95 protein-coding genes and 2 pseudogenes (2 of these 97 running past the window's edge) are annotated in these 115,343 nt (G+C 65.8%); 32 read left to right on the forward strand and 65 right to left on the reverse strand.

Annotated elements, in window-relative coordinates; translation table 11 throughout:
- From ABIC50_RS16855 to ABIC50_RS16865, 3 genes and pseudogenes are all read right to left on the reverse strand, one after another.
- A pseudogene (locus tag ABIC50_RS16855) lies at nucleotides 1-3,440 on the reverse strand (non-ribosomal peptide synthetase); it reaches 2,062 nt to the left of the window's first position.
- Nucleotides 3,437-7,813 carry a non-ribosomal peptide synthetase gene (locus tag ABIC50_RS16860; RefSeq protein ID WP_354165576.1) on the reverse strand — a complete coding sequence of 1,459 codons (4,377 nt, stop codon included), beginning with the start codon at nucleotides 7,811-7,813 and terminating at the stop codon, nucleotides 3,437-3,439. The pseudogene ABIC50_RS16855 and the gene ABIC50_RS16860 overlap by 4 nt, the downstream one beginning before the upstream one ends.
- Before the next feature lie 123 nt (nucleotides 7,814-7,936).
- Nucleotides 7,937-8,878, reverse strand: a complete 942-nt coding sequence (locus ABIC50_RS16865) for a helix-turn-helix transcriptional regulator (protein WP_354165578.1) — start codon at nucleotides 8,876-8,878, stop codon at nucleotides 7,937-7,939.
- A 218-nt stretch (nucleotides 8,879-9,096) separates the two neighbouring features.
- Here ABIC50_RS16865 and ABIC50_RS16870 point away from each other — a divergent pair, with 218 nt between their 5' ends.
- Genes ABIC50_RS16870 through ABIC50_RS16885 form a run of 4 tightly spaced genes read left to right on the forward strand, consistent with a single transcriptional unit; the run spans nucleotide 9,097 to nucleotide 13,239 of the window.
- The gene (locus ABIC50_RS16870; RefSeq protein ID WP_354165580.1) at nucleotides 9,097-10,737 is read left to right on the forward strand and encodes a (2,3-dihydroxybenzoyl)adenylate synthase; all 1,641 of its coding nucleotides are present in this window, start codon (nucleotides 9,097-9,099) and stop codon (nucleotides 10,735-10,737) included.
- Nucleotides 10,734-11,507 carry a thioesterase II family protein gene (locus tag ABIC50_RS16875; protein WP_354165582.1) on the forward strand — a complete coding sequence of 258 codons (774 nt, stop codon included), beginning with the start codon at nucleotides 10,734-10,736 and terminating at the stop codon, nucleotides 11,505-11,507. Before ABIC50_RS16870 ends, ABIC50_RS16875 begins: the two co-directional genes overlap by 4 nt.
- Nucleotides 11,504-11,809, forward strand: a complete 306-nt coding sequence (locus tag ABIC50_RS16880; RefSeq protein WP_229081567.1) for an isochorismate lyase — start codon at nucleotides 11,504-11,506, stop codon at nucleotides 11,807-11,809. The genes ABIC50_RS16875 and ABIC50_RS16880 overlap by 4 nt, the downstream gene beginning before the upstream one ends.
- The gene (locus ABIC50_RS16885) at nucleotides 11,806-13,239 is read left to right on the forward strand and encodes an isochorismate synthase (protein WP_354165585.1); all 1,434 of its coding nucleotides are present in this window, start codon (nucleotides 11,806-11,808) and stop codon (nucleotides 13,237-13,239) included. Before ABIC50_RS16880 ends, ABIC50_RS16885 begins: the two co-directional genes overlap by 4 nt.
- A gap of 13 nt (nucleotides 13,240-13,252) precedes the next feature.
- On the opposite strand, the gene ABIC50_RS16890 is transcribed toward ABIC50_RS16885, so the two are convergent.
- A complete protein-coding gene (locus tag ABIC50_RS16890; protein ID WP_354165587.1) occupies nucleotides 13,253-14,137 on the reverse strand; it encodes a LysR family transcriptional regulator in 885 nt (294 codons plus the stop codon).
- Nucleotides 14,138-14,213: 76 nt separating this feature from the next.
- Here ABIC50_RS16890 and ABIC50_RS16895 point away from each other — a divergent pair, with 76 nt between their 5' ends.
- A complete protein-coding gene (locus ABIC50_RS16895) occupies nucleotides 14,214-15,515 on the forward strand; it encodes an aspartate aminotransferase family protein (RefSeq protein WP_354165589.1) in 1,302 nt (433 codons plus the stop codon).
- Nucleotides 15,516-15,589: 74 nt separating this feature from the next.
- Here the strand turns inward: ABIC50_RS16895 and ABIC50_RS16900 are convergent, their stop codons facing one another.
- Nucleotides 15,590-16,339 (reverse strand): SDR family oxidoreductase, encoded by a 750-nt coding sequence (locus ABIC50_RS16900; RefSeq protein WP_354165592.1) that lies wholly within the window; start codon nucleotides 16,337-16,339, stop codon nucleotides 15,590-15,592.
- A 45-nt stretch (nucleotides 16,340-16,384) separates the two neighbouring features.
- On the opposite strand from ABIC50_RS16900, the gene ABIC50_RS16905 reads away from it, so the two are divergent.
- From ABIC50_RS16905 to ABIC50_RS16915, 3 genes are all read left to right on the forward strand, one after another.
- Nucleotides 16,385-17,362, forward strand: coding sequence for an AraC family transcriptional regulator (locus ABIC50_RS16905; protein ID WP_354165594.1), 978 nt, complete (start codon nucleotides 16,385-16,387; stop codon nucleotides 17,360-17,362).
- 73 nt (nucleotides 17,363-17,435) lie between these two features.
- Entirely contained in the window at nucleotides 17,436-18,296 is an 861-nt protein-coding gene (locus ABIC50_RS16910) for an AraC family transcriptional regulator (RefSeq protein ID WP_354165596.1), read from the forward strand.
- 44 nt (nucleotides 18,297-18,340) lie between these two features.
- Nucleotides 18,341-18,748 carry a DUF2000 domain-containing protein gene (locus ABIC50_RS16915; RefSeq protein WP_138849408.1) on the forward strand — a complete coding sequence of 136 codons (408 nt, stop codon included), beginning with the start codon at nucleotides 18,341-18,343 and terminating at the stop codon, nucleotides 18,746-18,748.
- Nucleotides 18,749-18,788: 40 nt separating this feature from the next.
- Here ABIC50_RS16915 and ABIC50_RS16920 read toward each other — a convergent pair whose 3' ends face one another.
- The 18 genes from ABIC50_RS16920 to ABIC50_RS17005 form a co-directional block, all read right to left on the reverse strand.
- Complete coding sequence (locus ABIC50_RS16920) at nucleotides 18,789-19,235, reverse strand: hypothetical protein (protein ID WP_012366666.1); 447 nt, start codon at nucleotides 19,233-19,235, stop codon at nucleotides 18,789-18,791.
- The gene (locus ABIC50_RS16925) at nucleotides 19,207-19,806 is read right to left on the reverse strand and encodes a nucleotidyltransferase domain-containing protein (RefSeq protein ID WP_354165598.1); all 600 of its coding nucleotides are present in this window, start codon (nucleotides 19,804-19,806) and stop codon (nucleotides 19,207-19,209) included. Before ABIC50_RS16925 ends, ABIC50_RS16920 begins: the two co-directional genes overlap by 29 nt.
- Nucleotides 19,807-20,059: 253 nt before the next feature.
- Nucleotides 20,060-20,761, reverse strand: coding sequence for an ABC transporter ATP-binding protein (locus ABIC50_RS16930; RefSeq protein WP_011659407.1), 702 nt, complete (start codon nucleotides 20,759-20,761; stop codon nucleotides 20,060-20,062).
- Nucleotides 20,761-21,534, reverse strand: a complete 774-nt coding sequence (gene livG / locus ABIC50_RS16935) for a high-affinity branched-chain amino acid ABC transporter ATP-binding protein LivG (protein WP_105831781.1) — start codon at nucleotides 21,532-21,534, stop codon at nucleotides 20,761-20,763. The genes ABIC50_RS16930 and livG overlap by 1 nt, the downstream gene beginning before the upstream one ends.
- Nucleotides 21,531-22,802 (reverse strand): high-affinity branched-chain amino acid ABC transporter permease LivM, encoded by a 1,272-nt coding sequence (locus tag ABIC50_RS16940; RefSeq protein ID WP_212070511.1) that lies wholly within the window; start codon nucleotides 22,800-22,802, stop codon nucleotides 21,531-21,533. The genes livG and ABIC50_RS16940 overlap by 4 nt, the downstream gene beginning before the upstream one ends.
- An 11-nt stretch (nucleotides 22,803-22,813) precedes the next feature.
- Nucleotides 22,814-23,740: a high-affinity branched-chain amino acid ABC transporter permease LivH gene (gene livH, locus ABIC50_RS16945; RefSeq protein WP_006749488.1), complete on the reverse strand. Its 927-nt coding sequence runs from the start codon at nucleotides 23,738-23,740 to the stop codon at nucleotides 22,814-22,816.
- Between the two features lie 171 nt (nucleotides 23,741-23,911).
- The gene (locus ABIC50_RS16950) at nucleotides 23,912-25,030 is read right to left on the reverse strand and encodes a branched-chain amino acid ABC transporter substrate-binding protein (RefSeq protein ID WP_354165601.1); all 1,119 of its coding nucleotides are present in this window, start codon (nucleotides 25,028-25,030) and stop codon (nucleotides 23,912-23,914) included.
- Between the two features lie 1,765 nt (nucleotides 25,031-26,795).
- A complete protein-coding gene (locus ABIC50_RS16955) occupies nucleotides 26,796-27,593 on the reverse strand; it encodes a hypothetical protein (protein ID WP_354165603.1) in 798 nt (265 codons plus the stop codon).
- A 67-nt stretch (nucleotides 27,594-27,660) separates the two neighbouring features.
- Complete coding sequence (locus ABIC50_RS16960; RefSeq protein ID WP_354165605.1) at nucleotides 27,661-27,873, reverse strand: diguanylate cyclase domain-containing protein; 213 nt, start codon at nucleotides 27,871-27,873, stop codon at nucleotides 27,661-27,663.
- A 199-nt stretch (nucleotides 27,874-28,072) separates the two neighbouring features.
- Nucleotides 28,073-28,462, reverse strand: a complete 390-nt coding sequence (locus ABIC50_RS16965) for an SMI1/KNR4 family protein (protein WP_244100453.1) — start codon at nucleotides 28,460-28,462, stop codon at nucleotides 28,073-28,075.
- A gap of 107 nt (nucleotides 28,463-28,569) precedes the next feature.
- On the reverse strand, nucleotides 28,570-33,045 hold the full coding sequence (locus ABIC50_RS16970) for a DUF6531 domain-containing protein (protein ID WP_354165608.1): 4,476 nt from the start codon (nucleotides 33,043-33,045) through the stop codon (nucleotides 28,570-28,572).
- A 7-nt stretch (nucleotides 33,046-33,052) separates the two neighbouring features.
- Nucleotides 33,053-33,475, reverse strand: a complete 423-nt coding sequence (locus ABIC50_RS16975; protein ID WP_012366673.1) for a DcrB-related protein — start codon at nucleotides 33,473-33,475, stop codon at nucleotides 33,053-33,055.
- Between the two features lie 21 nt (nucleotides 33,476-33,496).
- Complete coding sequence (locus ABIC50_RS16980) at nucleotides 33,497-35,617, reverse strand: type VI secretion system Vgr family protein (RefSeq protein WP_354165610.1); 2,121 nt, start codon at nucleotides 35,615-35,617, stop codon at nucleotides 33,497-33,499.
- 132 nt (nucleotides 35,618-35,749) lie between these two features.
- Nucleotides 35,750-37,639: a type VI secretion system baseplate subunit TssF gene (gene tssF / locus ABIC50_RS16985; protein WP_354165612.1), complete on the reverse strand. Its 1,890-nt coding sequence runs from the start codon at nucleotides 37,637-37,639 to the stop codon at nucleotides 35,750-35,752.
- Nucleotides 37,640-37,969: 330 nt separating this feature from the next.
- Nucleotides 37,970-38,482, reverse strand: coding sequence for an outer membrane lipoprotein YfiB (yfiB, locus tag ABIC50_RS16990; RefSeq protein ID WP_354165909.1), 513 nt, complete (start codon nucleotides 38,480-38,482; stop codon nucleotides 37,970-37,972).
- Nucleotides 38,483-38,566: 84 nt separating this feature from the next.
- Nucleotides 38,567-39,835: a diguanylate cyclase DgcN/YfiN gene (gene dgcN / locus ABIC50_RS16995; protein ID WP_354165615.1), complete on the reverse strand. Its 1,269-nt coding sequence runs from the start codon at nucleotides 39,833-39,835 to the stop codon at nucleotides 38,567-38,569.
- Entirely contained in the window at nucleotides 39,832-40,539 is a 708-nt protein-coding gene (gene yfiR / locus ABIC50_RS17000) for a regulatory sequestration protein YfiR (protein WP_354165617.1), read from the reverse strand. The genes dgcN and yfiR overlap by 4 nt, the downstream gene beginning before the upstream one ends.
- A gap of 187 nt (nucleotides 40,540-40,726) precedes the next feature.
- Complete coding sequence (locus tag ABIC50_RS17005; protein ID WP_354165618.1) at nucleotides 40,727-41,452, reverse strand: SMI1/KNR4 family protein; 726 nt, start codon at nucleotides 41,450-41,452, stop codon at nucleotides 40,727-40,729.
- Nucleotides 41,453-41,667: 215 nt separating this feature from the next.
- Between ABIC50_RS17005 and ABIC50_RS17010 the strand changes: the two genes are divergently transcribed.
- Nucleotides 41,668-42,909, forward strand: a complete 1,242-nt coding sequence (locus tag ABIC50_RS17010) for an NAD(P)/FAD-dependent oxidoreductase (protein ID WP_229063365.1) — start codon at nucleotides 41,668-41,670, stop codon at nucleotides 42,907-42,909.
- 10 nt (nucleotides 42,910-42,919) lie between these two features.
- On the opposite strand, the gene ABIC50_RS17015 is transcribed toward ABIC50_RS17010, so the two are convergent.
- The 9 genes from ABIC50_RS17015 to ABIC50_RS17055 form a co-directional block, all read right to left on the reverse strand.
- Nucleotides 42,920-43,681, reverse strand: a complete 762-nt coding sequence (locus ABIC50_RS17015; protein WP_354165620.1) for a FadR/GntR family transcriptional regulator — start codon at nucleotides 43,679-43,681, stop codon at nucleotides 42,920-42,922.
- Between the two features lie 71 nt (nucleotides 43,682-43,752).
- A complete protein-coding gene (locus ABIC50_RS17020) occupies nucleotides 43,753-44,643 on the reverse strand; it encodes an L-fucono-1,5-lactonase (RefSeq protein ID WP_354165622.1) in 891 nt (296 codons plus the stop codon).
- A gap of 43 nt (nucleotides 44,644-44,686) precedes the next feature.
- The gene (locus ABIC50_RS17025; protein ID WP_012366685.1) at nucleotides 44,687-45,628 is read right to left on the reverse strand and encodes an ABC transporter substrate-binding protein; all 942 of its coding nucleotides are present in this window, start codon (nucleotides 45,626-45,628) and stop codon (nucleotides 44,687-44,689) included.
- A 78-nt stretch (nucleotides 45,629-45,706) separates the two neighbouring features.
- A complete protein-coding gene (locus ABIC50_RS17030; RefSeq protein ID WP_011659424.1) occupies nucleotides 45,707-46,744 on the reverse strand; it encodes an ABC transporter permease in 1,038 nt (345 codons plus the stop codon).
- A gap of 16 nt (nucleotides 46,745-46,760) precedes the next feature.
- On the reverse strand, nucleotides 46,761-48,302 hold the full coding sequence (locus ABIC50_RS17035; protein ID WP_354165624.1) for a sugar ABC transporter ATP-binding protein: 1,542 nt from the start codon (nucleotides 48,300-48,302) through the stop codon (nucleotides 46,761-46,763).
- Nucleotides 48,303-48,314: 12 nt separating this feature from the next.
- Entirely contained in the window at nucleotides 48,315-49,091 is a 777-nt protein-coding gene (locus ABIC50_RS17040) for an SDR family oxidoreductase (RefSeq protein WP_354165625.1), read from the reverse strand.
- A gap of 53 nt (nucleotides 49,092-49,144) precedes the next feature.
- The gene (locus tag ABIC50_RS17045) at nucleotides 49,145-50,422 is read right to left on the reverse strand and encodes an L-fuconate dehydratase (RefSeq protein WP_354165627.1); all 1,278 of its coding nucleotides are present in this window, start codon (nucleotides 50,420-50,422) and stop codon (nucleotides 49,145-49,147) included.
- Between the two features lie 23 nt (nucleotides 50,423-50,445).
- Complete coding sequence (locus tag ABIC50_RS17050; protein ID WP_354165629.1) at nucleotides 50,446-51,288, reverse strand: ureidoglycolate lyase; 843 nt, start codon at nucleotides 51,286-51,288, stop codon at nucleotides 50,446-50,448.
- A 51-nt stretch (nucleotides 51,289-51,339) separates the two neighbouring features.
- Complete coding sequence (locus ABIC50_RS17055; RefSeq protein ID WP_354165631.1) at nucleotides 51,340-52,104, reverse strand: SDR family oxidoreductase; 765 nt, start codon at nucleotides 52,102-52,104, stop codon at nucleotides 51,340-51,342.
- Nucleotides 52,105-52,778: 674 nt separating this feature from the next.
- On the opposite strand from ABIC50_RS17055, the gene ABIC50_RS17060 reads away from it, so the two are divergent.
- From ABIC50_RS17060 to ABIC50_RS17070, 3 genes are all read left to right on the forward strand, one after another.
- Entirely contained in the window at nucleotides 52,779-53,069 is a 291-nt protein-coding gene (locus ABIC50_RS17060; protein ID WP_011659430.1) for a DUF3331 domain-containing protein, read from the forward strand.
- Nucleotides 53,070-53,234: 165 nt separating this feature from the next.
- Nucleotides 53,235-54,221, forward strand: coding sequence for an oxidoreductase (locus tag ABIC50_RS17065; RefSeq protein ID WP_354165633.1), 987 nt, complete (start codon nucleotides 53,235-53,237; stop codon nucleotides 54,219-54,221).
- A 211-nt stretch (nucleotides 54,222-54,432) separates the two neighbouring features.
- Nucleotides 54,433-54,735: a DUF4148 domain-containing protein gene (locus ABIC50_RS17070; RefSeq protein ID WP_105831797.1), complete on the forward strand. Its 303-nt coding sequence runs from the start codon at nucleotides 54,433-54,435 to the stop codon at nucleotides 54,733-54,735.
- A 193-nt stretch (nucleotides 54,736-54,928) separates the two neighbouring features.
- Here the strand turns inward: ABIC50_RS17070 and ABIC50_RS17075 are convergent, their stop codons facing one another.
- The 7 genes from ABIC50_RS17075 to ABIC50_RS17105 all read right to left on the reverse strand — a co-directional run bounded on the left by ABIC50_RS17075 (nucleotide 54,929) and on the right by ABIC50_RS17105 (nucleotide 61,942).
- The gene (locus ABIC50_RS17075) at nucleotides 54,929-56,125 is read right to left on the reverse strand and encodes a TauD/TfdA family dioxygenase (RefSeq protein ID WP_354165635.1); all 1,197 of its coding nucleotides are present in this window, start codon (nucleotides 56,123-56,125) and stop codon (nucleotides 54,929-54,931) included.
- Between the two features lie 22 nt (nucleotides 56,126-56,147).
- Complete coding sequence (locus ABIC50_RS17080; protein ID WP_354165637.1) at nucleotides 56,148-57,104, reverse strand: alpha/beta hydrolase; 957 nt, start codon at nucleotides 57,102-57,104, stop codon at nucleotides 56,148-56,150.
- A gap of 25 nt (nucleotides 57,105-57,129) precedes the next feature.
- Complete coding sequence (locus tag ABIC50_RS17085) at nucleotides 57,130-57,618, reverse strand: thioesterase family protein (protein WP_175658833.1); 489 nt, start codon at nucleotides 57,616-57,618, stop codon at nucleotides 57,130-57,132.
- Between the two features lie 6 nt (nucleotides 57,619-57,624).
- Nucleotides 57,625-58,590 (reverse strand): L-carnitine dehydrogenase, encoded by a 966-nt coding sequence (locus ABIC50_RS17090; RefSeq protein ID WP_138849433.1) that lies wholly within the window; start codon nucleotides 58,588-58,590, stop codon nucleotides 57,625-57,627.
- Between the two features lie 89 nt (nucleotides 58,591-58,679).
- Nucleotides 58,680-59,609, reverse strand: coding sequence for a 3-dehydrocarnitine:acetyl-CoA trimethylamine transferase CdhC (cdhC, locus tag ABIC50_RS17095; protein WP_354165638.1), 930 nt, complete (start codon nucleotides 59,607-59,609; stop codon nucleotides 58,680-58,682).
- 98 nt (nucleotides 59,610-59,707) lie between these two features.
- A complete protein-coding gene (locus tag ABIC50_RS17100; protein WP_126225927.1) occupies nucleotides 59,708-60,661 on the reverse strand; it encodes a choline ABC transporter substrate-binding protein in 954 nt (317 codons plus the stop codon).
- 309 nt (nucleotides 60,662-60,970) lie between these two features.
- On the reverse strand, nucleotides 60,971-61,942 hold the full coding sequence (locus tag ABIC50_RS17105) for a LysR substrate-binding domain-containing protein (RefSeq protein ID WP_011659437.1): 972 nt from the start codon (nucleotides 61,940-61,942) through the stop codon (nucleotides 60,971-60,973).
- 135 nt (nucleotides 61,943-62,077) lie between these two features.
- Between ABIC50_RS17105 and ABIC50_RS17110 the strand changes: the two genes are divergently transcribed.
- From ABIC50_RS17110 to ABIC50_RS17120, 3 genes and pseudogenes are all read left to right on the forward strand, one after another.
- On the forward strand, nucleotides 62,078-64,378 hold the full coding sequence (locus ABIC50_RS17110; RefSeq protein ID WP_354165640.1) for an NADP-dependent malic enzyme: 2,301 nt from the start codon (nucleotides 62,078-62,080) through the stop codon (nucleotides 64,376-64,378).
- A gap of 489 nt (nucleotides 64,379-64,867) precedes the next feature.
- Nucleotides 64,868-66,067, forward strand: a complete 1,200-nt coding sequence (locus ABIC50_RS17115; protein ID WP_354165642.1) for an MFS transporter — start codon at nucleotides 64,868-64,870, stop codon at nucleotides 66,065-66,067.
- Nucleotides 66,027-66,335 (forward strand): annotated as a pseudogene (locus ABIC50_RS17120) (SAM-dependent methyltransferase); the annotation flags it as partial. The gene ABIC50_RS17115 and the pseudogene ABIC50_RS17120, both read left to right, overlap by 41 nt.
- Nucleotides 66,336-66,353: 18 nt before the next feature.
- Here ABIC50_RS17120 and ABIC50_RS17125 read toward each other — a convergent pair.
- Nucleotides 66,354-67,481, reverse strand: coding sequence for an aminotransferase class V-fold PLP-dependent enzyme (locus tag ABIC50_RS17125; protein WP_354165644.1), 1,128 nt, complete (start codon nucleotides 67,479-67,481; stop codon nucleotides 66,354-66,356).
- Between the two features lie 336 nt (nucleotides 67,482-67,817).
- On the opposite strand from ABIC50_RS17125, the gene ABIC50_RS17130 reads away from it, so the two are divergent.
- Nucleotides 67,818-69,596 carry a SulP family inorganic anion transporter gene (locus ABIC50_RS17130; RefSeq protein WP_354165911.1) on the forward strand — a complete coding sequence of 593 codons (1,779 nt, stop codon included), beginning with the start codon at nucleotides 67,818-67,820 and terminating at the stop codon, nucleotides 69,594-69,596.
- Between the two features lie 166 nt (nucleotides 69,597-69,762).
- Nucleotides 69,763-71,289: a CYTH and CHAD domain-containing protein gene (locus ABIC50_RS17135; protein WP_354165646.1), complete on the forward strand. Its 1,527-nt coding sequence runs from the start codon at nucleotides 69,763-69,765 to the stop codon at nucleotides 71,287-71,289.
- 28 nt (nucleotides 71,290-71,317) lie between these two features.
- On the opposite strand, the gene ABIC50_RS17140 is transcribed toward ABIC50_RS17135, so the two are convergent.
- From ABIC50_RS17140 to ABIC50_RS17165, 6 genes are read right to left on the reverse strand one after another with little or no spacing between them, the layout of a single operon-like run.
- Nucleotides 71,318-71,833: a c-type cytochrome gene (locus ABIC50_RS17140; protein ID WP_471685694.1), complete on the reverse strand. Its 516-nt coding sequence runs from the start codon at nucleotides 71,831-71,833 to the stop codon at nucleotides 71,318-71,320.
- 29 nt (nucleotides 71,834-71,862) lie between these two features.
- The gene (locus ABIC50_RS17145; RefSeq protein WP_175654335.1) at nucleotides 71,863-72,363 is read right to left on the reverse strand and encodes a c-type cytochrome; all 501 of its coding nucleotides are present in this window, start codon (nucleotides 72,361-72,363) and stop codon (nucleotides 71,863-71,865) included.
- Nucleotides 72,360-72,905, reverse strand: coding sequence for a methylamine dehydrogenase light chain (locus ABIC50_RS17150; RefSeq protein ID WP_175654334.1), 546 nt, complete (start codon nucleotides 72,903-72,905; stop codon nucleotides 72,360-72,362). Before ABIC50_RS17150 ends, ABIC50_RS17145 begins: the two co-directional genes overlap by 4 nt.
- 39 nt (nucleotides 72,906-72,944) lie before the next feature.
- Complete coding sequence (mauD, locus tag ABIC50_RS17155; protein ID WP_175654333.1) at nucleotides 72,945-73,577, reverse strand: methylamine dehydrogenase accessory protein MauD; 633 nt, start codon at nucleotides 73,575-73,577, stop codon at nucleotides 72,945-72,947.
- Nucleotides 73,574-74,128 (reverse strand): MauE/DoxX family redox-associated membrane protein, encoded by a 555-nt coding sequence (locus ABIC50_RS17160; RefSeq protein WP_175676338.1) that lies wholly within the window; start codon nucleotides 74,126-74,128, stop codon nucleotides 73,574-73,576. Before ABIC50_RS17160 ends, mauD begins: the two co-directional genes overlap by 4 nt.
- Nucleotides 74,129-74,135: 7 nt before the next feature.
- Complete coding sequence (locus ABIC50_RS17165; RefSeq protein WP_354165650.1) at nucleotides 74,136-75,293, reverse strand: amine dehydrogenase large subunit; 1,158 nt, start codon at nucleotides 75,291-75,293, stop codon at nucleotides 74,136-74,138.
- 242 nt (nucleotides 75,294-75,535) lie between these two features.
- Between ABIC50_RS17165 and ABIC50_RS17170 the strand changes: the two genes are divergently transcribed.
- The 5 genes from ABIC50_RS17170 to ABIC50_RS17190 all read left to right on the forward strand — a co-directional run bounded on the left by ABIC50_RS17170 (nucleotide 75,536) and on the right by ABIC50_RS17190 (nucleotide 81,581).
- Entirely contained in the window at nucleotides 75,536-76,498 is a 963-nt protein-coding gene (locus ABIC50_RS17170) for a helix-turn-helix domain-containing protein (RefSeq protein ID WP_011659449.1), read from the forward strand.
- A 133-nt stretch (nucleotides 76,499-76,631) separates the two neighbouring features.
- On the forward strand, nucleotides 76,632-77,576 hold the full coding sequence (locus tag ABIC50_RS17175; protein ID WP_011659450.1) for a GlxA family transcriptional regulator: 945 nt from the start codon (nucleotides 76,632-76,634) through the stop codon (nucleotides 77,574-77,576).
- A gap of 478 nt (nucleotides 77,577-78,054) precedes the next feature.
- Nucleotides 78,055-79,773, forward strand: coding sequence for a M36 family metallopeptidase (locus tag ABIC50_RS17180; RefSeq protein ID WP_354165652.1), 1,719 nt, complete (start codon nucleotides 78,055-78,057; stop codon nucleotides 79,771-79,773).
- 76 nt (nucleotides 79,774-79,849) lie between these two features.
- Complete coding sequence (locus ABIC50_RS17185) at nucleotides 79,850-81,103, forward strand: M20/M25/M40 family metallo-hydrolase (RefSeq protein WP_354165654.1); 1,254 nt, start codon at nucleotides 79,850-79,852, stop codon at nucleotides 81,101-81,103.
- 109 nt (nucleotides 81,104-81,212) lie between these two features.
- Nucleotides 81,213-81,581 (forward strand): YbjQ family protein, encoded by a 369-nt coding sequence (locus ABIC50_RS17190; RefSeq protein ID WP_354165657.1) that lies wholly within the window; start codon nucleotides 81,213-81,215, stop codon nucleotides 81,579-81,581.
- Between the two features lie 32 nt (nucleotides 81,582-81,613).
- Here the strand turns inward: ABIC50_RS17190 and ABIC50_RS17195 are convergent, their stop codons facing one another.
- The 7 genes from ABIC50_RS17195 to betC form a co-directional block, all read right to left on the reverse strand.
- Complete coding sequence (locus ABIC50_RS17195) at nucleotides 81,614-82,333, reverse strand: PepSY-associated TM helix domain-containing protein (protein ID WP_354165660.1); 720 nt, start codon at nucleotides 82,331-82,333, stop codon at nucleotides 81,614-81,616.
- Nucleotides 82,330-83,013, reverse strand: coding sequence for a Fe2+-dependent dioxygenase (locus ABIC50_RS17200; RefSeq protein ID WP_011659455.1), 684 nt, complete (start codon nucleotides 83,011-83,013; stop codon nucleotides 82,330-82,332). The genes ABIC50_RS17195 and ABIC50_RS17200 overlap by 4 nt, the downstream gene beginning before the upstream one ends.
- Nucleotides 83,014-83,057: 44 nt before the next feature.
- The gene (locus tag ABIC50_RS17205; protein ID WP_354165663.1) at nucleotides 83,058-85,265 is read right to left on the reverse strand and encodes a TonB-dependent receptor; all 2,208 of its coding nucleotides are present in this window, start codon (nucleotides 85,263-85,265) and stop codon (nucleotides 83,058-83,060) included.
- A 518-nt stretch (nucleotides 85,266-85,783) separates the two neighbouring features.
- Nucleotides 85,784-87,034, reverse strand: coding sequence for an MFS transporter (locus tag ABIC50_RS17210; RefSeq protein ID WP_354165666.1), 1,251 nt, complete (start codon nucleotides 87,032-87,034; stop codon nucleotides 85,784-85,786).
- A 206-nt stretch (nucleotides 87,035-87,240) separates the two neighbouring features.
- Nucleotides 87,241-88,380, reverse strand: coding sequence for a porin (locus tag ABIC50_RS17215; protein WP_006749535.1), 1,140 nt, complete (start codon nucleotides 88,378-88,380; stop codon nucleotides 87,241-87,243).
- A 256-nt stretch (nucleotides 88,381-88,636) separates the two neighbouring features.
- Complete coding sequence (gene choX, locus ABIC50_RS17220; protein WP_175667193.1) at nucleotides 88,637-89,605, reverse strand: choline ABC transporter substrate-binding protein; 969 nt, start codon at nucleotides 89,603-89,605, stop codon at nucleotides 88,637-88,639.
- Nucleotides 89,606-89,649: 44 nt separating this feature from the next.
- Nucleotides 89,650-91,185, reverse strand: a complete 1,536-nt coding sequence (betC, locus tag ABIC50_RS17225; protein WP_354165669.1) for a choline-sulfatase — start codon at nucleotides 91,183-91,185, stop codon at nucleotides 89,650-89,652.
- A 201-nt stretch (nucleotides 91,186-91,386) separates the two neighbouring features.
- Here betC and ABIC50_RS17230 point away from each other — a divergent pair, with 201 nt between their 5' ends.
- Both ABIC50_RS17230 and purU read left to right on the forward strand, forming a co-directional pair.
- Nucleotides 91,387-92,313: a choline sulfate utilization transcriptional regulator gene (locus ABIC50_RS17230; protein ID WP_011659459.1), complete on the forward strand. Its 927-nt coding sequence runs from the start codon at nucleotides 91,387-91,389 to the stop codon at nucleotides 92,311-92,313.
- 202 nt (nucleotides 92,314-92,515) lie between these two features.
- Nucleotides 92,516-93,400 carry a formyltetrahydrofolate deformylase gene (gene purU / locus ABIC50_RS17235; protein WP_105831822.1) on the forward strand — a complete coding sequence of 295 codons (885 nt, stop codon included), beginning with the start codon at nucleotides 92,516-92,518 and terminating at the stop codon, nucleotides 93,398-93,400.
- A gap of 127 nt (nucleotides 93,401-93,527) precedes the next feature.
- On the opposite strand, the gene ABIC50_RS17240 is transcribed toward purU, so the two are convergent.
- From ABIC50_RS17240 to ABIC50_RS17290, 11 genes are all read right to left on the reverse strand, one after another.
- Nucleotides 93,528-95,183: a trimethylamine N-oxide permease gene (locus tag ABIC50_RS17240; RefSeq protein WP_354165672.1), complete on the reverse strand. Its 1,656-nt coding sequence runs from the start codon at nucleotides 95,181-95,183 to the stop codon at nucleotides 93,528-93,530.
- A gap of 178 nt (nucleotides 95,184-95,361) precedes the next feature.
- Nucleotides 95,362-96,225: a glycine betaine ABC transporter substrate-binding protein gene (locus tag ABIC50_RS17245; RefSeq protein WP_006749541.1), complete on the reverse strand. Its 864-nt coding sequence runs from the start codon at nucleotides 96,223-96,225 to the stop codon at nucleotides 95,362-95,364.
- A 133-nt stretch (nucleotides 96,226-96,358) separates the two neighbouring features.
- A complete protein-coding gene (locus tag ABIC50_RS17250) occupies nucleotides 96,359-97,507 on the reverse strand; it encodes an FAD-binding oxidoreductase (protein ID WP_354165675.1) in 1,149 nt (382 codons plus the stop codon).
- 112 nt (nucleotides 97,508-97,619) lie between these two features.
- On the reverse strand, nucleotides 97,620-98,861 hold the full coding sequence (locus tag ABIC50_RS17255; protein WP_011659463.1) for an aromatic ring-hydroxylating oxygenase subunit alpha: 1,242 nt from the start codon (nucleotides 98,859-98,861) through the stop codon (nucleotides 97,620-97,622).
- Between the two features lie 53 nt (nucleotides 98,862-98,914).
- Complete coding sequence (locus ABIC50_RS17260) at nucleotides 98,915-99,700, reverse strand: electron transfer flavoprotein subunit beta/FixA family protein (protein ID WP_138849454.1); 786 nt, start codon at nucleotides 99,698-99,700, stop codon at nucleotides 98,915-98,917.
- The gene (locus tag ABIC50_RS17265) at nucleotides 99,697-100,866 is read right to left on the reverse strand and encodes an electron transfer flavoprotein subunit alpha/FixB family protein (RefSeq protein ID WP_354165677.1); all 1,170 of its coding nucleotides are present in this window, start codon (nucleotides 100,864-100,866) and stop codon (nucleotides 99,697-99,699) included. Before ABIC50_RS17265 ends, ABIC50_RS17260 begins: the two co-directional genes overlap by 4 nt.
- Nucleotides 100,867-100,870: 4 nt before the next feature.
- On the reverse strand, nucleotides 100,871-102,796 hold the full coding sequence (locus ABIC50_RS17270) for a (Fe-S)-binding protein (protein WP_011659466.1): 1,926 nt from the start codon (nucleotides 102,794-102,796) through the stop codon (nucleotides 100,871-100,873).
- Nucleotides 102,797-102,798: 2 nt separating this feature from the next.
- Nucleotides 102,799-104,862 carry an oxidoreductase gene (locus ABIC50_RS17275; RefSeq protein WP_354165680.1) on the reverse strand — a complete coding sequence of 688 codons (2,064 nt, stop codon included), beginning with the start codon at nucleotides 104,860-104,862 and terminating at the stop codon, nucleotides 102,799-102,801.
- Nucleotides 104,863-104,936: 74 nt separating this feature from the next.
- Nucleotides 104,937-105,470 (reverse strand): DUF5943 domain-containing protein, encoded by a 534-nt coding sequence (locus ABIC50_RS17280; RefSeq protein ID WP_354165683.1) that lies wholly within the window; start codon nucleotides 105,468-105,470, stop codon nucleotides 104,937-104,939.
- A gap of 132 nt (nucleotides 105,471-105,602) precedes the next feature.
- Nucleotides 105,603-106,574 (reverse strand): dipeptidase, encoded by a 972-nt coding sequence (locus tag ABIC50_RS17285; RefSeq protein ID WP_006749549.1) that lies wholly within the window; start codon nucleotides 106,572-106,574, stop codon nucleotides 105,603-105,605.
- A gap of 42 nt (nucleotides 106,575-106,616) precedes the next feature.
- Nucleotides 106,617-107,891: a serine hydroxymethyltransferase gene (locus tag ABIC50_RS17290; protein WP_354165686.1), complete on the reverse strand. Its 1,275-nt coding sequence runs from the start codon at nucleotides 107,889-107,891 to the stop codon at nucleotides 106,617-106,619.
- Between the two features lie 447 nt (nucleotides 107,892-108,338).
- Here ABIC50_RS17290 and ABIC50_RS17295 point away from each other — a divergent pair, with 447 nt between their 5' ends.
- The 7 genes from ABIC50_RS17295 (at nucleotide 108,339) to ABIC50_RS17325 (ending at nucleotide 112,787) form a co-directional block, all read left to right on the forward strand.
- A complete protein-coding gene (locus tag ABIC50_RS17295) occupies nucleotides 108,339-109,361 on the forward strand; it encodes a GlxA family transcriptional regulator (protein WP_354165689.1) in 1,023 nt (340 codons plus the stop codon).
- Nucleotides 109,362-109,448: 87 nt separating this feature from the next.
- Nucleotides 109,449-109,646 (forward strand): hypothetical protein, encoded by a 198-nt coding sequence (locus tag ABIC50_RS17300; protein ID WP_175745918.1) that lies wholly within the window; start codon nucleotides 109,449-109,451, stop codon nucleotides 109,644-109,646.
- Between the two features lie 396 nt (nucleotides 109,647-110,042).
- Nucleotides 110,043-110,579: a PAAR domain-containing protein gene (locus ABIC50_RS17305; protein ID WP_354165691.1), complete on the forward strand. Its 537-nt coding sequence runs from the start codon at nucleotides 110,043-110,045 to the stop codon at nucleotides 110,577-110,579.
- A gap of 4 nt (nucleotides 110,580-110,583) precedes the next feature.
- The gene (locus tag ABIC50_RS17310) at nucleotides 110,584-111,231 is read left to right on the forward strand and encodes a M35 family metalloendopeptidase (RefSeq protein WP_175654307.1); all 648 of its coding nucleotides are present in this window, start codon (nucleotides 110,584-110,586) and stop codon (nucleotides 111,229-111,231) included.
- Complete coding sequence (locus tag ABIC50_RS17315) at nucleotides 111,221-111,670, forward strand: OmpA family protein (RefSeq protein ID WP_175742327.1); 450 nt, start codon at nucleotides 111,221-111,223, stop codon at nucleotides 111,668-111,670. Before ABIC50_RS17310 ends, ABIC50_RS17315 begins: the two co-directional genes overlap by 11 nt.
- A gap of 98 nt (nucleotides 111,671-111,768) precedes the next feature.
- Nucleotides 111,769-112,260 carry a hypothetical protein gene (locus ABIC50_RS17320; RefSeq protein WP_354165693.1) on the forward strand — a complete coding sequence of 164 codons (492 nt, stop codon included), beginning with the start codon at nucleotides 111,769-111,771 and terminating at the stop codon, nucleotides 112,258-112,260.
- Nucleotides 112,261-112,277: 17 nt separating this feature from the next.
- Nucleotides 112,278-112,787 carry an OmpA family protein gene (locus ABIC50_RS17325; RefSeq protein ID WP_354165695.1) on the forward strand — a complete coding sequence of 170 codons (510 nt, stop codon included), beginning with the start codon at nucleotides 112,278-112,280 and terminating at the stop codon, nucleotides 112,785-112,787.
- A 223-nt stretch (nucleotides 112,788-113,010) separates the two neighbouring features.
- Here ABIC50_RS17325 and ABIC50_RS17330 read toward each other — a convergent pair whose 3' ends face one another.
- Nucleotides 113,011-114,423 (reverse strand): discoidin domain-containing protein, encoded by a 1,413-nt coding sequence (locus tag ABIC50_RS17330; RefSeq protein ID WP_354165698.1) that lies wholly within the window; start codon nucleotides 114,421-114,423, stop codon nucleotides 113,011-113,013.
- A gap of 284 nt (nucleotides 114,424-114,707) precedes the next feature.
- Between ABIC50_RS17330 and ABIC50_RS17335 the strand changes: the two genes are divergently transcribed.
- On the forward strand, nucleotides 114,708-115,343 hold the beginning of the coding sequence (locus ABIC50_RS17335; RefSeq protein ID WP_354165913.1) for an aminotransferase-like domain-containing protein. 771 nt of this gene lie beyond the right edge of the window; the window shows 636 of its 1,407 coding nt (coding positions 1-636); its start codon is at nucleotides 114,708-114,710; its stop codon lies beyond the right edge, outside the window.

Raw genomic sequence — 115,343 nt, forward strand, 5'->3', positions numbered from 1 at the left:
TCGCTGTACATTGCTTCGGCGATATGCGAAGCACCTTCCGGGAACATCAGGCCGGCCGGCGACACGCTGCCGTCCACCTGCGCGCCGAGGCATCCGGCGCTGTCGCGGAAGTAGTCGACGAGGACGGGCGGCCACAATTCGGGAGACGCGTACTGCGCGAACGCGTCCCAGCACGCACGTGCGTCGACCAGGCTCGCGTCGGGCCGCACGCGCCAGCCGTCGTCGCCGCCTGCCTCCAGCACGCGATGCGCAACGAGCATCGCGAGCCAGTGGCGCAGCAGATGCCGTCGTGCCGCCGGCACACGCAGCCGCTCGCACAGCGTCGCAAAACCGGTCGGGCCTTCACGCGTCAAGCCGCCGCCGGGCACGATCCACGCCGCGAGCGACGCCACGCACGCCGTTTCGAGCTGCGCGACCGAACGCGACACATCGGCCTGCGCGGGCCAGCGCGCAGTGTCGAATGCCGCACGCGCACGTGTCGCGATCTCGTGCAGCGCGTTGTCCAGCGCGTCGTCCTGCGCGGTCGGGGGCGTTTCCGCGCCCTGCAGCGACACGAAGCTCGCGAGCCGGCGCTCCGCGCCTTCGCCAAGCACGATCGTCGCCGCCGCGCCGACGAGCGGATGTGTGCTCAGCGCCGCATCGATCTCGGCCAGCTCGATCCGGTAGCCGCGAATCTTCACCTGATCGTCCTGCCGCCCGAGGAATTCGAGCGAGCCGTCGGCGCGCACGCGCCCGAGATCGCCGGTGCGGTACAGCCGGCGCCCGTCCGGATGACGGATGAACCGTTCGGCCGTACGCACGGGATCGTTCGCGTAGCCCGTCGCGAGCCCCCCACCGCCGATATGGATTTCGCCGCGCACGCCCGGCGGGCACGGCCGCCCGAGCGCATCGAGCACTTCCATCGTCTGGCCGGTCAGCGCGCGGCCGTACGGAATGCTCGCGAGTTGCGTGTCTTCCGGACGGATCGGATGCTCGATCGACCAGATCGACGCTTCGGTCGCGCCGCCGAGGCTGAACAGCGCGCTGTCGGGCCAGCGGCGCCACCAGCGGGCCGGCAGCGTCACCGGAATCCAGTCGCCCGACCACAGCACGCGGCGCGGGCCCGGCACGTCGAGCGCCGGTTCGCCTTCGAGGTAGTCGATCAGCATCTGCCCCTGCGCGGGCACCGAGTTCCACAGCGTCACGCGATGACGCACCATCAGCTCGGCCCAGTGCGACGGATCGTTGCCGCGCGCCGGATCGGGCAGCACGATGCATGCACCGCGCGCGGTCGCGCCGAAAAAGTCGTAGACGGACAGGTCGAAGCTCAGTTCGGCCAGGCCCAGTACCACGTCGCCCGCGCCGACCGCGTGCCGCGCGCTGATGTCGGCGAGCGTGTTGCACACCGCCGCGTGGCTCAGCATCACGCCCTTCGGCTCGCCGGTGGAACCCGACGTGTAGATCACGTAAGCCAATGCATCGGGGGCAATGTCGCACGCAGCGCGCGGCGGCCATTGCGGATCCGTCTGCAACGCGTCGATATCGATGCGCACGCAACCGTCATGCGAAAACGCGAGCGCCTGCACGCTGACGACGGCGCGCACCCGCGCATTGCGCAGAATCGCCTGCTGGCGCAACAGCGGCTGGCGGCTGTCGACCGGGACGTACGCGGCGCCCGCCTGGACGATTGCAAGCACGGCCGCGAGCTGGTGCGCGCACTTCGGCATCAGCACCGCGACGGTATCGCCCACGCCGACGCCGCCTTGCTCGAGCGCGTGACGCAGCGCCGCCGCGTGTTGCGCGACGTCGCGGTACGTGCGCGCGCCCTGCGCATCGATCACGACCGGCGCATCGGGCGTGCGCAACGCCTGCGCGGCGAAGCCGGCCGCGATATGCGCATCCGCGTCGGGATGCGCGTCGGGATGCGTGTCGGCGACGGGCGAAGCGCGCGGCAGCACGACATCGCCCGCGCGCGACCACCATTCGGCATCGTCGGCCAGCCGGCCGAGCAGCGCGACATACGCGTCGAACATCGCGGCGGGCATACCGTCCGGAAACAGATCGTCGCGCACGTCCCAGCCGATTTCCAGCCCGCCGAACTGGTCGGTCACCTGGCAGTCGAGCCACACCTGCGGCGTCTGGCTGACCATGTAGCGCGGCGGCTCGGCGCGCGCCGCGTGCGCGCCGAGCAAGCGTGCGACGCTGCCGATACCGCTCGTGAACACCACCGGCATCAATGCCGCATCCTTGCCGCGCCGCCGCGCGAGTTCGCGCATCACGTCGACGCCGGTGAATGCGCGATGATCGAGATCGTCGAACATCCGCGCACCGATCGTGCGGGCACGCTCGACGAAATCGCGCCCGTGCGTCGCATCGACGGCAAGCAGGCTCAGCGCGGTGAAATCGCCGAGCACCGCATCGATGCGCGGATGCACGGGCGGACGGTTCAGCACGGTCAGGTTCAGGCAGAACGCCGGCGCCTGGCTCCAGCGCCCGACGATCTCGGCGAACGCGGCCAGCGCGACGCTCGCCGCGCTCAGCCCGAAGCGGCTTGCATGGCCGCTCAGCGCGGCCCATTGCGCGCGATCGAGGCGCGCATGCCGATGCGTGAAGCGGGGTCGCGCGCCCGTTTGCCTCGCGGGCACGACCGGCAGGTCGGGGCGCGCCGGCAGATCGGCGATGCGCGCGAGCCACCACGCCCTATCGCGCGCATGGTCGGCACGCGTGCCGGCCTGCGCTTCATGCATGACGTAGTCGCGAAACGTCACGTCGAGCGGCTCGGGCCGCCATTGCGGATCGTCGTAGCGACGCCGCCATTCGGCGAGCAGCAATTGCAGGCTCGCGTAATCGATCAGCGTGAAATCCACGGACAAATGCAGCACCGCGCGATCCGGGCCGAGACTCACTTCCGGCTGCAGCACCGGCCAGCGGTCGAGCGCATGCACCGCATGATCGAGGCGCTCGCGCACGCGGTTCAGGTGGGCGCCGAATGCGTTCGCGTCGGCTTCGTGCAGATCGTGAACGATGAGCGGCTGCCACGGCACGTCGGGCAGCACGCGTTGCCAGGCGTTGTCCTCGACGATCGCGCGCAGCATCGGATGCCGCGCGACGCATGCATTCCATGCGGCTTCGAAGCGTACGCAGTCGAGATCGGTTCGTTCGTCGTATTCGACGTACAGATGGCAAGCACTGCCGCCGAACTCGAACGATTCGTGCCGGCCGAGCACATACGCGGCCTGCACCGGCGTCAGCGCGAACCGTTCATGCTGGCGTGCCGGATCGCTGCGCCACGCGCCGTTCCGAAGGAAACGGACGAACGCGTCGCGTTCGGCCTTGATGCGCGCGGCGAGATCCGCATCGAGTGCGCCGGCCGGTGCGCGATAGCGCAACTGGCCGCCGTCGTCGCACCACAGTTCGATTTGCCGTTCGCGGCACAGATCGAGCACATCGTCGAAGCTCACAGCACGCCCTCCTCGATCGTCGCGCCCGCTGCGTCGCCATCGGCGGGCGCCGCGGGCGTCAGTTCGTCGAGTTGCGCCGCGAGGCCGGCGAGCGTCGGCTGCCGGTAGAACGCGGCCATCCCGATCCGCACGCCGAGCCGCTCGCGCAGCTGCGCGAGCAGGCGCGTCGCGAGCAGGCTGTCGCCGCCGAGCGCGAAGAAGGTCGCGTCACGCGCGTTCGCCGTGCGGCCCAGCGCCTGCTCCCAGCACGCGAGCAATATCGCGTGCCGTTCGCCGGCCGGCACGAATGCGTCGTGCGCGGCCGGTGCGTCGCCGAGCGCGCGTGCGAGCGCATCCCCGACTGTCCGGCGGTCGATCTTGCCGTTCGCGTTGAGCGGCCAGCGCGACAGGAACCACAGCGCATCGGGGCGCATCGCGTCGGGCAACCGGTCGCGCAGCCAGTCGGCGAGCGCGGCCTGCGCGATCGGCTCGCCAACCCGGCGCGCATCGAGGCAGGCGAACGCCGCCGAGCACCAGCTCTGCGCATCGAGCGCAAAACCGCATGCGTGGGCGGCCGCCGCGAGCCCATCGTCGGCGAACGGCCGCGGCAGCGACGCATCGCCCGCGACGCTCGCGACGAGTCCGCGCAGCGGCGAATCGCGCAGCACGTCGGCGAGCAGCAGGCGGCCGTCCCGCGCGAGCAGCGCGGCGGCGATGCGGAACGTGTCGCGCGGATCGTCGCGCAGGTGCGCAGCCGCAAAACTGATCGCGCAATCGAATGCGCCGAGATGGCGTGCGGGCAGCAAGCCGTCCTGCATCGTCTGCAGCGCGGGCATCGTCCGTGTGAAGCGTGCCTGGGCGTTGTGCAGCAGGCCCGGCGACACGTCGAACAGCGTCACGTCGAAGCGCGAATCGTCGAGTACGCCGAGCCCCGCATCGAGCGCCTGCCCGGCGCGGACATCGAGCACCGCGACGCGCAACGCACCGGTGTGTGCCGCGGCCTGCGCGTCCAGCGCGACGGCGAACTCGCGCAGCGCGCGGGCGCCATCCGGCAACCGCGTCGCGAACGCGAGCGGCGCCACGCACGGGTCCAGCGGCACGCGCTGCGCGGCGGTATCCGGATCGGCGGCGAGCGCGCGCAGCGCTGCCGTCAGATCGTCGAGATCGGCTGCCTGCCAGTCGAGCCGCTCGAGCGCATCGTCGACGGAAATCGATGCGTCGCACGTCGCGTGCCCATGCGCACGCAGCGACGGCGGCAGGCCCGCATCGCCGTCGAGCAGCCGGCGGGCAACGGCGTTCGCGACGGCCGCTTCCGCCTGCATCGTGTCGGCCACGCCGGCTTCCGCGAGCGACGACGGCACCGTGCCGGCTGCGCGATCGGCCGGCACGAACGCCGCGACGATGCGCGCGGCCTCGCCGTGGACGACGCTCGCACACGCGCCGTCGATCAGCGGATGCGCGGCCAGCGCCGCTTCGATCTCGCCGAGTTCGATCCGGTGCCCGCGGACCTTCACCTGCCGATCCTCGCGCCCAAGAAATTCGAGCGTCCCGCCGGGCCAGTAGCGTCCGCGATCACCGGTGCGATACCAGCGGCCCGACGCGTGCTGCACGAAACGCTGCGCGGTCAGATCTGGATCGTTCCGGTAGCCGCGCGCGAGACTGTCGCCGCCGATCAGCAATTCGCCCGGCACGTAATCGGGCGCATCGCGCCCGTCGGCATCGACGACGCGATACGCCTGCCCCGGCAACGGCCGGCCGTACGGAATCGAACGCCAGTGCGGCGGTACGTCGTACACCGTCTGCACGTTCGACCAGATGCCGGCTTCGGTCGCGCCGCCGAGCGCGTGGAACGCGCATGCCGTGCCGCAGCGGGCGCGCAGGCGCGCGGGCAGGTCGAGCGCGATCCAGTCGCCGGACAGCAGCGCCGCGCGCACGCTGCGGCACGCGTCGCTCGCCGCCGGCACGGCCAGCGCCATTTCCAGTAGCGCAGGCGCCGAGTTCCACAGCGTGACGCGGTGCTGCGCAATCAGTTCAACCCAGCGTGCGGCATCGCGCGCTTCGTCCTGCGTCGGCAGCACGAGTTCGGCGCCCGCACCCAGCGCGCCGAACAGGTCGTACACCGACAGATCGAAATCGAGCGCCGACACCGCGAGCAGCCGGTCGTCCGCGTTCACGCCGAGCAGCGCGTCGATCGCATCGATCGTGTTGATCGCCGCCGCATGCGTCATCTCGACGCCCTTCGGCACGCCGGTCGACCCGGACGTATAGATCACGTAGGCCGTGGCCTGCGGCGCAACCGCAAGCGGCGCGGGCAGCGGCGCGTGCCGCAACAGCGCGGCGATGCCGAAATGCGGCGACGGCCCCTCCGCGCACGCGGTGTCGCCGATCACGGCCTTCACGCCCGCCGCGCGCTCGATCAGCGCCTTGCGCACGACCGGCTGCGCGATGTCGAGCGGCACGTAGCACGCGCCGGCAGCCAGCACGCCGAACACGGCCGCGACCTGCGCGGGCCCGCGCGGCAGGCTGATTTCGACGGCATCGCCGTGCCCGATTCCGGCCGCCCGCAACCCGCCCGCGATCGCGAGCGCCTGCGCGGCCAGTTCGCCGCGCGTCACCGCGCGATCGCCGCATCGCACGGCAACGGCGGCCGGCTCGCGTGCAGCCAGCGCGAAGAAATCGTGATGCAGCGTGCGCGCGCGACCGGGGGCCGGCAACGCGTTGAGCGCATCGCGCACGCGCCGCTGCGCGGACGGCAGCTCCACCTCGATCGGCAGCCGCCAGTCGCGATCGCACAGCGCCTGCACGAATGCGACATACGCGCCGAACATCGCGTCGATCATCCCGTCCGGAAACAAACCTTCGACGCTATCCCACGCGAGCAGCGCGCCGTCCGGCACGCGATACAGCTGATGGTCGAGCCACACCTGGGGCGTCTGCGAAATCATGTCGTGCAAATCGCCGAACACTCGCGCGAACGCATCGGGCACGAACGGCGCGTCGCCGAGATTGCACGAGAACACGACCGGCGCCGCGCGCGGCATGCCCTGCCGGCGCGCATCGCGCAGCACGTCGAGCGCCGGATACGCGGCCTGCGCGATCGCGCCGTGCAGCCGCTGGTGGAACGCGCGGACCGCGTCGGCCGCACTCGCCTCGGCGCGCACGTCGCATTCGACGAGCAACAGCGTCGTGAAATCGGCGATGACACGGCCGAGATCGGGCGCATCGCCATGCCGGTCGAACAGCGGCACGTTGAGCAGGAACGCATGCCGGCCGCTCCAGCGCGCGAGCACCGCCGCGAACGCCGCGCCGAACACCGACGACAACGTGACGCCATGCTGCGCGGCCCGCGCCTGCAGGCGCGCGAGCTCGTCCGTGCTCAGCGTATGCGCGACGCGGCTGAAACGCGGCGCGCGTATCGTTTCCGGCGCACGGGCGAGCGGCAGCGCCGGCCCCTCCGGCAGCGTCGCGAGCCGTGCCTGCCATGCGTCGCGCGCCGCGGCCCGCGCATCGCGCGTCTCGGCCGCGCGACGTGCGAGCCAGGCTGGAAACCACGTCGAAGGCGCAGCGGGCAGCGCCGACGGTTCCGCATACGCAACGCCGATCTCCTGCATCAGCAGCCGCACGCTGTCCACGTCTGCCGCGAGCAGGTCGACGCTCAGCCACACCCGATCCTCGCCGCCGGGCATCCGCGCGAGCCCCATCATGAACACTTGCGCATGCTCGACATCGAGACATTCGTGCGAGCGGAACGCGCGCAGCGACGCCCATTCGGCTTGCGCATCGGCCATCGTCCTGTCGCGCCAGTCCGCGTGCGCGAACACAGGCGTGTCCGGCGCCGCGACGATCTGCTGACGGCCGCCGTCGAAACGCGCGCGCAGCATCGGATGGCGCTCGCGTACATGCCGGCACGCGTGGTCGAGACGAACGGGATCGATCGCGCGGCTGCGGAATTCGAGAAACGCGTGGCAGCTGACGTTGCCGAGCACTTCGCCGTCACCACGGCCGAGCCAGTACGCCTGCTGCACCGCGGACAACTCGAACGGCGCACGCACGTCGATATCGACATCGGCGGCATCGAGTTCGGGCGTCGGGTGCACGACGCGCGGCGCGTTCGCGAGCAACGCGACCCACGCGCCGAGGGTCGGCGTGCGCGCGAGCGCGTCGAACGTCAGCGCGTAGCCGAGCCGGTTCACGCGCGTCTGCAGATACATCAGCCGGATCGAATCGAGGCCGCAACTCAGCAGGTCCTCGTCGTCGTCGAGCGACGCGATCTCGTCGACGGTTTCGTCGAGCAACCCGGCGATCAGCGCAACGAGTTGCGCGCGAAGGTCAGTGCAGGAAAAGCAGGAAGGATCGGAATGGTCGGTAGTGGAATCGACAGCGGTCTGGCTCATGGGCGCGCCTTGTATGGGTCGTTCGACGGCGGGTCCGCGCGGCGGCGGCCACCTGTGAATGAGAATCTATCTCATTCACGCCCATGAGCCCGATCGATTCCTTTAGGCTGCCGGTCAGTTTTTTTAGATCGCCGTGCCCGCCAGTTCGTCGCTGTCGATCGCAGTGGGCGACACGCGGATATCGCTCGGCGAAATGCCGTAGCGCTTGCGGAACGCGATCGAAAAATGCGCGGGGCTGTAGCCGACGCGGTATGCGACGGTCGACACGTTCGCATCCTCCGCACACAGCATCGCGTGCGCGGTCTGCAGCCGGTATTCCTGCAGATACGCGTACACGCTCGTGCCGAACACCTTGCGGAAGCCGGCCGTCAGCTTGCGCGAATTCATCCCGACGCGGCTCGCGAGCGCATCGAGCGTCGGCGGATGCTGGAGCTCGCGCGTCAGGATGTCGCTCGCCGCATACACGCGCTCGACATCCGACGACGTGACGCGCACGTCGGCCGGCGCGGATTGCCGCTGCGTGGCGAGCAACTGCGCACTCAGCGCGGTCAACTCGAACGCCTTCGCCTTCAGGTAGTACTCGCGCACCGCCCCCTCGAACGGACAGGTGGCGATCTGCACGGCAAGCGCCTGCAGCGCCTTCGACGCCGGGCAACTGACGATGCGCGGATCACCGCCCGTCGGCGCGAGCAGCTTCTCCGGCAGCAGGTTCAGGTTGCGGTCGAGCGCGTCGAGACCGAGCTGCACGATCGTGTAGCGCAGCGGCACATCGCGGTCGTAGATCTGGTGCGTCGTGAATTCGCCGTCGTTGGCGATCACGCACAGGCCCGGCCCCTTGATGCATTGCTCGGGCTGGCCCGGCACGCGGCAACGCAGTTGCCCGCTCTGCACGAGGACGAGCTTCAGCCCTTTTTCGAGTGGCTCCTCGTACCAGTCGCGGCTATCCGAGCACAGCGTGCCGCTCATGAGTTTCATGCCCGCGTCGATATGCACGACGCCCGGATGATTGCCGGGCACGAGCACCGGCGGATGACGTCGTGGCGAAGCGAAGGAGGTCGATCTCATCGGAGGTCCGTTGGTTAGGCGGCACGCGCGGACCGGCGCGCGCCGGCGGCAACCGGCCGATTGTCCGGCCGGACCGGGCGGGCGCCGCGCGACCGGCGCCCGATCGAACGAAATTGCCGCGGTATCGAAAGAAACGTCGCTATCGCAGCACCTGTTTGCAAATGATAATACCTCTCATTTACATTTTCTGACAACGTGCCGGAACCCAAGGTCAGCACATGCAATCCTCCCCTTTCTCCGTGCCGGCCGACGCGCCGGACTGGCCCGACGACTTCGCGCGCCGCTACCGTGACGCCGGCTACTGGCAGGACACGACGTTCTTCGACGCGCTCGACGCGTGCGCGCAGCGCCATCCCGACGCGCTCGCCATCGTCGACGGCGCCTGCCGGCTCGTCTATCGCGATCTGCTGGCGCGCATTCGCCGCCTCGCGGGCGGCCTCGCGCGCCTCGGACTCACGCGCGGCGACGCGGTCGTCGTCCAGTTGCCGAACGGCGCGCGCTTCATCGAGACGTGCTTCGCGCTGTTCCAGCTCGGCGTGCGGCCGGTGCTCGCGCTGCCCGCGCACCGTCATTACGAGATCGGCGCGTTCTGCCGCTTCGCCGGTGCGCGTGCGTACCTCGGCGCGTCGTCACTCGGCGATTTCGACTGCCGGCCGCTCGCGGCCGCATTGCAGGCCGACTGCCCGACGCTCGAGCACATCGTGATGGCGGGCGACGATCACGCGTTCACGTCGTTCGACGCGTTGTACGACGCGCCGCCCGTGCACGACTGCGCAGCACGCGCCGACGACATCGCGTGCTTCCAGCTGTCGGGCGGCACGACCGGCACACCGAAGCTGATTCCGCGCCGCCATCGCGAGTACCTGTACAACGTGCGTGCGTGCAGCGCCGCGAGCGGTTTCGATGCCGACACCGTCTATCTCGCCGCGTTGCCGATGGCGCACAACTTCACGCTGTGCTGCCCGGGCACGATCGGCGCGCTGCTCGCGGGCGGCCGCGTGGTGACGACCGCGCGGCCCGAGCCCGACCAGAGCTTCGCGCTGATTGCGCAGGAACGCGTCACGCATACCGCGCTCGTGCCGCCGCTCGCGCTGCTGTGGCTCGACGAGCAGCCGCAACGGCAGGCCGACCTGTCGAGCCTGCGCGTGCTGCAGGTGGGTGGCGCGCGGCTGATGGACCACGCGGCCGCACGCGTGACGCCCGTGCTCGGCTGCCGGCTGCAGCAGGTGTTCGGCATGGCCGAAGGGCTCATCTGCTGCACGCGGCTCGACGATGCGCCCGAGCGCATCGCGCACACGCAGGGCCGCCCGGTGTCGGACGGCGACGAAGTGCGCATCGTCGACGAAGCCGGCGCACCGGTCGCGCCCGGCGAAATCGGCGAACTGCAGGTACGCGGCCCGTACACGATACGCGGCTACTACCGGCTCGCGGAGCACGACGCGACGGCGTTCACCGCCGACGGCTTCTACCGCAGCGGCGACCGCGTGCGCCGCACAGTGGATGGCGACCTCGTCGTCGAAGGGCGCGACAAGGACCAGATCAACCGCGGCGGCGAGAAGGTCTCCGCTGAGGAAGTGGAGAACCTGTTGCTCGCGCATCCGCAGGTGCACGACGCGGCGGTCGTCGCGATGCCCGACCCGATGCTCGGCGAGCGGACCTGCGCGTTCGTCGTCGCACGCGTCCCTGCCCCGTCCAGACTGGTGCTGAAACGCTACCTGCGCGACTGCGGGCTCGCGGCCTTCAAGATCCCCGATCGCATCGAGTTCATGCCGCGCTTTCCGGAAACCGGCATCGGCAAGACCAGCAAGAAATCGCTGCGCGACCTGCTGCGCCGCCAGTTGCTGGCGGCCGCCGCATGAGCGCGCGCCCGACCGATTCGAACTGGATTCGCGAGCTGCGGCTGTCGCCGTGCCCGCGCGCGCAGCTCGTCTGCTTTCCGCATGCGGGCGGCACCGCGAATTTCTTTCGTGGCTGGAGCCGGGCGCTGCCGTGGGACGTCGATCTGCTCGCGCTGCAGTATCCCGGCCGCGAGGAACGCTTCGGCGAGCCGTGCCTGCCATCGATCGACGCGCTCGCCGGCCCCGCCGCCGACGCGCTGCAACGCTATGCACACGCGCCGCTCGTGCTGTTCGGGCACAGCCTCGGCGCGGCGCTCGCGTACGAGGTCGCCGTGCGGCTCGAGGCGCGCGGCGCCGCGCCGCTCTACGTGGCCGTGTCCGCGCTGCCGCCACCGCATCGCCAGCGCCCGTCGGATCTGCACCTGCAATCCGACGACGCGCTCGCCGGCGATGTCGCCCGGCTGTCCGGCGAGCACGCCGCGCTGCTGGCCGATCCCGAAATGCGCGCGATCTACCTGCCGATGATCCGCCACGACTACCGCGCGATCGAAACGTATCGGCGCGACCGCCCACCGCCCATCGATGCGCCGCTCGGCGTGATGCTGCCACTCGCCGATACCGAGCTCGACAACGACGAGGCGCATGCATGGCAGGACGTCGCGACGCGCCCGATCCGCGTCGAGACGTTCAACGGCGATCACTTCTACCTGCGGCACCAATACCCGGCGGTGATCGCACATCTGGTCGAACGGATCGACCAATCCCTTCGTTACGGAAAGGAGTACACATGAAAACACCGGACGCCTGCACGGGGCTTCCCGACATTCGTGAAGCCATCGATCGTCTGGACGCCGACATCATCGACGCGCTCGGCCGGCGCATGCAGTACGTGAAAGCGGCGTCGCGCTTCAAGCCGAACGAAGCGAGCATCGCCGCGCCGGAGCGGGTGGCCGCGATGCTGCCCGACCGGCGTCGCTGGGCCGAACAGGCCGGGGTCGATGCCGACTACGTCGAAACGCTGTTCGCGCAGCTCATCGCGTGGTACATCACGCAGCAAACGCAACACTGGCGACAACAGCGGGGGCTCGCATGAACGTCGGCCTTCCGCTGCTGCACGATACGTTCGCGCGTGCGGCCCGCCGTGCCGCCGCCACCGGCACGCCGACGCTTGCGTCGGTCTCGGTGCCGCTGCGCCCGCTCGACTTCTTCGACCTGATCGCTGCCTGGGACGACGGCGTCACGCCGTGGTGCTTCCACGAAGCCGGCGATGCATCCGTCACGCTGTACGGCTGGGATTGCGCACTCGAGCTGAGCGCCGCCGGCGATTCGCGCTTCGCGCAGATCGATGCGCGCTGGCGCACGCTCGTGCGTGATGCGATCACGGCCGGCCCGCAACCGCCGCGCCTGGTCGGCGGCTTCCGGTTCGATTCACACGGCCCGCGCAGCGCGCACTGGGCGCCGTTCGCCGATGCGAGCATGACGCTGGCGCGGCTGCTGATCGTGCGCGAAGGCGATGCGCACTGGGCCGTCTGTCAGCAGGTCGTCGCTGCCCACGACGATCCGGCCGCGCTCGCGCATGCGTGTCTTGCGCGGATCGAGTCGCTCGGTACGCTCGCAACGGCAGCGGAAGACGATGCGCCGTCCCTGCTGCACACGCAGGCGCTGCAGGCGCGCGAATGGCAGCACGAAGTCCGTCGGGCGGTGGAGGCGATTCACGACGGCACGTTCGGCAAGGTCGTGCTCGCCCGCGACGTACTCGAACAGTACGCGCGGCCCGTCGCGATCGCGCCGCTGCTGCGCCGGCTGCGGCGGCGCGACGCGCACGCGCACCTGTTCGCGGTTCGTCGCGCAGGGGCATGCTTCGTCGGCGCCACGCCGGAACGGCTCGCGCGTGTCGCGGCCGGCAGCGTGCGCACGCATGCGCTGGCCGGCACGATGCGGCGCGGCGCCACGCCCGACGACGATCGCGCACTCGGCGCCGCGTTGATGGCCTCCGCGAAGGAACGGCTCGAACATGCGCTCGTCGTCGACGCCATCCGTGCCGCGCTGGCGCCGCTGTCGCGCGCACTCGACGTGCCGGACCAACCGTCGCTGCACCGGTTGCCGAAACTTCAGCACCTGAGCACGCCGATCCGCGCGACGCTGAATGCGGGGGCAACGCTGTTGCAGGTCGTCGCGGCGCTGCACCCGACGCCTGCGGTGGCCGGCCATCCGCGCGCACCGGCGCTCGACCATATCCGCGCACATGAAGGCTTCGACCGCGGCTGGTATGCAGCGCCGGTCGGCTGGATCGATGCGCACGGCAACGGCGATTTCATCGTCGCGCTGCGCTCGGCGCTCGTCGCGGGCGGTGCGTGCCGGCTGTTCGCAGGCTGCGGCATCGTCGCCGATTCGGAACCGGTCAACGAATATCAGGAAACCGAACTGAAGCTGTCGGGGATGCGGGCGGCGATCCGCATGCGCGATGCGGCGGCGGATACGTCCGGCCGCACGCGGATGTCGGCGTCGTCGACGGCCGACTGACTCGCGTCGATCGTCAAAGCAGCGGCAGCGTTTGCCGAATATGCTCCGCAAACGCAGCCGTCAGATGCGACGGCCGCTTCCGGTCGAAGCGCAGCGTAATGCCCACCGCCGGCAGCGGCGGCAGCCCGCGATCGCCGGCGAGGATCGCCAGATCGGCCGGCACCGCCGTCTGCGTCATCACCGCGAACGCCTGCCCCGAACGCACCAGGGCGATCAGCCCGGCAAGGCTGCTGCTCGCATACGCGACGCGATAGTCGCGGCCGGGCCGGTTCAGCGTGTCGCAGGCCGCGATGTGGTCGAGCGTATCGGGATCGGAAAGCGCGAGCGGCAACGGATCGAACTGCGCGGCATCGAGGCCCGGATAGCCGATCCAGACCAGTTGCTCGCGACGGATGATGTCGCCCGTCGCGCCATCATCCGGCACGGAAATCATCGCCAGATCCACTGCGCGCTTCTCCAACTGCTCGACGAGCCGCGGCGTCGGCCCGCACACGACCTCGACGATCGCCTGCGGATGCTGGCTCGAAAACTGCCGCAACAGCGACGGCAGCCACACTTGGGCGTAATCGTCCGGGCAGCCGAACCGGATCGTCCCCGACAGCCCCGTGCCGCACAGATCAGCCATCGCCTCATCATGCTGCCGCAGGATCCGCTGCGCATGCACGAGCAGCCGCTCGCCGGGGTGCGTCAGCAGCACGCCGCGGCCGGTGCGCTGGAATAGCGGCTGGTCGACGCTTTCCTCGAGCCTGCGCATCTGCTGGCTGAGCGCGGACTGCGTGCGGCCGACCCGCGCCGCCGCACGGCTGAGCGAGCGCACCTCGGCGATGACGACGAACGAGCGCAGCAGGTCGATTTCGAGCAAACGTCCCAAGGTATTAGCTCCGTTTCTACCTTGCATAAGAACTATTCGTTTCCATAAAACCAGACCGGCGCCTAGACTGCAAGCGATCCTTGGCCCTGTCCGGAGAAGCCCGATGTCCCTGAACGACGACGCCACCTTCTGGCACAACGCCAGGCAGCACTTGATCCGCTACGGCGGCACGTTCGAGCCGATGATCATCGAGCGCGCGCAAGGCAGCTTCGTCTACGACGCCGACGGCCGCGCGATTCTCGATTTCACGTCGGGCCAGATGAGCGCGGTGCTCGGCCACAGCCATCCGGAGATCGTCTCCGTCATCGGCGAATACGCGGGCAAGCTCGATCACCTGTTCAGCGGGATGCTGTCGCGCCCGGTCGTCGATCTCGCGACGCGCCTCGCCGACATCACGCCGCCCGGCCTCGATCGCGCGCTGCTGCTGAGCACCGGCGCGGAATCGAACGAAGCGGCGATCCGGATGGCGAAGCTCGTCACCGGCAAGTACGAGATCGTCGGCTTCGCGCAGTCGTGGCACGGGATGACGGGCGCGGCGGCGTCCGCCACGTACAGCGCCGGCCGCAGGGGTGTCGGCCCGGCCGCCGTCGGCTCGTTCGCGATTCCGGCGCCGTTCACGTACCGGCCGCGCTTCGAGCGCGGCGGCACGTACGACTATCTCGCCGAACTCGACTACGCATTCGACCTGATCGATCGCCAGTCGAGCGGCAACCTCGCCGCGTTCATCGCGGAGCCGATCCTCAGCTCGGGCGGCATCATCGAATTGCCGGAAGGCTACATGGCGGCGCTCAAGCGCAAGTGCGAGGCGCGCGGGATGCTGCTGATTCTCGACGAAGCGCAAACCGGCGTCGGGCGCACCGGCACGATGTTCGCGTGCCAGCGCGACGGCGTGACGCCCGACATCCTCACGCTGTCGAAGACGCTCGGCGCGGGGCTGCCGCTCGCGGCCGTCGTCACGTCCGCGCAAATCGAGGAGCGCGCGCACGAACTGGGCTACCTGTTCTATACGACGCACGTGTCGGATCCATTGCCGGCCGCGGTCGGCCTGCGCGTGCTCGACGTGGTGCAGCGCGACGGCCTCGTCCAGCGCGCGAACGTGATGGGCGACCGGCTGCGGCGCGGGCTGCTCGATCTGATGGAGCGCTTCGACTGCATCGGCGACGTGCGCGGACGCGGGCTGCTGCTCGGCGTCGAGATCGTCAAGGATCGCCGGACGAAGGAGCCGGCGGACGGGTTCGGCGCGAAGATCACGCGCGAGTGCATGAAGCTCGGGCTCAGCATGAACATCGTGCAGTTGCCCGGCATGGGCGGCGTGTTCCGGATCGCGCCGCCGCTGACCGTCAGCGACGAAGAGATCGATCTCGGCCTGTCGCTGCTGGAGCAGGCGATCGCACGCGCGCTGTAACGCCCCGCCCTACCGCGCACGCGCCGCCGCGCCGGTTCGAATGGCCGGCGCGACGGCTCGTGGTGTGCGGTCGATCAATGCGCTTCGGCCGCCCACGCTTCGGCATCGGCGCCGGCCGGGATGCGCATCGGGCACGACGGATCGGTCGCCGCACGCCACACGGCTTCGGCGACGTCCCGCGCATGGGTAATCGGCGCGGATTCGTCGACCATGCGCCTGAAGGCCCCCGCCGCAAACTCCGCATAAGCCTCGTGCTCGAAGCCGTGCATGTGCACGCGCGCGTTGTCGGCGAAACGGGTGTCCGGTGCACGGCCCGGTAGCACGAGACGCGCGCGCACGCCGAACGGTTCGAGTTCGAGCGCCATCGATTCGGTGTACGCATTGACCGCCGCCTTGCTGGCGCGATAGGCGGCGACCAGCGGCAGCACCTTCAGCGTGACGCTCGACGTGACGTTCACGACAACGCCGGCCCCGCGCCGGCGCAACTGCGGCAGCACGGCTTCCGTCACCGCGATCGTGCCGATCGTGTTGGTCTCGAACAGCGCGCGCACGGTGTCGAGCGGCATCAGTTCGGCCGGCGCGGCCGCGCCGAAACCCGCATTGTTGACGAGTACGTCGATCGGGCCGGCAGCGTCGATCGCCGCGCGGATGCTGTCGGGGTTGGTGACATCGAGCGGCAGCACGCGCAGGTGCTCCGACGGCGGCAGGACGTCGTCGCGCGGCGTGCGCATCGTCGCGACGACCTGCCAGTCGCGGGCCAGGAAATGACGGGCGATCTCGAGGCCGAAGCCGGAGGAACAGCCAGTGATCAATACGGTCTTCATGCGAACTCACTCCTGTGACGTGTTGGGCATGTGTCCGTACGATAGATGGCCGCATCCGTATTCGCTACAATCGAAGATCCGATTTTCTTTTGCGAGAGTCCGGCGATGATCGATCCGCTGGCCGAGGTCGTGACGCTGCTGCAGCCGAGCACGCGGTATTCCAAACTCGTTCACGGCGCGAGCCCCTGGCGCATCAGCCGGACGGTCGCCGGCGAGCCGTTCTATTGCGTGGTCCTGGAGGGCGGGTGCCGGGTCGCGATCGACGGGCATCCGCCGATCGCGCTGCTGCCCGGCGATTTCGTGCTGATTCCGGCGGCCTACGGCGTCGCGATAACCAGTCTCGAACTGCCGCCGCCGGGCGTCGAAACGGCTGCGCCGGTCGTGCTCGACAACGGCGAATACCGGATCGGCGACGCGGGCCGCCCCGTCGACGCGCGCATGATGGCCGGCCACTGCAGCTTCAGTTCGCCCGACGCGGCGCTGCTGGTGTCGCTGCTGCCGCAATACGTGCACGTGCGCGGCGAACCGCGCCTCACCACGCTCGTGCAACTGGTGCGCGACGAAACGCGTGCGCAGCGGCCGGCGCGCGAACTCGTGCTGTCGCGCCTCGTGGAAGTGCTGCTGATCGAGGCCTTGCGGTTTTCGGCAGACACGGGCACATCGCCCGGCCTCGTGCGCGGTCTCGCCGACAGCCGGCTCGCCGCCGCGATCCGCGGGATGCACGAACGCCCCGCGCACCCGTGGACGGTCATCGAGCTCGCGAAGGAAGCGGCGCTGTCGCGTTCGACCTTCTTCGAACGCTTCAGCCGCGCGGTCGGCGTCGCGCCGATGGAATACCTGCTCACCTGGCGCATGGCGCTCGCAAAAAACCTGCTGCGCCGCGACGAGGGGCGCATCGCGGAGATCGCCGGGCGCGTCGGCTACAGTTCCGCGAGCACCTTCAGCGTCGCGTTCACGCGGCACGTGGGCCGGCCGCCCGCGCAATATGCGCGCGACGAACGCGCGGCGGCGAGCGACGCATGACCGGCACCCGCCACCGCCATCCCGCGACCTGCGTACACTACCGGTCACGCAACGACGACGCGCGAGGCACGCGATGACGACAGCGGCAAACAATCTCGACACGCGCGACCACTGGCTCGTCGCGCGACGCGATGCGGAAACCGGCATCGAAAGCCTGCACGCGCATTTCAACGGCCATGCGTACGATGCGCACGATCACGACGACATGCTGGTCGGCTTCACCGAACAGGGCGTGCAGCGTTTCCAGTGCCACCGTTCGCTGCATACGAGCGTGCCGGGCCGCGCGATCCTGATCGAACCCGGCGCGATGCATGACGGCCATGCGCCCGAAGCGGGCGGCTTCACCTACGGGATGCTGTACCTGCCGCAAGCCTGGGTCGAACGCGCGGCGCGCCGGCTGGACCTGCCGGGCCTCGGCAGCGTCGAAGCCGCGTTCGGCCATACACTCGTCGACGATCGCGGCCTCGTCGATGCGATCCGGGATGCATTTCTCGCGATCCACGGCAACGAAGGCCGGCTTGCGCGCGACCAGACGCTCGACCGCCTGCTGACGCGGCTCGGCGGCGAACTGCGGGGCGCCCCGCTCGCGCTGGAAAGCAGCGTCGTGCCGCCGGCGATCGCGCGCGTGCGCGATCTGCTGCATGCGCACATGGATGGCAATCTCGGCCTCGACGAGCTGGCCGGCGCCGCGGGGATCGACCGGTTCCGCTTGACGCGGCTGTTCCAGCGCGCGTACGGCACGTCGCCGCACGCGTACCTGGTGCGCTTGCGGCTGCGCGCCGCGCGCCGGCTGCTGGCGGCCGGCCGCACGCCCGCCGAGGCGGCCGCGGACGTCGGCTTCGCCGACCAGAGCCACCTGGGCCGCTGGTTCCGCCGCGCATACCGGATCACGCCGGCCGCGTACCGGCAACTGTGCACAAACGTTCCAGACTGAGCACGCGCGACATCCGATCATGCGTGCTTCAACGAGGAGCAATCATGATCGATACCAAGGTAGCGCTGATCGTGCGCGACGATCTCGCGGCATGGCAGAAACTCAATGTCGTCGCGTTTCTCGCGACAGGCGTCGCGGCCGAAGCACCCGACGCGCTCGGCGAGCCTTACGAGGATGCGGCGGGCCGCCGCTACGGACGCATGCTGGGCCAGCCGATGCTGGTGTTCGCGTCCGACTTGAACGGGCTACAGGCCGCACACCGGCAGGCGCTGTCGCGCGAGCTGACGATCGTGCCGTACGTGCATGCGATGTTTTCGACCGGGCACGATGCAGCCAACCGCGAAGTGTTTCGCGCCGGGGATGCGGAGAATCTGGATCTGGTCGGGCTGGCGCTGCACGGACCGAAGAAGGCCGTGGACAAGGCCGTGAAGGGGCTGGCGTTGCATGCGTGACGCACCATCGTTTCGAGCCGACGATTCCACACTGTAACGGCTACTGCGCGCCCACCAACTCCGGCTTGTTCCCGTCCAACCACGCCTTTACATCAATCAGGAGCGCCGTCGCGCTATCGAAACACTCACGGACCGCGGACGCCTGAACCACATCCCCGGAGTAATCGGACAGATTGCGCTGCTTGCGCAGCGCGTCGAGTACGATCATGCGCTCGACCGGCAAACCGATTGTCTGCGGAAGTGTCTGGATCGCCGTCTGGTGGTGCCCCGGCCGACTCGTCAATGTACGAAAGCCGTTCGCGTGCAACGCCAGCATGGCGAGTTGCATGATCGCCTTATAAGCCGCATCAAAGCGGTTTTCGTTGCTCAATCCCGCGAGTTGCGCATCCGCGAGATTTCGTTCCGCTGCGGCCAGCAAGCGTGTCGCTTGGTCTCGGTCTGGCCGGACCGCATCGAGGCTAACGCCGAGCAAGTTCTGCAAGGTCATGGTCGCTACCAATCAAGAAAATCTTGGGTTTTCCAAGCACGTCCTGCAAAAATGCGTCCTGCCCGGCGACGCCATCACGAAACTCGTCTGGCGACAGCACCTTGGGGTTGATGTCTCGCCCCAATCTCGTCTGTGCGTCGTAAAGCAGCCGAACCACCGTTGCAAAGCCAACCGAGCCGATCACCATCACATCGACGTCACTATCCGCCGTCTCTTGGCCACGCGCGACGGAACCGAACACGAACGCCACACTGATTTGCTCGGCGCAGGGCAATAACGATTCGGATAACACATCACCCATACCCGAGGTCTTTCGCATGATCGAAGCCAGTTCCTCGTAGATCGGACAACTTCGATTGGCGCGATAGAGCACCTGATTACCTTGCCGATTCCTGCTCAGGATGCCGGCTTCTGCCAGCTTGCTCAGTTCCTTGTGCAACGTCCCGGGCGTCGTGCCCGTCAAACGAGCGATTTCACGGACGTGCAACGCCTGCTCGGGCCGCAACAGAAGCAGGCCCAGCGCGCGGCGCCGATAGTCACCAAATAGGGTCGAGGCAATGGATCGTAGCATGATTGGCTACGATTGTAGCCGAATTAGCCACAAGGTATAGTGCGTGTCGCCGATTTTGTACCGATTCGGATGCTTGCGGCAGATGTAGCTCATTTGACTTCGATCAGAGCTGATTTAACTACAGACTAACTGCGATCGGCATGCAGCTCGCCATGTCAAAGCGTCGCCGGGGATGCGGAGAACCTGAATCTGGTCGGTGTCCCAAAAGCATCGGCTTCGCCGCCAGCCCATTGCAGGCCGGCGGCTTTCCACATCACCCGCCGAGATACGCCTGCTTGATCCGGTCGTTCGCGAGCAGGTTCGCGCCCGTGTCGGCCAGCACCACACGCCCCGTTTCGAGCACGTAGCCGCGATCGGCCACACCGAGCGCCTTGTTCGCGTTCTGCTCGACCAGGAACACCGTGACACCCTCGTCGCGGATCGTCCGGATGATGTCGAAGATCTGCGCGATCACGAGCGGCGCGAGGCCGAGCGTCGGCTCGTCGAGCAGCAGCAAGCGCGGCTTGCTCATCAGCGCGCGGCCGATCGCCAGCATCTGCTGCTCGCCGCCCGACATCGTGCCGGCCCGCTGCGTCGCGCGCTCCTTCAGGCGCGGAAACAGCTTGAACACGTGCTCGATGCCGTCGTCGATCTCGTGACGGCTCGCGAAGAAGCCGCCCATCTTCAGGTTCTCGAGCACCGTCAGGCTCGGGAACACGCGCCGCCCTTCCGGCGAGATCGCCATCCCCTGCCGCATGATCTGGTGCGTCGACATCGCGGTGATGTCGTTGCCCTCGAACAGCACGCGGCCCGACGATGCGCGCGGCGTGCCGCACACGGTCATCATCAGCGTCGTCTTGCCGGCGCCGTTGCTGCCGATCAGCGTGACGATCTCGCCCTTCTTCACCTCGATCGACACGCCCGCGAGCGCCTCGACCGCGCCGTAGTGCGTATGGACCTGTTCCAGCTTCAGCATCACTCTTCCCCCAGATACGCCTTGATCACGCGCGGGTCGTTGCGGACCGCTTCCGGCGTGCCGATCACGATCGGCCGGCCGTGCTCCATCACGAGAATGCGGTCCGACACGCCCATCACGAGGCTCATGTCGTGTTCGATCAGCAGCACCGACACGCCGAACTCGTGGCGCAGCTTGTCGATCAGATGCTGCAGCTCGATCTTTTCCTGCGGGTTGAGGCCGGCCGCCGGCTCGTCGAGCATCAGCAGACGCGGCTCGGTGATCATGCAGCGCGCGATCTCGAGACGCCGCTGGTGCCCGTACGACAGCGTGCCGGCCGGCCGGTTGGCGACCGACCTCAGCCCCATCCGGTCGAGCCACACGGCCGCGCGTTCGAGCGCGTCCTTCTCGGCGCGACGATAGGCGGGCGTCGAGAACAGGCCCGGCAGCAGCCCGGCCTTCACCTTGCGATGCTGCGCGACGAGCAGGTTCTCGACGACCGTCAGCGACTTGAACAGGCGGATGTTCTGGAACGTGCGCACCAGGCCCTTCAACGCGATCTTGTGGCTCGGCAGCCCGCCGATCGCGTGGCCGTCGAGCACGACGTCGCCGCCCGTCGGCTTGTAGAAGCCGCCGACGCAGTTGAACACCGTGGTCTTGCCCGCACCGTTCGGCCCGATGATCGCGAACACCTCGTTACGGCGCACGTCGAAATCGATGCCGTCCACCGCGAGCAACCCGCCGAAGCGCATCTGCAGCCCGGCGACCTTCAACAGTTCTGCATTCGCGCTCATTGCGGCAGCTCCACGTGGGGACGGCTCGCGGGCAGCAGGCCCTGCGGACGCCACATCATCATCAACACCATCACCAGACCGAAGATCAGCATCCGGTATTCGGCGAAGCCGCGCGCGACTTCCGGCAGCACGGTCAGCAGGATCGCCGCGAGAATCACGCCGAGCTGCGAGCCCATCCCGCCGAGCACCACGATCGCGAGGATCAGCGCCGATTCGATGAAGGTGAACGACTCAGGGTTCACGAGGCCCTGACGCGCCGCGAAGAACGCGCCGCCGATGCCCGCGAACGCCGCGCCGAGCGTGAACGCCGACAGCTTGATGCGTGTCGGGTTGAGACCCAGCGAACGGCACGCGATCTCGTCGTCGCGCAGCGCTTCCCATGCGCGGCCCATCGGCATGCGGATCAGGCGGCTCGTCACGAACAGCGTGAAGCCGACCAGCACCAGCGAGATCAGGTACAGGAAGATCACCATGTGCTCGCCGCTGTATTCCAGCCCGATCAGCTCATGGAAGGTCTTCGCGCCTTCGACGCTCGCCGAGCGCGCCATCTCGAAGCCGAACACCGTCGGCTTCGGAATGCTCGAGATGCCGTCCGGGCCGCCGGTGAGGCTCGTCAGGTTGTTCGCGAGCAAGCGAATGATTTCCCCGAAGCCGAGCGTGACGATCGCGAGATAGTCGCCGCGCAGGCGCAGCACCGGGAAGCCGAGCAGGAAGCCGAACGTCGCCGCGGCGACTGCCGCGATCGGCAGACACTCCCAGAACGACAGCCCGAAATACTGGTTCAGCATCGCGTACGTATAGCCGCCGACCGCATAGAACCCGACATAGCCGAGGTCCAGCAGGCCCGCGAAACCGACCACGATGTTCAGCCCGAGACCGAGGATCACGTAGATCAGCGCGAGCGTCGCGACGTCCACCGCGCCGCGCGAGCCGAAGAACGGCCACACGAGCCCGACCGCGAGCAGCACCCAGATGACCACGCGCTGCTGCTGCGCGCCCATCGCGGGCAGCGCCGGCAGCTTCACCGCCGATTTCGCGCGCACGAGCCACGGCTTGAACAGCTGGAACAGGAACACGGCCGCGACCGCGATCCACACCGGGCGCCAGTGCGGCGTCAGCACCACCTGATAGCCGTCGAGCTTCAGCTGCAGCCCGAGCACCGGAATCGTGAGGATCGCCGTCAGGAACGCGGCGGCCACGGCATTCTTCAGCGCCTGGCTGACCGACGCGTCGGCGGCCGGACGGCGAACGGAAATGACTTGACTCATCTGCGTCTCCCTTAGACCTTTTCGATGTCCGACTTGCCGAGCAGGCCGGTCGGGCGGAAGAGCAGGATCAGCACGAGCAGGCCGAACGCCACCACGTCCTTGTACTCGGCCGGCATGTAGCCTGCTGCGAAGGTTTCAGCGAGGCCGAGCAGCACGCCGCCGAGCATCGCGCCCGGAATGCTGCCGATCCCGCCGAGCACCGCGGCGGTGAACGCCTTGATGCCCGCGACGAAGCCGATATACGGATTCAGCTTGCCGATCGTCAGCCCGATCAGCACGCCGCCGACGGCCGCCAGCATCGCGCCGAGCACGAACGTGAACGAGATCACGCGATTCGTATCGATGCCGAGCAGGTTCGCCATCTTCATGTCCTCGGCGCACGCGCGGCACGCACGGCCCATCCGCGAATGCGAGATGAACAGCGTGAGCGCGATCATCAGCACGAGCGTCACGCAGACGATCAACAGACGCGCATACGGAATCGTCACGTCGAAGTCGCCGCCGAGATGGATCTCGAACGCGCCGGAGATCAGCACCGGCACGGACACGTCGCGCGCGCCCTGGCCGATCTGCACGTAGTTCTGCAGGAAGATCGACATGCCGATCGCGGAGATCAGCGGCACGAGGCGCGGGCCGCCGCGCAGCGGCCGATACGCGACGCGCTCGACCGCGAAGCCGTACAGGCCCGTGACGATCACCGACACGATCAGCGCGGCGCCGAGCACGAGCGGCAACGGATAGCCGGCGGAGATGCCGATCGCGGTGAGGGTAACGAGGCCCACGTACGCGCCGATCATGTAGATCTCGCCGTGGGCGAAGTTGATCATGCCGATGATGCCGTAGACCATCGAATAGCCGATGGCGATCAGCGCATAGATCGCACCCAGCGTCAGGCCGTTGACCAGTTGCTGGGCGAATTGAGGAAAGAAGTCAGTCATGTGCGGGAAGCTCCCGTTGGCGCTGGGTCGCATGCCATCGCCGGATCACGGCGTTCGGCCGCGCGCAACGCACGGTGTCGTCTCGGGCCGCCCCTTGGCCGCGCAACGGCCAAATGCGCACCGCCCTGCCCGGGTGACGGGCAGAGCGGTGCGCGGGGCGGGTACTCCGTATTACCGGGCGGCGGTCTTCGTCGCGTCCTTGTGCCACGTATAGACGACGAACTTGAACGACTTCAGGTCGCCCTGCGCGTCATACGCGACCTTGCCGATCGGCGTGTCGAACGTCGTCTTGTGCATGTACGCGGCGACCTTCGTCGGGTCCGTCGTCTTCGCTCCCGCGATCGAGTCGGCGATGATCTTCACCGCTGCGTACGACGGCATCTGGAACGGGCCGTTCGCGTCGCGCTTCTTGTCCGCGAACGCCTTCACGAGGCCTGCGTTGGACGGGTCGGCCGAGAAGTCGGCCGGCAGCGTGACCAGCATGCCTTCCGACGCCGCGCCGGCGATCGCCGTCACGTCCTTGTTGCCCACGCCTTCGGGGCCCATGAACGTTGCCTTCACGCCTTGCTCGCGCGCCTGGCGCATCAGCAGGCCCATTTCCGGGTGGTAGCCGCCGAAGTAGACGAAGTCGACGCCTTGCGACTTCAGCTTCGTGATGATCGCCGAGTAGTCCGAATCGCCGGCGTTGACGCCTTCGAACAGGACGACCGGGATCTTCGCGCCTTCGAGATCCTTCTTCACCGACGACGCGATGCCCTGGCCGTACGACTGCTTGTCGTGCAGGATCGCGACCTTCTTCGGCTTCACGTTGTTGATGATGTAGTGCGCGGCGGCCGGGCCTTGCTGGTCGTCACGGCCGATCGTGCGGAAGATGAAGTGGCGCTTCTTGCCTTCCGTCAGCTGCGGCGCGGTGGCCGACGGCGTGACCATCACGATGCCTTCGTTTTCGTAGATGTCGGATGCCGGGATCGTCGAACCCGAGCACACGTGGCCGATCACGTACTTGATCTTCTGGCTGACGATCTTGTTGGCGACGGCGACCGCCTGCTTCGGTTCGCACGCGTCGTCCATCATCACCACTTCAAACTTGTTGCCGCCCGCACCGCCTGCCGCGTTGATCTGTTCGATCGCGGTCAGCGCGCCGGCCTTCACCATGTCGCCGTATTGGGCGACCGAACCGCTCATCGGACCAGCGATGGCGATCTTCACGGTTTCCGCGTGTGCGGCGGCGGCGCCGGCGGCGAACAGCACGGCGGCGGCGGAAATGGACGTAAGACGGGACAGCGTCATCAGGAGCTCCTCGATGTTGTTAGTCATACGGGCAAAGGCGGCATGACTTGCGCAATCGAACAGCACCCGGGGCGAGGACATGGGACACGCCCGAGACACATGAAGACGGACCTGCGGATGAATGATGCGTAGCGGGGCCCGGCTCTTGCAGTCCCCGAAGGGGACGTCTGGTTCGGAAAGACATCGTGATGCGTCTTGCATTGCGCAAGCGTTTCGCCTGCCCCGCTTGCCAAAGTGCTCGTTCGGAGGGATGGTCCGACAGCCATTGGCAAGGCAGCCGAAATTATATGGGCGTTTTTAAAACGTCTGTCAAAAATGCCGGTGTTATGAGGGAAAACACGGAGAAACTTGCCGGGCGGTGGGTGGCGATGGGGGCGCCACTTGGTGGGGATGGTAACGTTGCGGTGGGTGCAATTGGGTTGCGATTTTGGGTGGATTGGCGGGTGGGAGGCTTGCTGGGTGGGCTTCGCTGTGAGGTCCGGGGGCGCCGCGTACGATTTTTTGGCTTTATAGGGACGTAGCGTTTTAAATCAATCGACTGATGATTGGGTTGGCGTGCACCGATGCGGGGCGTTGGGCCGGAGCGGTCAATCCTTCTGTTTGCCGACGAATTCGGCTCTTGCGAAAGCTGATTGTTATTTTTGTGAAATAATGCGAACTCGCCTCTGCAATCCAGCCAGCCTTCCTGCGTGTCGCGTCCGCCGCGCCCCGTAGTCGCTTCAGGGCCGCTTCGACACCCTTCCGTCGCCCAGCCGCCAGCCAGTGATCTGCCGTTTTTTTGTCCTTGCATATCACCTGGTTCGGATCGCCAATGAATCATCCTCTCCGCCTTTCTTCCGCTGCCGCGCTTGCTTGTGCGCTTTCTGTTTCTACTGTTCATGCTTCCGGGCGCGATTCGCTGGTCGATCGGTCGGGCGGCGCCAACGTGTTTCGTTCGGAACGTCGGGTTGTGGGCCGGGATGATGGGCGTGTGCCGCGGACGACGCGGCAAGTCGAGTATGCGGCGCCAGTCGGACGTAGTCCGTTCGATACGCCGGATACGCGGCCGGTGCGGGTTTCAGGAGATACGCTTGCGCCGCAGTCTTCGGATGAACACGGATCTGGCGATTCGGTATGGCCTTCGAATCGCGTCGCGCTCGGTGCGGGTGGGAGCGATAGCTTCGGGCGCGCATTGCCCAGGCACGAACAGCGTGAACTGAACTGGAATGAATACCTGCGGGCCAGTGGGTCATACGCTCCGGGCGGCGGAAACTCGTATGCGCCGACGCGACCTTTCGATGCCGCTCGCGGTCCACACGGTGCGCCGAATCCGTACGATCCGTCAGTACCGCAACCAGAGACGCGGACGTTCTACGACAACGGCGCGGGTTCGCATTGCACGGCTACGGGTGGTGCGGGGACGGCGCGGTCTTCTTGCAATATCGCTTGGTGATGGTTGCGGGTGGCCGGTGGTGGCTGCCCTATCCGCGGTGCTGCGCTGTTCTATGGGGCACGGTTGTATGCTGGGCCGAGGCTCATTTGTGCTAGTTAAATTCGACTAGGCCGCGCATTGCTGTCCGCGCGGCCTTTTCTATCACCGGTTCAACGGCGATCACGGGCTGGCTCAGTTGCTCGCGCAACACAAGCCGATCGGCTTATCGCCCCAGACGAATCGAGCCAATGTGCAACGCGGCTACCGCATCTCTCATCGCCGCCCTTGAAGCAGTCTCAGCCGCGATCAAGAAAAACAAAAGTCCAAGCTTCCAAAAGCGTGGGCCTGATGAACTCACGGCAATTTTCGCGCCGGCCTATTCGCGGGTGCATTTTGCCACGCGATCAATATTCCCGCCTCTCCGCAGGCGTTGTTTACTTCAGCCAAGTTCACCTCATTGACCACCCAGAGCCACATGTTGTTTGGAATGCTATTCACGGAGCCCCGAGGTGAGTCAGACATAATCCACTCCCGCAACGAAAGATCGTTGATGCGAATTCCCAAGTGCTCCTCGTTGAGTACATTCACGGGATAGATCATTCTGAGCTTCACTCTTTCATAACTCGCCGAGCCTGGCACCCTACCGGGGAGCTCCTTCGTGAAAAGAGACGTATCTTCAAAAGGTAAAATTTTAACCAAATTGACGCCGGTCGAATACGTATATGCAACGGACGATGTTTCCGCATCGTAAGCGATGGCGTATTTACAACTCAAATTCGCCGCAACATTTTCTAGAAACGCCTCTATCTTTTGACTTATCTCACAAAGCGACCTATCGATCTGCACATCGATAAATGACAGCCCTCCGAATTCCGGAACATTCCAACCGAATGAAATCGCCGGAGCACCTCCCTTTTCTCCGTCGTCAAAAACCTGGAATGCAGTAGCTTCCCCAGCCGAAACCTTCCCTCTTAAGTCAGAGAGCGATATTTCACGATCTTCAATAATTCTCTCCCCATCACGAACGACGAACTCCAGAAAAATCGCCCTGCTTGCTTCTTCACCGAACTGAAGAAAAAGGCTTTCAGCGACTCTCAAAGCGGACTTCGTCTGAGCCGGTTCAGTCCCGTAAATTACGATTCCTGTGCTCATTTCTGCTCAGATTCCCGATATCAAATTATCCAGATCAGCCTTTATCGACTGCACATCAGACGCATGCTCAAAACACAAGCATATCCTCTCTCACATTTGGAGGAAGATTTTGCATCGTGTCATAGTTTCGCGTCGTTAGCGTTCGCAATTTCGCCACCCATATCGGCCGGGCCGCGACACCGACCAGCGCCGCGTCATCGGCATCGTGGCCGAGGCAGTCGTTGATCTTCCTGAAGTGGTCACAGTCGATATCTAGAAAAACAAAAGCCCACGCTTCCAAATAGCGTGGGCTTGAGGAAAGGCCGTCGACAGGACCGCAACGCTGACGTGATCAACTCGCCCGCAGAAAAACAACCGCAGGCGACCGAGCGAACTGTGCAACCCGGCCTCCGCGAACTACTGCACGACGCAAAGCGAGTAAGGATAGTTGACGATGATGGAGACCTTCCCGGCAGGCTTATTGAAGCGCCCAATTAACCTCACGCATAAGCATCGCCGTAATCCCTCGTTTTCCAAAAAATATCTATTCCTGAACTTTTATATAGCTCATCAAGCAATTCTGAAAAGCTTAGCGCTATGATCGGACAACTTCCAGCCACGCCGTGAATTTCGAAGTTGCTGTCGTAACACCTTCCACCTCTTTCCTTAGACGTATCGATGGATATGTAATCGCCATTATCCGTTTTGCAGATAGCATACCATGAAAAAGAAATGTCATTCTCGCATGGCTCGCCCACAATGAGCATATTCGTCTGCAGCACCTCGCTGGCAGGCAATATCTTGAATGAGACATTGTCCTTTCCTGCCCTGAACAAAATGATGCCGCCACAAAGATTGTAAAACTCTACGAGATCATTCGGGTATGCCATATCCGCGTTTGGTAGTGGCGGAAGATTTCCACTCACCGGCAAGACTTGGCATCTGCTATCAGATCTTATGATCTCGATAATTTCATTAATCGGCCTCATATTATCCCCTAAAATATCACCGAATCAAATTTACCCGCGTACAAATACTGATTCAACGCCCTGTAATAAGCATCCCTACTCGTTTGCGGAACGTTGGCGGCATCAAACATCTGCTCGGATAATTTCTGCATTTCCCGATTGCTCACGGTCTCCCAATCAACTTTTCCACCAACCGGGCGTCCTGTTTTTTCAGTCAACCAATCTCGGTAGGCGGCTTTTGTGGCTGAATGCGACTCACTAGATAAAGCAATTGTTGGTGAATTGGTCGGATATTTACCACCATATTCAGGCACATTTTTTGCCATCCAAATATCGAGTACTCCATGATGGTTCTCTAAAGGCGAATTACTTGGTCGATATGGAACCACATCGTACTCTTTAACGTCCTCGCAACCGCTCAATCCCAGCGGATCAATCCACGCATCAGGTGCGTGCACATAACCTTGTGTTCTAAATCCACCGTCGAGTCCAATCGGGTCGAAACTGAGATACTGTCCCGAATCTGGATCGTAGTACCGGTTCAGGTTGTAGCACAGTCCCGTCTCATCATCTTCCCATTGACCGGGAAAACGCAACGTCGTATCGATTGAAATTGCGCTGCCGTGCGCATCATTCGCTGCTCGTCTAGCCGGCAGCAGCTTCCCCCAGAGTGTGTACGCCCCCTTCCAGACAGGCTTGCCATGTTCGTCGAACACCGCCTTTGGCAAACCGACTTGGTCCGTCAGAATCGGGTAAATGCCAGTGTCGGTCTCCTGCGCGAGGGGCGAGAAACTACCCGGCTCAATGTGCCATGTCACGACCTGGCCAGTCGTGCCGTCTCGCTGCTCGATCCAGCGTTCGGCCAGCACCGGACCGTCCCACAGAAACTTCACGGTCTCGCGGCCGCCCAGCTGCTGCTTTTCGACTCGGCGGTTGAAAGCATCGTAGCGATACAGCCAGACGCCGCGTTCCGGCGTCACGACCTTCACGAGCCGGTTAAGGCCATCCCACGTGTATTGCCACGTCTTTGGCCGGAACCCAGGCTGTTCCACCTTCTTCTCGATTGTGCGTCCGCGAGCGTCGTACCGATAGCGTGTATAGCCGATCCGTTCCGGCAAGCCACCTCGGCCGTATTGGTGAACGTCCACGGGAGCCTGTCTGCCGTGCGCCGCAATGTTCATCGCCGCGTCGTAACAGAAACGCTCCGCCGGCTGCAGCAGACTTTCTGCCGAGACGATCTGGCCGCGCGTATCACGCCGGTATGTAAGGGTATCGCCGTCGGTTTCAGCGTGTTCCAGTTGTCCGGCGGCGTCGTAGTGATAGATCTGTCGTGTCAATTGCTCCAGCGCACGGGCAGGGGCGGCTTTCAAGGCCTCGAACGCGGCAATCGGACCAGCGATCTGCCTGCACACGCGGCCGAGCGCGTCATACTGCTGCTGCGTAACAAACTCCCCCGCGTGCCGACCGATTTCCCGTCCCAAGCCGTCACGCTGGATGGTCAACCCTCCGACCTGCGTGAGCACACCCAAGGCATCGTACGAATAGGCCGTCTCGCGCCGCGGCGTCATCCGAAGACACCGCTGCCCATCGGCGTCGTAGAAATGCCGCAGCAGTTCGCCGTGCTGATCCTCGCCGATCAGGCGCCCATTCCTGTCGTAAGCGAAGCGCGTCAGATGAAATTGCTCGCCTTGCACCGCGACCGAATCCAGTCGTCCACCCGCATCGTAGCGGTACGCAAGCTTCACGTCTCCGGCATCGACCTCGGTGAGGCGATCGAAACCATCGTACGTGTAGCGCCACTGCCCGCCATCAGGCAGCGTTTTCGCGAGGAGGCGACCAGCAGCGTCCCGCTCGTATTGAATCACGCGACCGCCCCAGTCGGTCTCGGACGCGAGATGTCCGGCTGCGTCGTAGCGGTATGTGTAGCACTCGCCCAATGCGTTTAAGACCTTCGTCAACCGGGTCGCATGGTCGTACTCGAAACGCGTTGCGTGTCCGGCCGCATCGATCGACGCCGTAAGCAAATCAAACGGCCCATATGTTCGCTGGCTCGTGCGTCCGAGCGAATCGGTCCACTCGACAAGCAGGCCCTCGCTGTTGTATCGCGCTCGCGACACTGAGCCATCGGGGCGCGTGATCGCGCTCAACAGGCCGCGCGGATTGTCGGGGCCGGCGGCATAGTCGAAATGGGTCACATGTCCGTCAGGTGACGTTTCTTCCAGTTTCCGACCCAACACGTCGACCTTGCGACGAAAGCGGGCACCGGTCGGCAATTCGATGCCGGTCAGCCGTAACTGGGCGTCGTAGTCGAGGCGGGTCTCTCGATCACCTTGCACCACCCGTAGCAGTTCGCCGTGGGTGCCATAGCGGTAGGTCGTCTTGACGCCATCCGGCTCGGTGCGCGCAATCAACCGGTGTAGATGATCGTATTCAAGCCTGATGCGGCCGCCGGTCGGCAAACGCGCCAGGGTGAGAAATTGAGCATCATCATATTCGAAGTCGATTGCCCGCCCGGAGTTCTCCGTAACCGAAATCAGTTGGCCTCGTTCGTCGTACCGATAGTCGGTCCGTCGCCCAATCGGATCGATCCGTGCCATCAAACGACCGAGCTCCCATTCCGAGCGCGTGCAATGGCCAAGCGGATCGGTTTCGGCTGTTACAAGACCTTCGTCGTCATAGTCGTAGGTCCATTCGCCGTCGACATCGATCACGCGAGTGCGGCCGGCTTCGTAGAGGAACCGGCCCGTGTGATAGCCCTGCTGTGTACCGGTCTCGACTACACGGCCGGCGGTGTCGTATTGATATCGGACTTCGGTCTGGTCAGTATCCCGCCATTGGGTCATCCAGCCGTGCGCATCGTACGCGTAATGGAACTGCCCAAACTGGAAGCTCGCCACGTGGGTAAGCATGCCGTTCTGGTAGTCGTAGTCCACGAGTGTTCGGAAACTCCCGTCCGCATCGTGGAGGACGATCCGTTGCAGCCGCCGTTCGCGCCCGGGATAGGTAATCTCAAGCCGATAGCCATCGCTATGGGCCATGCCACTCAAACGGCCAGCAGGGTCGTAGGAAAGAACGATTGCGTTACCGTCGAGGTCCTCGATCCGCTCGAGGCGCGAAGACCCGCCGTCGATAAGAGGCGTGAAAATACGCAGTTGCCGCGTATCGCGATCGAAGATTCGCGGTTCAAGTCGGCTTCCGACCAGCCGATAGCGCGGTTCGCGCAAGTTGATGCCGTTGAGCGCCATGTCCGGCGCGTCGAAGCCGATCGCAAGACCCGCTCCATCGTGAAATCTCACGAAGCGACCGCCATCGAATGTCAAATGCTGCGACCAGTTGTCCGACCAGCGGTGACCGAGCAATCCATGATCGTCCGATCGAGTCCGATAGCGTCGTCTGAACTCAAGTGGCAGGATGCCGGGAATGGCGAGGTCCGTGCGGATTTCCAGCATTTCACCGGATACCGGATCAACCGGATCCTTGCACTTCGGTCGGTTCTCGTCCCTGATGCCCGTCTGTTCAGCGGACCGGGTCGGCTCCGGCCTAAATGTTTCGCGCATCCCCTTGCCGGCAAATTTTCCGACTCCGCCGCCTACAATCCCGCCGAGCAACCCCGCCAGGAATTCCTGAGTCGCGGTCAACTCCGGGTTCTTCGGGCCATAGTGCCCAGTCGTCTTGTCGATCCAGATACTGTTGCGCCCCGAATTGACCTTGCCGCTACAGTGAGTCTCGTGACCGATCCGTACCAGCGGCAGGCCGTTGACGAACACTGTCTTGCTGCCATCGACGAGTGGCTGCGGCACGCCGGAATGGTGATCGCATTTCACCAGGTCCGTGACGCGCGCCACCTTTTTGCCTTCAAAGTACACATCGCCCGAGCCGGTGACAATCTCGCCACAGTTGCTGCCCATACTTTGGCTGGCAGACGCAAGTGCGCCACCGAGAGTCAGGCCGCCCGCCAAGCACGCCCCGACGATCAACGCCCCGGCGAGTCCTCCCGTCGCCACGGTGGCTGCCACCGCCACGCCAATCGCGACTCCCACGGCGATACCGGCGAGAATTCCCATGAAGCCCGACGAGTGTGCAATCCGGTCGCCAATGCATGCGGGGTGTGGATCGCCGCGGCCGATTGTGAGGCCAAGTGCGTCACCGACCTGCGTAAACTCCTTTGAGAGCCAGCCGGTAACGCCGACTTTGTCGAGCGCCCAAGCTCCGCCGACTGCAATCGCCAGCGGCAGCATCACCGTACCCGCGGCGACCGCACCTGCGCCCAATGCCGCTCCACCGGTTGCACCGCCTGCCAACGCGGTACCCGCCGCACCCAACCCGGCGGCGGTCCCCTCAATCGCGGTCAGGCCTGCATCGGCACCGAGCATCCCATAGTTGAGATTCTCGTAAAACGGCTGCTCGGCCGCTTTGGCGGCTTCACCGTCTTCCAGCTTGGCGATCTGATCGAGACGTTCTTGTGCGCTGCCGCTGGGCTCGTTGTAATTCGGCGTGTCCGACATTGCAGCCTCAGATCGGATCGCGCAACTGAAGGCTCTGAATCACAGCCTCGATTTGTTCGCGCTGGGTGTCGCTCAGCGTACCGGGCGCAGTGAAGGTCAGCATCAGGACGACGTGCCCGTACTCCACCATCGTCAACCGCTGGTGAATCGGCGCATGGTTGTTCACCCACGTAAACTCGTGCACGTGGGCGGCGCGCCCGGCCACAGTGGCATCTTCATTTGCAACCTCGGAATAATCCGGCACCTGCTTCGCCACCTTCCGGATTTCGCTTGACACATACTCGGCGAACTTCATTCCCCACGGCAGGCGCTCGCGCGTGATCACGAAACTCACGCCCTCCGTACCTGTCGCCGCCGACACGAATACGTTCATCGTCTTGTCCTGCCACTCCATGGGCAGCGCCAACGTGCCTTCTTGCATCTGGTACATGCTTTGTTATCCTGATTGGTGTTAGCCGTTCTTCGGATTGATGTCGGTTCGGGATGCCTGGATATTGATATTGCTATCGTCGAGGTGAATCACCGACTCGCCCTTATAGATGTCGATCGAGTCAGCCGTCATGTGAATCCGCGTGCCGCCATCGCCACCGATCTTGATCCAGAGTTCCTTGGCTTCGAGCGTATGCACACCTTGCGGAGTCTGATGCGACGTGTTGCCCTGCGCGACAACGTCCGACAGATTGCCGACCGCGATGGATGTCGTATGGTTGCCCTTCCCGACCTCGACGGTCCGGTCGCCTTTAAGAACTTGAGTCCATTGCGCGTCCTCGACAACGGTATGCATGTCCTTCTGCGCATGCATATAGAGCATTTGCGCACCATTGACGTCGCTCATCAGCAACTCGTTGCCCCCCTGCCCCTTATGCGTCTGGCTCTTGATCCCCATCGTCTGGCCGCCCGCACCGTGATACGGGTTGCCTTGCTCGCCGTTGAACACGCGGCCGACGATCACCGGGTTGTCCGGATCGCCCTGATTGAACGCCACGAGCACTTCCTGCTTGATCCGCGGAATCGCGGCCGCACCCCAGCCGTCGCCCGCCCACGGTTGCGACACGCGCACCCACATCGAGTCGGAGCCGTCCTTCTTGCCGCGTCGATCCCACGGAAAGTGCACTTTCACCGCGCTCCCGTTCGTATAGATCTCCTCGCCCTTCGGGCCGACGACGATCGCCGACTGCGTGCCGTGAATCACCGGTTTCGGCGTCGCACGTGGCGCGCGGTACGGAATCTTCTTCGGCAACAGCGCGAAGCTGTTGCGGTACGGCAGTTTTGCGCTGTGCTGCGTGTAGTCGTTCACGGCCTCGTGACGCACGTGCAGGATCACGTATTCCTGGTTGTTCTCGAGAACCGGATGATTCGCCACGGTCACGGCGCCGGCCGTCGTCATGCGCCATGCATAGCCGCCGCCGGTATAGCGATGGGCCTGCGCCTCTTCAGCTTCCATCGCGAAGCGCGCGTAGCGATTGCCGTCGTCGCCATGGTCGTACAGCGACTGGTGCTCGAACCGTTCAGTCGCGTCGAGCCGCGCATGCTTGAGGTTCTGCGGCTCGGCTTCCACCAGCATCAGCGGCGACGACGGATTCTGATAATTGAAGTCGCGAAACGTGACCTTGCCGACACCGAAGCGCCGGCCTTCGTGCAATTGGTCGATACCGCTGTCTTCGCTCGCCTCGGTCGCGGCGAACGGCACGGTGGCCAGCCCGTCGATCGGACGGAACAGCAGGTTCGTGTCGCCGATCACGAGAAAGTGCTTGTCCTTCTCGTAGCGGTGCGTCCAGACCAGACCCTCCTGCTCCATCAATCGCGCGCAGAAGTTGTAGTAGGACTCCTGATACATCACCACGTACTCGAGCGGCTTCTGGCTCGTCCGGATATCGAACACGAAGTCGGAAAACCCGTGCTCCTGGAAAATCTCGGTGAGGATGTCCTGCGCGGTCTTGTTCTGGAAAATCCGGCAGTCGGTCGAGCGCGTCAGGAACCAGAACCACGGCACGGCCGTCAGGTGATACTGCGTGACATTCCCGGGGTTGCCGGCCCGGTCGAACGACGCCACGTAGCCATCGAAGTAACGGTCGTTCTCGCCGGTGCCCGCTGCCACGACGCGCTCGAGCGTCGACAACCGCGCCTGCTGGTCGAACCGGATCTTGACCTGCTGGCCGATCAGGTCGTCCGGGCGCAGGTCATGGCGATGCGACAGCAGGTCGAGATGGATTTCCGGCAACCGGTTCACGTACTCGTCGACGACGGCCGCGCTCACCAGCAGCACATCGGGCCCAAGCGGCGTATCGAGCGTCACGTAACGATTGAGCTGGGTCAGGCGCGCGGGGTTGGCTGCGCCGTTGATCGCCTCGGCAATCGCGCCGGGCGTCTTGTCCATCAGCGAGAAACCGGTTTGCGCGAGCTGCATCGCGCGCTGGACGGTGTCGACGTGCCCGGCCAGGCCGGCAAGCGGCCCGACGCTCCCGGCAACACCCGACGCGATCGGCGCGGCAAGGCCGCCGAGCGCGCTCAGGGATCCGAGCGCACCACCGCCCAAACCGTTGGGAATACCCCCGTTCGGAGCGAAACTCATTCTTGTTCCTTGCTTATGTTCTCAGGTTCTATCGGCCGGTTTCCCAAGCCGAGGCTTCGATAATGTAGGTCAAAACCCGACCGCGCGAAAGCGCCGCGCAAACGTTTTCGTTCGCACCCCGATAATCGGAAATCAGACCAGCGGCTGAAGGCCCGGGCACGGTTGTCCGCGCCGAAGCAACGCTCCGGTCTGCGCTGAAAAGAACACGACCTGCACGAAGCTGGTGACGGGCACGTACGGCGCTAAAAACCGGTCCATCACGTGCGCGAACCCACCCAGGCTGAATCCGGCGAAACGCTGTTCGTCCACGACCAGTCGCACTTCCAGTCCCGACACGAACGCCGATGCCGGCTTGCCGGGCAGCCAGCACCGTACGCGCGCGGTCGACAGCGAAACGAGCGCATCGAAGCGCCGACCGGCGTCGACGGAGCCTTCCGCCCAGCGTACGCAAAGCCGCCGAAGCTGGGCCAGTCCGCCGTTGTCCAGCCGGACCGCCTGCGGGACGAGGAGCGACAGCAAATCCCACAGCTCGCCGTAGCGGAAAGCCGGCGGCCGGCTCCGGGTCGGCCGGTTCAGCAGCATGATCGCGCCCATGGGGTCGCCTTCCGCCAACGCCAGTTCGCACGCCTGCATCCCGGACAGGTCGCCCTGCGTACACGAAAGCCGGATCGCCAGCTTGCGCTTGCCCGGATCGGCTGGTCGGCCGTCGCGGTCGGTCAGCTCGAGCTCGACGCCGTTGAGCGGTTCTGGCGTCTCACCCGGGGCCCAGGTCGGCGTCCGCGCCTTGTCCGTCGGTTTGCTGTCGGGATCGACGGGCTTCCGTTTCGGTGCCCGTCTGGCCTCGTCGCGCAATACCGTCCAGAACAACCCCGGACCGCTGTCCATGCCGTGCCGTAGCGAATGGAACGGCGCCAGGCTCGATGTACCCGCGTCGGAGATCTGACGAACGGAGTCGATCGACCAGATGTCCGCCTGCGACGTACCGGCCTGAGCCAACGCCTTCACCGGGTAATACGCGCAACCGGCGTGCGTCTCGATCGGCGCCGCATCGTCAGGGAACAGGTTGATCACGGGCGTACAGAACAAGCGCACATGGTCAGCGGTCGCGGCGGCCAGACGCTGGCCGCGATGCGAGTCCGGATGCACGCCGGCGATCGCGAGGTGCAGCGCGACGCGACGACTATCTCCGGCGGCCCGCTTGAGCGGTCGCATGTCGACGTCGACAAAGTCGAAACGCTCCGGAGCAGCGCAGTACGCCATCAGCAAGTGAAACGGCGCCAGGGTGTCATCAGGCCCCAGGTCGAGCAGTGCATCGGCCGACTCGAGCCCGACGGCCGTCAATGCGCCGCCCGCAACGCGCTTCCAGCGACCGGAATCACCCGCTTCGACGAAAGTTCGTACGGCAAGCAGCAGCGCGGCGTCCGTGAGTGCCGCGACGACTTCGCGCGCGCCGGTGAAGTGCACGCGCAACTTCTCCGGCACGATCGCGAAGGTCGCTTCCGTCGAGGTCAGTTCGAACACGACAGTCAGCAACCCGGTCGTTTCCGCAGGCAACACCGCATCTCGCGGCGCGATCGCCGACGTCGTGTAACGCACCGCCGCAACAGTCAACGGCACGATCGTGACTTCATCAGCGATACGAAATACCTCCCGGCCGGCGGGTGCGATCAATCGATCTCCGCGCAGGATGACGCGAGGTGCGGTCTGCTTGTCGGTCCGGTCACCATGGAATTGCGCGATCGCGCAAGACGGAAACGGGCGCAGGAACGCACCGTGCAGCGATTCGAGAAGGGCGTGCGTAAACGCCGGCACATCGTCTTCGACGCGGATGTCGTGCGCCGCCGCCATCAACGCGAACGACTGCAGCAGGCGTTCGACGTGCGGATCATCCGAACGCCCGCCGGTAATCGCAAGGCGGGCGGCGATTTTGGGGTAACGCTGCGCGAACGTCTGCATCGAACGGCGCAGCAGTGCGATCTCGCGTTCGAAGTGCGCAAGCAGATCGTTGGGTCCAGGAGCCATACACGTTCCGGTAGCCGCTGCGCTCGCCGGTGGGCCATGCAGCGTTCAAACAAGGCGGAACGATTCTATTCAGGCAATTGAAAGCTTCATTGCGAATTCATCGCGCAGCGTCCGGTCACGCGGGAAGCCGATTCGTCCCGGATGCCGCGAACGTCAAGGTCCGCCGCGCGTGGACAGACGCTCACGCGGGCGTCTGGCAATCGTGGCGAATAGTTACAACAGACCGCCGAGACATTGCGGTATTCGTGCATTCAACAACGGCCGTCGCCCGCTTGCGTGTCGACGAATGCCAACTCCAAATCGCGGCGCGGCAGCGCACGAAACGCCCCCTCACCGCGGCGAAACCACAATCGCCGCCCGCCGATTCTGCGCCCGCCCCATCGGCGTCCGGTTATCCCCCACCGGATCGCTCTTCCCCTTCCCTATGACCGCAACCCGCTTCCCGTCCAGCCCCACATCCACCAGCTCGATCGCCACCACTTCCGCCCGCCGCCGCGACAGCTCCCGATCGTAAGCCACCGTCCCCTCGTCGTCGGAGTACCCATAAACCCGCACCCCATTGATTCCGGCCGACCTCAACGTCCTCCCGATCCGCTCGACGATCCGCCTCACGTCCGGCTTCAGGTTATACCGGTCGAAATCGAACAAAATCGGCCCGCTCGAGCCAAACTCGAACCCTTGCCCCGTCTCCTGAAACCCGGCCGACTTCAGCGCCGTGACCTGCGTCTGCGTGAGCCCCCGATGCAGCGTCGGCGGCGTCTTGCACCCGCCAAGCAACAGACACAGCAGCACCGCGCTTCCGACGCACCGCCTCCCAATGCTCACCGGCAACGAGCTTTTCATCATCGTCCCCTTCGTATGCGCCCGCGCCGCGTGCGCTTCTTATCCCGCCGCCGCGGCCTCGTCCGCGGCGCGAAACGATCGACATCACACCCGCCCGGCAACGCCTTCCGCCCACTGCCACGTCCCCGGCCGCGTGCGCTTGGCGCGGTACATCGCGGCATCCGCCGCCCGCAGCAAGCCGTTCGCGTCCGACGCGTGATCGGGATACAGCGCCACGCCGGCACTCATCATGGTGGCCACCATGCGTCCGTCGGGCAGCTCGATCGACGGCACCATGCCGGACAAAATCTCGTCGGCGATCCGGCACACGCTTTCCACTTCGCGCACAGTGCCCAGCATCACCGCAAATTCGTCGCCGCCCAGGCGCGCGACCAGATCCGTCTCGCGCACCTGCGTGCGGAGCCGCGCCGCGACGCCGACCAGCACCGCGTCGCCTGCATCGTGGCCCAGGCAGTCGTTGATCTCCTTGAAGCGGTCGCAGTCGAGATACAGGATGGCGACCCGCTGACCGGTCACCACGGCATCGCAAAGCGCCACCGACAGCCGCGACTCGAACTGCGCACGGTTGGGCAGCCCGGTGAGCGCATCGTGCGTCGCCTTGTGTTCGAGCGATGCGTTTTCGTCGCGCAGCGTGTTCTGCCAGTCTTCCAATTCGTCGAGCAGCGCGTTGAAGTCGTCGCCGAGCTGGTTGAGTTCGGCGATCGTCGCGGGCTCGACGCGCCGCCCGAACGCACGCTCGCGCCGCACGGCATGCGCGACGCCGGCGAGCGCGCGCAACGGCGCAACGATGTTGCGCAGCAGTCGCTTCGAGCTGACATACGCGCCGAGCACGCTGACGGCCAGGCAGCCGAGAATGCCGCCGATGCCACCCAGTAGGAATCCGAAGAATTGGTGTCCGCGGCCACGCACGATGACCTGACCGACGACGATGCCGTCGTGCATCACCGGAATGGTCACGGGCCCGGGCAGCGCGAGATCGGCGACACCGCGCTCGAGTCGGGCGATCCGGCCTTCGGCGGGCAGCTTCCACGTGGCGAACAACTGTCCTCTGGCATTGGTGACGACCACCTGCGCGACGTCCTCGTCGTTGGCGATGGTTGCGATCGCCTCGTTTGCCGCGACACGGTCGCCGAACACGAGCGCGGCCTCGACCGTATAGCCGAGCGAGCGGGCCAGCAGGTTCAGGTTGTTGCCGGCATACGCGCGCAACGCGATCACGGCGACGACGATCAGCGACACGGCGGCCATCGCAACCGCGACGAAGGCGAGGCGCAAATGCGCGCGACGCAGCACGCTTTGCAGCGTCGGGCGCGGCACGCGTGAAGACGAAATGGGGGGCGCGGAACGTGTCATGGCGTCAGCGGCCGTCGCGCGAGATTGAGCACGTTCGGATGCACGCGCACGCCACTGCGCGCGACGGCGTCGAGATTGATGTCGAACGTCACGCGTTCGCCATCGACGGCGAGGCAGAACATGGCACCCGCGGTGCAGGACTCGTCGTGTTCGGCGATCGTCAGCACCGGGCGGCCCGCCAGCGCGGCTCGCACCCGCGCTCGCTGATCGTCGCCCAGGGTGCCGAGATACACGACGTCGCATGCGAGGCCGAGCGCGGGATCGTCGAAGCGCACGCGCTGCACGTCGAGCACGGTCGAGCCGGCCTGCAACGTGTCGGTGAGGCCGGCCGCGTAGTCGGGGCGACCGGTCACGCACAAATGCAGACGAACGGGCGTCGACGGCCAGCGCGTGAAACTGACGATGCCGAGCACGACCTGGCGCACGGTGGAGTCGTGTGAGGAAATCGCGGGATTGGCAGGAGTGACGGCCGGCGCGGGGGCGGCGATTCGCACGGTTTCGCCCGGCTCGTCCGGATCGGCAGACGCCCCGGCGAGGACGGCCGGCGCCCCGCTCAGAACGCAAACGATTGCGACGAACGCGCGGCGTAACGTGGCGACTCGGCCCGGTCGGCCGGACGCCGTATGCGCAGCGATTGCCGCCGCGCGCACTGGCGTCGATACGGCTGCATGACTCGCAGCCGCCGCGCACACACTCGCATCCATGATGGAAACATCTGCTGCAGTCGTTCCCGGCGCTACCGCTTACCTGCATGCGCATGCAAGCACCGTCTCACGCGCACGAATGCTTCCATCTTAGGTAAAAATTCGTATCCCAAACCAGTGGGATACACCCGCAAGTAACGTCATACGGTACGCAGAAACGACGCGGCACGTCCGCCCGCATATCAGGTCACCGCTTGTCGGCTTCCTCGACGAAGATCTCGAACCACGCGTTCATGACGGCCCAGAAATCGACCGGCTCGAGTTCGGTCGGATTCTCGTGCCACCAGAGTCGTCCAGCCGCGCTGCCGTCGCCGGCACTGTCGCGAAGATCCACGCACAGATAGTCACCGCTGCCGTTCTGAAATATCGTCCACACGAGATCCGGGTTCACGCCGAGCTTGCGTGTCTCGTCGGGCGTCAGGTCGAGCTTGTCGGTCAGCGCGGTCTGGTCGCCGATCGGCATCGGTCCCATCGAATTGGCGGGAAAGAAGGTCCAGCCATCGTGCACGTTCTCGTAGAACAATCGCAGATCATCCGGCAGCGCGCGCCAGAACGATTCGTCGACAGGCGCCCGCTCGCCGAGCGGCATGCGACCGATGAAGAAATCCAGATCGCCGGACTCGACCGTGTACGGATACAGCAGCATGACGTCGCCATCATCGCTGCGAAACACAGCCGGCCGCGCGAGCTTGTCGCGAAAGAATTGCGCAACCGCCGGCAATCGATCGATGACGCCTGCCCACATCTGCACAAGCTCGTCGGCAACCCGATCATCTGAAGCACTCAGCAACGCGAGCCACGTCGGCGGCACCTCGACGCCGGCCGGAATCTCATGCGCCGCGAGCCACACGCTGCCGGTCGCCCGGAAGCGCTTCAACTCCGCTGCGTATGCGTATGCGGACAACTCGATCATCGCGCGTCACCGTTGAATGTCGAAACCCGCGCATTCTACTGTCCCGCATGACGGCGACGATCGCGAATCACCACGCGCGGGCCACGCGCACCGAGTCGGCGACGCGCCCCCCCTTGGTGCCCCGCCCCACCGCGAGTATCCTTGCGGTTCGAGCCACTCCAACCAGGGCGCACACCGCACCGCGGCCAGGCGCCCCCGCTAACGGCCAATACACGATGGACTTCGACGTAATCGTTCTGGGCGCAGGCATCGTCGGCGTCTCTGCCGCGCTGCACCTGCAGGATCGCGGCCGCAAGGTCGCCCTCGTCGACCGCGGCGCGCCCGGCGAAGGCACGAGCTTCGGCAACGCCGGGCTGATCGAGCGCTCGTCGATCGAACCGTATCCGTTTCCGCGCAGCCCGTTCACGCTGATGCGCTACGCGCTGAACCGCTCCACCGATCTCTACTGGCACAGCACGTCGCTGCCCGCGTTCGCGCCGTGGCTCGCGCGTTTCTGGTGGGAATCGGCGCCGATGCGTCACGCAGCCGCGTCGCGCGACATGCTGCCGCTGATCGAGCGCTGCATCGTCGAGCACGACGCGCTGATCGCGCGTGCCGGCGCAGGGGAACTGGTGCGTGCAAGCGGCTGGATGGAAGCGTTCCGCACGCCGGCCGCATTCGAACGCGCGGTCGCCGATGCAGGGCTCACCGCGCGCCGCCACGGGCTCGGCATCACGCCGCTCGATGCCGCGGCACTTCGTGATCAGGAACCGAGCCTCGCGCCCGGCTTCTGCGGTGCGCTGCACTGGCTCGATCCGAAAAGCGTCGTCGATCCATCCGCGCTCGTCAAAACCTACGCGCAACTCTTCGTGCAAGGTGGCGGCACACTGCTCACCGGCGATGCCGCGAGCCTCGACGCATTGTCGCCGGGCTGGCAGGTCACGACGGAACAAGGCAAGATCGCCGCGCCAGCCGTGGTCGTCGCGCTCGGCCCATGGTCCGACACAGTGTTCGGCAAGTTCGGCTACAAGATTCCGCTGCGCGAGAAGCGCGGCTATCACATGCACTACGCGCCGTCCGAACGCGGCGCGCCGTCGGCGCCGATCGTCGATCGCGAATACGGCTACGTGATCGCGCCGATGCGGCGCGGATTGCGGCTGACCACCGGCGTCGAGATCGCGCGGCGCGGCCTGCCGCCGACAGGCGTGCAGCTCGATCGCGCGGAGCGCGTCGCACGCCCGGTGTTCGGCTTCGGCGAACGGCTCGACCCGCAACCGTGGCTCGGCTTCCGGCCGTGCACGCCGGACATGCGGCCGGTGATCGGCCCCGCGCCCGCGCATCGCGGGCTGTGGTTCTCGTTCGGGCACAACCATCACGGGCTCACGCTCGGCCCCGTCTCCGGCCGCCTGCTGGCCGAGATGATGACGGGGGAAGCACCGTTCACCGATCCGACGCCCTACCGCGCCGACCGCTTCTGAGCCCGCGCGCTCAGTCGAGCGCGCGGCCGAAGATCCGGATCACCTCGTCGAGATGCTCGGCCATTGCGCGGCGCGCGGCGTCGGGGTCGCGTGCGCGGATCGCGTCAAGGATCGCGCGGTGTTCCAGCTCCGACCGGTGCGGCATGTCGTTGGGCATGTACAGCGACTGCAGGCGCTGGAACATCAGGTCGTACTTGTGCGCGAGCAACTGCTTGATCATCAGCGCATAAGCCGGGTTGTCGCTCGCCTCCGCGATACGGATATGGAACAGCCGGTCGCCCGGATGCGTGAGCGAGCCGCTGCGGTTGTCTTCCTGGTTACGCAGGAACGCTTCGTGAATCCCTTCGATCTGCTCGTCCGAGCCGTGTTTCGCCGCGAGCGATGCGGCTTCCGGCTCGATCAGCCGGCGCGCCTGCAACAGCGCGAACGGCGGGATTTCGGTATCGAGGTCGAGCGCGATGCCGAGCTCGGGATCGATCTCGACGATCGAAAACGGCGCAACCTTCGTCTCGTGCCGCGGTTCCGGCGCGGCAGCCGCCTCGGGTTGGCGCACCTTCACGCCGTCGCCGACACGCACGCTGACGAGCCCGCTCACTTCGAGCGCGATCAGCGCCTCGCGCACCGACGTGCGCGACACGCCGAACTGCTCGGCCAGTTCGCGCTCGGGCGGCAGATAGCTGCCCGGCGGAAAATCGCCGGACCCGATCATCGCGCTGAGCTTGTCGGCGATCTGCTGGTAGAGGCGGCGGTTCTGAATCGGCTGGATGGACATACGTTGATACAGGTAAGCGGTTGCGTTGCGGACGGCCCGACGCGTGAAGCATCGGGCCGCTCGCGCCTATTTTATATGCCGGGCTTCGGGTCGCCCGGCACCGCATAGCAACGTGCGGCCGTGCGGCCCCACAACGCGTTGCGCTCGGCCGCCGACAACCGCGCTTCGGCCCAGCGCTCGACCAGCGACGTCACTTCGTCATACGACGCCGCGAGCAGGCACACGGGCCAGTCCGAGCCGAACATCAGTCGCTGCGGGCCGAACGCGTCGAGCGCCGCATCGAGGCATTGCTCGATGTGCCGGATGTCCTGCCCGCGCAGGCCGCGCTGCCAGTCCGTCTCGGTCACGAGCCCCGACAGCTTGCACACGACATGCGGCAACGCGCCCAGCTCGCGCAACGCGGCACGCCAGCGTGCGAGCGCGGTGTCGTCGCGGTCGAACTCGGCGAGCGCGGGCTTGCCCGCATGATCGAGGACGAGCCAGTGCGCATCGTGCCGTGCGCAGAACGCGCGCACGTCGGGCAACTGGCGTTCGAACACGAGCACGTCGTACACGTAACCGTTCGCCTGCAGCCACGCGACGCCGCGATTGAATGCGGGATCCGCGACGAACGCGCCGACGTCGGCTTCGTCCTGTATCTGATGCCGAAAGCCGCGCAGCTTCGGGCTGCGCCACTCGGCGATACGGTCGGCGAGCGCCGGCGCACCGAGATCCTCCCAGCCGACCACCGCCGCGATGCGCGCGTCGTCGCGGGCGAGATCGAGCAGGAACGCCGTCTCGTCGCGTCCGGCGCGTGCCTGCACCGCGATCGACGCGCCGAGCGCCTGCGCATGCATCTGCGGCCACAGTGCGTCGGGCAGGTAATCGCGGGCGAGCACGCCCATGCCGGGGCCGATCCACGGATAGTCGGCCGCGCGGTAACGCCAGAAGTGCTGATGGGAATCGATACGCACTGCGCCCATGGTGTCCTCGTGGTTCGCGCTCGAACGCGGCATCACGTCACGCTCAGTCGTACAGCACCGCCGATATCTTCGGGTCGTCGATATTGGTCTTGTCATACCAGTAGAAACCGGTATCGATGACCTTCGGCAGCTTCTCGCCCTTGATCGCCTTCACGGCCGCCTCGACGGTCTTGTAGCCGATCCCGATCGGATTCTGCGTGATCGCGCCGGCCATCAGCCCGCTGCGGATCGCGTCCTTCTGTTGCTTGCCCGAATCGTAGCCGACGATCACGACCTTGCGCTTCATCTCGCGCACGCCGTTCACCACGCCGATCGCCGAGCCTTCGTTGGTGCCGAACAGGCCCTTGAGCTTCGGATACGCCTGCAGGATCGACTTCGTCACCTCGGTAGACTTCAGCTGGTCGCCTTCGCCGTACTGCACGGTCACGACCCGCACCTTCGGGTGCGCCGACTTCATCCGTTCGAGAAAGCCGTCGCGGCGATCGATGCCGGTGCGGCTCGTCTGGTCATGCGCGACCACGGCGACCTCGCCTTCGTCGCCGATCAGCGCGGCGAGCTTGTCGGCGGCGAGCGATGCGGCGGCCTTGTTGTTGGTCGCGGCCGTCGTCACCGGGATGTCGCTGTCGACGCCCGAGTCGAACGCGATCACGGGGATCTTCTCGGCCTGCGCCTTCTTCAACAGCGGCAGCGCGGCCTTGCTGTCGAGCGCCGCGAAGCCGAGCGCGGCCGGCTTCTTCGCGATCGCGGCGGACAGCATGTCGATCTGCTTGTCGACCATCGCCTCGGTTTCGGGGCCTTCGAACGTCACCTTCACCTTGTAGTCCTTCGCGGCCTGCATCGCGCCCGCTTTCACGGCCTGCCAGAACTGATGCTGGAAGCCCTTCGAGATCAGCGGGATATAGGCTTCCTGCGCCTGCGCGCCGGCCGTCACGCCGACGGCGAACGTCAGCCCGACGATCGCGTTCAACACCTTGCTCCTGATCACTTCGCGTCTCCTTGGTTGGTATCGACTGAAATGCCGGCCCGGCCGGCGGTGAAGCAGATGCGCATACAACTACGTAGGTCAGCGGCGGCGCCGGCGCAGGATGTCGACGTAGACAGCCAAGATGATGATCACGCCCGTCACGACCGTCTGCCATTCCTGCGCGACCGACATGATGCGCAGGCCGTTGGTCAGCACGCTCATGATGAACGCGCCGATGATGGTGCCGACGATGCTGCCCGCGCCGCCCGACAGCGACGTGCCGCCGATCACGACGGCCGCGATCGCATCGAGCTCGTAGCCCTGCCCGAGCGCCGGCTGCGCGGAATTCAGCCGCGACGCGATCAGCAGGCCGGCGATCCCGCACACCGCGCCGCTGAACGTGTAGACGGCGATCTTCCACGCATCGACGTTCACGCCGGACAGCCGCAGCGCTTCCTCGTTGCTGCCGAGCGCGAACGTGTAGCGGCCGAAGATCGTGCGGTTCAGCACGATCGATGCACCGATCGCGACGAGGAACAGGATCAGCACCGCGTTCGGAATCGGCAGCGCGGGAATCAGGCTGCCGATCAGCGAATCCTGCGCGATCGACGTGAAGCCCGGCGTGTCGTTGAAGTAGATCGGCCGCGTGCCCGAGATCACGAGCGACAGCCCCTTCAACAGCATCATCATGCCGAGCGTCGCGATGAACGGAGGCACCTTCATCTTCGCGATCACGAAGCCCGACACGCTGCCCGACAGCGCGCCAAAGCCCAGCGCGGCCAGGATCCCGAGCGGCAGCGGCATCCCCCACTTCGTCAGCACGACGCCGGCCATCACCGCGCAAAACGTCATCAGCGTGCCGACCGACAGGTCGATGCCCGACGTGATGATCACGTACGTGCAGGCGACCGCCAGCACGCCGTTCACAGCGGTGGCCTGCAGGATCGACACGAGGTTGTCGACGTCGAGGAAGTTCGGCGACGCGAAGCTGAAGAATGCAATCAGCAGCACGAGGCTCGCGAACGCGAGCAGCTTCTGCCGCGCGGCCGGGTTGAAGAAGCGGGCCTTCAGGCCGGCTGCGCCGGCCGGCGTGTCGCCGGTGGCCAGAGGCGGAACGGGATGCGTATCGTTGGGCATGGTCGTAGGGGCTGAATCAGGACAATACGTTCGACTCGCGCTGCGTCGCGAGCTGCATGATCTTTTCCTGCGTGGCGTCGGCCGCGCGTAACTCGCCGGTCACGCGCCCTTCGCACATCACGAGAATCCGGTGGCTCATGCGCAGCACCTCGGGCAACTCCGACGAGATCATCACGATCGCCTTGCCGTCGGCGGCGAGCGCGTCGAGCAGCTTGTAGATCTCGCTTTTCGCGCCGACGTCGATGCCGCGCGTCGGCTCGTCGAAGAACAGGATGTCGCAATCGCGCAGCAGCCACTTCGCGATCACGATCTTCTGCTGGTTGCCGCCCGACAGCAGCCGCGCGGGCTGCGCGACCGACGGCGTGCGGATCGCGAGCTGCCGCACGTACGACTGCGCGGTGTCGCGCATCGCGCGCGCATCGAGGAACAGGCCGCGCCGCACGAAGCGGCGCATGCTCGACAGCGCGATGTTGTTCTGCACGTCCATCCCGACCGCGAGCCCGAAGTGCTTGCGGTCTTCCGACAGATAACCGATCCCGTGCGCGACCGCGTCGGCCGGCGTGCGGATCGTCACGGTCTTGCCGTGCACGCGGATCTCGCCGGCGTCGACCGGGTCCGCGCCGAACACCGCGCGCGCGACCTCGGTGCGGCCCGCACCCATCAGCCCCGCGAAGCCGAGGATCTCGCCGCGCCGCAGCGTGAAGCCGACGTCGCGGATCGCGCGCCCGCGCGACAGCCCGCGCACTTCGAGCGCGACGTCGTTCGCGGACGTATCGGGCGGCGTGCGGAATTCGGTATCGAGCTGGCGGCCGACCATCATCGCGATGATCGCGTCCATCGACGTGCCGGCCATCGGCACGGTCGCGACATACTTGCCGTCGCGCATCACCGTCACGCGATCGGCGATCTGGCGCAGTTCGTCCATCTTGTGCGAGATGTAGACGATGCCGACACCGTGCGCGCGCAGCTCGCCGATGATGCGGAACAGTTCGGCGATCTCCGCGTTGTTCAGCGCGGCGGTCGGCTCGTCCATGATGAGCACGCGCGAGTCGAACGACAGCGCCTTCGCGATCTCGACCATCTGCTGCTTCGCGACCGTCAGCCGGCCGACCAGCGTGCGCGGGTCGAGATCGAGCCGCATCCGCGCGAAGATCGCGGCCGCGTCGCGGTTGAGTTTCTCCTCGTCGACGAACACGCCGAAGCGCCCGCGCGGCTCGCGGCCGATGAAGATGTTCTGCGCGACGCTCAGGTGGTTCATCAGGTTCAGTTCCTGATGGATGATGCCGATCCCCAGCGCCTGCGCGGCGCGCGGATCGTCGATCTCCACCGCGCGGCCGTCCATCCGGATTTCACCGCCGTCCTTTGGATACACGCCGGCGAGGACCTTCATCAGCGTCGATTTACCGGCGCCGTTCTCGCCCATCAGCGCGTGCACTTCGCCGGCGCGCAGGTCGAACCGGCAATCGTCGAGCGCCTGCACGCCCGGAAAGCGCTTGCTGACGCCGGTCAGCTCGATCAGCGCGGCGGGTGCGGCGGCCGGGTTCGGATCAGGTTGCATGGCTCGCCGTCCTCAGCCGATCGCGCGATCGAGATGCGTATAGCCGCCGTCGACGAACAGCCACTGCCCCGTCGTGTGCGATGCGCGTTCCGACAGCAGGAACACGGCCGTGTCGGCAATCTCGTCGGCCGTCGTGAAGCGCTTGCCGAGCGGCACCTTGCCGGCGATCTCCGCAAGCTTCGCATCCGGGTCGTCGAAGCCGGCGATCCAGTTCTGGTAGAGCGGCGTCATCACCTCCGCGGGGATAACCGCGTTCACGCGCACGCCGTCGTCGCGCAACGCGACCGCCCATTCGCGCGTGAGCGCGAGCTGCGCGCCCTTCGACGCGCAATAGCCGCTCGTGTTGCCCTGCCCGGTGACGGCCGTCTTCGACGAAATATTGACGATCGCGCCGCGCGCGGCCTTCAGATGCGGCACGCAGTGATGCGCCATCACGTAGTAGTGGATCAGGTTGCGTTCGAGCGACGCGACGAACGCGTCGCGCCCGGCATCGAGGCCGACGCTGTCGTTGATGCCCGCGTTGTTGACGAGGCCGTCGATGCGGCCGAAACGCGCGACGGTCTGCGCGACGCCGTCGCGGCACTGCGTGTCGTCCTGCAGTTCGACCGACACGCGTGCGGCGCGCGGCTGCGTCTGCGTGAGTTCGCGCCAGAAGCCGTCGTCCGGCGCGTGGCGGGCGAACACGACCGGAATCGCGCCTTCGCCGGCGAGCCGCATCGAGATCGCGGCGCCGATGCCCGACGCGCCGCCGGTCACGATCACGACCTTGTCTTGCAGATTCAAATCCACTTCGCGTCTCCGTCGTTCATGTTATGGCCGCGTGCGGTGCGCGGCGCCGTGCTTCAGCCGCGGAACCGATACTGCTCCAGCGATGCCGGCTTCATCTCGATCGAGAAGCCGGGCGCCGTCGGCGGCATGTATGCCGCGCCGCGCACGACGCACGGCTCGACGAAATGCTCGTGCAGGTGATCGACGTATTCGGTCACGCGCCCTTCCTTCGTGCCGGAAATGCACACGTAGTCGATCATCGACAAATGCTGCACGTATTCGCACAGCCCGACACCGCCCGCATGCGGACACACCGGCAGCCCGTACTTCGCGGCCAGCAGCATCACCGCGAGAATCTCGTTCACGCCGCCGAGCCGGCACGCGTCGATCTGCACGACGTCGATCGCGCCACGCTCGATGAACTGCTTGAACAGCACGCGGTTCTGGCACATCTCGCCGGTCGCGACCTGCACGGGCGCGATCGCCTCGCGGATCTTGCGATGCCCTTCGACGTCGTCGGGGCTCGTCGGCTCCTCGATGAACCACGGTTTCGCGAACGCCAGCTCGCGCACCCAGTCGATCGCCTCGCCGACTTCCCACACCTGGTTCGCATCGATCATCAGCTTGCGCTCGGGGCCGATCACCTCGCGCGCGATCGTCACGCGGCGGATGTCGTCCTCCAGGTTCGCGCCGACCTTCAGCTTCACGTAGTCGAAACCGGCGTCGACCGCCTCGCGGCACAGCCGGCGCAGCTTGTCGTCGCTGTAGCCGAGCCAGCCCGCCGACGTCGTGTAGCACGGGTAGCCGTCGCGCTCGAGCGCCGCGATCCGTGCGGCCTTGCCCGGCGCCTGGCGGCGCAGCAGCGCGAGTGCCTCGTCCGGCGTCAGGCAGTCGGTCAGGTAGCGGAAGTCGATCGCGCGCACGATTTCCTCGGGGCTCATGTCGGCGACGAGCCGCCACAGCGGCTTGCCCGCGGCCTTCGCCCACAGATCCCACACCGCATTGACGACGGCGCCCGTCGCCAGATGGATCGCGCCCTTGTCGGGGCCGATCCAGCGCAACTGGCTGTCCGACGTCACGTGCCGCCAGAAGCGGCCCATGTCCTCGCGGATCCAGTCGAGGTCGAGGCCGACGACGAGATGACGCATCGCGTCGATCGCCGCGCAGCAGATTTCGTTGCCGCGCCCGATGGTGAACGTGAGCCCGTGGCCTTCGAGCCCGTCGTGGTCGGTTTCGAGCACGACGTACGCAGCCGAATAATCGGGGTCCGGATTCATCGCATCGGAGCCGTCGAGCTGGCGCGAGGTCGGGAAGCGCACGTCGAGGACGCGCATCGATCGAATGATAGGCATGGCGAACCGTCCGTTAAAGGAAATCAGGCCTGCACGGTGCGCTGGCGCTGCTCGCCGAGCCCGTCGATGCCGAGCGTGATCACCTGCCCGGCGCGCAGATAGACGGGCGGCTTCTGGCCGAGCCCGACGCCGGGCGGCGTGCCGGTCGAGATCACGTCGCCCGGCTGCAGGCTCATGAAGCGGCTCAGGTAGCTGATCAGGTGCGGCACGCGGAACACCATCGTCGCGGTCGTGCCGTTCTGGTAGCGATGACCGTCCACCTCCAGCCACAGCCGCAGCGCATGTGGATCGGGCACTTCGTCGGCCGTCACGAGCCACGGGCCGAGCGGGCCGAACGTGTCGTTGCCCTTGCCCTTGTCCCACGTGCCGCCGCGCTCGAGCTGGTATTCGCGCTCCGACACATCATTCACCACGCAGTAGCCGGCGACGTGCGACAGCGCGTCGGCTTCGTCGATATAGCGGCCGCCCTTGCCGATCACGACACCGAGCTCGACTTCCCAGTCGGTCTTCTCCGAGCCGCGCGGAATCTCGACGTCGTCGTTCGGCCCCGAAATCGCGCTCGTCCATTTGCCGAACACGACCGGCTCCTTCGGCACCTCCATGCCCGATTCGGCCGCGTGGTCGGAATAATTGAGCCCGATGCAGATGAACTTGCCGACGCGGCCGACGCATGCGCCGAGCCGCGGCGTGCCTTCGACGCGCGGCAACGACGACGGGTCGATGTCGCGCAGCCGTGCGAGCGATGCGGGCGTCAGCGCGTCGCCGGCGATATCGTCGATCACGCCCGACAGGTCGCGGATCGTTCCCTGCGCGTCGAGCAGGCCCGGTTTCTCATGGTGTTTGTCGCCAAATCTCAGCAGTTTCATGTCGTCTGAATGGAATCGGAAAGGGAATGGGGAGCGCGGTGAGTTCGAAGGTCAGTTTGACCAGCCGCCGTCGATCAGGTGAATCGCGCCGGTGGTGAACGACGCTTCGTCGGACGCCAGATACAGCGCGAGCGCGGCGACTTCATCCGCGGTGCCGATACGGCCCATCGGCTGCCGCGCGACGAACGCCTGGCGCACCGTGTCGGTCGACACCTGGCGCGCGCGCGCCTGTTCGGCGATCCGCTGTTCGAGCGACGGCGACTCGATCGTGCCCGGGCAGATCGCGTTGCAGCGAATGCGCTGCTCGACGAAATCCGCGGCCACCGACTTGGTGAGGCCGATCACGGCCGCCTTCGTCGTGCCGTAGACGAAGCGGTTCGGCACGCCCTTCACGCTCGACGCGGCCGACGCCATGTTGATGATCGACGCGCCGCCCGCTTCCAGCATCGCCGGCAACAGCGCGCGGATCAGCCGGTACATCGACGTGACGTTCAGGTTCAGCGAAAACGCCCAGGCGGCATCGTCGCAGTCGAGGATCGAGCCGTGATGCACGTAGCCGGCGCAGTTGAACAGCACGTCGAACGCGCGCTCCTGCGCGGCGAGTGCCGCGATGTCGCCCGCGTCGGTCACGTCGAGCCGCCGCGTCGTCAGGCGGCCGCCCGCGCGTTCGGCGTCGGCCGCGAGTTGCGCGAGCGCGGCTTCGTTGATGTCGGTCGCCAGCACGTCGGCGCCCTCGCTTGCGAACCGCAGCGCGGTCGCGCGGCCGATACCCTGCCCGGCCGCCGTCACCAGCGCACGCTTGCCCTGCAATCTCATGAGCACTTCTCCTGTGGAAGTCGGCCGAGCCGATCGATTGGCACAAAGGACTAAAGGTCCAGCCAATCATAGGAACAGTTTGGAGATTTGTCACGAACGCGCGATTCAGTATTTTCCCGAGCGGGAGAATCGGGGCGAACGGAGTAAAGCCGGCGGTGCGGCGGCTTTTTCGAGGATGCCGGCGATCAGCCGCTCGTCGCGCAAAGCCAATACCGGCGGGGGTTTGCGGCGAGGGCCGAGGCTCGCACCCCGCGGCCGCCGGGCGAAACTGACAAGAAAGTCATGTTCGCGTCAGGGTTCTAACCGGGTGTGCGCGCGATCATGGTGTTGCCGGACCGCGCTTCCCGGTACACCGCCCCCGCCCGTCGCAGATCCCTGACGGGCACCTCCGTCCTCCGCGGTGTCCACGTGACTGAGCGAGCAGCCACGGTGGCGCGGCCCGATTTTTCGCCCCGGACGTTCGCGTCCGGGGCGCTTTTGTCGCTGCTTTTTCAAGAAAATGTGCGGCGATTGTTTCTGATTCGGCAAAAGGTAATTTGAGCCAGACAGGATGTTTTTTCCGGTCACAGACGCTTACATTTACCGCACCACTCATGGAAACCGCTACGGATGCGCCCGCGGGTAGTGACATCCACTGCCACGGCCGAACCGCACGAGTTTTAGGAAACGGCAAAATGAAGGCCTCGAAATCCCTGCCTGCGCTCGATCCCGCCGACGTCCACGTCGAAATTCTCGAACGTTCCGATACGCTGCTCGTCGTGCGCTGGGTCGAACCCGGCCGCTGTCATTACGGCGAACAGCGCTGGCGGCGCCGCTTCGCGCAGCGCACCGGCACCTGCGCACTGTCGCGCCAGGTCATCCAGCGCGGCGACGAAGTATTCCGCCCGGCCGAGCGTCCGGCCCCGGCGAACGCGGCCGCGATGATCTCCGCCGCGGAAGTACTGGCGCTGGCGGGCACCCTCTGAGGTCCGTCCGCCGCGAGCAAGGGCTGGCTGCGTGATGCGCAGGCCCGCCCTAGAAGCGCCGGTCTAATCACCCGCTTGTCTGCCCCGCCTGCGCGGACTATCGTTACATCACTCAATGTAACGATTACGCGTCGTGGCGCATCGGCCGCGCCGATGGAGACAGACATGCATGCATGGAGCGCGCGCCACGTCCCGGCGCAAGGCGGCAAGGTCGCGGTCGTGACCGGCGCCAACAGCGGCCTCGGCTGGCAGATCGCGGAAACGCTGGCCGCCAAGGGGGCGACCGTCGTGATGGGCTGCCGCGATGCCGCGCGCGCCGCCCAAGCCGCGGACGCAATCCGCCGGCTTCATCCTGCCGCTCGGGTCGAAGTCGATCCGCTCGACCTCGCCGATCTCGCATCGATCCGGCGCTTCGCCGCCGACATCTCCGCGCGCCACGGCCGCGTCGACATCCTCTGCAACAACGCCGGCGTGATGTTCCTGCCGCTGCGGCACACGCACGACGGCTTCGAGATGCAATTCGGCACCAATCACCTCGGCCATTTCGCGCTCACCGGCCAACTGCTGCCCGCGCTGTCCGCCGCACCGCGGCCGCGCGTCGTGACGATGTCGAGTGGTTTCAACCGCGGCGGCCGGATCCGCGTCGACGACCTGCGGGCCGAGCACCGCTACAACCGTTATCTCGCCTACTGCGACAGCAAGCTCGCGAACCTCGTGTTCGCGATCGAGCTGCAGCGCCGCTTCCAGCGCGCGGCGTTCGCGGGAATCAGCGTCGCCGCGCATCCCGGCTACGCGGCGACCAACCTGCAGTTCGCGGGCCCCGCGATGGACGGTTCGCCCCTCCGCGCCGCGCTGATGCGCGCGGCAAACCGTTATCTCGCGCAACCGGCCGATCAGGGCGCGTTGCCCGCGATCCATGCGGCGACGTCACCCGAGCTCACCGGCGGCGCGTACATCGGGCCGTCCGGGTGGTTCGAGTCGCGCGGCCTGCCGGCGCGCGCGAGCGTGCCGCGCGCGGCACGCGACGTGGCCGTGGCGGCACTGCTGTGGGAAGCGTCGGAGGCCGCGACGGGCGTGCGTTTCCTGAGCGCGGGCGCGCCTGCCGGCCGGCCGCCGGGCACGCCGTTCGATACGACGGCCGAAGTGCGCTGACTCGCGCATTCCTGTCGCTATTCTTCATACTTATTACACTTACAGAAACGAAAGGCCGATGAAAGCCTGATTCGACGCCTCACTGTTACCAGCCAGGAAACAATTTATCGTCAAAATCAGCGTTTACCCTGAACGACCCGGTGACTAAGATTTAGTCAATCGCTGCAGACATGGTGTCGACGGCGAACCCAATAAAACACCGGAGGTCATCATGAAATCGCTCGTTTCCGCAGTCGTTGCCGCTGTCGCCCTGTCCGCTTCGTTCAGCGCTTTCGCACAAAGCACCGTGACGCGCGCACAAGTGCGCAACGAACTCGTCCAGCTCGAACAAGCCGGCTACAAGCCGGGCGTGTCGAGCCCGTACTACCCGAACGACATCCAGTCGGCGGAAGCGCGTGTTCATGGTGCCGATCCCAGCGGCTACGGCGCGCAACCGGCTCCGGTCGTCCACTCGGGCGTCCCGGCTGCCGCAGCGTCGTCGAACGCTCGCGACTCGGTCTTCTTCGGCCAGTAAGCCGACGCGCCCCCGGCGGGCGCACCGCGCACCGCGCGATGAAGCTGGATCCGGACGAGCCCGTCATGCGGGCTCGTCTTTTTTTCTGAAACGCATACCTCCGCCGCCCGGCAGCGGGTGGCTTCGCCCGGGCGCGTTGCGTCCGGGCGCTTTTTCCCCGGCGAGGTACGCGTAACGACGCGGTATGCGCCGATCAGCGCGCCGCGGCCGCCACAGGCACCGTACGCGACAGCACGCGCCACCGCGACAGCAGTTCGTCGCGATCGACGTAACACCCCTGCAGATGGCGGCGGCCCGTCGACGGATCGAACTCGGTGCGCGCGTGCAGCACGCGCCGGTTGTCGAACGCCCACATGTCGCCGGCCCGCAGCCGGCGCTGCACGCGAAAGCGCGGCTCGCGCGCGAGCGCGAGAAAACGCCGATATGCACGATAGACAGCCGCCACCGCATCGGCCGGCGAATCGAGCGGCCCGCGCAGGAAATTCGCGACGCGCACCTCGGTCACGTTGCCGCGCGCATCGAGCCCGATCACCGGCGCCGAACAGCGGTAGTCACTGTCCGCACTCTTGTTCCAGAACTCGAACGGTGTCGACGCAAGGTGCCCGAAATCGGTCGGATATTCGCGCCGCAGCGCATCCGCGAGCGCGAAGCCATCGAGGAAGACGCTGTCTCCGCCCGTTGCGTCGTTCGCGAGGCAATGCAGGAACTGCACGCCCGGCTGCAATTCACGCGTCGGCAGGTCGGTGTGCGGCGGCAGGTTGAGCGACGTATAGGCGTTGCTGTCCGGTCGCGGCTTCGATTCGACGTCGAACAGCACGCCGAAATTGCTTTCGCGAATCAGGCCGATACGACGCGCGATCTGGTCGACCCGGCCGCGTTCGGCCGGCACACCCTCGACGAGCGTCAGCCCCGTGCGCTGCAACGCGGCGAGCCACGCGAGCAACGTGCCGTCGTCCTCCATCACGTCACGCCATGCGAACACGCCGATCGCCGCCGCGTCGTCGCCGGTCCACACGTGCCGCCCGTGCGCGGCCTGACGCTCGGCGCGCGACGCATCGTCGTACGCATGCGCGCGCAACCATCCCGGCGACCAGGTACTGCGATGCCCGTCGTTCCACTCGACGTGCAGCGCGCCGTCGGTATCGACATGCACGACGAGGGCCGACAGATCCTCGCGCGCGTCGGCGATTTCGAACACCTGTTCGCGCGTGAGCGCATGCACGCACGCGGAACACGCGCAGTTGTCGCGCAACCAGTCGAAGTGAAACGGCGATCGTCGCGTGTCGCTCCACTCGACGTCCACCGCTCCATCGCCAATCGTCGCCGCCGCGATGGCCGCGTCGCCGGAAAAAGTCCGCCAGTCCTCGATACGGTGTTGCGCTGCCTGCATCGTTGCCTCCCGGAAACGCCCGCTACGCGTGTGGTGCGAGCAGAAACTCGCCGACCATCCGGTGCATCCGCGCCGCCTGCGGGCTCGTTCCGAGCGCGCGCCAACAGCCGTGCACCAGCCCCTTCCCCATCCAGTAACGCGCGGCGCCCCCGGCCGCGTGAATCCGTTCGACGTACACACGCGCATCGTCGCGCAGCGGATCGTGTTCCGCGCCGATCGCGAGCACCGGCGGCAGGCCATCGAAACGCGATGCCGCGAGCGGCACCGATGCACGCAGCAGCGGATCGTCATCGCCCGGCGCAATGTGTGGTTCCGCGCCCCAGTACAACGCGCGATAACGATGGACGTCGTCGAGCGTCAGCATCGGCGCGTGCGCTTGCGTTTCGCGTGCCGGCGATTGCGGTTCGATGCCGAGCATCGGATACACGAGTGCGATCCCGTCGATGCCGCCTTCGCCTGCATCGCGCAGCGCGGTCGCGACGGCGGCCGCGAGATTGCCGCCCGCGCTGTCGCCCGCGAGCGTCAGCGGTCGCGCGCACGAACCGAACGACCAGCACGCATCGCGCGCGGCTCGCGTGACGGCCAGGCAATCCTCGAGTGCAGCCGGCGCGCGATGCTCGGGCGCGAGCCGGTAATCGACCGCGATCACGGCCAGCCCCGTGTCGGCCGCCAGTTGCGCGGTGATCAGCGCGTGACTGTCGAGCGAGCCGACGACGAACCCGCCGCCATGAAAGAACAGCACGGTGCCGCGCGGTTCGCCGTGAGCCGGCGCGTAGCGCCGCAGCGCGATCGCGTGTTCGTGCGGTGCGTGCCACACCGCATCGTGTTGCACGATGCCGGGCGGCAGTTCGGCGGGCGTCCATGCGGCCGCGAAACGATCGTAGAGGCGGCGTTGCTCGTCGGGCGAGCACGCCGCCGCACCGGCCGGATACGCCGCGTCGACAGCCGACACGAACGCCGCGATTTCCGGTTCGAGCATCGTGCGCGCCCCGTCGTCGCCGGCGCTAGCGGCGCGGCGGCAGGCCGATCACGCGGCCCGCATACGCGGGCGCCGCGCAATCGCGCTGCAGCGCATGCAGTTCGGCCACGCGCGCGGCGACGTCGTCGTCGAACGGCGCCGATTTCGCGCCGCCGCGCGTGTCGACGTGCAGCAGCATCTGCTCGCTCGCCGACACCGCGCCGTCGTAGCCGTCGGCGAACAGTTCGAGATACAGGTGCAGCCGCTTCGCGTCGTGCGCGAACACCCGCGCATCGACGCGCACGCGCGTGCCTTCCTTGATCTCCTGCAGATAGTTCACGTGCGCTTCGAGCGTATAGACCGAGCGGCCCCGCTCGCGACGCGCGGCATCGTCGAGGCCGATGCGCTCCAGCAGCGCATCGGTCGCGAAACTGAAGATCAGCAAATAGAACGCGTCGCGCAGATGGCCGTTGTAGTCGACCCACTCGGGCCGCACGACGTCGCGGTATATCGTCAGCGGGGTATCGCCGGTCATGTTCGTTCAGTCCTCGAATCGCATTCCGTGCCGCGCCTTCACAGTGGCGATCGCCTTCAGCACCTCGGTAATGCACTCGTCGCGATAGCGTTCGAGCTCCTTGATGCTGCGCGTGCCCTGCTGTTCGCTCGTGCCTGCAACGACGCTGTCGATCAGTTCGTCGGTCAGCGTCGGCGCGACCAGCTTCGTCCACGGCAGTTCGAGCGCGGGGCCGAACTGCTGCATGAAGTGTCGCATGCCCGCGTCGCCGCCGGCCAGCGTATAGGTCAGGAACGTGCCCATGAACGACCAGCGGATGCCCGCGCCGAAGCGGATCGCATCGTCGATCTCGCCGGTCGTCGCGACGCCTTCGTTGACGAGATGCAGCGCCTCGCGCCACAACGCCTCGAGCAGCCGGTCCGCGATGAAGCCCGGCACTTCCTTGCGCACGTGCAGCGGCCGCATGCCGAGCTTGCGATAGATCGCCATCGCCGCGTCGACCGCTTCCGGCGACGTGCGCGCGCCGCCGAGCACCTCGACGAGCGGCAGCAGGTAGACCGGATTGAACGGGTGGCCGACCACGCAGCGCTCCGGATGCGTCGCACGTGCGTAGAAGTCGGTCGGCAGCAGCCCCGACGTCGACGATGCGATGATCGCGTCGGGCTTCGCCGCGCGGCTGATCTGTTCGTGCAGTTCGAGTTTCAGCGCCTCGCGCTCGGGCGCGCTTTCCTGGATGAAATCCGCGTCGGCAACGCAGGCTTCGATCGTCTCCGCAAAGCGCAGCCGCGCGGGATCCGCGCCCGGCGCGAGGCCGACGCGTTCGAGCGCGGGCCACGCATTCGCGACGGTCGCGCGCAGCCGCTCTTGCGCGCCCGGCGCCGGGTCCCACACGACCACGTCGAGACCGTGCGCGAGCGCACGGCAAATCCATCCGCCGCCGATCACGCCGGTGCCGATCGCGGCGAACGTCTTGATGTCGGTCTTCACAGCCATGTCCACGCATCCTTCAAATCGAGGGGAATCGGGCGGCGGCCGCCCTCGTGCGTGCCGCCGCAATGCATCACTGAATCAGCCGTCGACGCTCACGCGAATTCGATCGCCGCGCGGCGTTCGAGCAGGCGCTCGCCGCGCGCCGGCAGGCCGAGCTTGCGACGCCCTTCGGCCGGCGTCAGCACGCGGGCGCCGAGCCGCTCGATGATTTCCCGCGCGCGCTCGACGAGCGTGCCGTTGGTCGCATGCACGCCGCGATCGAGCCAGATGTTGTCTTCGAGGCCGACGCGCACGTGGCCGCCGAGCAGCATCGCCTGCGCGACCATCGGCATCTGCATGCGGCCGATCCCGAAGCCGGCCCAGTGCGCGCCCGGCGGCAGGTTGTCGACCATCGCCTTCATCGTGCCGGTGTCGGCCGGTGCGCCCCACGGAATGCCGAGGCACAGCTGGAACAGCGGCGGATCGTCGAGCAGCCCTTCCTTCAGCAATTGCTTCGCGAACCACAGATGGCCCGTATCGAAGATTTCCAGTTCCGGCTTCACGCCGAGTTCCTGGATGCGCTTGGCACCCGCGCGCAGTTGCGCGGGCGTCGACACGTAGATGTAATCGCCGTCGCCGAAATTCAGCGTGCCGCAATCCAGCGTGCAGATCTCCGGCAGCAGTTCCTCGACGTGCGCGAGGCGCGTGAGGCCGCCGACGAGGTCGGTGCCCTTGCCGAAGCGCATCGGGTCCTCGCCCGGGCCGATTTCCAGATCGCCGCCCATGCCGGCCGTCAGGTTGATGATCACGTCGACGTCGGCCGAGCGGATCCGGTCGACCACTTCGCGGTACAGGTTCGGATCGCGGCTGCCGCGGCCCGTCTGCGGATCGCGGACATGGCAGTGCGCAACCGTCGCGCCGGCCTTCGCGGCTTCGATCGCGGCGGACGCGATTTCTTTCGGCGTGACCGGAATCGCCGGATGCTTGCCGACCGTATCGCCTGCGCCGGTGACCGCGCAGGTGATGATGACTTCGTGGTTCATGCTGACTGACCTCGCTTGATTCGGATTGTGTCGCTCGATTTGTGTCGTACTGCAAATGATTCATCGCCGCGCGCCGCATGCGTCCGGCGCGCGGGCCGTTACAGGCCGAGATACGCCTTCACGGCAGGCAGGCCGTCCTTGCCGTCGAACGTCTTGACGCCGGCGAGCCATGCATCGAGCACCTGCGGATTCTTCTTCAGGTATGCCTTCGCGGCGTCGGCCGGCTTCGTCTTGTTCATCACCGATTGCATCAGCTGGTTCTCGAGCTGCGTCGAGAAGCGCAGGTTCTCGACGAGCTTGCCCGCGTTCGGGCAGCGCGAGATGAAGTCGGGCGCCGTCAGCGTGTACACGCGCGCTTCGCCATAGTTCGGGCCGAACGACGCATCGCCGCCGGACAGGTAGTTCATGCTGATCTGGATGTTCATCGGATGCGGTTCCCATCCGAGGAAGACAACCCACTTCTTGTCGCGGATCGCGCGCTCGACCGTGACGAGCATCCCCGCCTCGCTCGATTCGACCAGCTTGAAGCCGCCGAGGCCGTACTGGTTCGTGTCGATCATCTTCTGGATCGTCGCGTTCGCGCTGCTGCCCGGCTCGATCCCGTAGATCTTGCCGTCGAGCTCGGCGCGGTGTTTCGCGATGTCGTCGAAGGTCTTCAGGCCGGCCTGGTATGCATAGCTCGGCACCGCGAGCGTCGCCTTCGCGCCCGACAGGTTCGGCGGCTCGACCACGTTGATCGACTTGTTGTCGAGGAACGGCTGGAGCTGCTTTTGCTGCACCGGCCACCAGTAGCCGAGCGACACGTCGAGCTGCTTGCTCTTCAGGCCGGCAAACGAGATCGGCACCGACGCAATCGTCGTCGTCGGCTTGTAGCCGAGCCCCTCGAACACCGTCGACGCGAGCGCCGTCGTGGACGTGATGTCGGTCCAGCCGATATCCGCGAAGCGTACGGTCCGGCAGGTCGCGGCATCCGTTTCGGCCTGCGCCGCGGTCGCGAACGCGCCGGTCGCCAGCATGGCCGCGACGAACGCGGCGATCTTTGTCGACTTCATGGTTTCTCTCTCCCGATTGGACCGATGTCCGACGGGTTCGCGGTGTGCGTCCCGGCCTGCATCGTGGGAGTAAAAGTAACGAGCCATATTGGTCGCGGGAAGACCGGCGGCGACCTGTTCTTGACTGTTTGCGACTATGGGTAGAAACCACTAGGCGCGGGCAGGCGCTTGTACTGCGGGGGGTTCGAGCGAATCCCGGCGGACAGGGGTTTGTCCGGATGCGGCGTGGAGACGTGCGTTGGCGGCGGTGCTCGGGCGCGGCGTGACGCGATTTCCGCCCGTGCGAGCAGCACCCGCCTCCGCCAAGCGTTATCGCGGCACTTCGACGTAGGTTTCCCGGCAGATTTCGCGCAATGCCTGAACCAGCAGATCCCGCGTCGGCGCATGCGATTCGCCGGCGCGGGTGAACAGCGCGATGGGCGGCAGCGTCCAGACCAGCGAGTATGGCACGATCGCGACGCCGGCGATGCGCACCATTTCTTCCGCGATATCGGCCGGCACGATCGACACCGCGTCGTCGCTCGACGCGATCATCTCGCCGATCAGCTTCGACGAGTAGCTCTCGACGATCGGCACGGGCGGCGCGATGCCCGCCGACAGGAACAGGTCGGTCACCTGCTCCCGCATCGGCGTGTGCGGCGCGCCGAGGATCCAGTCCAGCGCGTGCAGCTTCTGCCAGTCGAGCTTCGTGCGGGCCAGTTTCGCGGCGAGACGCCGGCTCGCGATCATCCGCGGCTGCTGCTGGTACAGCACTTCAAACGACACCTGCCCCAGATCGATCGCCGACGATGCGCGCCCGATCACGAGGTCGACGCTGTGGTCCTTGAGCTGCAGCAGCAGCTGGTCGCTGGTGCCTTCGTGGATCGTCACGGTCAGGCGCCGCTCCATCCGGGATTGCAGGCGCTTGAGCGCGGCCGACAACATCTGTCCCGAAATAAACGGAATCACGCCGATATGCAGGTGCGCCGCATGGCCGGCCGCGACCGCCTCCATCTCGCGGGCGAGATGGTCGAGATCCTTCAGCATCGCCCGGGCCCGCTCGAGCACGACCGAACCGAGCGCGGTCGGGCGCATCCCGCGTGACGTGCGCTCGAACAGCGGCGTGCCGAACATGCTTTCCAGCTCGGACAGCGCGTTGGTCACGGCCGGCTGGCTGCTGGCCATGTGCTCCGCGACGCGCGTCAGCGACCCGTGCTGCTGGATCTGCAGCAACAGCATCAGATGCCGCATCTTCAGGCGCGCGCCAAGCCGCCTGACCACGTCGTTCGCGTCGAATGTCATCGCCCGGCCACGTACCCATCATGAAAAAGTGATGGACCGATATTAAAACAGAATCATCTCCTTATGGCCGATCCCTAGAATCGTCCCTGGATCGCGTCGGGACTGGCCTGGCGCGCACGCCCGGACCCAAAAAACATGAAACAGACAGAGACCCAGCAGCAGGCCGCGTACGACTATCACGAGTTTCCGACCCCGGGGAAGGTCTCGGTCGTCGCGAGCAAGCCGCTCGTGACGCAGCGCGATCTCGCACTCGCCTACACGCCCGGCGTCGCCAGCGTGTGCGAGGCGATCGCCGCCGATCCGCTGCAGGCGCGCCGCTTCACGAGCCGTGGGAATCTGGTGGGCGTGATCACCAACGGCACCGCCGTGCTGGGTCTGGGCAACATCGGCGCGCTCGCGTCGAAGCCGGTCATGGAAGGCAAGGCCGTGCTGTTCAAGAAGTTCGCGGGCATCGACGTGTTCGACATCGAGATCAACGAGACCGATCCGGACAAGCTCGTCGACATCATCGCGGGCCTCGAACCCACGTTCGGCGGGATCAACCTCGAGGACATCAAGGCGCCGGAGTGCTTCACGGTCGAGCGCAAGCTGCGCGAGCGCATGAAGATTCCCGTCTTCCACGACGACCAGCACGGCACCGCCATCACCGTCGCCGCCGCGTTCACCAACGGGCTGAAGGTGGTCGGGAAATCGATTTCGGAGGTGAAGGTCGTGACGTCGGGCGCCGGCGCCGCGGCGCTGGCCTGTCTGGACCTGCTGGTCGACCTCGGGCTGCCGGTCGAGAACATCTGGGCGACGGATATCGAAGGCGTCGTCTATCGCGGCCGCACCACGCTGATGGATCCGGCCAAGGAACGCTTCGCGCAGGCAACCGACGCGCGCACGCTCGCGGAAGTGATCGGCGGCGCCGACGTGTTCCTCGGGCTGTCGGTCGGCGGCATCCTGAGCGCGGACATGCTGAAGGCGATGGCCGCGCGTCCGCTGATTCTCGCGCTGGCCAATCCGACGCCGGAAATTTTCCCGGAACTGGCGCACGCCACGCGCGACGACGTCGTGATCGCGACGGGCCGCTCGGATTTCCCGAACCAGGTCAACAACGTCCTGTGCTTCCCGTACATTTTCCGCGGCGCACTGGATGTGGGCGCAACGACCATCACCCGCGAAATGGAAATTGCTGCGGTTCACGCGATCGCGGGCCTCGCGGAAGAAGAGCAGAACGACGTCGTCGCGGCCGCCTATGGTGGCGACGAAGTGTCGTTCGGCCCGCAATACCTGATTCCGAAGCCATTCGATCCGCGCCTGATCGTGCGTATCGCACCGGCCGTGGCCAAGGCGGCGATCGAAGGCGGCGTGGCGACGCGCCCGCTCGAGGATCTCGACGCGTATGTCGAGCAGCTGCAGCAGTTCGTCTACCACTCGGGCGCGTTCATGAAGCCGCTGTTCGCGGCCGCGCGCCAGCTCGTGCGTGACGGCGGCAAGGCGCGCATCGTGTTCACCGAAGGCGAGGACGAGCGCGTGCTGCGCGCGGTGCAGGTCATCGTCGACGAGAAGCTCGCGCGTCCGATCCTGGTCGGCCGTCCGGAGGTGCTGCTCGCGCGTATCGAGCGGTTCGGCCTGCGCCTGCGACTCGGTCAGGATGTCGAAGTAACCAATCCGGAATACGACGAGCGCTTCCCGCAATACTGGACGACGTACTGGGAACTGCGCTGCCGCGACGGCATTTCGAAGGAAATGGCGCGCGTCGAAATGCGGCGTCGGCTGACGCTGATCGGCGCGATGATGGTGCGGCTCGGCGATGCGGACGGGATGATCTGCGGGACGGTCGGTGAATATCACAATCACCTGCGGTTCGTGGACGAAGTGATCGGCAGGAAGCCCGAAGCGTCGACCTACGCGGCGATGAATATCCTGCTGCTCAACCAGCGGACGGTCGCGCTGGTGGATACGCACGTCAACGACAACCCCGATGCGGAGCAGATCGCGGAATTCACGATCGCCGCGGCGCGGCAGATGGAGTGGCTGAATCTGACGCCGAAGGTGGCGCTGCTGTCGCGGTCGAACTTCGGCTCGGGGAGCGCGGCTTCGGGCGTGAAGATGCGGCAGGCGCTGGAGATCATTCGCGCGCAGGCGCCGGATATCGAAGCCGATGGCGAGATGCATGGCGACTGCGCGCTCGATGAAGGGCTGCGGGCGCGACTGCTGCCGATGTCGCCGCTGAAGGGCGCGGCGAACCTGCTCGTGTGTCCGAACGTCGATGCGGGGAATATCGCCTATAACCTGCTCAAGACCGAAGCCGGCAGCAACGTTGCCGTGGGACCGTTCCTGCTCGGGGTCAATGCACCCGTGAACATTCTCACGTCGAGTGCGACGGTGCGGCGGATCGTGAACATGACGGCGTTGACGGTGATCGAGGCGAATCGGAACGTGGCTGCTTGATTGCGGTTGATGTAATTGCTTGATGCGGGTCGGCTGTGGGCGACCCAGTCGAGCGGCGCGGGTGGCGGGCGGGAATCATCACCGGATACCCTGTTCGACCGGCGAGCCAACGATCGACCGTTCACCGCCAACAGCGATATCCAGAAAATAAACTCCGCCTCTTCTGCCAGGCAATCGGACAAAAAAACAAATCCAAAAAATAGCAATTTCGTAAAAGTACGAAATCAACTTCTCCGCCTCGACAAGCTCCGCCTATCTATATAAATTTATCTCGCATCCCCGCATATATGGGGATCGGCTATATTTATTCTTCTTTCAAATTCCTGATACAGATATTGAATTTGGCGCAGCTTTCTCGGCAGGCAGGCTCTTAGTGAAAACCACCGGCAACGATTCTCAGCAAAATGCGAACTACTGCAAACGCCTGCTGCAGGCGTCCGAGCGTACCCGCCATGACGTACGTTCACTGGCACCTTGGGGAGCACTTTGATGGGCATCACAGGTCGATGGGCACTCGTCTTCATCTGCATCGCCCTATCGTTTGGCAGCTTCGCGGATGAAGCAGCTCAAGTGAACTTTGCACTGAGGCTGGCTGACGATACTGCATCGGTATCGATATTGCTTGCCGCAGGTCTCATCGGAGGCATTCTATCCGGCCCGATCGCCCCGATGATCCTCCAGCGGATCGGGCCTCGCCAAACGATTCCCGCGGTATTTCTCCTTCAGGCGATTCTGATCGCGGCAGCTTCCCTGGCCAATGAGTTCTGGAGTTACATCGTCGTTTCAATGGCGCTCGGATCCACGGGGTCTCTTCTGTGGGCCGCAATCATGGTGGCTATTCCGAGCTATGCAACCGACGAACTGTACATCGATCGCGCCAATCGGATTACGCAATCGGTGCGGAACATGGGTTATGTGGGCGGCCCCGCTCTCGGCGGCTTCCTGTACGGGATGGTCGATCGCTCACGGGGGCTATTGCTGCTGGCTTTGCTGGTATTGATCGCCGCGCCGGTCACTTCGTTATGTTTCAAGGGCCTGGATTCCTTTATTTCGAAATCCGGTCGGACCTCCACGCAAACCAGGCAGAAGGGACGACTCGACCTGCTCGGTCTCTTTCGCACGGCCGGCGTGATCCGTGCGATCGCTCCGCTGTTGATGACGGTCGTGCTCACATCGACGCTCAATGTACTCCTGATATTTCGAGTGCGTACTGAGCTGCAATTCAGTGCAGAGATCTATGGACTCGCCATCAGCGCATTGAGTGTGGGTCTGATTGTTGGCCCCGTGCTATTTGCGGGCCTGTTTGCGAGGCGCGGTGATGCCGCCGGTGCCTCCATCGCCGCCAGCCTCATCGGCGCCGGCATTTTATGGCTCGCATTGAGTGACGCAGCGTGGACCATCATGTGCGCCACGTTTCTGATCGGGTCGGCAAACGGCATCCAGAACGCACTCACGGCGAGTTTCATGATGAAGGCGATCGATCCGCAGCGACGTGTCAACCTGATGCCGGCCTACCTGTTTTGCATCCAGACTTCGGTGTTTCTCGGCTTTCTGAGCGCCGGCCTGATCAGTACGGCACACGTGAGTATGGCTCTCGTGATTGTGGGAGTCGCAACGGCGATTATCGGCGCATGCGGCATCGCGTTGAATGTCAAGAACAGACCAAGCATGGTTACAAAAGGAGGCTGATCTCAGAATCAGTCACTACTACTTCCACGAGCCGCTATTCGACGAGTCCGAATTGACGACGGTCCGGGCGACGTGGGATTTCGCCGCCGCGGAGTCCACTGTCCGCGATGGACACTGTGTTCTCGATCTCGGCTGCGGCGATGGCCGACTGCTCCTGCATCTCGCCGGAAAATTCGCATTGAAGGAAAGCTTCGGCATCGACATCTCCCCCGTCGCCATCGATCGCTTCAATGCGTCCATCGGTCACCGCCACATTCACGCGCTCCGGTCACACCAAACCAACGCCCTACACAACCCGCTCCAACGCACTGGCAAACCTCGCGACCGCGGCATCGACATCATGCAGCTTGTCGAGCCCGAACAAGCCGATACGGAAGGTCTTGAAATCCGCCGGCTCGTCGCATTGAAGCGGCACGCCGGCTGCGATCTGCACACCGATATCCGCGAATTTCTTGCCGGAGCGGATGTCGTCATCGTCCGTATAACTGACCACCACGCCCGGCGCCTCGAAGCCTGCGGCAGCCACGCTCCTGAACCCCTTCTCGGCCAGCAACGCACGAATCCGCGTGCCGAGTTCGAGCTGCTCCGCCCTCACCTTGTCGAAACCGTATGCTTCGGTTTCCTTGATGACGTCGCGCAGCGTCGCAAGGCTGTCCGTAGGCATCGTCGCGTGGTACGCGAAGCCGCCGTTCTCGTAGGCTTCCATGATCTGCAGCCACTTGCGCAGATCGCACGCAAAACTGGTGCTGGTCGTCGCATCGATGCGCTCGCGGGCGAGCGGGCCGAGCATGACCAGCGCGCAACCCGGCGACGCACTCCAGCCCTTTTGCGGCGCGCTGATCAGCACATCGACGCCGCTCTTCTCCATGTCGACCCAGATCGTGCCGGACGCGATGCAATCCAGCACGAACATGCCGCCGACCGCATGCACGGCGTCGGCCACCGCGCGCAGATACGCATCGGGCAACATCATCCCCGATGCGGTCTCGACGTGCGCGGCGAACACCAGATCCGGCTTGTGCTCGCGAATCGCGGCGACGACTTCGTCGATCGGAGCCGGTGCAAAGGCGGCTTGCCTGCCCGCTTCGACCGGGCGCGCTTTCAACACGATCTCTTCGGACGGAATGCCGCCCATGTCGAAAATCTGCGACCAGCGGTAACTGAACCAGCCGTTGCGGATGACCACACACTTCTTGTTCGTCGCGAACTGCCGTGCCACGGCTTCCATGCCGAATGTGCCGCTGCCCGGGACGATGACGGCCGCCTTCGCGTTGTAGACTTTCTTCAGCGCGGCGGAAATATCGCGCATGACGCCCTGGAAGCGCTGCGACATGTGATTGATCGACCGGTCGGTGTACACCACCGAATATTCGAGAAGCCCGTCGCGGTCGACATCGGGAAGTAATCCTGGCACGTTTGCCTCCGGTAAAGGATGAGCCATCTGGTGAGAGCGAGCGGTATTCGTGACGCGATGCCTCCACGCCTGTGCAAATCCGCGTTTTTGATTCGACGACGACCGATTCTAACGAAAGCCGTCTGAGGCTTGGGATTTTGGTGTGTTGTGGTGCGTCATGAGCACGGCACGCGATTGACCGCCGGCTCGTCCGCCGATTGGCGCTCACGTGAAGCCCGCGCGTCGAAACGCAACATCGTGAAACCGCGCTTGCTCTCCGACGATACCGGAACCTAATCTTCAATGGCACAGGCGGAGGTGGCGAACGATTCCGCCCGGGTTTCCTGACACGCCGCGATAAACATGAAAAGCCGTGCCCGCCCCCATTCGGTTCAATCGACTCGCCAGCCCGCTGCCGGCCCGCTGCGGTGGTTCACCGGCCTCGCCGCGGTGCGTGGCTATCAATGGTCGTGGCTGCCGCACGATCTGCTTGCCGGCGTCACGCTCAGCGCCGTGCTCGTGCCTGCCGGCATGGCGTACGCGAACGCAGCGGGCCTGCCCGCCGTCAGCGGCCTCTATGCATCGTTCGCCGCGATGCTCGCGTATGCGCTCTTCGGCCCGAGCCGCATCCTCGTTCTCGGCCCCGACTCCGCGCTGGTCGCCTTGATCGCCGCAAGCATCGTGCCGCTTGCTCACGGCGATGCCACGCGCGGGCTGGCTCTTGCCGGAGCGCTTGCGATACTCGCGGGCGCGATCTGCATCGCGGTCGGCGCGCTCAGGCTCGGATTCGTCACCGAACTGCTGTCGCTGCCCATCCGGCACGGTTTCCTGAACGGCATCATGCTGACGATCAGCATCGGACAGCTACCCAAGCTGCTGGGATACCAAGGCCATGGCGAATCGTTCGTCGAGAAGGTGCGCGACGTGATCGAAGGCATCGCGGCATCGAGGGTGAACGCGACTTCGTTCGCGCTCGGCGTCGCCGCGCTCGTGCTGATACTCGTCTGTAAACGGCTCTGGCCCAAAGTGCCGGGCGTGCTGCTCGCCGTGGCGGGCGCGACGGCGGTGGTGATGTGGTTCGATCTGTCCCGGCGCGCGGGCGTGGCGACCGTCGGCGCGGTCCCGCAAGGGCTGCCCGTGCCGCGCATCCCGAACGTGACGTTCGACGACTGGCTGCATCTCGCGGGCAGCGCGGCGGCGATCGCGCTCGTTTCGTTCACGGATATCAGCGTGCTGTCACGCACCTACGAATTGCGCAACGACACCAGCGTGGACCGGAATCACGAATGCGTCGCGCTCGGGCTGTCGAACCTCGCCGCCGGTCTGGTGCAGGGGTTCGCGGTGAGCGCGAGCGGCTCCCGCACGCCGGTCGCGGAGGCGGCGGGGGCGAAGACGCAGGCGACGGGCGTGGTGGCGGCCGCCGTCGTCGCCGCGCTGCTCCTGTTCGCGCCACGCGCGCTGTCGCACACGCCGCAATCCGCGCTGGCTGCCGTCGTGATTGCCGCATGCATGAACATGATCGAGGTGCGGGGCGTCATGCGGCTTTATCGTCTGCGCAAGAGCGAGTTCGTGCTGGCGTTGGTGTGCTTCGTCGGCGTTGCGGTCCTGGGTGTCGTGAACGGCATCGCGCTGGCGCTGCTGCTCACCGTGCTGTCGTTCCTCTGGCGTGCGTGGCGGCCTTACGACGCCGTGCTCGGGCGGGTCGACGGCATGAAGGGCTATCACGACGTGTCGCGCCATCCGGAAGCGCGGCGCGTGCCGGGGCTCGTGCTGCTGCGCTGGGATGCGCCGCTTTTTTTCGCGAACGGAGAGATCTTTCGTGAGCGCGTGCTGCGCGCCGTCGACGAATCGCCCCAGCCGGCGCGCTGGATCGTCATCGCGGCGGAGCCCGTGACCGATATCGACCTGACCGCCGCCGATGTGCTCGAACGGCTGCATGGCGAACTGGCGGCGCGGCAGGTCAAACTGGTCTTCGCGGAGCTGAAAGGCCCGGTAAAAGATAGTCTCAAGCATTACGGGATGTTTGGCATGTTCGGCGAAAGCAACTTCTTTCCGACGGTTGGGGAGGCGGTCAGCGGCTATCTGAAAACGCATCGGGTGGAGTGGCACGACTGGGAAGACGAAGCATCGGGTTGAAAACGGATCGGCCGGATCAATGCATGCGTGGTGATGGCCGGAGCGCCGTATCTGGGGCCTCCGCCAGTGACAGCAAACGCTTAAAACGCAAACGGGACGATTCGGCGTGGGAACTCGCGTGCGCTGCGGTGTAGTCTGATAGTCAGGTGCCACATCGGAGGGCGATATGGAACGGGAGTTGAAGCTACGGGTTTCCGTGAAGGATCTCGACAAGTTGCGCCGCGCGCCGTTGCTCGCGCAATCAAGCAGCGCCCACGCGCCTCAGCTGCTGAAGAGCACGTACTTCGATACATCCGCGTTGTCATTTCACGGGTGCGGGGCGTCTCTGCGGGTACGCGCGGTCGGCAACAAGCGAATTCAGACGTTGAAGCTGGAAGGATCGGTGCAGGCCGGCTTGTTCGACCGCGATGAGTTCGAGATGCCGGTCGTTGGCGACCTCCCCGATCTGGCGCGGCTGCGGGATCGAGTGCCCGCTGACAGCGACTGCGGCAGGCTGATTCGCGACGTGGCCACGGCGGCCCGGCTCGAGCCCGTATTCGTCACGCGAATCAGGCGTTCGGTTTTACCGCTGCGCTTGCCGTCCGGCGACGAAGTCGAGGTGGCGCTCGACAAGGGGACCGTAGAGGCGGAGTCGAATTCGGTGCCGATCGCCGCCGTCGAACTGGAGCTGAAACGGGGCCGGCCTGAAAGCCTTTACGGCGTCGCACTGGAATTGCTGGAGATCGTACCGTTGCGCATCGATCGCGAGAGCAAGGCCGATCTCGGCTACGGCCTGCTGGTGGCCGAGCACCGTCCACCCGTCAAGGCGCAACCGTTACAACTGAAGAAAAGCGATTCGATCGAAGGCGCCTTCTGCCAAATCGCGCGCAACTGTCTGGATCAGGTCCACGCCAACGAACGTGGCGTCGAGTCCGGCCACGATCCGTCGTGCGTCCATCAGATGCGTGTGGGGCTTCGCCGTTTGCGCTCGGCGCTCGACCTGTTCGCGAAAGTGATTCCCGCGTATCCCGGCCTCGACGACGAGCTGCGCTGGATCGCCGCCGAGCTCGGCGCCGCGCGTGACTGGGAGGTGCTGGCGGGAACGACGCTCGACCATGCCGGTACGAACGGCATTCCGGATGAGATGCATTCGGTGCGCGAAGCGTGTGAACACATTGCCGTCGAGAACCGGCAACGCGCGGCCGCGGCAGTCGGGTCGGTTCGCTACACGCGGCTCGCGTTGCAGCTCGCGTCATGGTTGAGCCGAAAGGGCTGGCGAGCGGAGATGTCCGACGAACAGCGCGCCGCGATCATGCAGCCCGCGAAGCCGTTTGCCGCTGATGTTCTGCGTCGTCGGCACAGGAAACTGATCAAGCGTGGCAAGCGGCTGGCCGATCTGGACGATCATCGTCGCCACCGTGCCCGCATCGCGGCGAAGAAGGTTCGATACGCGACCGAATTCTTCGCGTCGCTGTGCCGCAAGCGGGCCGTCCGCTCGTATGTCGATGCGCTGACCGCGCTTCAGGACGATCTGGGCTGGCGTAACGACGCCGTCGTCGCGGACAAGCTGCTGCAGGCGCTGCCCGATACGTCGCCTGACGCCGCGCCGGGCGCGGGTTTCGCGCGAGGCTTTCTGGCCGCGCGGGCCGCAGCCGATCATCAAACATTGAAGAAGCTGTGGAGCCGCTTCAAACGTCTGCCGCCACCGCACTGAATCGGCACGACGCCATCACCACGCACAATCAGTACCGTTCGGACACACCGTCGATCCCGCGCGCCTGCAGCGCGCGAACCAGCCCGGCACGCACCGTCGCGACGTCGGAAAACGCCGGCCGTCGATGCGCGGCGACTTCGGCTGCCGTATAAGGCTTGAAATCGCGCGGCAGCGCGTCGCGGTTCATCGTCGTGAGCACCCAGTTGAGCACGTCGGCGAGATCCTGGTCCGACAGCGCCGAATTCGACGCACCCGGCACGCGCATCACGTACTCGCGCCCAGCCGGCAGATGCGTGAAATAACCGAGCGAGTTCGCAAGCGGCGGCACCTTGCCCGGAATGCCGCCGCCTGTCGCCGTGTGGCAGCCCATGCAGTTGAGCACCCAGTGCTGTCGCGCGAGCGTCGCGTCGGCCGCGCCGTCGGCATGGGCGGGGATGGCGATCGCACACGCGGTGGCCGCGACCACCGTCGGCAACGAAAGCAGACGCCGTGCGATGAACGCCCCGATCCGCCACGCTGCCGCACACCGGCCGCCGCGCACCAACCCGCCACGCCGCCGAATGCACCGGGCATTCACAGCCCGAGCCCCTTCGTCACGACCGCACGTTGCGCGTGAACGGCCGTGCCGTCCATCTCCTTCGCGCGCGCCGCGCGAATGTCGGCCGCCGTGAACGGCTTCGCGTCGCCGTGCTTGTCGTTGAGATCGAACACGACGTAGTTGAGCACGTTCGCGATGTCGTCATCGCTCGCGCTCGCGAACGACGGCATCTTGAAGTTGTAGCGCTTGTCGTGCACCGTGATCTCGCCGAACATCCCGTGCAGCAGCGTCGCGACGAGTTGCGCGCGGCCCGCGTCGGCCGTCGCGTACTTGCCCGGATACTCGGTCAGCGGCGGCGCGAGGCCGTCCTGTCCCTTGCCGCCGGCCTGGTGGCACACCGCGCACTGCGCGTCGAACAGGCTCTTGCCCGCCGGGTAATGGACGGCCTGCTGCGCACCGGCAAAACCGGGCAGCGCAACACCCGCAACAGCCGCCACGCACGCGACAACGATCTTTCCCGCTTGCATCACTTTCATTGTTTTGCCGCTCCCAGCAGGACCGAAACCGAACAGTGGTAATTCGAATTGCCGTTCGCCATGCACCAGTTGATGTCGTTGTTCAGCGACAGCTTGTACAGCGGCTTCTCGCGCTCGTTGCGGTTGCAGAAGCATTTGCCGCACGACGTCTTGCCGCAGCAGTCGTTGTACGACACGATGTAGTCCGAACCGTCGTGCGGATTGCGGCACGTGCCGATCCACGTGATCGGCGACGGCGTCGTGCCCGGCGGGCAGCTGCTCGACGTGCCGCCGCAGCAACTGCACAGCCAGCCGTCGATCGCGCAGTACTTCCAGTAATCGCAGCTCGTCGGATCGTCGCTCGCGCCCGACGCAGCGGCGCCGGAAGCCGCCGACGCGCCCGATGCCGCATCGGCCGCATACGCGGTGCGATCGACGGGCAGCAGCGGCAGCATCGCCGAGCCCACCAGCACCTTGCCGAGCCTCGCCATCGCGCTGCGTCGCGAACTATGCTGCGCGACGCCGCGCGCCGACCGTTCGAACCATGAATCAAACAGGCCCATGGGGTTGTTCTCCGTTGATGTTGATAGAGAGTCGGCCGATCACGCGTGCTGCGCGTGTTCTTCGTGGCCGTGGTCGTGATCGCCATGGACGAACTGCTGCAGCGATGCGACGCCCCGCTCCTTCGCTTCAAACAGGCTCTCGAGGTGCTCGCGCGTGTTGACGAGCCCCTTCGCGCGCACGGTGCCGGTGTCGTCGAGCAGCACCGCGTACGGCAGCTTGCCGATCTGATACGCGAGGCCCAGCTCCTGCGACAGCACGTACGGGAAGCGCGCGAGGTCGTGCTTCTGCGCGAAGCGCGTGTGTTCGTCGAGTTCGCCGTCGCTCGCGAGCACGATGTTCACCGGCGTCGATTCGCTCGCCTGCAGCGACGGCAACAGCGGCAGCAGCTTCTTGCAGACCGGGCACGTCGGCGACAGGAAGAACAGCAGCGTCGCCTTGCCCGCCGCATCGATCCCGCCGACCTTGATCCGCGACCCGCGAATGTCGGTCAGCTCGAACGTCGGCGCGATCGCGCCGACCGCCGGGCCCTTGTCGATCATCAATGCGCCGGCGGGCATGATGCGTTCGTACAGGATGCCGATCTGGCGCACGAGCGCGAGACAGATCGCGCCGAGCGCGAGGACGGCGATCCACAGCAACGCGGTGGAAACGGTGAGAGCGGTTTGCATCATGAATTCCTCAGATGTGAAAGGCGCGGGATGTTGGCGAGCAGCACGTCGACGGTGAGCAGCGCGCAGACGATCAGCAGCACGGAAGAGAACAGCGTCAGGTAGTCGAACCACACGATCGCGCGGCCGCCCGGCTCGACGAGCGCGGTCGCGGCCAGCGCGACGAGCAGCAGCACGCGCGCGACATGCAGCCAGCCGATGCCGCGCGGCGCATCCGCGCGCGCGGCGGCAAAGCCGGAACACCCGCAGTCGATGTCGGTGTGGCCGCGCAGGATGTTGATCGTCATGCCGGCCGCGAACACGAGCAGCAACGCGATGAGGCCGAGCGCGCCGGTCATGCGCGTATCGGGAAACAGCAGCGCCGCGGCGCAGGCGGCTTCCGCGAGCGGAATCGCGAACGCGGCGGGCGCGGTGAGCGCATCGGGCAGCAGGCGATAGCCGGCGAGCGCTTGCCGGAACGCCGCGGGCCGGCGCATCTTCGCGAAGGCGCCCAGCAGCACGACGACGGCCGCGCCGGCTTGCGCGCTGGTGGCGAGTACGGGATCGAGCGTCATCGCGGCCTCACGGATTCACGAGCAGCGTCGACGTACTGCCGATCTGCTTCTCGACGTGCTGCCGCTTGCCGGTGCGCGCGTCCATCACGACGAGGTCGGACGTGCCCGTCAGCCCGTAGAACAACGGCTTGTCGTCCTCGCTGACCTGGATCGACACGAGCGGATCGACCTTCTGCTGCGCGAGATCCCAGCGCGCGACCCGCTGTTTCGTCTTCAGGTCGTAGACCCACACCTGCGTGCCGGGATCCTTGTGCGTGCCGTCACCGCCCTTGTGCATCAGCACGTAGTAGCGGTGCTGCTTCACCTGCACGGCCGTCTGCTGCATGCCGCCCGGGCGCCAGCCTTCGGCGCGCTCGGCGTCGGTCAGCAGCGACCACGGCTTGCCGAACGCCGGCTTGTCGCCGCTGAAGTCGGCGCTGCGCACGTTGCCGTGATACGTCGTGAACAGATAGCCGCCGTTGTAGCGCGACGCGTTGATGAAGGCCGGATCGTTGTCGACGTCGATGAACGCGTCGGACATCGTGCGCTTCACCTCCTTGCCATTCGCGTCGAGTGTGACGGTCAGCGCCTTGCCGCTTTCGCACAGCGCGGTGAAGCGATCGTTCCCCGACGGATACGCGAGCACGCATGCCGCGGTGTCGATCTCCGACAGCACCTTCTTCGACACGGCGTCGATCACCGTCACCGACGCGGCCGGCGTGATGTTCGCGACGTACAGCCGCTTGCCGTCCGCGCTGAACGCGGTGTTGTACGGCGACGGCACGTGCTGCCCGTGCTTCGCCGGAATCACGATCTCGCCGCTATGATCGAGCGTTGTGTTGTCGGTTATCTCGACGACGTCGGTACGCGTGCCGTGCGAGCCGCGCGAGAAATAGGTCGTCGCGATGAAGCTCGTCTTGTGATCGGGCGAGATCGCGAGGCCGGGCGCGAAGCCGCCGCCGATCTGGCCGAGCAGCTTCTTCGCATCGGCGTCGTACACGTAAATGCGCCCGTCGGTCATCGTCGGCATCGCGATGTCGACGACGTACACCTCGTGCGGATGCCACGGCGGCATCTTCTGCACGACGAGTTCCTCGGGCTTTTCCGTTGCGTCTGCGCGCCCGGCCCACGCCGCCGCGAACGCCAGCGTCGCCGCGCAAACCGCGGTGCGTCGCCTTGCTCTCATGTCGCCTCCAGTTGGGGATTCACGTTATGTGGGGCGACTGTAGTTCGACAATAAACCGGTTCAGCACCCGGACCGGCAACGCGTGCGTGCCGATTCGGGACATTGGAAAACCGCCTGAAAGGCCCCGCGGGTCGATGCCCTCCGGCCCCTCAAAAACCCCCGTCGGAATAGCGCTCCTCCGTATTGCGCCGACCATTTGGCCGGTTTAATCTTGCGCGGTCCGAACGACCACCGGAGGCGCCGTGCGCGTGTTTCATCAGATGTTCGACGACGCAGACCGGCATGCCGAAGCGCTGCGCGGCTGGGATCAGCGTTACGACCAGATCGGCTCCGGTTCGTATCGCAGTGCGGTCAAGCACGCGGTGCTCGACGGCGTGCAGCTGTTCCAGGAAACGGCGAACGTGCGCATCATCCAGCGCGGGCGCCTGCCGCCCGGGCATACGGTGTTCGGGATGCCGCTCACCGGCTCGGGCAACTTTGCATTCGGCGATGCGCGCATGGAGCGCGGCACGATCGTGATGGCGCGCGGCGGCGCACCTTTCGAACTCCATTCACCGGACGACATGTCGCTGATCGGCGTGGTCGTCGATGCCACGCTGATGCAGCAGATCGAGGATGCGGCCGATGTCCGGCTCGACGAGCGCGCGCTGCGGCGCGGCGTCGTCGACGTGCCGGTCACCGCGCGCGAACGCGCGAGCGTCCAGCTCGCGACGCTGCTCGAGCGCGTGCTGTCGGCACCCGATACGTTCGACGCGGCGCGTGCGCAGTCCGAATTGCGCGGCGAAGTCGGCAACGTGCTCGTCGATCTCCTCACGTATCGAATGCCCGGGCCGCCGAACCGTCTCACGCATGCGTGCCACGCCGACATCGTGCGCCGCGTGCACGACTACGTGATCGAGCATCCGGAGGCGCCCGTCGACATCCTGAGCCTGTGCACGCAACTGCGCGTGAGCCGGCGCACGATGCAGAACAGCTTCCAGTCTGTCGTGCAAACCGGCCCGCTGAACTACACGCGCGCGCTGCGCCTCGCGCAGGTACGGCGCCTGCTGCTCGACACGCGGCAGTCCGACCTGCCGATCAGCGAAGCGGCCGCGCGCTGGGGCTTCATCCACCTCGGGCACTTTGCGAACGCCTACAAGGCCCAGTTCGGCGAACTGCCTTCGACGACGGCGCGCCGGACGGTGCGTGGCGCAAAAACGCGCTGACCGCCCGCAAAACCCGCGATAATCCCGTGTTGAACGTCCGGCTCCCGCGAGCCGGGCGCGCCGCGCTGCCCGGCCGCTCGCCGCACCGTGCCGCGCGGTGCGCGACGCCCACCCGATTCCACCCCACGCCCCGATGCCAGAGGATTTCCATTTCCTGTTGCTGCCCGGCTTCTCCGCGCTCGGCTTCATGTCCGCGGTCGAACCGTTGCGCGTCGCGAACCGGTTCCGCACCGAGCTGTACCGCTGGCACGTGATCAGCGCGGACGGCGCGCCCGTCGCCGCGAGCAACGGCATCCCGGTCGCGGCCGAAGCCGCGTGCGCGGACGTCGCGCAGGTCGACACGGTGTTCGTGGTCGCGGGCTTCGATCCGCTCGTGTGCTACGACCGCGCGCTCGCCGACTGGCTGCGCCGCCAGAATCGCCATGGCGCGACGCTCGGCGGCATCGACACCGGCAGCTTCGTGCTTGCGGAAGCCGGGCTGTTCGACGCATCGCAAACGCTCACGCTGCACTGGGAAGCGCTTGCCGCGTTCCGTGAACGCTACCCGGGCCTGAACGTGACGCAGGAGCTGTTCGAGATCGGCGAGCGGCGCATCACCTGCGCGGGCGGCACCGCGTCGATCGACATGATGCTCGACCTGATCGGCCGCCGGCATGGCGCCGAACTCGCGGCGGCGATCTCCGAGCAGTTCGTCGTGAGCCGCATCCGGCAGCGTTCGGACAGCCAGCGGCTCGAGATCGCCGCGCGCTACGGCGTGCACAACCGCAAGCTGATCCAGGTGATCGGCACGATGCAACGGCACATGGAGAACCCGCTCGGCTCCGACGCACTCGCGCAGGAGATATCGGTCACGCGGCGCCAGCTCGAACGGCTGTTCAGCGCGACGCTGAACGACACGCCGACGCACTTCTACCTGAACCTGCGCCTCGACCGTGCGCGCGAACTGCTGCAGCAGACCGACATGAGCATCACGTCGGTGTGCGTCGCGTGCGGCTTCGAATCGCCGTCGCATTTCTCGCGCACGTACCGCTCGCGTTTCGGCGTGAGCCCGCGCAGCGACCGCCGCGCGACGCGCTGAACGGCGCTGCTTTTGCGTACAATCCGGCGCGCTATTGCGTGCGCCGGCTGCGTTTGCCGCCATTCGCTGAACAATGCCGGCGAATGATCGACGGACCGAAGCAGGCTTCGAAAATAATTTGCAATGTCGCCGAAAATGTTCTGTAACATACCTCGCAATTAGATAGGCAGCCCTAAGGAGATGAGAGCCCGGGGCCGCGCACGTCGCGCCACGCAGGCTGCCAAATCGATCTCAATGCCGATCCGAGGGGTATGACATGACGATGCTCGCTTCGCCGTCGCCGCACCTGCCTGCCGTTCGCTTCCCCGCCGCCGTTCCTTCCCGATTCGTTTCGACCTGACGCTTAGTCATCCTTAGTCAGTCGACGCTCCCAGCACCGCTACGCCGCACCGGTTCCATCGAGCCGGCGCGCGGGCCGTGTCGTGCCTGCTCGCCACAAGCGCGCGGGCGTGTCCAACCGTTGAGATGAGGATCACGTATGCAGACATCACGCAAAGCATTGCCGCTCGCCCTGGGTCTCGCGCTCGGTTTCGGCATCGTCGGCGACAGCGCGGCCGATTCCAAGGTCGGGAACCCGCAGGCGTCGAGCCTGCGCGAAAGCCTGACACGCGGCGTCGCGTCGGCGCCGGCCGCGGCCAGGACCGATACGGCCGCCGGGCAGTTCCGCGCCGACGGCGTCGCCGTCACGCTGTACAACCCCGCGTATCACGCGAAGAAGGCGGCCGCCACGCCCGCCGCCACCGCGCGCGATTTCGTCGCGTCGCAGGCGACGCAGCTCGGGCTCGACGCGGCCGCGCTGGCGAGCCTCGTGGTGACGTCGGAGCGCAACGACGCCGACTTCACCGTCGTGCGCTTCCAGCAGCAGGCGGCCGGGCTGCCCGTGTACGGCAGCGAGATCGCGGTGACCGTCGCGAAGGACGGCCGCATCCTGTACGTCGCGAGCAACACGATCAGCGGCGTGATCGCCACCGCGCGCAAGGCGCAGGCGGTCGACCAGCAGCAGGCGCTCGACCGTGCCCGTGCGTATCTCGGCGTAAGCGGCTTCACGCACCTCGACGCGCAACTCGTCGCGTTCGTCGACAAGGCCGGCACGCATACCGCGTGGAAGGTGCGCGGCCGCCCGCAGGACGGCCCGAAAGGCGACTGGGAACTGCTGATCGACGCGGACAGCGGCGAAGTGCTGCGCGCCGAGGACAAGGCGTTCTATGCGACCGACGGCACCGGCTTCGTGTTTCGGCCGGATCCGCTGTCTTCGACGAAAAGCAGCTACGGCAGCACCGGCTACAAGGACAGCAACGACGTCGATTCCACGCAGCTCACGGCCGCGCGCGTGCGCGTGACGCTGAAGGACCTCGCGCTGTCGGGCTCGCGCTACACGCTGTCGGGACCGTATGCGTCGTGCGTCGATTACGATGCGCCGCGCGACGGCGCGTGCCCGGCGCAGGCAACGCCGACGTTCGAATTCACGCGCGGCAACCTCTATTTCGAAGCGGTGAACGTGTACTACCACATCGACACGTTCCTGCGCTACGTGAACCAGACGCTCGGCATCAAGGCGCTGCCGTACCAGTACACGGGCGGCGTGCAGTACGACCCGCACGGCGAATCGGGCGACGACAACTCGTCGTACTCGTCGAGCAGCGGCCGGCTGACCTTCGGTCAGGGCGGCGTCGACGATGCGGAAGATGCGGACGTCGTGATCCACGAGCTCGGCCACGGCATCCACGACTGGGTGACCAACGGCGGCCTGTCGCAACAGGAAGGCCTGTCGGAAGGCACCGGCGATTATCTCGCCGCCGCGTACAGCCGCGACTTCAATCAGTGGAGCCCGTCGGACACGCAGTATCAGTGGGTCTACAACTGGGACGGCCACAACGAATACTGGGGCGGCCGCGTGACAAACTGGAACGTCGGGCGCACCTACGCACAGGCGCGCGGCGCGGAGATCCACACGGCGGGCCAGTACTGGGCGTCGTGCAACCTCGTCGCGCGCGACGCGATCGGCGCGCAGGCAATGGACAAGGCGTTCCTGAAGGGGCTGTCGATGACCAACAGCTCGACGAACCAGAAGGCCGCCGCGCAGGCCGTGCTGACGGCCGCGGCCGCGCTCGGCTACAGCAGCGCGCAGCTCACGGCGATCGGCAACGCGTACAACAAGAGCTGCACGTACGGCGTGACCGTGCCGCAGAAGTCGTAATTCCGCAGCAGGCGGGGGCGCCGCACGACCTGCGGCGCGCCCTTTCCTCGACATCGCTACCCTCACGAGATCGAACATGCCTACTCTGACATTGACCCGCCTGAGCGCCGCGCTGGGCGGCATGCTGCTGACCGCCGCCGCACAGGCCGCGCCCGTATGGATCACGCTCGGCGACACCGCGTTCCGGCAGCTTCAACGCATCGATGCAAGCGCAACCGCGCAATACAGCACGACGCTCGACGCCGGCAAGGCCGCCGACGGCGCCGTGCGCCGCGAAACCGTGCATATCGTCGAGATCGACGATGCCCGGCTCGGCGAGCTGGCGCACGCGGTACACCGTGCGCGCGGCCACGGGCCCGGCTACATCGTGCACGACTCGTTCGACGACGCACGCCAGGCGTTGCAGCCGGTATCGGCGACAGTCGCGAAGCAGGCCGCCCTGCCCGCCTACACGGTGTCGAACGCACCGCGGATCGGCACCTGGATCCAGCAACTGCAGGCCAGCAACATCGTCGGCACGATCACGTCGCTGTCCGGCTTCACGAACCGCTATTACACGACGTCGCATGGTGTCGCCGCGTCGGACTGGCTCGCGCTGCAGTGGAAGCAGCTCGCCGGCTCACGCGCCGACATCACCGTCGAACAGTTCACGCATACGAGCTTCCCGCAAAAATCGGTGATCCTGACGATCCGCGGCAGCGATCCGGCCGCGGGCACGGTCGTGCTGGGCGGCCACCTCGATTCGACGGTCGGCCGCACGACGGAAAACACGCGCTCGCCCGGCGCGGACGACGATGCGTCCGGTATCGCCAGCCTGACCGAAGCGCTGCGCGTGTTGCTCGCGAACGACTACCGGCCGAAGCGGACGATCAAGTTCGTCGGCTACGCGGCCGAGGAAGCCGGCCTGCTTGGCTCGAAGGCGATCGCGAAGCAGTTCCGCGCGCAGAATGCGAACGTGGTCGGCGTGCTGCAGCTCGACATGACGAACTACAAAGGCGATCCGAAAGACATCTACCTGATCACCGACTATACGAACGCCGCGCAGAACACCTACCTGACGAACCTCGCGAAGACCTACCTGCCGGAACTCGCGATCGGCACGTCGCAGTGCGGGTATGCGTGCTCGGATCACGCGTCGTGGAACGCGCAGGGCTATCCGGCGTCGTTCCCGTTCGAGGCCGACCAGAATGACAGTCCCTACATCCATACCGTGAACGACACGCTGGAGAATTCGGATCGGCAGGCGAACCACGCGCTGAAGTTCGGCAAGCTGGCGCTCGCGTATGCGGTCGATCTCGGCGGCGACGGCAGCGCGGCCGTCAAACCCTGATCGCACCTCGGGCCGCACCGGGCGCGCGTGGCATGCGCGCCCGTTCGAGCGCGGTTCCGGTTCCGGATAGAATCGTCGTTCGATCACTTCCGCGCCACCGTGCACCGCCATGAACGATTTCTCCCGCTCCATCAGCGATCTCACGCCCGAGCGCGTCACGACCGCGTTCGACCTGGCCGGCCATACGACGGCGCGCTCGCTCGGCGTCGCACAGGGCATCGTCGTGCGCTCACGCTCGATCGTCGGCTCGTTCGGCGCGGGGCTGCAGACCATCTTCGGCGGCAACATCACGCTCTATACGTCGCTGTGCGAGAAGGCGCGCCAGCAGGCGTTCGACAAGATGCTCGCCGAGGCGCGCAAGCTCGGCGCGAATGCGATCGTCGCGATGCGCTACGATTCGACCGAGATCGGATCGGGCATCACGGAAGTCATCTGCTACGGCACGGCCGTGCAGGTCACGCGCGACGCCGGCGCCTGAGCGTCAACCGGGCGTCACCCGCGCGTTACCCGTTACGCGCCGGCCGCCCACACGATCGCGACGATCGAGCCGATCACGAGCACCGCGCCGATCGTCTTGCGCTTGTTCAGCTCCGTCCACAACAGCACGCCCGTCAGCGACAGCAGGATCAACGCGCCCGCGAGCGTGTCGACGAGCAGCACCCAGCCGATGCTCATCCCGACGCCCTTGTGCAGGTTCGTCAGCCACGCGAGCGTGGTGTTGTCGGTGCGCTTGAGCGTCATCGTGTCGCTGCCGACCCAGTAGTCGACGGCGACGCTTTCACGCGGCGACGCGAACACGAGTTGCCAGTGCTCGGGCTGCACGGTCTCGCGCTCGCCCCATGCGACCGGATGCTCGGGTTCCTTCTGCACGCGGCCCATCCGTTCCGGCAAATGCAGATCCGGTTGCCCGCGCAACCATTGCGCGAGCGCGAGCGGCGAATCGGGTTCCGGGTCGGGCACGTCGAGCCGCAACGTCTCCACCTGCGGCGCACCGGTCTGGATCCGCAGCGGCGGCGCACGATGATTCAGCAGGAACCCCGTCGCGCCGAACAGCAGGCCGAGCGCGGCGCCCCACAGGCCGACCCAGCCGTGCACCTTGCGCAGCCACTTGATGAACGTACCGCGGCGCGATCGCGCGCGGCCGGCGCCGGCCGGACGCGCGCCCGGCGCAATGCGTGACGCGGGCGACACGGGCGCCGTATCGATTTCGATGGGATCGGCCACGCTCACGTTTCGCTCCAGATTCGCAAAAGATTGTGATAACAACCAACCAGACTGCGGCATGCGTCGGTATCGGCGCCGCTCGCGTTGAGCCGCTGGATCGCGGTGTCCATGTCGAACAGCAGCGCGCGCTGCGCATCGCTGCGCACGAGGCTCTGCACCCAGAAGAAGCTCGCGACGCGCACGCCGCGCGTAACCGGCGTGACCTGGTGCAGGCTCGTCGCCGGATAGACGATCATGTCGCCGGCCGGCAGCTTGACCTGCTGCACGCCGTACGCGTCCTCGATCACGAGTTCGCCGCCGTCGTATTCGTCGGGCGCCGACAGGAACAACGTGACGGACACGTCGGTGCGCAGCTTCACGCCGTTCGGCAGCACGCGCACCGCGCCGTCGACGTGACTGCCGAACGTCATCCCGCCTTCGTAGCGGTTGAACAGCGGCGGATAGACCTGGTTCGGCAGCGCCGCGCTGATGAACAGCGGATTGCGCTCGAGCGCGGCGAGAATCACGTCGCCGAGTTCGCGCGCGATAGGCGAATGCTCGGCGATCTGCTGGTTGCGCTTGACCGGCGCGCCCGTATAGCCGGCCGTCGCACGGCCGTCGACCCACGCGTCGCCCGCGCGGTCGAGCCGGTCGCGCACCATGCTCACCTGCTCGGGCGTCAGCACGTTCGGGATGTGTACAAGCATCGTTTCCCCTCTTTCATCGAATGGCGCGGCGGCTCGCGTGTCGCTCAGAACCGGTAGTCGAGCGTCGCGAGGAACGTGCGCCCGACGCCCGGCACAGCACGGCCGCCGTCCGACTGGATCAACGCATCGTAATAGAACTTGTTGGTCAGGTTCAGCAGGTTCAGGCGCAGGTCCCACTGCTTCGCGTGATACGCGGCCGTCGCATCCCAGCGCGTGTAGCCGCCCACCTGCACGTAGTCCGTGTTCGCCGCGTAGCGTCCCGACATGTACGTCGGGCCGCCGCCGATCTCCCAGTGCGGCGTGAACGCATACGTGGTCCACAGCGTGAACGTGTTGCGCGGCGTATTCGCGAGCGTCTTGCCCTGCGTGCCGTCGCGCGCGCTCAGGATCACGCCGTTCATGTACGTGTAGCTGCCGAACACCTGCCACTTCGGCGTGATGTGGCCCGTCACGCTCGCCTGGAAGCCGCGCACGCGCACGTCGCCTTCGAGCAGGTATTCACCCGTCGACGTCTGCGTGCGCGCGTTGCTCTTCTCCTGCTGGAACAGCGCCGACGTGACCGACAGGTTGTCGTTCAGCAGATCCCACTTGCCGCCGACCTCGTACGACTTCGTATGCTCGGGCGACAGGTTCTGCGTGTTGTTCGTGACCGTCAGCGTCTCGAGCGACGGGTTGAACGACGTGCCGTACGAGAAGTAGTACGACTGCGATTCGGTCGGCTGGTAGATCACGCCGGCCCGCACGCTCGTGAAATAGTTGGTCTGCGATGCATAGCGGGGCGCGCTCACCGTGTTCGCGAGATGCGCCTGGAAGCGATCCCAGCGCAGCCCGCCGACGAATTTCCAGTCGCGGCCGATCGACACCGTGTCGTTCATGTATGCCGCGAGCGTGGTCGCGCCCGATTCGGCGTGGTTGGCCGGCGTCTGCGTCGCGTTGGTCGGCGTCGACGCCAGGTAGGCCGGGTTGATCAGCGACAGGATCGGCAGACCGCTTCGCGTGTACGCCTGGTTCGTGTAGCTGTCGTGGCCGACCTCGACGCCGGCGATCAAGTCGTGCTTCACGAAGCCCGTGTCGAACTTGAAATGCGCCATCGTGTCGTTGTCGACCGAATGGTTTTCGATCACGCGGTCGTGGCTCGCGAGCCTCACGTACAGCGCGGACATCGGCAACGACGTGTAGTTGCCGTTCGTCAGCGCGGTGCTCGACGACAGCGGCCCGGTCAGCACCGCGTTCGCGGCCGTCTCGCGCGCATCGGTCATCGAGTGCGAGAACGACGTGCGGTTGCTGATCGTCAGCGCATCGTTGACGCGATGATCGATGCGTGCGGACACGGTCTGCACGTCCTGGATCGTGCGGTCGTCGGTGAGGCCATAGAAGGTGTTCTTCGGCACCGGCGCCGGATGGCCGTTGACCGCGAGCACGCCGTAGTCGGGCATGTCGTAGTTGTGCTGGATCAGCGCGGACAGCGTCACCTCGGTCGGCGTGCCGATACCGAAGCGCAGCTCCGGTGCGATCCCGTAGTCCTTGTTCTTCATCACGTCGCGCGTCGAGCCGAGCGACTGGCCGAATGCGTTGATGCGGAACGCCGACGTCGCACCCAGCGGCCGGTTCAGGTCGACGCTCGTGCGGTAGCGGTCGTTGGTGCCGATCGTCGTCGACACCTCGGCCGACGGCTTCAGGTTCGCCTTCTTCGACACCTGATTGATCACGCCGCCCGTCGAACCGCGCCCGAACAGCATCGACGACGGGCCGTACAGCACCTCGACCGAATCGAGGTCGAACGTGTCGCGGTAGTACTGGTTGCGGTCGCGAAAGCCGTCGAGATAGATGTCGTTCTGCGCGGTGAAGCCGCGCAGGTTGATGTTGTTGCCGATCTGCCCGCCTTCCGCGCCGCCGATCGTGATGCCCGGCGCATTGCGCAGCGCGTCCTGGAACGACGTGAGCCCTTGCGACTCCATCAGCGCCTTGTTGATCACCGTGACCGACTGCGGAATGTCGCGCAACGCGGTCGGGGTTTTCGCGCCGACGCTCGAGCGCTCGGCCTGGAAGTCCTGTTGCACGGCCTGCCCCGACACGCTGATCGTCGGCAGCGTCTCGCGCGCGGCGGCGGTGGCGGCCGGCGGCGCATCGCCCGGTTTCGCGGCGGTGGCCGGCGACGGTTCGGCGTTCGTGCTCTGAGCGAGTGCGGGCGAAGCGATAGGCAAAGCAAAGGCCAGCGCGAGCGCGCTCGCGAACGGGGTCCTGTTCAGCATGGAAATCCAGTCGGAGTGAAACCGCCCCGCGTGGACACGCGCCGAGGCGCGCGCACGAGGCACGGATGCGATGGCTTGCGGGCCACCGGCAATCAGGCCGACGGCACTAGCTGGCTAGGGTTGACGAGTCACCGGCGGCAGTCGCCGCACCGGTCACGGAAATGAGAATCGGTATCATTCCATGTATTTCTTTTTGTTTCAATTGATAACCGCTTCGTCATACGAAAGCACGATGTTTCAGAAAATTACGGAAAGTTTTATGTAATTTTCCGAATGGATTTCGTAATTTAAATCCGTTGTTTCATCGGACGAATGCCGCCTGAGGCCTTGTGTGTCAAGACATTGACGGAAGAGCCCCTTTTTCGTTTTCCGGCCTCGTCGAACTGGCTGACGCTTCAGTCCAATCGAAAACGACGGTGGGCCGACCAATTAATCAGACGATTATCCAGCCGAATTCCGTTTGGCATTTGATTGAAACAAGAAAGCATTTTGAAATGAATTGCAGTGAACGCGGCCGCTCAATGATCGCGCTCCAGCGACTTCATGTTCCGCAAGGTCGGAAACAAGCGCATCCACGTGAGCGCCACGGCGATCGTCGCCGCGCCGCCGACCACGATCGCCGCCGGCGCGCCCCACCACGCAGCCGTCACGCCCGATTCGAATTCGCCGAGCTGGTTCGACGTGCCGATGAACAACGAGTTGACCGCGCTCACGCGCCCGAGCATGTCGTCGGGCGTACGCAACTGCACGAGCGACAGGCGCACGACGACGCTCACCACGTCCGACGCGCCCAACGCCGCCAGCGCGATGAGCGACACCGCGAAATGCGTCGACAGCCCAAACACGATCGTCGCGATGCCGAATGCGATCACGCCGCCGAACATCGCGCGGCCCGGCCGCCCCTTCAGCGGAAAACGCGTGAGCCACAGCGTACCCGCGAGCGCACCGACCGCCGGCGCCGCGCGCAACGCGCCGAGCCCCCACGGTCCAACCTGCAGGATGTCGCGTGCGTAGATCGGCAGCAGCGCGGTCGCGCCGCCGAACAGCACCGCGAACAGGTCGAGCGACAGCGCGCCGAGGATCGCCGGTTCGCGCCGGATGAACGCGATGCCCGAGAACACCGAACGCAGCGTGACCGGCTCGCGGGCCGGCGGCGCGCTGCGCAGCGGAATCGTGCCGCTCAGCACCGCGGCGATCGCAAACGCGACCACGCTCGTGCCGAACGCGGCGGGCGCACCGATGCCGTACAGCAGCCCGCCGAACGCGGGCCCGAGAATTTGCGCGGCTTGGTTGGCGGACGTCGACAGCGCGGTCGCGCGCGGCAGGTCGCTGCGCGGCACGACGGCCGGCAGCAACGACGACACCGACGGCGATTCGAATGCGCGCGCGGTGCCGACGATCGCCGCGAGCGCATACACGGCCGGTTCGGTGAGCCCGCCTTTCGCCGCGCCGAACAGGAACACGCCGGCGGCCAGCGCCTCGACGCTCTGGCAGATCGTCGCGATGCGCCGGCGGTCGTAGCGGTCGGCCACCTGCCCGACGACGAGCGTCAGCGCGAACATCGGCACGAACTGCGCGAGGCCGACGAGACCAAGCGCGAACGCGCTGTGCGTGAGCGTATAGACATACCAGCCGATCGCGACCGACAGGATCTGGAACGCCAGCGACGACATCACGCGCGTGCCCCAGAAGCGCTGGAACGGTGCGTGGCGGAACAGGTTGGCGGGTAACGCGGATGCAGTGCTGGAGTCGGGTAACGGGGTGGTCATCGAGGAGGCGTCATCGGAGGGGAACGGGCGATCGGCGATGCGCGATGCGGCCAAACCGCGATGATATCGCCAACCGCCCCGCGCCGCGCCCGCGACACCCACGCACGCGGCACGAAGCCAACGCCCCACAAAAAAAAAAGCGCGAACCGTGGTTCGCGCCAAAGAGAGACCTCGCTGAAGACGTCGAAAGATCTACCTCACCCCACTCAGAAAGAATGCCGCATGCCGATCCGCACGTCGGCCTGCGTCTGCGTGGTCGACGGCGTGAAGCTGTAGCCGACCACCGCATCGACACCGTGCGACGCGCGCAGGTAATCGCCGGAGATGTACACGTCGGTGCGCTTCGACAGCAGGTAGTGCAGGCCGGCCGTGCCCTGGTTCCAGTGGTGGCCTTCGAAGCGCGTGTGCTGGTAGCCCGCGATGAAGCTCAGCGCCGGCGTGAACTGATACAGGCCGCCACCTTCGTACACCTGCATGTGCGACGACTGGCCGAAGCCCTTGATCGTCGTGTACGAGTAGTTCGCGTCGAGCGTCAGCTTGCCGATCGTGTAGCTCGTGCCGACGCCGAACGTGCCCTGGCTGTCGACGTCCATCGCGGTATTCGCGAACAGGTCGGTGCGCGCGCCGGTCGCCGGATCGACGGTGACGGTCTGCTGGCCGAGGAACGTATGCGTGCCGATCATCGCGTACGGGTCGAACGCGTAGATGCCGTTCGGGTTGTTCAGGCGCGTGTACGCGGCGCCGATCGAGAAGTCGCCCTTCGTGTAGCTCGCGCCCGCGCTCCATGCGCTGTTGCGGTGGAAGTTGCCGGCGACGTTGCCGAACGAGTACATCGCGCCGAACTTGAAGCCGCTCAGGTCGTTCGACAGGAATTTGACCGAGTTCGGCAGGCGGTCACCGTTGAAGCGGTCGAAGTCGCCCTGGTGGATCGCATAGCCGCTGCCCCACGCGGAGATGTTGTAGATCGATACCAGTTCGTTGGTGATGTCGAGCTGGTTGCCGAACGACAGCGTGCCCCAGTCGTTCTGCAGACCGACATAAGCCTGCCGACCGAACTCCGACCCGCCGAAGCCGAGCTGCCCGTTGCCGAGGTGGAAACCGCTCTCGAGCACGAACACGGCCTTCAGGCCGCCGCCGAGATCTTCCGTGCCTTTCAGGCCGAAACGGTTCCCGTATGCGACGCCGTCGTCGAACTTGACCACGTGCGAGCCGCCCGTGTTGTTCACGTAGGTGATGCCCGCGTCGAGAATCCCGTACAGCGTCACGCTGCTCTGTGCATGGCCGATGGCGGGAATACAGGCCGCGCATGCAAGCGCAGCGGCTACGGCAACTTTCTTTTGCTTCATTATCGACCACCCTCCCTGAACCGTTCGATGGAACGAACCGTGGCCTGGCGCGCGCCGCAATACGCCGGCTGATTCGAATTCGGTACGTCTGCTGGCTGCGGTATTTCGTTTTCCGCAATAACGTAGCCATTGGCGAAAAATACAAACCCATATTTCGGGTCACCCGTCTGAAGGCGACACCAAATGGTCTCGATGCGACTGGTCGGGAAAACACGGAGACGGGCGGCGCGGCAAAAACCGGCCGCCCGGAGGCAGGTCAGCGGGCGTCGAGCGCCGCGCGCACGGCCGGCAGCGCCGGCGTGCCGGACGCGGTCGTCACGCCGTCCAGCCAGCCCTCGACGAGTGCCGGGTCGGCCTTCAGCACGTGTTGCGCCGCGAGCGCGGGCGACGTTTTGTGATCGAGCATGTCGGCGATGATCCGGTTCTCGACGTCGACGGAGAACGTCATCTGCCGGAACAGGCGCGCGAGGTTCGCGCACTGGCCGGCAAAGCCCGGACGCGTGACCGTGTTGACCGTCGCGCCGCCGTAGTTCGGACCGAAATACGCGTCGCCGCCCGACAGGTAGGTCAGGTGGAACTTGGTGTTCATCAGATGCGGCTCCCACGCGAGAAATACAATCCAGCGCTTGTCGCGCACCGCACGCTCGACCTGCGTGAGCATGCCCGTCTCGCTCGATTCGACGAGCGACCAGTTCGCGGGGCCGAGTGCATGGTCGGACAGCATCCGCTTGATGTTCTGGTTCGCGGGCGCGCCGGGCTCGATCCCGTAGATCTTGTCGCCGAAGCGATCGGCGTAGCGCGCGAGATCGGCGAACGTGCGCACGCCCGCGGCCGCGACGTAGTCGGGCACGGCCAGCGTGAACTTCGCGCCGCTCAGGTTCGCGTGCAGCACGTCGATCGACTTCTCGTCGACGAACGGCTTCACGAGCGGTGCCTGCGCGGGCATCCAGTTGCCGAGGAACACGTCCACCTGCCCTTTCTTCAAGCCCTGGTACGTGATCGGCACCGACAGGTTCGCGACGTCCTGCCGATAGCCGAGCGCCTTCAGCACGACGCCGGCCATCGCGTTGGTCGCGTCGATGTCCGTCCAGCCGGGCGCCGCCATCTTCACGTCGCGACACGTCTGCGGATCGGCCGCGTGCGCGGGCTGCGTCGCCAGCACGCATGCGGCCGCGGCGAGCGCCGTGCCGAGCTTGCGGATTGCTGCATGGGATTGCCGTTTCATGGTGCGTCTCCTTCGTCGTTCGTCAATGACCGTGTGCGGATCGTTCAGCGCCCGACGCGCGGAAAGCGCGCCATCGCTTCGAGCGTATCGAGTTCGATGTGATTGCGCATGTAGCGCTGGCTCGCATCGGTGAACGGCTGCCAGTCCCACGCCTGGATGCGGCCCTGCGTCGTCGCCGCGTAATGGAAGCGGCGCCGCCGCTGGCTCGCGCGCACCTGCGCGTCGAGTTCCGGCAGGTTCCAGCGCTGCGCTGCCTCCGCGCGGAACGCGGCGAGCACGTCGGCGGCTTCGGGCAGGCCGGCCAGGTTCGTGCGCTCGCGCGGATCGTCGGCGAGGTGGTAGAGCTGGTCGGGGTCGGCCGGGCAATGCACGTACTTCCAGTCGCCGCGGCGGATCATCACGACCGGCGCGACCGCCCCTTCCGCGAGGTATTCGCCCAGTGCGACGTCGTGCGCGGGCGCGCCTTGCAGATGCGGCACGAGGCTCGCGCCATCGACCAGGTCCGGCCAGCCGCCGGCGGGCGCCGCGCCGGTCAAGTCGACGAGCGTCGGCAGCAGGTCGAGGTGCGACACGGGCCCGCGCACGCGCGCGGCGTCGAAGCGGCCCGGCGCGTGGACGATCAGCGGCACGCGGCAGCCGCCTTCGAAGAACGTCATCTTGTACCAGAGCCCGCGCTCGCCGAGCATGTCGCCGTGGTCGGACGTGACGATCACGATCGTGTCGTCGGCGAACCCGCATTGCTCGAGCGCGGCCAGCACGCTGCCGAACTGCGCGTCGACGTATGACGTCGCGCCGTAGTACGCGCGGCGCGCGGCGCGGATCTGCGCGTCGGTCGGCGGCGTGCGGTCGTTTTCGCAGACGAAGCGCAGCCGCTGCGAATGCGGATCACTTTGCTCCGCATCGAGCCGCACGGCCGGCATGTCGATCTCGTCGTCGCTGTAGAGATCCCAGTATTCGCGCGTGATCGCGTACGGATCGTGCGGATGGGTCAGCGACACGACCATGCAGAACGGCCGCGCGTCGTGCCCGGCCGCACGCTCGCGCGCGACGTCGTACAGCTTCTGCTTGGCCGCGAACGTGACCTCGTCGTCGAAGTCGAGCTGGTTCGTGCGCACGCACGGGCCGGCCTCCAGCACCGAGCTCATGTTGTGATACCAGCTCGGCCGCTCGGTCGGGTGGTCCCAGTCGGGCACCCAGCCGAAGTCGGCCGGATAGATGTCGGTCGTGAGCCGCTCCTCGAAACCGTGCAGCTGGTCGGGTCCGCAGAAATGCATCTTGCCCGACAGCATCGTGCGGTAGCCGCCTGCGCGCAGGTAATGCGCGAACGTCAGCGTTTGCGCCGGCAATTCGGCGGCGTTATCGTAGGCGCCGATACCGGACGGCAGCTTGCCGGTCAGCAGCGAGAAGCGCGACGGCGCGCACAGCGGGCTCGCGCAATACGCGGCGTCGAACACCACGCCTTGCGCGGCGAGACGGTCGAGCGTCGGCGTGCGCGCGACGCGGTTGCCATAGGCCGGCAGCGCGAACGGCGTGAGCTGGTCGGCCATCAGGATCAGGATGTTGGGAGTCGGGTTCGTCATCGCGGTCGTGGGGAAATCGGTGTTCGAACGGAACGGCGCGACGCTCGTGCAGCGACGCAGCCGGCATGACGGACGCGGCTTGCAGAAAGTCCCGCGCGCACCGGCCGCGACTGGCTAGAATCGCGGAAGGACCGGCGCGGCGCCGTGCCGTCCAGAGCACTATCCCCCGCCCGAATTCGGGCGGGAAGGTGGCCGGCCCTTATGGGGCCATTAGAGAGACTTATGTCGAAATCCGAAGCGTTACCGTCGATGCAGGCGCTGCGCGCGTTCGAGTCGGCCGCCCGTCTCCAGAGCTTCACGGCCGCCGCGCGCGAGCTCGGCTCGACGCAGCCGGCCGTGAGCCAGCAGGTATTTCAGCTCGAGGCGGAGCTCGGCGTGCCGCTGTTCGAGCGCAGCCCGCGCGGCGTCACGCTGACGAGCGACGGCCAGTGTCTGTACGAAGCCGTAAGGGTAAGTCTCGACACGCTGCGCGGCGCCACCGCGACGCTGCGCGCGCGCCGCGAGCACGGCGCGCTCACGATCGTCACGGATTTCGGCTTCGCGACCTACTGGCTGATGCCGCGCCTCGCGGGCCTGAAGCACGTGATGCCGGACGTCGACGTGCGGGTCGTCACGTCACAGGATTACGACGCGCAGCGCGACCACGCCGACATCGCGATCCTGTTCGGCGACGGCCACTGGCCGTCGTGCACGGCCGCCCGGCTCTTTCCCGAATCCGTCACGCCCGTCTGCTCGCCCGCGTTCCGCGCCGCGCACCCGGACGTCGCGCGGCCGGACCACCTGCACGCGCTGCCGCTGCTGCACGTGCAGCCGACGCGCCCCGAGCGCTGGCTGTCGTGGGCCGGCTGGTTCGACGCGCACGGCCTCGACGCGCCGGCCGCCGCGCGCGGCGTGACCTTCAACAGCTACGCGCTGGTGATCCATGCGGCGCTCCTCGGCGAGGGCGTCGCGCTCGGCTGGTCGCCGCTCGTCGACGAGCTCGTCGCGTCCGGGCAGCTCGTGAAGCTCGTCGACGCGCCCGTCGTGACGTCGCGCGGCTATTTTCTCGTGCGGCCGCCGCAGCGGCCCGAGACGGACGCGACCCACGTGTTCCGGCGCTGGCTGCTCGACGCGTGCGCGTGCGCGTGACGGGCTGCCTGACCGCCCGTCCACCACCCATCGCCCCACCGCCCCGCCCGGCCGCGCTGGCGTGCCGATACCAGCCACACGGCGGGTTGGTTCTATCCGCGCCCAAATCGTCCTGATTTACTTGAGTCTCCCGCTACCCGCTAGCGTGGCGCCCCGGTGCGCCGCCGCGCGGGTTCGCGCCCCAAGACATCCGAGGAACCTCATGACCGCCGACTCACGCCCCGATCAATTCGTCCTGACGCTGTCGTGCCCGAGCGCGGCCGGCCAGGTCGCCGCCGTCGTCGGCTTTCTCGAGCGCCATCGCTGCTATGTCGATGCATTGAACGTGTTCGACGACGATCTCAGCAACCACTTCTTCGTGCGCTGCGTGTTTCATCCGACGGATGAGACGCTGCAGATCGACGCGCTGCGCCAGGAGTTCGGGCCGATCGCGGCCGAGCTCGGCGGCCGCGACGGCAACACGCAGTGGGCGATCCACGACGTGAACGCGCGCCCGAAGGTGCTGATCATGGTGTCGAAGCTCGAGCACTGCCTCGCGGACCTGCTGTTCCGCTGGCGGATGGGCGAGCTGAAGATGGACATCGTCGGCATCGTGTCGAACCATCCCGACTTCGAGCCGCTCGCCGCGCAGCACGGCCTGCCGTTCCGCCATTTTCCGATCACGCCCGACACCAAGGCGCAGCAGGAAGCGCAGTGGCTCGACTTCCTCGAGTCGAGCGGCGCCGAACTCGTGATCCTCGCGCGCTACATGCAGGTGCTGTCGCAGGAAACGAGCGCGAAGCTCGCGAACCGCGCGATCAATATCCACCACTCGTTCCTGCCCGGCTTCAAGGGCGCGAAGCCGTATCACCAGGCGCATGCGCGCGGCGTGAAGCTGATCGGCGCGACCGCGCACTTCGTGACCGACGATCTCGACGAAGGTCCGATCATCGAGCAGGTGGTCGAACGTGTCGATCATGCGCTGCGCCCGGAGCAGTTGCTGGCGGTCGGTCGCGACGTCGAATCCATCACGCTCGCGCGCGCGGTGAAGGCGTTCATCGAGCGCCGCGTGTTCCTGAACGGCGATCGGACGGTGGTGTTTCCGTAAGCGCGTCGCGGGCCTGGCGCCGTGTTCGTCGGGCGGCGAGCAAATAAAAAAAACGACCGGCACCTGCCGGTCGTTTTTTTATCGCCTAACGTTCGACGCGTCGCGCGGGCGCGTGCGCGTCAGCTGCTTACTTCACCCACGCCAAGTAGTACGACAACCAGATCGTGAGCGCCGCGCCGATCAGCGCCGCATACGGCATCAGGCTCAGCCACAGCGCACGCTTCGGCACTTCGAGTTCCATGTCGCGCTGCATCTGCGCGGGGAAGCGGCCGCGATCCTGCCAGTAGTGGCGGAACAGGAACACCGGCACGATCAGCAGCATCGCGATCAGCCCGTTGCGCAGCGTGCCTTCGCCCTGCAGGTTCGCGCCAGCGCCGACATAGACGAGGTTCGCGTAGCCGCAAATCGAACCGGCGACGAGCAGCCAGGTCGGGCAGCGGAACGGCCGATCCCAGTTGCCGCGATCCATCCGGTGGATCCAGCCCGACTGAAGATTCAGGAATACGAACAGCATGTAGCAGACGTTCGAGATCGACAGCACCGTCATGTAGTCCGACATCATCAGCAACACGAGGTTGAAGCCGAGATCGGTCCACATCGCGCGCGTGGGCGAGCCGTGCTCGTTCACGTGCGACAGGTACTTCGGCAGCCAACCGTCGACCGATGCCTGATACAGCGTGCGCGACGAGCCCATCATCGACGTCATCACGATCAGCAGGATCGACAGCATCAGCATCACGACGACCGCATTCGCGACCCATGCGCCGCCGCCGACGATCCGCGCCATCGCGGCCGCGACACCGGTGCCGTCGCCGATCGCCGGATCGAGCATCGCCTGCGTGCCGAGCGCGCCCTGGAACGCCATAGGCACGAGCGTCATCACGACGAGACACAGCGCACCCGACCAGAAGATCGCCTTCGCGGTGTCGCGACGCGGATCGCGGAATTCGCGCGTATAGCAGACGGCCGTCTCGAAGCCGTACGACGCCCAGCCCGCCATGAACATCGCGCCGAGCGCCATCGTCACGCCCTGCCCGTTCCATGAGCCGAACGTCGCGGTCGTGAGATTGCCGTTCGCGTCGTGACCGAGCGGCAGCAGCGGGAGCAGGTTCGACATCGGCACGTCGCCGGTGACGAACGGCACGATGCCGACGATCAGCAGCGGCGTGAGCGATGCAATGCCGAGAATGCGCTGCGTGCGCGCAGCCTTCGACGCGCCGCTGTGCTGAAGCTTGAACGTGATGAGAAGCAGGATCGTCGCGATGATGAACGTCGCGTTGATTCGCAGGGAAAGACCCGGCTTGATGAAACCGAGATCCGCGATCCTGAGTTGCCAGTGCAACACCGCCGCATCGGCGGGAAAGAGACTCGTGAGCGCATAGCTTGCTGCGAGGCCGCAGCCGAGCGCGAGCATCGGCGACCACGCGAGCCAGTTGCACCACACGGACACCGGGGCAATCAGCTTGCTGTAACGGACCCAGCCGATCGCGCCATACACGGACGCGCCGCCCGATTTATGGGGAAATAGCCCGGATATTTCCGCATAAGTCGCGCTTTGAATCAGCCCCATCGTGATCGCGGCGATCCAGATCGCCCACGCGGGCTGGCCGATCGTCGCGCACACGCCGCCGATCGTGAACAGCACGCCTGCCGGCACGCCGCTCGTTACCCAGAATGCGTCTTTCCAAGTCAGGCCACGATGCAGCGTGTGGCCCGTCGAATCATGTGAGATGGTTGCCTCAACGTCACTGGTGCGATTAGCACGCAGTCCTGCCTGACTCATCCATTGCCTCCTGAGATGACTCCGCACAAGGGCCGTAGTGTAACAACTTACGCCGTTTCTTGCAGAATCAGTAAAAGAATTCCGGGATATGGCCGCGAGGAATCACGATTGTTTCGGATTCCTGCATGCCATTCCCGGCGTATTTTTTATAGCGATGCGCGCAATGAAGCGTCGCGTGTTACTGGGTGCCTTCGGTCCACGAATTCACGCGGTCCGCATGGGCTGCGATCCAAGCATCGGCGGCCGCTTCCGGCTTCGAACCGTTCTGGATCGCAAGCATCACGCTGTCGATCTCGCCCGGTTTCCACTGGAATTTCTTCAGGAACGCGACGACCGGCTTGGCCTTCGTTTCGAGCTGCGGATTCACGACGCTGTCGACGTGCTCCGCGCCGCCGAACACCTTCTTCGGATCCTCGAGGAAGCGCAGCTTCCACTTCGCGAACATCCAGTGCGGCGCCCAGCCGGTCACGATCACCGGCTTGTTCGCACTGACGGAGCGCGACAGCTCGGCCGTCATCGCGCTGCCCGAACTCGGCATCAGCGTGTAGCTCAGCCCGTAGTTCTTGATCGCTTCGTCGGTCTTGCGCATCACGCCCGCACCGGCATCGATGCCGACGATCCGGCCGCCGAAGCTGCTCTTCTCCGCGTTCAGATCCTCGATGCTCTTCGCCTTCACGTAATCCGGGACAATCAGGCCGATCTTCGCGTCGGGAAAGTTCGCGCCGACGTCGACGACCTTGCTCTTGTATTCGCTCCAGTACGAGCCGTGCGTGACCGGCAGCCACGCGGACAGCGTCGCATCGAGATCGCCGCGCGCGACACCCTGCCACATGATCCCGGCAGCGACCGGCACGAGCTTCACCTCGTAGCCGAGCTTCTTCTCGATCACGCGTGCCGCGACGTTCGACGTCGCGACGCTGTCGTCCCAGCCTTCGACGTAGCCGATTTTCAGTGTCGGCTTCGTATCCGCAAGTGCTGACGCGCTCAGCGCCACCATGGCCGACACCGCGCCCGTCCACAACAGTTTTCCGAACAGCTTCATGGTCGATCTCCTTGATATGCGCTCACCGCGCGTTGCCTCTCTAGGTTCTTCAACCACAAATCCGCGGTATCGTTCTTTTCCGACGGATGCTTGTCCGGACGCGACGCGCCCGGACAGCCGATGGCTTGTTTGCTTATTTGTCGATCACGAGATCCGACAGCGGCTTGCTGCAGCACAGCAGCACCATCCCCTGGTCGATCTCGCGCTGGCGGATGCCGCCGTTGTGCTTCATCTCCACCTGCCCCGACACGAGCTTCACCTTGCAGGTGCCGCACATGCCCTGCGTGCACGACGCCGGAAGCCGCACGCCCGACTGGCGTGCCGCGTCGAGCACGTGCTGCTCGGAGCCGCACGAGATTTCGCGGTTGCTCTTCGCGAAGCTAACCGTGTACTGCTTCGTCGCGACGTCGCCGCCGTCGGCCAATGGCACGAGTTCGGCGAGCACCTCGTCGCTCGCGGTCTGCGCGAGCGTTTCGAACGAGAAGCTTTCCTCGTGATACTGCTTGCGGTCGAAGCCGGCTTCGTCGAGCAGGTCGCGCACGGCCTTCATGTACGGCGCGGGGCCGCACGTGAAGATCTCGCGCTCCATGAAGTCCGGCGCGATCAGCTTCAGCAGCGGCAACGTCAGGAAGCCCGTGACGCCCGGCCAGTTGGTGCGTGCGCCGACGCGCTCGACGACGAACGACGTGCGGAAGTTCGTATGATTCGACGCGATCAGGTCGAGCTCGCGCGCGAAGATGATGTCGTCCGGCGTGCGTGCGCTGTGCACGAACAGGATGTCGCGATCCTCGGCGAGATCATGGTGCGCGCGGCTCATCGACATCAGCGGCGTGACGCCCGAGCCGGCCGACAGGAACAGGTACTTGCGCGCCGGATGCCGTGCGCACGTGAATTCGCCGGCCGGGCCGAGCACGCGAACCGACGCGCCCTGGCGCAGGTTGTCGTGCAGCCAGTTCGACACCTTGCCGCCCGGCACGCGCTTGACCGTGATCGAGATCGTGTGCGGACGCGCCGGCGACGACGAGATCGTGTAGCAGCGGTTGATCGTCTCGCCTTCGATGTCGAGCTCGAGCGTGATGAACTGCCCCGGTTCGAACGAAAACGCACGGCCTTGCGGCGAACGGAAGAAGAAGCTCTTCACGTCATGGGTTTCCTGCCGAACCTGGCAGCACACCAGCGTTTCCTCGACGTCGCTCGTCCAGCGCTCCGGCAGCGCGGTCCAGAATGCCGGGTGCGTCACCCGGCTTTCCGCCGGCTCGAAATTGGCTGCATCTCGCATCATGCCAACCTCCGCCGGGCCGCCCCAAGGAGGTTGACCGCCCCCTCGGGGGGCAGCGAGCAAAGTGAGCGTTGGGGTTGTTTCATCATTGACTCCGCTTGCTGTCCGCTGACTACTACGCGCCGGTTTTTTCGGCGAGCCGGCCGATGTACCAGGCCGAGAATTTTTCGACGAGACCTTCCGTGAACGGCGAATACGGGCCCGGCTCGTACGCGCTGCTGGTCGCGCCACGCTGCGAGAATTCGACGAGCGCGCGATCCTGATCGTTGGTCGCGTTCCACACGGCCGTCAGGTTCTTCACGTCGTAGTCGATGCCTTCCTTCGCGTCCTTGTGCACGAGCCACTTGGTGCGCACGAGCGTCTTGCCGGCCGACAGCGGAATCACCGAGAACGTCACGATGTGATCGCTCATGAAGTGGTGCCACGAGTTCGGCTGCGTCCAGAACGACAGGCCGCCGAGGTCGGCCTGGTCGAACTTGCCGAGCAGCTTCTTCGACGCGACCTTCGCGTCGAGCGTCTGCGATTCGCCGTGGCGGTCGAGCGGCAGGCGCTGCGTGCGGAAGCCCGTCACGTCGCTCAGCTTTTCGATTTCGGCGGACGGCAGGCCCATCTCGGCCCACTCCTTGCCGCGGCGCACGCAGGTTTCGGCGAATGCGTCCATGCCTTCGGCGTTCGCGTCGGAGCGCTGGTAGCCGAAGCCGTATTCGTACAGCGAGATCGTCAGCTCCGGATGATTCGCGACGCAGTGATAGCACTCGCGGTTGTTCTCCATCGTGAGCTTCCAGTTGCCTTCCTCGATGATGTCGACCTGAGCGGCGATCTTCGTGTTCGGCAGATCGTGCGGCAGCAGGTACGGCTCCATCTCGGCGCGCAGCTGCGCGAAATCGACCGGCGGCTCCTCGGCGAGGCAGACGAAGATCAGCCCCGCGAGGTTCTGCACGTGCACCGACTTCAGGCTGTGCTTGCAGCGGTCGAACTTCTCGCCCATGTGCTCGGCGAACATCAGCTGGCCGGTCAGGTTGTAGGTCCAGCTGTGGTACGGGCACACGATGTTGCCGACCGAGCCTTTGTCCTCGTTGCACAGGCGCGCGCCGCGGTGACGGCACACGTTGTGGAACGCACGAATTTCCATGTCGTCGTCGCGCACGATCAGGATCGAGTCGCTGCCCAGTTCCACGGTCACGTAGTCGCCCGGCTCGGGAATATCCGGTTCGACCGCTACCTGGATCCAGTGCTGGCGGAAAATCGCCTCCATGTCGAGGGCGAAGATTTCCTCGCTCGTATAGAACGGCGCCTCGAGGCTGTGGCCTTCCTTGCGTCGCGCGATCAGTGCACGAATGTCTGCCGATACTTTCATCGTTTGCTCCGGATTCCTTGCATCCCTGGGGTTCTTGCCGACAGGCACCAAATTCAGTAGTCGATGAGCTGATGCTCGCGCAAATACGCGAGTATCACTTGTGCTTTTTCGACTGAACTCCCTTCATTTACGACGTTGCCGCCGCGGCTTTCGGTCGTCGTCGCGGACAGCATCCGCGCATGCCCGGAGCGCTTCTCGGCGGCGACCAGTTTTACGGGTTTACGCTCGATCGCGCCGACCTTCCATGCGGCCGCTTCGGCGTCCGCGCCGGTCGCCGTGAGCAGCGGGCGGATCGCGCCGGCCCGCAGCCGCGCATACGCGTAGCGCGGCTCCACGTTGGCGAGCGGATGCACCGCGACGACGGCCGGCAGCGCCGCGTCGACGCGCCGCCGCAGCCCCTTCGGCAAGAATTGCCGGACCGCCGCGCGGCCGCCGTCGACCGTCACGTCGACGGCCGAGCCGACGAGCGGATAGCCGAGCGTCGCGGCGACGCGGTACGGCAGCATGCCGGTGTCGTACGCGCCTTCCGCACGGGTGCCGGTCAGCACGAGGTCGTACCCTTCGACGCGGGCGGCGAGCGCATGCGCGGCATCGTCGCCGTCACGGCAGGCCAGCACCTCGACCTGCCGCGCGCCGAGCGCAAGGTATTCGGCAAGCGCTTCATTGGCGGGGTCGCCCGCATGGATCACGTCGAGCTGGGCCCGATGTTTCTCGGCGAGCTGGCGGCCCACCTCGAGCGCGGCCGCGTCGTTGCGGCTGTAGCGCGCGGTGCCGCTGACGGGGTGCCGGCCCACGGACACGAGCACCGCGATGCGTTGCAACTGGCGAGGGGCGTTCATGCTGCGACTCCTTCGGATTCACGGGCGCCGACCGCGGTCGGCGATTGTCCGCGCGACGCACGCGCGGCCTGCACCTCTTCGATCAGCGCGGCGATGGTCGCCTGCGCGTCGCCCACCACCGTCAGGTTCGCGCGCTTGGCGATCGGCGCACTGCCGTCGAGGTTGACCGCGATCACGTGACGGCAGTCCTTGATCCCCTGCAAGTGCTGCACCGCGCCCGAGATGCCGAACGCGATGTACACGCTGGCCTCGACCGTCTTGCCGGTCGCGCCCACCTGCTTGTCGCGCGTGAAGTGGCCGTTGTCGACCGCGACGCGGCTCGCGCCGATCGCCGCGCCGAACGCGCCGGCGAGCCGCTCGAACGCGCCGATGTCGGACACGCCGTTACCGGCCGACACGATGAAGTCGGCTTCCTCCAGCGCGACCTGCGCGGCGTCGATTTCCTCGAGGCCGAGATCGCGGTACGGCTGCGCCGCGTCGCCGGCCGGGCGGATGAAGTCGGCGGCCAGGCGATCGCCCGCGCCGACGAACGGCAGCTTCGCCTCCACCGCGTTCTGCGCGAGCAGGATCACGTCGGGCAAGCCGCGCGTCGCGAACGCACGGCCGGCCTGCGCATACGCGCCGACATGCTTCGCGTCGATCTCGACCACGTGGGTCGCGACGCTCGCGCCGGCGACGGCCGCGTAACGCCGGCCGAGATCGCCGTCGCCGGTCGCGTTGTCGGGCACGAACACGTGCTTCGGCGCGAGCGCCGCGGCACAGGCCTGCAATGCTTTCAATTCGCTTTCGGGCGCGAATGCGCGGCGGTCGAAGTCGGGCAGCTCGATCAGCTTGTCGACACCGAGTTCCGCGGCGTCATCCTTCAGTTCGCCGAACGCCAGCAGCGCGACTTCCGTCTGCGCGTCGGCCAGCACCGCCGCGGCGGCGATCGCCTGACGCGAGTGGTCGTCGAGCGCGCCGCGCTCGGTGTGCGCCACCACCAGCATCACGTGCTTCGGGTCCTGCACCGCGCGGCGCGGCTTCGCGGCCGCGGCGCCATGACCGTGCGCGGACCACTGCGCGGCGCTCGCATCGGCGCTGCCTTCCTGGCCGAGCGTGATGCGCTTCAGGCCCGCGGCCGTGATGATGAACGGCCGGCGCGGATCGATTCGTTTGATCGTGTTCATCGATTCACTCCAGCGAGGCGGCAACGAGTTCGGCCACGTCGAGCACGTCGGGGCGCGGGCCCACGACGCCTTCGAGCATCGCCGTGCAGTTCGGGCAACCGACCGCGACCACGTCCGCGCCGATGGCGCGCGCGTCGGCGATGCGGATGTCCGGAATACGCTGCTTGCCGGGGATGTCGGTCAGCGGCGCACCGCCGCCACCGCCGCAGCAGCGTCCGCGCATGCCGTTGCGCTCCATCTCGACGACCTGGATGCCGATCGTCTTCAACAGCTTGCGCGGCGATTCCGTCTCGCCGTTGTAGCGGCCGAGGTAGCACGGATCGTGATACGTGGTGCGCTTCTCGCGCAGCGCCTCGACGGCCTTCGGCGCGATCTTGCCGCTCTCGGCCAGCTCTGCCAGGTAGGTCGTGTGATGCTTGACCGTCACGCGCAGCCCGAGCGCGCGGTATTCGTTGCGCAGGCTGTGCATCACGTGCGGGTCGGCCGTCACGATCTGCTTGTACGACAGCGTGCCGAGCGTGCCGATCAGGCGCTTCGCCATCCGCTGGAACGTCGCTTCGTCGCCGAGGCGGCGTGCGACGTCGCCGGTATCGGTCTCGGTCCCGCCGAGCACCGCATAGTCGACGCCGGCCTTGTTCAGCACCTTGACGAACGCGCGCAGCGTACGCTGGTAACGCATGTCGAACGCGCCTTCACCCGCGACGAACAGCACGTCGACCGGCTTGCCCGGTTGCGCGACGGGTGCGCTCAGGTCGACCGACCAGTCGTAGCGCGCGGCTGCGTCGTAACCGCCCATCGTGCCGGTCTCGCGCAGGTTCGCGAGCACTTCCTGGCCCTTGCCCGGCACCGTGCCGTGCACGAGCGTGCGGTTGCGGCGCATGTCGACGATTGCATCGACGTGCTCGATCAGCATCGGGCATTCCTGCACGCATGCGCGGCAGGTCGTGCACGACCACAGCGTCTGTTCCTCGATCAGGCCGGACACGATCGGGCCGTTCGGCTCGCCGCGATGCTGGCCGACCGCGAGGCCCGGCGTCGGGCTGCCCGCGTAGGCCGCATCGGTGCCGCCCGCCATCCCGACGACGAGATCCTGGATCAGCTTCTTCGGGTTCAGCGGCTGGCCCGCGGCGAACGCGGGGCACGCGGCTTCGCACTTGCCGCACTGCACGCATGCGTCGAAGCTCAGCAGCTGGTTCCAGCGGAATTCGACCGGCTTCGCGACGCCGTATTCCTCGTGCTCGATGTCCGGCAGCTTCAGCGCGGTCGGCGGCGTTGCCGTGCCGTTGCCCGTGAACGAGTCGCGGGTCGCCGCGAAACGCTCCTGACGCGGGTGGAACGCGAGGTGCAGCAGGCCGGCGATCGCATGCTTCATCGGGCCGCCCTTCGCGGCGCCGATGGTCATCGTGAATGCGCCGGCGCCGATCAGCAGCGCGCAAAGCACCGCGAACGCCCCCGACATCGCACCGGTCGGCACGACCATGAACAGCACGAGGCCGAGCGCGAACGAGCCGAGCAGCCAGGGCAGCGCGTTCCACGGGCCGCGCGACAGGCGGGCCGGCACGTTCTTCGCCGCGCGGCGGCGCCAGACGAACACCACGCCGACGAGCATCGCGAGCGCCGCGAGGAAGATCAGCTTGTCGAGCCACGGCGAGTAGATCGCGAGGCCGTAGTTGACGAACACCAGCGCCAGCGCACCGATCGCGCCGCCGGCGGTCGCGACGTGGGTCTTCGCGATGTACGGGTCGCGGGCGACCACGTGGTGCAGGTCGACGAAGTAGCGCTTCGGGATCGCGAACAGGTTCGCGACGCCGAACGAGCCGGGCGCCGTGGCCCGGCCGAGACGCCAGTAGGACGAGCGCTTCGCGACCGCGAACGCGAGCCCCGCCACCGACAGCCACAACAGTGCGGTAATGAGGAAGGACGGATTCATTTTCAGAAATCCTTCACGAGACGCAGCGAGTCATAGATCGCGCCGTGGACGTTGTGCATCGAGATGCAGTCGCCGACACGGAACAGCAGGAAACGGCCGTTGCCGAGTTCTTCCGACAGGCACGGCTGCGGCTCGGCCGCGAACAGCGTGTGCGGATCGATCTGGCCGCGGTTCACCGACTCCGGCTTGAGCTTCCAGTACAGCTCGTCGTTCGGCGACGATCCGTTCTCGATCACCACCTGGTCGACCGCGCGCTCTTCCAGTTCCTCGGTGTACTCGTTGCGCAGCACGGCGATCTTCTTGCCGTCCTCCTCGTACACGCGATCAAGCATCGTGTTCGGCGTCGGGATCACGCCGAGCGCATACAGGCGGCGATAGAAGATCGGGAACGTCGTGCCGCCGCAATCGTCGGCCACCTTCACGTCGGGCGTGACGACCTCGACCTTCGAGCCGCGGCTCGCCATGAAATCGGCGACGCCCGCGCCCGCATGGGTGCTCACGCCGTCGAACAGCAGCACGTTCTCCTTCGGCTCGACCTTGCCGGTCAGGATGTCCCACGAGCTGACGGCCAGGCCCTCGGCCACGCCCCACGCCGGCACCTGCCACGTGAAGCTCGAACCGCCCGTGGCGAGCACGACGATGTCCGGCTTCTCGGCCATGATCATCTTCTCGTCGGCGGCGACGCCGAAGCGACGATCGACGCCCAGGCGCTTGGTTTCCATGTCGAACCAGCGGATGATCCCCGACATCTGTTCGCGCTGCGGCGCCTTCGCGGCGATCATCACCTGGCCGCCCACTTCGGCATTCTTCTCGAACAGCACCACGTCGTGGCCGCGCAGCTTCGCGACCCGTGCGGCCTCGAGCCCCGCGGGGCCCGCGCCGACCACCACCACCTTGCGCTTCGGGCCGCGCGACTTCTCGATGATGTGCGGCATCGTCGCTTCGCGCGACGTCGCGGCGTTCTGGATGCAGAGCACGTCGAGGCCGTTGTACTGGCGGTCGATGCAGTAGTTCGCGCCGACGCACTGCTTGATTTCGTCTTCGCGGCCGTCGCGGATCTTGATCACCATGTGCGGATCGGCGATCTGCGCGCGCGTCATGCCGACCAGGTCGATCATGCCGTTCGCGAGCAGGCGTTCGGCCTGGCCCGCGTCGCGGATGCTCTGCGCGTGCATCACGGGGATCTTCACCACCGACTTGATGCCGGCCGCGAGGTGCACGAACGGCTCCGGCGGCAGCGCCATCGGCGGCATGCAGTTGGCGATCGTGTTGTGCGTATCGCCGCCCGAGCCGACCACGCTCAGGTAGTCGATCAGGCCCGTCTCCGACATCGCCTGCGCGATTTCCTTCAGCGCTTCGTGATCGAGGCCGTCCTCGTGGAATTCGTCGCCGCACATCCGCAGGCCGACGCAGAAGTCCTTGCCCACCGCCTCGCGCACGGCCGTCAGCACTTCGATGCCGAAGCGCAGGCGGTTCTCGAGGCTGCCGCCCCATTCATCGGTGCGATGATTCGAACGCTGGCTCCAGAACTGGTCGATCAGGTGCTGGTGCGCGGCGGAGATTTCGATGCCGTCCATGCCGGCCGCCTTCACGCGCTTGGCCGCCGCCGCGAAGTCGCCGATGATGCGGCGGATTTCCTCGATCTCGATGATCTTCGCGTTGCCGCGGTGCACCGGCTCGCGCACGCCCGACGGCGACATCAGGTGCGGCCAGTGCTCGCCGTGGAACGACGAGCGGCGGCCCATGTGCGTCGCCTGGATCATGATCTTCGCGCCATGCTTGTGCATGGTGTCGGCCAGGCGCGTGAGCGGGTCGATGATCTTGTCGTTCGACAGGTTCACCGACTTCCACCAGCCCTGCGGGCTGTCGATCGACACGGGGCTCGAGCCGCCGCAGATCGCGAGGCCGACGCCACCCTTCGCCTTCTCTTCGTAATAGCGGATGTAGCGGTCGCCCGGCAGGCCGCCCGGCTCGGCATACACCTCCGCGTGGGCGGTGCTGACGATCCGGTTGCGCAGCGTCAACTGGTTCAGCTGCATGGGTTTGAACAGGTGGGGATAACGCATCGCAGGCGACCTCTGGCGTTCGAATGTCTCGTGTTGCGGGTGTTGTTGTGTTGCTGTGTCGGGTCGTCAGCGCGTCAGTGCGCGAGCGGCGACACTTCGAAGATGCAGTGGTCGTGATGCTCGGCCGCACACTGCACTTCCTTCGACTGCGCACGCGGCGCGCCCTTGCCTTCCGGCGTCGTGTCGTTGACCCAGTCCATCGCGCCGGCGAACCAGCCCGCGAACATGTAGCAGAGCTTGCCTTCCTTGCCCGGCTGCTGGAGCACGAACGACGAGTGGCGCAGTTCGATCTTCGCGTGCGCGCTGGCCGGATCGGCCTCGATGATCGAGAACAGGCCCCAGCCGCGTTGCGACAGGCGCTTCAGGTAGTGCTCGAACACGGCCATGCCGGTCAGCCCGTGCAGCTTCGCTTCCTTGTCGCACCAGTGGTATGCGGATTTGTAGCCGGCCTTGTAGAGGATCTCGGCATACGCGTCGACGCCGAGCGCTTCCTCGACGGCGACGTGATTGTTCGTGAAGAAGTGGCGCGGCACATACAGCATCGGCAGCGCGTCGGTGGTCCAGACGCCGGTATCGGGATCGACGTTGATCGGCAGTTGCGGTTGCATCGTGGTGACTCCGTGAGGAAAATTGGCCGCGCGGCTCAGGCGCGACATCGTCCGCGTGCCCGCGCGAATTGCACGGGCACGTCCCGATTTTTCTTGTGTTGAATCGCGGGAGGCGGTTCGGGCGGGCGGCGCTTACGCGCCCCACACGTCCTTGAACACGCGCACCCAGTTCTCGCCCATGATCTTGCGGATGCGCGACTCCTTCCAGCCGTGGCGCTCCATCGCCGCGGTCAGGTTCGGGAATTCGCCGATCGTGCGGATGCCGTCCGGGTTGATCACCTTGCCGAAGTTCGTCAGCTGGCGATAGCGGCCCTTGTCATGCGTCAGCATGTCGAAGAATTCCTTCGCGAAATCCTGCGTGAAGTCCGTGCCGATGCCGACCGCGTCTTCGCCGATCAGGTTCACGACGTAGTCGATCGCCTCGATGTAGTCGTCGATGTTCGCCTCGATCCCGCGCTTGAGGAACGGCGCGAACATCGTCACGCCGACGAAGCCGCCGGCGTCGGCGATTTCCTTCAGCTGTGCGTCGCTCTTGTTGCGCGGATGTTCCTTCAGGCCCGACGGCAGGCAGTGCGAGTAGCACACCGGCTTCTTCGAGAACGCGATCGCTTCCGACGACGTGTTGCCGCCCACATGCGACAGGTCGACCATGATGCCGACGCGGTTCATCTCGGTGATCACTTCGCGGCCGAAGTCCGACAGGCCGCCGTCACGCTCGTAGCAGCCGGTGCCGACCAGGTTCTGCGTGTTGTAGCAAAGCTGCACGACGCGCACGCCCATGTCGGCGAACGCCTCGATGTAGCCGAGGTTGTCCTCGAACGCGTGCGCGTTCTGGAAGCCGAGAATGATCCCGGTCTTGCCTTCCTTCTTCGCGCGGAAGATGTCGTCCGTGGTACGCACGAGCGTCAGCAGCTCGCTGTTCTCGCGGATCTTCTGCTTCATCACGCCGATGTTGTCGACGGTCTTGGTGAAGTTCTCCCACACCGATACCGTGCAGTTCGCGGCCGTGATGCCGCCACGGCGCATGTCTTCGAACACCGGCTTCTCGAACTTCGAGATGTTCAGTCCGTCGATGATGATGCTGTCCTGATGCAGCGTGCTCATATCTGCCTCTCGCTCCAGTCTTGCTTTTGTGGGGGTCGTCGATCAGTAAATCGGGAAGCGCTCGCAAAGCGCGAAAATCTCGCGGCGCACGCGCTGTTCGGTCGCGGGGTCGCCTTCCGGGTTCGCGCGCAGCGCGTCGAACACTTCGAGAATCAGGCGGCCGACCTCGCGGAACTCCGCGACGCCGAAGCCGCGCGTCGTGCCGGCCGGCGTGCCGAGGCGGATGCCCGACGTGACGGTCGGCTTCTCGGTGTCGAACGGAATGCCGTTCTTGTTGCACGTGATGCCCGCGCGCTCCAGCGCCTGCTCGACCGGCGCGCCCTTCAGGCCCTTCGGGCGCAGGTCGACCAGCAGCAGGTGATTGTCGGTGCCGCCGGTGACGAGATCCACGCCGCCCGCCTTCAGCACTTCGCCGAGCGCCTGCGCGTTCGCGAGCACGTTGTCGATGTAGGTCTTGAAGTCCGCGTGCAGCACTTCGCCGAACGCGACGGCCTTGCCGGCGATCACGTGCATCAGCGGGCCGCCCTGCAGGCCGGGGAACACGGCCGAGTTGATCTTCTTGGCGATCTCTTCGTCGTTGGTCAGCACGAAGCCGCCGCGCGGGCCGCGCAGCGTCTTGTGCGTGGTCGACGTGACGACGTGCGCGTGCTCGACCGGGTTCGCATGGCGGCCGGCGGCGATCACGCCCGCGATGTGCGCCATGTCGACCATCAGCTTCGCGCCGACGCTGTCGGCGATCGCGCGAAAGCGTGCGAAGTCCAGTGCGCGCGGATACGCCGAGAAACCGGCGATGATGAGGTTAGGCTTGTGCTGGTGCGCGAGTTCTTCGACCTGGTCGTAGTCGATCCGCATCGTGTCGCGGTTCACGCCGTACTGCACCGCGTTGAACCACTTGCCCGACAGCGCCGGCTTCGCGCCGTGCGTCAGGTGACCGCCGGCGTCCAGCGACATGCCGAGCACCGTGTCGCCCGGCTTCGCCAGCGCGAGCATCACCGAGCCGTTCGCCTGCGCGCCCGAGTGCGGCTGCACGTTCGCGTAGCCGGCGTTGAAGATCTGCTTCACACGCTCGATCGCCAGCGCCTCGACTTCGTCCGCGAATTCGCAGCCGCCGTAGTAACGCTTGCCCGGATAGCCTTCCGCATACTTGTTGGTCAGCACCGAACCCTGCGCCTCCAGCACCGCACGCGACACGATGTTTTCCGACGCGATGAGCTCGACCTGCGACTGTTGGCGCTCGAGCTCCTTCAGGATGGCGCTGCGCACCGGCGCGTCGCGCTCGGCAAGGGGCTGCGAGAAGAAAGGCTGGGTGTTCGACATAGTGCGTCCGTGACGAAGAATAAAGGGCGTGAAACCGAAGCTCGAGGCCCGCCAAACCTGGGTTTCCAGCGCATCCAGTGCAAGGCTGCCGACGGCTCTATTCTTGTCGTTCGGATTTTCGGCGGATTGATGAATTTAGACGCGTTCTTGGCCTTTTCCGCCATGCGCGTCCGTTTTGTACAAGTGACCGGTCGTGCTTTTCCGCATGGGCGATCGCGCCGCCGTTTGCCGTTCGCTTTGCACAAGCACTTCGGCGGTGCCTGCGCTGTGCATCCGGGGTGCAGCGCGGCCCGCTTACGGTGCAGTGCAGCATGGACGTCAAGCCCATACAACGTATGGAGCTAGGGTTTAGCCGTATGGCACGCTTGTTGCGCTCGCTCACACAATACGGCAGCCCGATCCGTGCCCTTCGGGCGAAAAGCTATTAGAGATTCTAGGAACGCCCCCATGTCCCCCGACCGCACAGCGTCGCTGTCCCACTTCGCGTTCATGCCTTTGCCGAATTTCACGATGATCGCGTTCACCAATGCGATCGAGGTGCTTCGGATGGCGAACTACCTGAGCGGACAACCGCTCTACCGCTGGTCGGTGATCAGCCCGGAAGGCGGACCGGTCACGGCGAGCAACGGACTCACGGTCGACACGGGGCCGGCCGAGTGCGTGGGGCAGCCGGACATCGTCTTCGTGTGCGGCGGCGTGGACGTGCAGCGCGCGACGACGCCCGCCCATCTGTCGACGCTGCGCCGCTTCGCGCGCATGGGGCTGCCGCTCGGCAGCCTGTGCACGGGCACCTATGCACTCGCGAAGTCGGGGCTGCTCGCGGGCTACGCGTGCGCGATCCATTGGGAAAACATGTCGGCGCTGAAGGAAGAGTTTCCGGACACGCGCTTCCTGAAGGAATTGTTCGTGGTCGATCGCGACCGCATCACGTGCACGGGCGGCGTCGCGCCGCTCGACATGATGCTGAACCTGATCGCCGCGCGCGTGGGCACCGCGCGCGTCACGCAGATCGCCGAACAGTTCATCGTCGAACACGTGCGCGACACGAGCGCGCAGCAGCGGATGCCGCTCGTCGCGCGGCTCGGCTCGGCGAACAAGTCGCTGTTCGAAGTGATCTCGCTGATGGAGAACAACATCGAGGAGCCGCTGTCGCGCGAGGAACTCGCGCGGCTTGCGAACATGTCGCAGCGTCAGCTGCAGCGGCTGTTCCGCGAGCACCTCGGGATGACGCCCACCCACTATTACCTGACGCTGCGGCTGCGCCGCGCGCGCGAGCTGCTGCTGCAGACCGACATGTCGATCATGCACATCACGATGGCGTGCGGCTTCCAGTCGGCGTGCCACTTCAGCAAGAGCTATCGCGACGCGTTCGGCGTCGCGCCGACGCGTGAACGCCGCAAGCAGGTCGCGCCGCTCGCGGGGGTGACGGGCGGGGGGGCGGCGTTTCCGGCTCATCTGATTCATATGTGAAGTGGGTGTGGCTCAACGTATTTGAGCCACCTCGCCTGACACCATCACCCGTGCCGGCGGATTTCCCGCCTTCACAATGCTGCCGGCTTGAACAAGCGTTCGCAGAGCATCGGGACGGCGTCGCGCCGATTGCAGCGCGAGCCGCAATTGCGTGAACGGATTCACGATGCCACCGTCATCGCGTTGCCCATGTTGTTGGGCGCGAACGATTCGTCCATGCGGCATAGCGCCCGCGCTTCCAAGTCGCCGCGGTCGCCGTTCGAACCCTTCCAGCGCATCCGCTGAACACCGCCTCCCCTAGCGCGCTGTCGACGATATAAGAACAAAAATTCTCATGCACGTGCGGACAGGCACTGATCACCGCACGCAATCACGGTCGAGATTGCTGTACACCTTCGCGCGGAGCGCGTGAACGTCGGCGCTCGATTGGCACTCGCCCCCCAGCTTTTCTGATCGTTACGGCATCCGATATTTACTCGGATTCCGGACGGAAAATCATACTCGTCTCATATACAAGTCAATCGTTAACGGCGAACTTCTATGGCTCTTCCGCCGAGGCGGAAGCGTTGGCACATACGCCGCCGACCATCGCCGTTAAAGGTGCCTCGATCGATCCATACGCGATCCAAGGCCCCGAGTCGGTCGATTGAGTCTTCACCAACTTCGATTGAGGAAACGTCTATGAGCAGACGAGCAGTCAGAAACGGCGACCCGACGACGACGGGCGGTGTCGTCATCGCCGTTACGTCTACGATGTCCCATCATGGCAAGCGCGTCGCCGTGGATGGCGACAAGGCGACATGCGGAAATTGCGAAGGGGCGTTCCCGATAGTGGGCGGCGCGCAGCACATGATTCACCACGGGCGGTGCGTGGCGCTGGAGGGGGACACGGTGCTCTGTCCATGCGGGAAAAACAGACTGATTGCGGGTAGCGACAGCACAATTTTTTACGGGGATGACGGCAGCCGCAAGGCAGCGAACCCGTTTGCCGCGCGTTCCGCATCCGCACCCGCCGGATACGCGCCTGGGTCGGGTATCCATGACGAACAGTTCGTGATCCGCGACGTTCGGACAAAGCAGCCATTAAGCAACGTGCGCTATTGGATCAAGGATCGATCCGGGAACGTGCTTGCGTCCGGCGTGAGTGATCGGCACGGTTGTACCGTGCGCGTGCAGACCGAAGACACACAGACTTTGAAGCTCGCAATCGAGGATTGAGAAGATGGGAAAGCAAACCACCGTTGCCGAGACAACGACAAACACCATCGCAGGATCGCAGCATTTCGCAGACGTTGACCTGCGGCCGATCTGCGAAAACATGACGAATTCGGAATTCCGTGCCGTGTTCTCCAAGGCGCAGACCAAAGCTATCGAGAAGCTAGACGGTCGAATAATTTCATTGCAAAGGTGGTCGCAGTACGAAAAAGATCGCGTGTTCAAGTGGTTTGGTCGTGACGACGAGGCAACACGAATGCACCTACTGACCGGACTCACGAAAGTCGTCAAGGTCGTGCGCTCGTTCAATGAAAAGAACGTTGTCCGTACCGGCAGCGCCGCAGATCTGGCGATCGGATGCACACCTAACCCAGTCGGCACCGACGGGGAGGCGGCACATGTATGCGCGCCAGACACGGCAACACATACGATCGCGATCAGCGCACGATTCTGCACGATGCGTCCGTGGACCGCGAATGCTGATTCTCACGTATCCACTATCATCCACGAGGCCACTCACTTCCACGACACCATGTCTTCTACAGACGATCAATACACCATCACCCGGTTCCTTCCTGAATGGGGGCGTTCTCATCCGGCCTTGGCAATCAACAACGCTGACAGCATTGCGGGGTACGTCGTCGATGATCACTAAATTCCTGACTGCCACCGTACTCGCGTTGAGTTGCGCACATACGGCAATAGCATGTGACGGTCCGTCGAACATGCCCGGCCATTACATCGACATTGTTTTCGATGCTGACTCGAGCACGATTTCCCCGACCGAACTATCGCGGTTATCGGCGTGGTCCAGCGATCTGCACAAGCGCTTTCCGATCATCGATACGGTATGGCTCGTAGGGTTGGCCGAAAAAACCGAACGGGACGCGCGGCAGCTTGCAATGCGACGAGCGAAAAGTGTGATGACTGCCCTGAATCAATTTTCGATCCGTGGCGAGAAAAGCGATTTCATGGGTCAACTTTTCACGCCAGACGAGTTCGGGCAATCAGGGCGGCGGGTCGAGGTGAACGTTAGTCCTGGATGCCCGGACCACTGCTGCCCGAACCTGAACCCGATACCCCAGACGCCTTGACGTAAAACAGACACCGCGGCCCGGCCCGCACAAGGCGTGCCGTTTCTTCCTGCCATGATTCACGAATGCACACACTACTTCGACGACACGATCATATGATGAAGAGGAATTCACTCAGGTGCGGCGTTGCCGCCTGTCTTCTCGCACTGACGTCACTCCTCTCCGGCGCAGTGCTTGCATGCACAATTGGCGAAGAAGCGCAGGTGCAACTTCCATTCAACACAACGACATTTTCGAACGCAGACAGAATAGCGATAGCGAATAGCGTCATCGAGGCGAAGAAATGGCCCGACGTGAAAATTCAAGCCGTTGTAATTGCAGGCGCTTATATCCACGAAAACGACATCGAGAGATTAAAGAACGTACGCGCAGATAACGCCAAGGCATATCTCCAGCAACTTGGCATTGACGCCGAAAACATTTACCTAGAAAAAAAGACTTTCACAGATAAAATGGCAAAAAAACTTCCCGATGGCACGATCAATATTCATCAGGTGATCGTGGAGTTGACACCGATATGCCAAGGTAGTTGCGCATGGATGTGCGACGATCCCCGCGTGACACCACACAGCAAACTCATCAATTATTGACCACGGAATACCCGCGTATGCGGGCGTTCTTTTCCGCAACGCCGATAGCATTGGGTACGTCGTCTTTGATCACTAAATTCCTGATCGCCACCGTACTCGCGTTGAGTTGCGTACATACGGCATCAGCGTGTGACGGCCCGTCGAACATGCCCGGCTGGGATTTTGACGTTCGATTCGACAAGGATTCGAGCGACCTGTCTATCGCCGAACTGGCTAAGCTGTCAGCGTGGTCAACCGACATGCACAACCGCTTTTCCATTATCGATTTGGTGTCGGTTGTCGGGCTGGCAGAACCGACGGAGAAAGATCCGAAAGCCCTTGCTCAACAACGGGCCACGAACGTCAAGGGTGCGTTGGATCAATTTTCGATTCGAGGCGAGCGAAATTCCGTCATCGCACGAATCTACACATTGCCATTTCCCGCGAGCGAGTTCGATGATACGGGGAGGCGCGTCGAGATTACGTTCGGCCCGGGGTGCCCCGATCACTGCTGCCCGAACCTAAACCCGATACCCAAGACGCCTTGACGTAAGCCAGACCACGCGGCCCGGCCCGCACAAAGCGGGCCGTTTTCTTCCTGCCATTCCGGCGCCTTCCCTCGCCCGATCAGCCCATCGCCCGCAATTGACAGAATGCTCGCCGGTGATTTCCCGAAATATCGAGACACCGGAACCTGCTACATATCAGCGATCGCCGCAGCAATGGGCCCGACACCCTGCTACAACCTTGAAGGCCGCTGCCAACTCGCGCTTACGATCCCCAAACCTGCATTTCATCGAGCGAATAACCCCACTGCGTCGCCCGCTTCGTCCCGAGCATCCGCACGTAGCGCCCCTGCGCGTTGAGGTTCGACAGCGTAACGTGACCGTACGACACGCCGTTGTTCGTCGAATAAACCGTCGTCCAGTTCGCGTTGTCGTTCGACGTCTGGATCTGGTAGACGAGCGCACCCGCATCCCAATAGAGATCGACGCTGCTGACCTTCTTCACCGCGCCGAGATCGACGGAGATCCATTCCGTACCGACGCCCGCGCCTTCCGGCGAATCCCAGCGCGTGCTCGTCGTGTTGCCGTCGAATGCCTTGTCCGGCGTCAGCGATGCGTTGTAGCTCGCCGATGCGGCGGCCGGACGCCCTTGCGACAGCAGCGTCGGTTGCGCGGCCGCCGGGCCGCCGTAGTAGCTCGCGCCGAGCTTCGCCTTGGTCGTATCCGCGTTCACGCCGAATTGCGACAGGCTCCAGCGCTGGCCGGTCGTCACGTCACCCACGTAGAGCTGGTAGCCGCCCGCCGTCGTCGACGAGAAGAACACGTAGTTCGTGCCGCTCACCGGTGCCGGGTCCGAGTTGTTGCTCATGCAGTCGTTGATCGGCAGCGCGTTCGGTGTCGACGCCGGATCGGCGGTCTTCGCGTAGATCTGGTCCGCGCCGCCGGTGTCCTTCCACCGCGCATAGAACACCATGCCATCGCGGCGCACGATCGGGTAGTAGGTCTGCAGCCCGGCCGGATGATCGAATACCGCCGTAGCGCCGGTCGCGATCGTGCGCTTCATCAGCCCCATGTTCGAGCCGGTGCCCGTCGCGTAGTACACGGCGCTCGCGTCCGGCGCGAGGAACGGCATCGAGTATTCGCTGCCGGCCGGCGCGTTCGTCAGGCTCACGACCGACGTGAACACCGGGCCCGCGCTCGTGTACGACAGCGTGCCCTGCTTCACGTCGCCGTTCTGCTTGAACACGAGCGTCTTGCCGTCAGTTGCGAACTTCGGATCCTCGTTGCGCGTCGCGCCGCTGCTGTTCGTCAGGTTGACGGGCGGCGTGCCGGCGCCGAGCTGCAGCATGAACACGTTCCACGCGCCGTTGCTGATCCCCATGAACGCGAGCCACTTGCCGTCGGGGCTGAACACGCCATTCATCGGATCGGTGATGCCCCAGCTGCTCTTGCTCAGTTGCGTGAGCGTGCGGGCGGAAAAGTCGTACAAAAACAGTTGGCTCGTGCCGTCGCCGTACTTGACGTAGCTGTGATAGACGAGCTTGCCGGTCAGTGCACCGGGGAACGACGCGTTGGACTGAGCCAGCGGATTGTTGACGCAGGCGGCGACTGCGGCGCCGCTGAACAGGTCGAGGGCGATGCCGGCCACGAGGCCCGCGACGAGGAACTTCGATTTCACGCTGAATACTTCCGGGATAAGGGTGAGGACGCCGTAGACAAGGTCCCGCTCGCGGTGCGCGGGGTCACGGATTCGTCCTGCGGGCAGTGAACTCCGTATCGACCAGGCTTCGGGAACAAAGATTGCGCAGAATGCCTGCTCACAGATCTGAAGAAAAGGATCAGAGTCGGTCGAAAACGTGCGGATCAGCAATATGCGGATCGACGAGTGGGGCGGGATTGAACGCGGCGGATGGCGTGCTACTCTTTTTTTCATCGACGGCCGCGGTCGGCCGGAGGGCGGGCATGAAGCGATATGCGGCGCTCGCGCAGACGATTGCGGACTCGATCAGGCGTGGCGACCTTGCGGCCGGCGCCCGGATCCCGACCGTACGCTCGGCGTGCCGCGCCTATCGTGTGAGTCCTTCCACCGTGTTTCGCGCGTACTACACGCTCGAAAGCGAGGGCCTCATCGTCGCGCGCGCGCGTTCCGGGTATTTCGTCGCGGACCTCGACGACAAGCGCGTGCGTACCAGCCAGGACACGCCACGCAAGCCGACCGGCGACGACACCCTGTTCCGCTTGATGGACTCGCTCAAGCGCGACGACATCGTGCCGCTGGGTTCGGCATTCGCCAGCTATTCACTGTTTCCGATGAGCAGCCTGTGGCGCTACGCGGCGACGGCGGCGCGCAACATGGACCGCGCGCAACTGCTGGCGGGACTGCCGCCGGGCCACGAAGCGCTGCGCCGCCAGATCGCCATGCGCTACCTGAACGCGGGCGCCGCATTGCCGATGGAAGAGATCGTCATCACGACCGGCGCGGCCGAAGCGCTGACGCTGAGCCTGCAGGCACTCACGCGCCCCGGCGACATCGTCGCGATCGAACGCCCGGCCTTCCCCGCCGTGTTGCAGGCCGTGCAGCGGCTGCATCTGAAGACG

This window comes from Burkholderia sp. 567, from assembly GCF_040545115.1.
Classification (GTDB): Bacteria; Pseudomonadota; Gammaproteobacteria; order Burkholderiales; family Burkholderiaceae; genus Burkholderia; species Burkholderia ambifaria.

What these genes read in the sequence shown, in the direction of transcription:
- ABIC50_RS16860 (WP_354165576.1), bottom strand. Translation starts at nt 7,813, where the DNA reads ATGAGCCAGACCGCTGTCGATTCCACTACCGACCATTCCGATCCTTCC.
- ABIC50_RS16865 (WP_354165578.1), bottom strand. Translation starts at nt 8,878, where the DNA reads ATGAGATCGACCTCCTTCGCTTCGCCACGACGTCATCCGCCGGTGCTC.
- ABIC50_RS16870 (WP_354165580.1), top strand. Translation starts at nt 9,097, where the DNA reads ATGCAATCCTCCCCTTTCTCCGTGCCGGCCGACGCGCCGGACTGGCCC.
- ABIC50_RS16875 (WP_354165582.1), top strand. Translation starts at nt 10,734, where the DNA reads ATGAGCGCGCGCCCGACCGATTCGAACTGGATTCGCGAGCTGCGGCTG.
- ABIC50_RS16880 (WP_229081567.1), top strand. Translation starts at nt 11,504, where the DNA reads ATGAAAACACCGGACGCCTGCACGGGGCTTCCCGACATTCGTGAAGCC.
- ABIC50_RS16885 (WP_354165585.1), top strand. Translation starts at nt 11,806, where the DNA reads ATGAACGTCGGCCTTCCGCTGCTGCACGATACGTTCGCGCGTGCGGCC.
- ABIC50_RS16890 (WP_354165587.1), bottom strand. Translation starts at nt 14,137, where the DNA reads ATGCAAGGTAGAAACGGAGCTAATACCTTGGGACGTTTGCTCGAAATC.
- ABIC50_RS16895 (WP_354165589.1), top strand. Translation starts at nt 14,214, where the DNA reads ATGTCCCTGAACGACGACGCCACCTTCTGGCACAACGCCAGGCAGCAC.
- ABIC50_RS16900 (WP_354165592.1), bottom strand. Translation starts at nt 16,339, where the DNA reads ATGAAGACCGTATTGATCACTGGCTGTTCCTCCGGCTTCGGCCTCGAG.
- ABIC50_RS16905 (WP_354165594.1), top strand. Translation starts at nt 16,385, where the DNA reads ATGGCCGCATCCGTATTCGCTACAATCGAAGATCCGATTTTCTTTTGC.
- ABIC50_RS16910 (WP_354165596.1), top strand. Translation starts at nt 17,436, where the DNA reads ATGACGACAGCGGCAAACAATCTCGACACGCGCGACCACTGGCTCGTC.
- ABIC50_RS16915 (WP_138849408.1), top strand. Translation starts at nt 18,341, where the DNA reads ATGATCGATACCAAGGTAGCGCTGATCGTGCGCGACGATCTCGCGGCA.
- ABIC50_RS16920 (WP_012366666.1), bottom strand. Translation starts at nt 19,235, where the DNA reads ATGACCTTGCAGAACTTGCTCGGCGTTAGCCTCGATGCGGTCCGGCCA.
- ABIC50_RS16925 (WP_354165598.1), bottom strand. Translation starts at nt 19,806, where the DNA reads ATGCTACGATCCATTGCCTCGACCCTATTTGGTGACTATCGGCGCCGC.
- ABIC50_RS16930 (WP_011659407.1), bottom strand. Translation starts at nt 20,761, where the DNA reads ATGCTGAAGCTGGAACAGGTCCATACGCACTACGGCGCGGTCGAGGCG.
- livG (WP_105831781.1), bottom strand. Translation starts at nt 21,534, where the DNA reads ATGAGCGCGAATGCAGAACTGTTGAAGGTCGCCGGGCTGCAGATGCGC.
- ABIC50_RS16940 (WP_212070511.1), bottom strand. Translation starts at nt 22,802, where the DNA reads ATGAGTCAAGTCATTTCCGTTCGCCGTCCGGCCGCCGACGCGTCGGTC.
- livH (WP_006749488.1), bottom strand. Translation starts at nt 23,740, where the DNA reads ATGACTGACTTCTTTCCTCAATTCGCCCAGCAACTGGTCAACGGCCTG.
- ABIC50_RS16950 (WP_354165601.1), bottom strand. Translation starts at nt 25,030, where the DNA reads ATGACGCTGTCCCGTCTTACGTCCATTTCCGCCGCCGCCGTGCTGTTC.
- ABIC50_RS16955 (WP_354165603.1), bottom strand. Translation starts at nt 27,593, where the DNA reads ATGAGCACAGGAATCGTAATTTACGGGACTGAACCGGCTCAGACGAAG.
- ABIC50_RS16965 (WP_244100453.1), bottom strand. Translation starts at nt 28,462, where the DNA reads ATGGCATACCCGAATGATCTCGTAGAGTTTTACAATCTTTGTGGCGGC.
- ABIC50_RS16970 (WP_354165608.1), bottom strand. Translation starts at nt 33,045, where the DNA reads ATGTCGGACACGCCGAATTACAACGAGCCCAGCGGCAGCGCACAAGAA.
- ABIC50_RS16975 (WP_012366673.1), bottom strand. Translation starts at nt 33,475, where the DNA reads ATGTACCAGATGCAAGAAGGCACGTTGGCGCTGCCCATGGAGTGGCAG.
- ABIC50_RS16980 (WP_354165610.1), bottom strand. Translation starts at nt 35,617, where the DNA reads ATGAGTTTCGCTCCGAACGGGGGTATTCCCAACGGTTTGGGCGGTGGT.
- tssF (WP_354165612.1), bottom strand. Translation starts at nt 37,639, where the DNA reads ATGGCTCCTGGACCCAACGATCTGCTTGCGCACTTCGAACGCGAGATC.
- yfiB (WP_354165909.1), bottom strand. Translation starts at nt 38,482, where the DNA reads ATGAAAAGCTCGTTGCCGGTGAGCATTGGGAGGCGGTGCGTCGGAAGC.
- dgcN (WP_354165615.1), bottom strand. Translation starts at nt 39,835, where the DNA reads ATGACACGTTCCGCGCCCCCCATTTCGTCTTCACGCGTGCCGCGCCCG.
- yfiR (WP_354165617.1), bottom strand. Translation starts at nt 40,539, where the DNA reads ATGGATGCGAGTGTGTGCGCGGCGGCTGCGAGTCATGCAGCCGTATCG.
- ABIC50_RS17005 (WP_354165618.1), bottom strand. Translation starts at nt 41,452, where the DNA reads ATGATCGAGTTGTCCGCATACGCATACGCAGCGGAGTTGAAGCGCTTC.
- ABIC50_RS17010 (WP_229063365.1), top strand. Translation starts at nt 41,668, where the DNA reads ATGGACTTCGACGTAATCGTTCTGGGCGCAGGCATCGTCGGCGTCTCT.
- ABIC50_RS17015 (WP_354165620.1), bottom strand. Translation starts at nt 43,681, where the DNA reads ATGTCCATCCAGCCGATTCAGAACCGCCGCCTCTACCAGCAGATCGCC.
- ABIC50_RS17020 (WP_354165622.1), bottom strand. Translation starts at nt 44,643, where the DNA reads ATGGGCGCAGTGCGTATCGATTCCCATCAGCACTTCTGGCGTTACCGC.
- ABIC50_RS17030 (WP_011659424.1), bottom strand. Translation starts at nt 46,744, where the DNA reads ATGCCCAACGATACGCATCCCGTTCCGCCTCTGGCCACCGGCGACACG.
- ABIC50_RS17035 (WP_354165624.1), bottom strand. Translation starts at nt 48,302, where the DNA reads ATGCAACCTGATCCGAACCCGGCCGCCGCACCCGCCGCGCTGATCGAG.
- ABIC50_RS17045 (WP_354165627.1), bottom strand. Translation starts at nt 50,422, where the DNA reads ATGCCTATCATTCGATCGATGCGCGTCCTCGACGTGCGCTTCCCGACC.
- ABIC50_RS17050 (WP_354165629.1), bottom strand. Translation starts at nt 51,288, where the DNA reads ATGAAACTGCTGAGATTTGGCGACAAACACCATGAGAAACCGGGCCTG.
- ABIC50_RS17055 (WP_354165631.1), bottom strand. Translation starts at nt 52,104, where the DNA reads ATGAGATTGCAGGGCAAGCGTGCGCTGGTGACGGCGGCCGGGCAGGGT.
- ABIC50_RS17060 (WP_011659430.1), top strand. Translation starts at nt 52,779, where the DNA reads ATGAAGGCCTCGAAATCCCTGCCTGCGCTCGATCCCGCCGACGTCCAC.
- ABIC50_RS17065 (WP_354165633.1), top strand. Translation starts at nt 53,235, where the DNA reads ATGCATGCATGGAGCGCGCGCCACGTCCCGGCGCAAGGCGGCAAGGTC.
- ABIC50_RS17070 (WP_105831797.1), top strand. Translation starts at nt 54,433, where the DNA reads ATGAAATCGCTCGTTTCCGCAGTCGTTGCCGCTGTCGCCCTGTCCGCT.
- ABIC50_RS17075 (WP_354165635.1), bottom strand. Translation starts at nt 56,125, where the DNA reads ATGCAGGCAGCGCAACACCGTATCGAGGACTGGCGGACTTTTTCCGGC.
- ABIC50_RS17080 (WP_354165637.1), bottom strand. Translation starts at nt 57,104, where the DNA reads ATGCTCGAACCGGAAATCGCGGCGTTCGTGTCGGCTGTCGACGCGGCG.
- ABIC50_RS17085 (WP_175658833.1), bottom strand. Translation starts at nt 57,618, where the DNA reads ATGACCGGCGATACCCCGCTGACGATATACCGCGACGTCGTGCGGCCC.
- ABIC50_RS17090 (WP_138849433.1), bottom strand. Translation starts at nt 58,590, where the DNA reads ATGGCTGTGAAGACCGACATCAAGACGTTCGCCGCGATCGGCACCGGC.
- cdhC (WP_354165638.1), bottom strand. Translation starts at nt 59,609, where the DNA reads ATGAACCACGAAGTCATCATCACCTGCGCGGTCACCGGCGCAGGCGAT.
- ABIC50_RS17100 (WP_126225927.1), bottom strand. Translation starts at nt 60,661, where the DNA reads ATGAAGTCGACAAAGATCGCCGCGTTCGTCGCGGCCATGCTGGCGACC.
- ABIC50_RS17105 (WP_011659437.1), bottom strand. Translation starts at nt 61,942, where the DNA reads ATGACATTCGACGCGAACGACGTGGTCAGGCGGCTTGGCGCGCGCCTG.
- ABIC50_RS17110 (WP_354165640.1), top strand. Translation starts at nt 62,078, where the DNA reads ATGAAACAGACAGAGACCCAGCAGCAGGCCGCGTACGACTATCACGAG.
- ABIC50_RS17115 (WP_354165642.1), top strand. Translation starts at nt 64,868, where the DNA reads ATGGGCATCACAGGTCGATGGGCACTCGTCTTCATCTGCATCGCCCTA.
- ABIC50_RS17135 (WP_354165646.1), top strand. Translation starts at nt 69,763, where the DNA reads ATGGAACGGGAGTTGAAGCTACGGGTTTCCGTGAAGGATCTCGACAAG.
- ABIC50_RS17145 (WP_175654335.1), bottom strand. Translation starts at nt 72,363, where the DNA reads ATGAAAGTGATGCAAGCGGGAAAGATCGTTGTCGCGTGCGTGGCGGCT.
- ABIC50_RS17150 (WP_175654334.1), bottom strand. Translation starts at nt 72,905, where the DNA reads ATGGGCCTGTTTGATTCATGGTTCGAACGGTCGGCGCGCGGCGTCGCG.
- mauD (WP_175654333.1), bottom strand. Translation starts at nt 73,577, where the DNA reads ATGATGCAAACCGCTCTCACCGTTTCCACCGCGTTGCTGTGGATCGCC.
- ABIC50_RS17160 (WP_175676338.1), bottom strand. Translation starts at nt 74,128, where the DNA reads ATGACGCTCGATCCCGTACTCGCCACCAGCGCGCAAGCCGGCGCGGCC.
- ABIC50_RS17165 (WP_354165650.1), bottom strand. Translation starts at nt 75,293, where the DNA reads ATGAGAGCAAGGCGACGCACCGCGGTTTGCGCGGCGACGCTGGCGTTC.
- ABIC50_RS17175 (WP_011659450.1), top strand. Translation starts at nt 76,632, where the DNA reads ATGCCAGAGGATTTCCATTTCCTGTTGCTGCCCGGCTTCTCCGCGCTC.
- ABIC50_RS17180 (WP_354165652.1), top strand. Translation starts at nt 78,055, where the DNA reads ATGCAGACATCACGCAAAGCATTGCCGCTCGCCCTGGGTCTCGCGCTC.
- ABIC50_RS17185 (WP_354165654.1), top strand. Translation starts at nt 79,850, where the DNA reads ATGCCTACTCTGACATTGACCCGCCTGAGCGCCGCGCTGGGCGGCATG.
- ABIC50_RS17190 (WP_354165657.1), top strand. Translation starts at nt 81,213, where the DNA reads ATGAACGATTTCTCCCGCTCCATCAGCGATCTCACGCCCGAGCGCGTC.
- ABIC50_RS17200 (WP_011659455.1), bottom strand. Translation starts at nt 83,013, where the DNA reads ATGCTTGTACACATCCCGAACGTGCTGACGCCCGAGCAGGTGAGCATG.
- ABIC50_RS17205 (WP_354165663.1), bottom strand. Translation starts at nt 85,265, where the DNA reads ATGCTGAACAGGACCCCGTTCGCGAGCGCGCTCGCGCTGGCCTTTGCT.
- ABIC50_RS17210 (WP_354165666.1), bottom strand. Translation starts at nt 87,034, where the DNA reads ATGACCACCCCGTTACCCGACTCCAGCACTGCATCCGCGTTACCCGCC.
- ABIC50_RS17215 (WP_006749535.1), bottom strand. Translation starts at nt 88,380, where the DNA reads ATGAAGCAAAAGAAAGTTGCCGTAGCCGCTGCGCTTGCATGCGCGGCC.
- choX (WP_175667193.1), bottom strand. Translation starts at nt 89,605, where the DNA reads ATGAAACGGCAATCCCATGCAGCAATCCGCAAGCTCGGCACGGCGCTC.
- betC (WP_354165669.1), bottom strand. Translation starts at nt 91,185, where the DNA reads ATGACGAACCCGACTCCCAACATCCTGATCCTGATGGCCGACCAGCTC.
- ABIC50_RS17230 (WP_011659459.1), top strand. Translation starts at nt 91,387, where the DNA reads ATGGGGCCATTAGAGAGACTTATGTCGAAATCCGAAGCGTTACCGTCG.
- purU (WP_105831822.1), top strand. Translation starts at nt 92,516, where the DNA reads ATGACCGCCGACTCACGCCCCGATCAATTCGTCCTGACGCTGTCGTGC.
- ABIC50_RS17240 (WP_354165672.1), bottom strand. Translation starts at nt 95,183, where the DNA reads ATGAGTCAGGCAGGACTGCGTGCTAATCGCACCAGTGACGTTGAGGCA.
- ABIC50_RS17245 (WP_006749541.1), bottom strand. Translation starts at nt 96,225, where the DNA reads ATGAAGCTGTTCGGAAAACTGTTGTGGACGGGCGCGGTGTCGGCCATG.
- ABIC50_RS17250 (WP_354165675.1), bottom strand. Translation starts at nt 97,507, where the DNA reads ATGATGCGAGATGCAGCCAATTTCGAGCCGGCGGAAAGCCGGGTGACG.
- ABIC50_RS17255 (WP_011659463.1), bottom strand. Translation starts at nt 98,861, where the DNA reads ATGAAAGTATCGGCAGACATTCGTGCACTGATCGCGCGACGCAAGGAA.
- ABIC50_RS17260 (WP_138849454.1), bottom strand. Translation starts at nt 99,700, where the DNA reads ATGAACGCCCCTCGCCAGTTGCAACGCATCGCGGTGCTCGTGTCCGTG.
- ABIC50_RS17265 (WP_354165677.1), bottom strand. Translation starts at nt 100,866, where the DNA reads ATGAACACGATCAAACGAATCGATCCGCGCCGGCCGTTCATCATCACG.
- ABIC50_RS17270 (WP_011659466.1), bottom strand. Translation starts at nt 102,796, where the DNA reads ATGAATCCGTCCTTCCTCATTACCGCACTGTTGTGGCTGTCGGTGGCG.
- ABIC50_RS17275 (WP_354165680.1), bottom strand. Translation starts at nt 104,862, where the DNA reads ATGCGTTATCCCCACCTGTTCAAACCCATGCAGCTGAACCAGTTGACG.
- ABIC50_RS17280 (WP_354165683.1), bottom strand. Translation starts at nt 105,470, where the DNA reads ATGCAACCGCAACTGCCGATCAACGTCGATCCCGATACCGGCGTCTGG.
- ABIC50_RS17285 (WP_006749549.1), bottom strand. Translation starts at nt 106,574, where the DNA reads ATGAGCACGCTGCATCAGGACAGCATCATCATCGACGGACTGAACATC.
- ABIC50_RS17290 (WP_354165686.1), bottom strand. Translation starts at nt 107,891, where the DNA reads ATGTCGAACACCCAGCCTTTCTTCTCGCAGCCCCTTGCCGAGCGCGAC.
- ABIC50_RS17295 (WP_354165689.1), top strand. Translation starts at nt 108,339, where the DNA reads ATGTCCCCCGACCGCACAGCGTCGCTGTCCCACTTCGCGTTCATGCCT.
- ABIC50_RS17305 (WP_354165691.1), top strand. Translation starts at nt 110,043, where the DNA reads ATGAGCAGACGAGCAGTCAGAAACGGCGACCCGACGACGACGGGCGGT.
- ABIC50_RS17310 (WP_175654307.1), top strand. Translation starts at nt 110,584, where the DNA reads ATGGGAAAGCAAACCACCGTTGCCGAGACAACGACAAACACCATCGCA.
- ABIC50_RS17315 (WP_175742327.1), top strand. Translation starts at nt 111,221, where the DNA reads ATGATCACTAAATTCCTGACTGCCACCGTACTCGCGTTGAGTTGCGCA.
- ABIC50_RS17320 (WP_354165693.1), top strand. Translation starts at nt 111,769, where the DNA reads ATGAAGAGGAATTCACTCAGGTGCGGCGTTGCCGCCTGTCTTCTCGCA.
- ABIC50_RS17325 (WP_354165695.1), top strand. Translation starts at nt 112,278, where the DNA reads ATGCGGGCGTTCTTTTCCGCAACGCCGATAGCATTGGGTACGTCGTCT.